General features: G+C 59.6%; 108 protein-coding genes (1 of these 108 running past the window's edge). 41 read left to right on the forward strand and 67 right to left on the reverse strand.

Features of this window, described 5'->3' with window-relative positions:
• Positions 1-113: 113 nt before the first annotated feature.
• Both V7756_RS11760 and V7756_RS11765 read right to left on the reverse strand, forming a co-directional pair.
• Positions 114-287, reverse strand: a complete 174-nt coding sequence (locus V7756_RS11760) for a hypothetical protein (protein ID WP_335610368.1) — start codon at positions 285-287, stop codon at positions 114-116.
• A complete protein-coding gene (locus V7756_RS11765; protein WP_335610369.1) occupies positions 281-1,747 on the reverse strand; it encodes a CHASE domain-containing protein in 1,467 nt (488 codons plus the stop codon). Before V7756_RS11765 ends, V7756_RS11760 begins: the two co-directional genes overlap by 7 nt.
• Positions 1,748-2,349: 602 nt before the next feature.
• On the opposite strand from V7756_RS11765, the gene V7756_RS11770 reads away from it, so the two are divergent.
• The gene (locus tag V7756_RS11770; protein ID WP_335610370.1) at positions 2,350-2,994 is read left to right on the forward strand and encodes a DUF2959 domain-containing protein; all 645 of its coding nucleotides are present in this window, start codon (positions 2,350-2,352) and stop codon (positions 2,992-2,994) included.
• A gap of 96 nt (positions 2,995-3,090) precedes the next feature.
• On the opposite strand, the gene V7756_RS11775 is transcribed toward V7756_RS11770, so the two are convergent.
• Positions 3,091-4,218, reverse strand: a complete 1,128-nt coding sequence (locus tag V7756_RS11775; RefSeq protein WP_335610371.1) for a zinc-binding dehydrogenase — start codon at positions 4,216-4,218, stop codon at positions 3,091-3,093.
• Between the two features lie 318 nt (positions 4,219-4,536).
• On the opposite strand from V7756_RS11775, the gene V7756_RS11780 reads away from it, so the two are divergent.
• The 11 genes from V7756_RS11780 (at position 4,537) to V7756_RS11830 (ending at position 13,435) form a co-directional block, all read left to right on the forward strand.
• Positions 4,537-5,448, forward strand: coding sequence for a YihY/virulence factor BrkB family protein (locus tag V7756_RS11780; RefSeq protein WP_335610372.1), 912 nt, complete (start codon positions 4,537-4,539; stop codon positions 5,446-5,448).
• A gap of 216 nt (positions 5,449-5,664) precedes the next feature.
• Complete coding sequence (locus V7756_RS11785) at positions 5,665-6,864, forward strand: serine hydrolase domain-containing protein (RefSeq protein ID WP_335610373.1); 1,200 nt, start codon at positions 5,665-5,667, stop codon at positions 6,862-6,864.
• 27 nt (positions 6,865-6,891) lie between these two features.
• On the forward strand, positions 6,892-7,458 hold the full coding sequence (locus V7756_RS11790; protein ID WP_335610374.1) for a hypothetical protein: 567 nt from the start codon (positions 6,892-6,894) through the stop codon (positions 7,456-7,458).
• Between the two features lie 201 nt (positions 7,459-7,659).
• Entirely contained in the window at positions 7,660-8,148 is a 489-nt protein-coding gene (locus tag V7756_RS11795) for a GFA family protein (RefSeq protein WP_335610375.1), read from the forward strand.
• 78 nt (positions 8,149-8,226) lie between these two features.
• The gene (gene blaOXA / locus V7756_RS11800) at positions 8,227-9,015 is read left to right on the forward strand and encodes a class D beta-lactamase (protein ID WP_335610376.1); all 789 of its coding nucleotides are present in this window, start codon (positions 8,227-8,229) and stop codon (positions 9,013-9,015) included.
• Positions 9,016-9,132: 117 nt separating this feature from the next.
• Positions 9,133-9,663, forward strand: coding sequence for an AAA family ATPase (locus V7756_RS11805; protein WP_335610377.1), 531 nt, complete (start codon positions 9,133-9,135; stop codon positions 9,661-9,663).
• A gap of 145 nt (positions 9,664-9,808) precedes the next feature.
• Positions 9,809-10,417, forward strand: a complete 609-nt coding sequence (locus V7756_RS11810; RefSeq protein WP_335610378.1) for a hypothetical protein — start codon at positions 9,809-9,811, stop codon at positions 10,415-10,417.
• A gap of 72 nt (positions 10,418-10,489) precedes the next feature.
• Entirely contained in the window at positions 10,490-11,167 is a 678-nt protein-coding gene (locus V7756_RS11815) for a response regulator (protein WP_335610379.1), read from the forward strand.
• A complete protein-coding gene (locus V7756_RS11820) occupies positions 11,164-12,534 on the forward strand; it encodes an ATP-binding protein (RefSeq protein ID WP_335610380.1) in 1,371 nt (456 codons plus the stop codon). Before V7756_RS11815 ends, V7756_RS11820 begins: the two co-directional genes overlap by 4 nt.
• A 115-nt stretch (positions 12,535-12,649) precedes the next feature.
• Positions 12,650-13,006: a MerR family transcriptional regulator gene (locus V7756_RS11825; protein ID WP_335610381.1), complete on the forward strand. Its 357-nt coding sequence runs from the start codon at positions 12,650-12,652 to the stop codon at positions 13,004-13,006.
• 48 nt (positions 13,007-13,054) lie between these two features.
• Entirely contained in the window at positions 13,055-13,435 is a 381-nt protein-coding gene (locus V7756_RS11830; RefSeq protein WP_335610382.1) for a carboxymuconolactone decarboxylase family protein, read from the forward strand.
• Positions 13,436-13,538: 103 nt separating this feature from the next.
• On the opposite strand, the gene V7756_RS11835 is transcribed toward V7756_RS11830, so the two are convergent.
• From V7756_RS11835 to rutR, 8 genes are all read right to left on the reverse strand, one after another.
• Positions 13,539-14,360 (reverse strand): SDR family NAD(P)-dependent oxidoreductase, encoded by an 822-nt coding sequence (locus V7756_RS11835; RefSeq protein ID WP_335610383.1) that lies wholly within the window; start codon positions 14,358-14,360, stop codon positions 13,539-13,541.
• A gap of 48 nt (positions 14,361-14,408) precedes the next feature.
• Entirely contained in the window at positions 14,409-15,338 is a 930-nt protein-coding gene (locus V7756_RS11840) for an ABC transporter permease (RefSeq protein ID WP_335610384.1), read from the reverse strand.
• Positions 15,338-16,444 carry an ABC transporter permease gene (locus tag V7756_RS11845; RefSeq protein ID WP_335610385.1) on the reverse strand — a complete coding sequence of 369 codons (1,107 nt, stop codon included), beginning with the start codon at positions 16,442-16,444 and terminating at the stop codon, positions 15,338-15,340. The genes V7756_RS11840 and V7756_RS11845 overlap by 1 nt, the downstream gene beginning before the upstream one ends.
• Complete coding sequence (locus V7756_RS11850; RefSeq protein ID WP_335610386.1) at positions 16,437-17,957, reverse strand: ABC transporter ATP-binding protein; 1,521 nt, start codon at positions 17,955-17,957, stop codon at positions 16,437-16,439. Before V7756_RS11850 ends, V7756_RS11845 begins: the two co-directional genes overlap by 8 nt.
• The gene (locus V7756_RS11855; RefSeq protein WP_335610387.1) at positions 17,954-19,045 is read right to left on the reverse strand and encodes a BMP family ABC transporter substrate-binding protein; all 1,092 of its coding nucleotides are present in this window, start codon (positions 19,043-19,045) and stop codon (positions 17,954-17,956) included. Before V7756_RS11855 ends, V7756_RS11850 begins: the two co-directional genes overlap by 4 nt.
• A 42-nt stretch (positions 19,046-19,087) precedes the next feature.
• Complete coding sequence (locus tag V7756_RS11860) at positions 19,088-19,474, reverse strand: VOC family protein (RefSeq protein WP_335610388.1); 387 nt, start codon at positions 19,472-19,474, stop codon at positions 19,088-19,090.
• Between the two features lies 1 nt (position 19,475).
• The gene (locus tag V7756_RS11865) at positions 19,476-20,483 is read right to left on the reverse strand and encodes an isopenicillin N synthase family dioxygenase (protein ID WP_335610389.1); all 1,008 of its coding nucleotides are present in this window, start codon (positions 20,481-20,483) and stop codon (positions 19,476-19,478) included.
• Positions 20,484-20,748: 265 nt separating this feature from the next.
• On the reverse strand, positions 20,749-21,444 hold the full coding sequence (gene rutR / locus V7756_RS11870; RefSeq protein WP_335610390.1) for an HTH-type transcriptional regulator RutR: 696 nt from the start codon (positions 21,442-21,444) through the stop codon (positions 20,749-20,751).
• A 280-nt stretch (positions 21,445-21,724) separates the two neighbouring features.
• On the opposite strand from rutR, the gene rutA reads away from it, so the two are divergent.
• From rutA to rutF, 6 genes are read left to right on the forward strand one after another with little or no spacing between them, the layout of a single operon-like run.
• On the forward strand, positions 21,725-22,813 hold the full coding sequence (rutA, locus tag V7756_RS11875; RefSeq protein ID WP_335610391.1) for a pyrimidine utilization protein A: 1,089 nt from the start codon (positions 21,725-21,727) through the stop codon (positions 22,811-22,813).
• Between the two features lie 59 nt (positions 22,814-22,872).
• Complete coding sequence (gene rutB, locus V7756_RS11880; RefSeq protein WP_442908997.1) at positions 22,873-23,568, forward strand: pyrimidine utilization protein B; 696 nt, start codon at positions 22,873-22,875, stop codon at positions 23,566-23,568.
• Positions 23,565-23,948 (forward strand): pyrimidine utilization protein C, encoded by a 384-nt coding sequence (gene rutC, locus V7756_RS11885; RefSeq protein ID WP_335610393.1) that lies wholly within the window; start codon positions 23,565-23,567, stop codon positions 23,946-23,948. The genes rutB and rutC overlap by 4 nt, the downstream gene beginning before the upstream one ends.
• 14 nt (positions 23,949-23,962) lie before the next feature.
• On the forward strand, positions 23,963-24,760 hold the full coding sequence (gene rutD, locus V7756_RS11890; protein ID WP_335610394.1) for a pyrimidine utilization protein D: 798 nt from the start codon (positions 23,963-23,965) through the stop codon (positions 24,758-24,760).
• Positions 24,761-24,771: 11 nt separating this feature from the next.
• A complete protein-coding gene (locus V7756_RS11895) occupies positions 24,772-25,362 on the forward strand; it encodes a malonic semialdehyde reductase (RefSeq protein ID WP_335610395.1) in 591 nt (196 codons plus the stop codon).
• A gap of 11 nt (positions 25,363-25,373) precedes the next feature.
• A complete protein-coding gene (gene rutF, locus V7756_RS11900; protein ID WP_335610396.1) occupies positions 25,374-25,895 on the forward strand; it encodes an NADH-dependent FMN reductase RutF in 522 nt (173 codons plus the stop codon).
• Positions 25,896-25,981: 86 nt separating this feature from the next.
• Here rutF and V7756_RS11905 read toward each other — a convergent pair whose 3' ends face one another.
• Both V7756_RS11905 and V7756_RS11910 read right to left on the reverse strand, forming a co-directional pair.
• Positions 25,982-26,584: an FMN-dependent NADH-azoreductase gene (locus tag V7756_RS11905; RefSeq protein ID WP_335610397.1), complete on the reverse strand. Its 603-nt coding sequence runs from the start codon at positions 26,582-26,584 to the stop codon at positions 25,982-25,984.
• 115 nt (positions 26,585-26,699) lie between these two features.
• Positions 26,700-27,020 (reverse strand): 3-phosphoglycerate kinase, encoded by a 321-nt coding sequence (locus V7756_RS11910; RefSeq protein ID WP_335610398.1) that lies wholly within the window; start codon positions 27,018-27,020, stop codon positions 26,700-26,702.
• Positions 27,021-27,115: 95 nt separating this feature from the next.
• Between V7756_RS11910 and V7756_RS11915 the strand changes: the two genes are divergently transcribed.
• The 3 genes from V7756_RS11915 to V7756_RS11925 all read left to right on the forward strand — a co-directional run bounded on the left by V7756_RS11915 (position 27,116) and on the right by V7756_RS11925 (position 29,483).
• Positions 27,116-28,006 carry a LysR family transcriptional regulator gene (locus tag V7756_RS11915; protein WP_335610399.1) on the forward strand — a complete coding sequence of 297 codons (891 nt, stop codon included), beginning with the start codon at positions 27,116-27,118 and terminating at the stop codon, positions 28,004-28,006.
• Between the two features lie 67 nt (positions 28,007-28,073).
• A complete protein-coding gene (locus V7756_RS11920) occupies positions 28,074-28,919 on the forward strand; it encodes an alpha/beta fold hydrolase (RefSeq protein ID WP_335610400.1) in 846 nt (281 codons plus the stop codon).
• A gap of 3 nt (positions 28,920-28,922) precedes the next feature.
• Entirely contained in the window at positions 28,923-29,483 is a 561-nt protein-coding gene (locus tag V7756_RS11925) for a peptidylprolyl isomerase (RefSeq protein ID WP_335610401.1), read from the forward strand.
• Between the two features lie 11 nt (positions 29,484-29,494).
• Here V7756_RS11925 and V7756_RS11930 read toward each other — a convergent pair whose 3' ends face one another.
• Positions 29,495-30,619, reverse strand: coding sequence for a GNAT family N-acetyltransferase (locus tag V7756_RS11930; protein WP_335610402.1), 1,125 nt, complete (start codon positions 30,617-30,619; stop codon positions 29,495-29,497).
• Between the two features lie 221 nt (positions 30,620-30,840).
• On the opposite strand from V7756_RS11930, the gene ada reads away from it, so the two are divergent.
• Both ada and V7756_RS11940 read left to right on the forward strand, forming a co-directional pair.
• The gene (gene ada / locus V7756_RS11935; RefSeq protein WP_335610403.1) at positions 30,841-31,920 is read left to right on the forward strand and encodes a bifunctional DNA-binding transcriptional regulator/O6-methylguanine-DNA methyltransferase Ada; all 1,080 of its coding nucleotides are present in this window, start codon (positions 30,841-30,843) and stop codon (positions 31,918-31,920) included.
• 1 nt (position 31,921) lies between these two features.
• Complete coding sequence (locus V7756_RS11940; RefSeq protein ID WP_335610404.1) at positions 31,922-32,845, forward strand: DNA-3-methyladenine glycosylase family protein; 924 nt, start codon at positions 31,922-31,924, stop codon at positions 32,843-32,845.
• 252 nt (positions 32,846-33,097) lie between these two features.
• Here the strand turns inward: V7756_RS11940 and V7756_RS11945 are convergent, their stop codons facing one another.
• From V7756_RS11945 to V7756_RS12000, 12 genes are all read right to left on the reverse strand, one after another.
• On the reverse strand, positions 33,098-33,814 hold the full coding sequence (locus V7756_RS11945) for a DUF2057 family protein (RefSeq protein WP_335610405.1): 717 nt from the start codon (positions 33,812-33,814) through the stop codon (positions 33,098-33,100).
• 179 nt (positions 33,815-33,993) lie between these two features.
• Complete coding sequence (locus tag V7756_RS11950; protein WP_335610406.1) at positions 33,994-35,043, reverse strand: porin; 1,050 nt, start codon at positions 35,041-35,043, stop codon at positions 33,994-33,996.
• Between the two features lie 253 nt (positions 35,044-35,296).
• On the reverse strand, positions 35,297-36,061 hold the full coding sequence (locus V7756_RS11955; RefSeq protein ID WP_335610407.1) for an HvfC family RiPP maturation protein: 765 nt from the start codon (positions 36,059-36,061) through the stop codon (positions 35,297-35,299).
• On the reverse strand, positions 36,058-36,909 hold the full coding sequence (locus tag V7756_RS11960) for an HvfB family MNIO-type RiPP peptide maturase (RefSeq protein WP_335610408.1): 852 nt from the start codon (positions 36,907-36,909) through the stop codon (positions 36,058-36,060). Before V7756_RS11960 ends, V7756_RS11955 begins: the two co-directional genes overlap by 4 nt.
• A 43-nt stretch (positions 36,910-36,952) precedes the next feature.
• On the reverse strand, positions 36,953-37,159 hold the full coding sequence (locus tag V7756_RS11965; protein WP_335610409.1) for an HvfA family oxazolone/thioamide-modified RiPP metallophore: 207 nt from the start codon (positions 37,157-37,159) through the stop codon (positions 36,953-36,955).
• 106 nt (positions 37,160-37,265) lie between these two features.
• Complete coding sequence (locus tag V7756_RS11970) at positions 37,266-37,532, reverse strand: anti-sigma factor family protein (RefSeq protein ID WP_335610410.1); 267 nt, start codon at positions 37,530-37,532, stop codon at positions 37,266-37,268.
• A complete protein-coding gene (locus tag V7756_RS11975; RefSeq protein ID WP_335610411.1) occupies positions 37,526-38,131 on the reverse strand; it encodes an RNA polymerase sigma factor in 606 nt (201 codons plus the stop codon). Before V7756_RS11975 ends, V7756_RS11970 begins: the two co-directional genes overlap by 7 nt.
• A gap of 22 nt (positions 38,132-38,153) precedes the next feature.
• The gene (locus V7756_RS11980) at positions 38,154-39,275 is read right to left on the reverse strand and encodes a beta-ketoacyl-ACP synthase III (RefSeq protein ID WP_335610412.1); all 1,122 of its coding nucleotides are present in this window, start codon (positions 39,273-39,275) and stop codon (positions 38,154-38,156) included.
• Between the two features lie 104 nt (positions 39,276-39,379).
• Positions 39,380-40,282 carry an alpha/beta fold hydrolase gene (locus V7756_RS11985; protein WP_335610413.1) on the reverse strand — a complete coding sequence of 301 codons (903 nt, stop codon included), beginning with the start codon at positions 40,280-40,282 and terminating at the stop codon, positions 39,380-39,382.
• 64 nt (positions 40,283-40,346) lie between these two features.
• Positions 40,347-44,246, reverse strand: coding sequence for an ATP-dependent RNA helicase HrpA (gene hrpA, locus V7756_RS11990; RefSeq protein WP_335610414.1), 3,900 nt, complete (start codon positions 44,244-44,246; stop codon positions 40,347-40,349).
• An 87-nt stretch (positions 44,247-44,333) separates the two neighbouring features.
• Entirely contained in the window at positions 44,334-46,019 is a 1,686-nt protein-coding gene (gene fadD1, locus V7756_RS11995; RefSeq protein WP_335610415.1) for a long-chain-fatty-acid--CoA ligase FadD1, read from the reverse strand.
• Between the two features lie 246 nt (positions 46,020-46,265).
• Complete coding sequence (locus tag V7756_RS12000) at positions 46,266-47,960, reverse strand: long-chain-fatty-acid--CoA ligase (protein ID WP_335610416.1); 1,695 nt, start codon at positions 47,958-47,960, stop codon at positions 46,266-46,268.
• Positions 47,961-48,196: 236 nt separating this feature from the next.
• Between V7756_RS12000 and V7756_RS12005 the strand changes: the two genes are divergently transcribed.
• Together V7756_RS12005 and V7756_RS12010 are read left to right on the forward strand one after the other, a co-directional pair.
• The gene (locus V7756_RS12005) at positions 48,197-49,168 is read left to right on the forward strand and encodes an alpha/beta hydrolase (RefSeq protein WP_335610417.1); all 972 of its coding nucleotides are present in this window, start codon (positions 48,197-48,199) and stop codon (positions 49,166-49,168) included.
• Positions 49,155-49,622, forward strand: coding sequence for a MaoC/PaaZ C-terminal domain-containing protein (locus tag V7756_RS12010; protein ID WP_335610418.1), 468 nt, complete (start codon positions 49,155-49,157; stop codon positions 49,620-49,622). Before V7756_RS12005 ends, V7756_RS12010 begins: the two co-directional genes overlap by 14 nt.
• A 159-nt stretch (positions 49,623-49,781) precedes the next feature.
• Here V7756_RS12010 and V7756_RS12015 read toward each other — a convergent pair whose 3' ends face one another.
• From V7756_RS12015 to V7756_RS12025, 3 genes are all read right to left on the reverse strand, one after another.
• The gene (locus tag V7756_RS12015) at positions 49,782-50,960 is read right to left on the reverse strand and encodes a vWA domain-containing protein (RefSeq protein ID WP_335610419.1); all 1,179 of its coding nucleotides are present in this window, start codon (positions 50,958-50,960) and stop codon (positions 49,782-49,784) included.
• A gap of 138 nt (positions 50,961-51,098) precedes the next feature.
• On the reverse strand, positions 51,099-51,944 hold the full coding sequence (locus V7756_RS12020) for an AAA family ATPase (protein ID WP_335610420.1): 846 nt from the start codon (positions 51,942-51,944) through the stop codon (positions 51,099-51,101).
• A gap of 152 nt (positions 51,945-52,096) precedes the next feature.
• Positions 52,097-53,167, reverse strand: a complete 1,071-nt coding sequence (locus V7756_RS12025; protein ID WP_335610421.1) for a DUF748 domain-containing protein — start codon at positions 53,165-53,167, stop codon at positions 52,097-52,099.
• A 156-nt stretch (positions 53,168-53,323) separates the two neighbouring features.
• Between V7756_RS12025 and cysK the strand changes: the two genes are divergently transcribed.
• From cysK to V7756_RS12045, 4 genes are all read left to right on the forward strand, one after another.
• Entirely contained in the window at positions 53,324-54,298 is a 975-nt protein-coding gene (gene cysK, locus V7756_RS12030; RefSeq protein ID WP_335610422.1) for a cysteine synthase A, read from the forward strand.
• A 112-nt stretch (positions 54,299-54,410) separates the two neighbouring features.
• The gene (gene aceK, locus V7756_RS12035) at positions 54,411-56,126 is read left to right on the forward strand and encodes a bifunctional isocitrate dehydrogenase kinase/phosphatase (RefSeq protein WP_335610423.1); all 1,716 of its coding nucleotides are present in this window, start codon (positions 54,411-54,413) and stop codon (positions 56,124-56,126) included.
• A 283-nt stretch (positions 56,127-56,409) separates the two neighbouring features.
• Entirely contained in the window at positions 56,410-56,616 is a 207-nt protein-coding gene (locus tag V7756_RS12040) for a cold-shock protein (protein ID WP_036989629.1), read from the forward strand.
• 283 nt (positions 56,617-56,899) lie between these two features.
• Positions 56,900-57,472, forward strand: coding sequence for a TetR/AcrR family transcriptional regulator (locus tag V7756_RS12045; RefSeq protein ID WP_335610424.1), 573 nt, complete (start codon positions 56,900-56,902; stop codon positions 57,470-57,472).
• Between the two features lie 18 nt (positions 57,473-57,490).
• Here the strand turns inward: V7756_RS12045 and V7756_RS12050 are convergent, their stop codons facing one another.
• Positions 57,491-57,862 carry a hypothetical protein gene (locus V7756_RS12050; protein ID WP_335610425.1) on the reverse strand — a complete coding sequence of 124 codons (372 nt, stop codon included), beginning with the start codon at positions 57,860-57,862 and terminating at the stop codon, positions 57,491-57,493.
• Positions 57,863-57,916: 54 nt separating this feature from the next.
• Here V7756_RS12050 and V7756_RS12055 point away from each other — a divergent pair, with 54 nt between their 5' ends.
• Positions 57,917-59,944 carry a S9 family peptidase gene (locus tag V7756_RS12055; RefSeq protein WP_335610426.1) on the forward strand — a complete coding sequence of 676 codons (2,028 nt, stop codon included), beginning with the start codon at positions 57,917-57,919 and terminating at the stop codon, positions 59,942-59,944.
• Between the two features lie 77 nt (positions 59,945-60,021).
• On the opposite strand, the gene putP is transcribed toward V7756_RS12055, so the two are convergent.
• The 3 genes from putP to V7756_RS12070 all read right to left on the reverse strand — a co-directional run bounded on the left by putP (position 60,022) and on the right by V7756_RS12070 (position 65,813).
• Positions 60,022-61,497 carry a sodium/proline symporter PutP gene (putP, locus tag V7756_RS12060; protein WP_335610427.1) on the reverse strand — a complete coding sequence of 492 codons (1,476 nt, stop codon included), beginning with the start codon at positions 61,495-61,497 and terminating at the stop codon, positions 60,022-60,024.
• A gap of 94 nt (positions 61,498-61,591) precedes the next feature.
• Positions 61,592-64,747, reverse strand: coding sequence for a bifunctional proline dehydrogenase/L-glutamate gamma-semialdehyde dehydrogenase PutA (gene putA / locus V7756_RS12065; protein ID WP_335610428.1), 3,156 nt, complete (start codon positions 64,745-64,747; stop codon positions 61,592-61,594).
• A 295-nt stretch (positions 64,748-65,042) separates the two neighbouring features.
• Positions 65,043-65,813 (reverse strand): helix-turn-helix transcriptional regulator, encoded by a 771-nt coding sequence (locus V7756_RS12070; protein WP_335610429.1) that lies wholly within the window; start codon positions 65,811-65,813, stop codon positions 65,043-65,045.
• Positions 65,814-65,930: 117 nt separating this feature from the next.
• Between V7756_RS12070 and lon the strand changes: the two genes are divergently transcribed.
• A complete protein-coding gene (lon, locus tag V7756_RS12075) occupies positions 65,931-68,333 on the forward strand; it encodes an endopeptidase La (RefSeq protein ID WP_335610430.1) in 2,403 nt (800 codons plus the stop codon).
• 92 nt (positions 68,334-68,425) lie between these two features.
• Here lon and V7756_RS12080 read toward each other — a convergent pair whose 3' ends face one another.
• Positions 68,426-70,486 (reverse strand): type IV pilus assembly protein FimV, encoded by a 2,061-nt coding sequence (locus V7756_RS12080; protein WP_335610431.1) that lies wholly within the window; start codon positions 70,484-70,486, stop codon positions 68,426-68,428.
• 343 nt (positions 70,487-70,829) lie between these two features.
• Here V7756_RS12080 and cmoA point away from each other — a divergent pair, with 343 nt between their 5' ends.
• Positions 70,830-71,570: a carboxy-S-adenosyl-L-methionine synthase CmoA gene (gene cmoA, locus V7756_RS12085; RefSeq protein ID WP_335610432.1), complete on the forward strand. Its 741-nt coding sequence runs from the start codon at positions 70,830-70,832 to the stop codon at positions 71,568-71,570.
• Complete coding sequence (gene cmoB, locus V7756_RS12090) at positions 71,567-72,541, forward strand: tRNA 5-methoxyuridine(34)/uridine 5-oxyacetic acid(34) synthase CmoB (RefSeq protein WP_335610433.1); 975 nt, start codon at positions 71,567-71,569, stop codon at positions 72,539-72,541. Before cmoA ends, cmoB begins: the two co-directional genes overlap by 4 nt.
• Positions 72,542-72,556: 15 nt before the next feature.
• Here the strand turns inward: cmoB and V7756_RS12095 are convergent, their stop codons facing one another.
• The 4 genes from V7756_RS12095 to V7756_RS12110 form a co-directional block, all read right to left on the reverse strand.
• Complete coding sequence (locus V7756_RS12095; protein WP_335610434.1) at positions 72,557-73,348, reverse strand: acyl-CoA thioesterase; 792 nt, start codon at positions 73,346-73,348, stop codon at positions 72,557-72,559.
• Positions 73,349-73,446: 98 nt separating this feature from the next.
• Positions 73,447-74,136 (reverse strand): hypothetical protein, encoded by a 690-nt coding sequence (locus V7756_RS12100; protein ID WP_335610435.1) that lies wholly within the window; start codon positions 74,134-74,136, stop codon positions 73,447-73,449.
• Complete coding sequence (locus tag V7756_RS12105) at positions 74,123-75,151, reverse strand: TIGR01620 family protein (RefSeq protein ID WP_335610436.1); 1,029 nt, start codon at positions 75,149-75,151, stop codon at positions 74,123-74,125. The genes V7756_RS12100 and V7756_RS12105 overlap by 14 nt, the downstream gene beginning before the upstream one ends.
• On the reverse strand, positions 75,148-76,509 hold the full coding sequence (locus tag V7756_RS12110) for a YcjX family protein (protein WP_335610437.1): 1,362 nt from the start codon (positions 76,507-76,509) through the stop codon (positions 75,148-75,150). Before V7756_RS12110 ends, V7756_RS12105 begins: the two co-directional genes overlap by 4 nt.
• Before the next feature lie 79 nt (positions 76,510-76,588).
• On the opposite strand from V7756_RS12110, the gene V7756_RS12115 reads away from it, so the two are divergent.
• Entirely contained in the window at positions 76,589-76,990 is a 402-nt protein-coding gene (locus V7756_RS12115; protein ID WP_335610438.1) for a TM2 domain-containing protein, read from the forward strand.
• Here V7756_RS12115 and V7756_RS12120 read toward each other — a convergent pair whose 3' ends face one another.
• From V7756_RS12120 to rnd, 5 genes are all read right to left on the reverse strand, one after another.
• On the reverse strand, positions 76,991-78,523 hold the full coding sequence (locus V7756_RS12120; protein ID WP_335610439.1) for a DHA2 family efflux MFS transporter permease subunit: 1,533 nt from the start codon (positions 78,521-78,523) through the stop codon (positions 76,991-76,993).
• A gap of 10 nt (positions 78,524-78,533) precedes the next feature.
• On the reverse strand, positions 78,534-79,592 hold the full coding sequence (locus V7756_RS12125) for an HlyD family secretion protein (protein ID WP_335610440.1): 1,059 nt from the start codon (positions 79,590-79,592) through the stop codon (positions 78,534-78,536).
• 35 nt (positions 79,593-79,627) lie between these two features.
• Positions 79,628-80,047 (reverse strand): MarR family winged helix-turn-helix transcriptional regulator, encoded by a 420-nt coding sequence (locus V7756_RS12130; RefSeq protein WP_335610441.1) that lies wholly within the window; start codon positions 80,045-80,047, stop codon positions 79,628-79,630.
• A gap of 126 nt (positions 80,048-80,173) precedes the next feature.
• Positions 80,174-80,467, reverse strand: a complete 294-nt coding sequence (locus tag V7756_RS12135) for a YcgL domain-containing protein (RefSeq protein WP_335610442.1) — start codon at positions 80,465-80,467, stop codon at positions 80,174-80,176.
• Positions 80,468-80,501: 34 nt separating this feature from the next.
• Positions 80,502-81,650 (reverse strand): ribonuclease D, encoded by a 1,149-nt coding sequence (gene rnd / locus V7756_RS12140; protein ID WP_335610443.1) that lies wholly within the window; start codon positions 81,648-81,650, stop codon positions 80,502-80,504.
• Positions 81,651-81,839: 189 nt separating this feature from the next.
• On the opposite strand from rnd, the gene V7756_RS12145 reads away from it, so the two are divergent.
• Complete coding sequence (locus tag V7756_RS12145; protein WP_442908996.1) at positions 81,840-83,273, forward strand: methyl-accepting chemotaxis protein; 1,434 nt, start codon at positions 81,840-81,842, stop codon at positions 83,271-83,273.
• A gap of 33 nt (positions 83,274-83,306) precedes the next feature.
• Here V7756_RS12145 and V7756_RS12150 read toward each other — a convergent pair whose 3' ends face one another.
• The 18 genes from V7756_RS12150 to leuC all read right to left on the reverse strand — a co-directional run bounded on the left by V7756_RS12150 (position 83,307) and on the right by leuC (position 103,002).
• Complete coding sequence (locus V7756_RS12150; RefSeq protein ID WP_335610445.1) at positions 83,307-83,606, reverse strand: ComEA family DNA-binding protein; 300 nt, start codon at positions 83,604-83,606, stop codon at positions 83,307-83,309.
• A gap of 167 nt (positions 83,607-83,773) precedes the next feature.
• On the reverse strand, positions 83,774-84,988 hold the full coding sequence (locus tag V7756_RS12155; RefSeq protein ID WP_335610446.1) for an O-succinylhomoserine sulfhydrylase: 1,215 nt from the start codon (positions 84,986-84,988) through the stop codon (positions 83,774-83,776).
• 50 nt (positions 84,989-85,038) lie between these two features.
• Complete coding sequence (purF, locus tag V7756_RS12160) at positions 85,039-86,544, reverse strand: amidophosphoribosyltransferase (protein WP_335610447.1); 1,506 nt, start codon at positions 86,542-86,544, stop codon at positions 85,039-85,041.
• 53 nt (positions 86,545-86,597) lie between these two features.
• Positions 86,598-87,080 carry a CvpA family protein gene (locus V7756_RS12165; RefSeq protein ID WP_335610448.1) on the reverse strand — a complete coding sequence of 161 codons (483 nt, stop codon included), beginning with the start codon at positions 87,078-87,080 and terminating at the stop codon, positions 86,598-86,600.
• 136 nt (positions 87,081-87,216) lie between these two features.
• A complete protein-coding gene (locus tag V7756_RS12170; RefSeq protein WP_335610449.1) occupies positions 87,217-87,834 on the reverse strand; it encodes an SPOR domain-containing protein in 618 nt (205 codons plus the stop codon).
• Positions 87,827-89,116 (reverse strand): bifunctional tetrahydrofolate synthase/dihydrofolate synthase, encoded by a 1,290-nt coding sequence (folC, locus tag V7756_RS12175; protein ID WP_335610450.1) that lies wholly within the window; start codon positions 89,114-89,116, stop codon positions 87,827-87,829. Before folC ends, V7756_RS12170 begins: the two co-directional genes overlap by 8 nt.
• Complete coding sequence (gene accD / locus V7756_RS12180) at positions 89,116-90,012, reverse strand: acetyl-CoA carboxylase, carboxyltransferase subunit beta (RefSeq protein WP_335610451.1); 897 nt, start codon at positions 90,010-90,012, stop codon at positions 89,116-89,118. The genes folC and accD overlap by 1 nt, the downstream gene beginning before the upstream one ends.
• Before the next feature lie 52 nt (positions 90,013-90,064).
• Complete coding sequence (gene trpA, locus V7756_RS12185; RefSeq protein WP_335610452.1) at positions 90,065-90,874, reverse strand: tryptophan synthase subunit alpha; 810 nt, start codon at positions 90,872-90,874, stop codon at positions 90,065-90,067.
• A gap of 10 nt (positions 90,875-90,884) precedes the next feature.
• Positions 90,885-92,102, reverse strand: coding sequence for a tryptophan synthase subunit beta (trpB, locus tag V7756_RS12190; protein WP_335610453.1), 1,218 nt, complete (start codon positions 92,100-92,102; stop codon positions 90,885-90,887).
• A complete protein-coding gene (locus V7756_RS12195) occupies positions 92,095-92,709 on the reverse strand; it encodes a phosphoribosylanthranilate isomerase (RefSeq protein ID WP_335610454.1) in 615 nt (204 codons plus the stop codon). Before V7756_RS12195 ends, trpB begins: the two co-directional genes overlap by 8 nt.
• Positions 92,710-92,769: 60 nt before the next feature.
• A complete protein-coding gene (gene truA / locus V7756_RS12200) occupies positions 92,770-93,630 on the reverse strand; it encodes a tRNA pseudouridine(38-40) synthase TruA (protein ID WP_335610455.1) in 861 nt (286 codons plus the stop codon).
• On the reverse strand, positions 93,630-96,467 hold the full coding sequence (locus V7756_RS12205; RefSeq protein WP_335610456.1) for a FimV/HubP family polar landmark protein: 2,838 nt from the start codon (positions 96,465-96,467) through the stop codon (positions 93,630-93,632). Before V7756_RS12205 ends, truA begins: the two co-directional genes overlap by 1 nt.
• 221 nt (positions 96,468-96,688) lie before the next feature.
• On the reverse strand, positions 96,689-97,699 hold the full coding sequence (locus V7756_RS12210) for an aspartate-semialdehyde dehydrogenase (RefSeq protein ID WP_335610457.1): 1,011 nt from the start codon (positions 97,697-97,699) through the stop codon (positions 96,689-96,691).
• 102 nt (positions 97,700-97,801) lie between these two features.
• Positions 97,802-98,914, reverse strand: coding sequence for an aspartate-semialdehyde dehydrogenase (asd, locus tag V7756_RS12215; RefSeq protein ID WP_335610458.1), 1,113 nt, complete (start codon positions 98,912-98,914; stop codon positions 97,802-97,804).
• A gap of 80 nt (positions 98,915-98,994) precedes the next feature.
• On the reverse strand, positions 98,995-100,077 hold the full coding sequence (gene leuB, locus V7756_RS12220; protein WP_335610459.1) for a 3-isopropylmalate dehydrogenase: 1,083 nt from the start codon (positions 100,075-100,077) through the stop codon (positions 98,995-98,997).
• A 46-nt stretch (positions 100,078-100,123) separates the two neighbouring features.
• A complete protein-coding gene (locus V7756_RS12225; protein ID WP_335610460.1) occupies positions 100,124-100,888 on the reverse strand; it encodes a class I SAM-dependent methyltransferase in 765 nt (254 codons plus the stop codon).
• Positions 100,889-100,924: 36 nt separating this feature from the next.
• The gene (gene leuD / locus V7756_RS12230; RefSeq protein WP_335610461.1) at positions 100,925-101,572 is read right to left on the reverse strand and encodes a 3-isopropylmalate dehydratase small subunit; all 648 of its coding nucleotides are present in this window, start codon (positions 101,570-101,572) and stop codon (positions 100,925-100,927) included.
• Positions 101,569-103,002, reverse strand: coding sequence for a 3-isopropylmalate dehydratase large subunit (gene leuC, locus V7756_RS12235; protein ID WP_335610462.1), 1,434 nt, complete (start codon positions 103,000-103,002; stop codon positions 101,569-101,571). Before leuC ends, leuD begins: the two co-directional genes overlap by 4 nt.
• Positions 103,003-103,156: 154 nt before the next feature.
• Between leuC and V7756_RS12240 the strand changes: the two genes are divergently transcribed.
• From V7756_RS12240 to V7756_RS12250, 3 genes are all read left to right on the forward strand, one after another.
• Positions 103,157-104,047 carry a LysR family transcriptional regulator gene (locus V7756_RS12240; protein ID WP_335610463.1) on the forward strand — a complete coding sequence of 297 codons (891 nt, stop codon included), beginning with the start codon at positions 103,157-103,159 and terminating at the stop codon, positions 104,045-104,047.
• A gap of 329 nt (positions 104,048-104,376) precedes the next feature.
• Positions 104,377-107,613: a bifunctional diguanylate cyclase/phosphodiesterase gene (locus tag V7756_RS12245; RefSeq protein ID WP_335610464.1), complete on the forward strand. Its 3,237-nt coding sequence runs from the start codon at positions 104,377-104,379 to the stop codon at positions 107,611-107,613.
• Between the two features lie 139 nt (positions 107,614-107,752).
• Positions 107,753-108,289: a glycine zipper 2TM domain-containing protein gene (locus V7756_RS12250; protein WP_335610465.1), complete on the forward strand. Its 537-nt coding sequence runs from the start codon at positions 107,753-107,755 to the stop codon at positions 108,287-108,289.
• A 93-nt stretch (positions 108,290-108,382) separates the two neighbouring features.
• Here the strand turns inward: V7756_RS12250 and V7756_RS12255 are convergent, their stop codons facing one another.
• Positions 108,383-109,270 (reverse strand): LysR family transcriptional regulator, encoded by an 888-nt coding sequence (locus V7756_RS12255; RefSeq protein ID WP_335610466.1) that lies wholly within the window; start codon positions 109,268-109,270, stop codon positions 108,383-108,385.
• A 101-nt stretch (positions 109,271-109,371) separates the two neighbouring features.
• Between V7756_RS12255 and V7756_RS12260 the strand changes: the two genes are divergently transcribed.
• Positions 109,372-110,145, forward strand: a complete 774-nt coding sequence (locus tag V7756_RS12260) for a ferredoxin--NADP reductase (protein WP_335610467.1) — start codon at positions 109,372-109,374, stop codon at positions 110,143-110,145.
• Between the two features lie 77 nt (positions 110,146-110,222).
• Here V7756_RS12260 and V7756_RS12265 read toward each other — a convergent pair whose 3' ends face one another.
• From V7756_RS12265 to aroC, 4 genes are all read right to left on the reverse strand, one after another.
• Positions 110,223-110,414 carry a PLDc N-terminal domain-containing protein gene (locus V7756_RS12265; protein ID WP_335610468.1) on the reverse strand — a complete coding sequence of 64 codons (192 nt, stop codon included), beginning with the start codon at positions 110,412-110,414 and terminating at the stop codon, positions 110,223-110,225.
• 82 nt (positions 110,415-110,496) lie between these two features.
• A complete protein-coding gene (locus tag V7756_RS12270; protein ID WP_335610469.1) occupies positions 110,497-111,027 on the reverse strand; it encodes a hypothetical protein in 531 nt (176 codons plus the stop codon).
• Positions 111,028-111,037: 10 nt separating this feature from the next.
• A complete protein-coding gene (locus V7756_RS12275; RefSeq protein WP_335610470.1) occupies positions 111,038-112,168 on the reverse strand; it encodes an MFS transporter in 1,131 nt (376 codons plus the stop codon).
• A 32-nt stretch (positions 112,169-112,200) separates the two neighbouring features.
• Positions 112,201-113,292, reverse strand: a complete 1,092-nt coding sequence (aroC, locus tag V7756_RS12280; RefSeq protein ID WP_335610471.1) for a chorismate synthase — start codon at positions 113,290-113,292, stop codon at positions 112,201-112,203.
• Between the two features lie 125 nt (positions 113,293-113,417).
• Here aroC and V7756_RS12285 point away from each other — a divergent pair, with 125 nt between their 5' ends.
• Together V7756_RS12285 and V7756_RS12290 are read left to right on the forward strand one after the other, a co-directional pair.
• A complete protein-coding gene (locus tag V7756_RS12285; RefSeq protein WP_335610472.1) occupies positions 113,418-114,191 on the forward strand; it encodes a sulfite exporter TauE/SafE family protein in 774 nt (257 codons plus the stop codon).
• Between the two features lie 97 nt (positions 114,192-114,288).
• Positions 114,289-115,068 (forward strand): hypothetical protein, encoded by a 780-nt coding sequence (locus V7756_RS12290; protein ID WP_335610473.1) that lies wholly within the window; start codon positions 114,289-114,291, stop codon positions 115,066-115,068.
• A 3-nt stretch (positions 115,069-115,071) separates the two neighbouring features.
• On the opposite strand, the gene prmB is transcribed toward V7756_RS12290, so the two are convergent.
• On the reverse strand, positions 115,072-115,343 hold the final stretch of the coding sequence (gene prmB / locus V7756_RS12295; RefSeq protein ID WP_335610474.1) for a 50S ribosomal protein L3 N(5)-glutamine methyltransferase. 640 nt of this gene lie beyond the right edge of the window; only the last 272 of its 912 coding nucleotides appear in the window; the start codon falls outside the window, past its right edge — the gene reads right to left on this strand; the stop codon is at positions 115,072-115,074.

Raw genomic sequence — 115,343 nt, forward strand, 5'->3', positions numbered from 1 at the left:
TACCCTGACATTCTGGAGTGCCCATATAAAAACAAAGCCCCGGCTAAAGAGCCAGGGCTTTGTCAGCAGTCTGAGGCCCTACCGGGCCTCTTTTTTGGGCTTGATCAAGCATCTTACAACTTGAGTAGCCCCTCAATAGAATAAAGATCAACATCGCTTTTAATGCCGTACCACTCCCACTCATCGACGATAATCAACGCAATACTCAGGGAAATATTGGCCGGTGGCGGGCGACCGCAAAGCCGCATTTTCTTAATACCTTTGATCCGCCCATCGCGCATCAACACCCTTTCACTCTATTGCGACCCGCATTTTTCGCGCGGTAGAGCGCAGCGTCTGCCTGTTCTTTGAGTTCTTCCAGACTGTTGGATTCGCTCGGTACCATTGAGCACACGCCTGCGCTGATGGTCACTCGTTTGCTGATATCGGAAAGCTCGTGCTGCATTGCCGCCTGTTCAATCGCGGCTCGACAGGCTTCGGCAACGAGGCTGCCGTTGGCCGTGTCGGGCAGAATGATCGCGAACTCTTCGCCTCCGTAGCGGGCCAGCATGTCGGTCGGCCTGCGCACGACGCCTTGTAGAATGCGCGCGACATTCCTCAGGCACTCGTCACCAGCGGGGTGCCCGTACTGATCGTTGTAGTGTTTGAAGTGGTCTATATCCAGCATGATCAATGACAGTGGTTGGCTTTGTCGCATACCGCGAGCCCACTCCTGCTCAAGAAACTGATCAAAATGCCGTCGGTTCGCCAGCTGGGTCAAACCGTCGGTGAGGGACATCTTTTCCAGCTTCTCCTTGCTGGCAACCAGCGCGCGGTTCCGATTGACGTTGATCAGCGCGTAGATCACCAGCAATGCGATGAAAAAAGAACCAGACACCATGATCAGCGCCGGCAGAAAGCTACGTCGGGCATCAACGTAGGTCTGTGATGGCTTGGCTTGAATCTGCCACGTGCGGCCGGCCACGTCGGCCAGCAGGGTTTTATAACCCATGTCGCTCACCCACCTGGGGTCTGCGGGATCGGCGTTGCTGTACAGCTGGTTAGGTTGCGCACCGGTAATATCTACCACCTGAAACAGCAGATTCGGGTTATTCCTGATACCAATCGCCTGGTTGGCCAGCTCACCAACCAGAAAGACGCCATTGATGTAACCATAATGGGCCTCGCGCCGTTGTTCCAGGTTGGTCGGTCGGCCCTTATAAAGCGGAGCGAATACCAAAAAACCCTGTTTCTTTTCCGTCTCTTGCACCAGCTTGATGCCAGCAGTTGCAGCCATCCTGCCCGTGTCGCGTGAGGCTTCGATCGCTGCGCGGCGGTTGGCTTCACTGGCCAGGTCAAAACCCATCGCAGCAGCGTTCTTGTCCAATGGCGCTATGAACTGCACAGGGACGTAAGCGCTGCGTTCTGCTACAGGAATAACTCGGTTATCAGCATCCCTTTCGCTAAGGCGCCAACCCGGAAAATGGCGTTGTTGTTCCTGTTCAAAGGTCGCTATCTGGCTGCGCTCGATGACCGGGGCCCAAGCAAAGGCCATGATTACCGGTGAACGCTCGAGTATGCCATCGGTGATGGACTGGAAGCGCTCTGCGTCCATACCGGGCACAACCTCGATGGCTGCTTTCAAAGCAAAAAGCACCTCAAGGTTAAGAAGTACCTCTCGCTCCAATACTGCCGCAATCTGTCCAACATCCCCCTGGAATTCGTTGGAAATAGCCAGGGTCTCCTGAACGTAAAAGCTACGGCTCATTGCCGCGCAAAGAGACATCCCCAGTGCAGCGAGGGTCGCGATAGCGACGAAGGGAGAGCGCTTCAACTTGGCGCCGTCGGCCGCATGGGCTCAAGGGTTCTAACGCTGCTCACGGCAGGGGGCTCCAATGTAATGATGCAAACGAGTAAACACGGCCACTGACCGTGCAGCAGTTCGTGAATATGAGGGCCCATGAGACAAACAGTTCCGCACAGGTGCAGGGTAAAGCAGGCAAATTGCCAGCACCATCACTCCGTGTCATAACATTGCTCTCACTCAGGTAACAGCAGCCCCTGCTGAATGGGCAAGGCTGCTGGCAATCACGCTGGTGTGATTTCAGCATCCAGGCATAGGCTGAGCGTGAACCTGAGTGCCAACGGCGGTTTTTCAGACGGGGCTTCAGGCTTAATGCCACATTGCCCTAACCTTTCTTCCTCAGGCCCGGCGCCTGTACGATGCACAAATGTAATTGGCAGGTAATTGGGGTCAGATGAGTAGCATTCACTCGGCCTCGTGCACCGGGCGCTCCCCTGCTCTCGCGTCACAAGGGCGTTCATCAGCGTTAATCGAACGGGTCTGAATTCAGCTAAAGGTAAGGACACATGTTATTAGGTCGTTGTTTTTTAATTTCTTTTTTGCTGCTTGCACTGACCGGTTGCCAGTCGGCGTACTACGGCGCGATGGAGCGGGTTGGCGTTCACAAGCGCGACATCATGGTCGATCGGGTTGAGTCAGCCCAAGAGGCGCAGACCGACGCCAAAGAGCAATTCGAGTCGGCGCTGGCGCAGTTCCGTTTCATTATCCAGATCAAGGATCAGGATCTGGCGACACGCTACGACCGGCTGAACGATGAGTACGAAGACAGTAAAGCCGCCGCTGAATCGGTGACCGAGCGTATTGATGCAGTCGAAGACGTGTCCGAGGCATTGTTCGATGAATGGGAAGATGAAATCGAGCTGTACAGCAGCGCCAGCCTCAAGCGCCAAAGTGCAGCCAAGCTGAGCCAGACACGACGGCAGTACCAGGGCCTTATCAAGGCAATGCGCAGCGCTGAAGCGCGCATGGCGCCGGTATTGCAAGCCTTCCAGGATCAGGTGCTGTTTCTGAAGCACAATCTGAATGCGCGGGCGATCGACTCGCTGCAGGGTGAATTGGGGAGTATAGAAACCGACGTGGCCCAGCTGATCAGAGAAATGGAAAAGTCCATTGCCGAATCAGACGCCTTTATCAGCAGCCTCAAAAATTAGGCTGCGCCAGATTCATTATTTTGCAGGGTTTTCATGCAGGCGCTGGAGCCAATCTGACTCCAGCGCCGTTATAGGCTTTACAGCCAGAGCCTAAGCTTAGCTCTGCGGTTTGATCAGAAACTTCTCTCCCGTCGCCTGTTTGCCGTAAACCGCCATCGATTCCAGCTTCAACGCACCGGCCAGTGAGACCTCGTGGGTGTAGTTACTGGCGAAGGTGGTTTTGATTTCGGCGGCGACGCGTTTGCGCATGGCGGCGGCGGTGTCCTTGCCCAGTTTGCCTAACGCATTGAACAGCAGGAAGCCGTTCACACCCCAGGCAAAACCGAAGGCGCGGTTCAGCGTAATGGGGCCGCGATCCAGGCCGCCATAGATATACACCTGCTTGTAGATATCGGACCCGTACACGCTGTATTCCGTCATGTTGCGCGAGACCGCGGCTTCCATGCAGGTGAGGATGTCGCTGGCCAATTTGCCGCCACCAATGGGGTCGAAGGCGATGGTCGCGCCGGTGTCGATCAGTGCCTGGGTCAGGTCGGCCATGAAGCTGTCGCTGCTGGAGTTGACCACGTACTTGGCACCCAGGTCGCGCAGCAGGGCTTCCTGTTCGGGCTTGCGGACGATATTGACCAGGTCGATGCCGTCGGCAATACAGATGCGGTTGAGCATCTGGCCCAGGTTGGAGGCGGCGGCAGCGTGGACGATGGCCTTGTGGCCTTCTGCGCGCATGGTTTCGACCATGGCCAAAGCGGTCAGCGGGTTAACGAAACTGGAAGCCGCCTCGACTGCGGTGGTGCCCGGCTCCAGTACCAGACAGCTTTGCACATTGGTGCGCAGATACTTGCGATAGCTACCACCGCCGATGAAGGCAACGGTCTTGCCCATCAGGGCCTGGGCAGCGGCCGATGAACCCGCTGCGACCACGGTACCGGCGCCTTCGTTACCCACGGGTATCGACTTGCCAATGCGCTTTTTAACCGCGCCCATGAACTTGGCCGGCACATCGGCAGTGATCACCGGGCGCTCGGCGCTGCCGGATTGCTTGGCCGTGGTCATATCGGCCGCGCTGAACATCACGCCCAGGTCAGAGGGGTTGATGGGGGCGGCTTCGATGCGGATGATCACGTCGTTTTCGCCCGGCTGGGGGATCTCGATCTCGCGCAGAGCAAGCTCCAGCTTGTTGTCTTCGCTGATGGTGGAAATGAGTTCGATGTTGGTATCTGACATTTTTATTCTCCTGAAAAAGCTAGGTGCTTTGGCGCGGCGCTAACCAGCATTACCCCATTAGCTGCCACATAAGTTATCGCATGAAATGGCGGCAAAGCTTGCGCCTGCGTGATCCGCATCGCTGGATTGTGATCGTAGCGGAAACTGGGTGCACATTAACATTGTCCTTATAGATAACGGCGAGAAAGAGTGGCGACGCCAGAGTGAGCCGTTGGTCAGGCCCCGCCGCTATGCCTACAATGGCCGCTTACCCGCGAGTTTTAATTCGAGACAAGGTGTTTTGACTATGGTGTTCAGCTTCCACAGTAACCTTACCCCATGATTAAGTACTGGTTCAGCATCGTCCAGGCCGCGGTCAAGAACTGGCTCGATAGCCAGGCCTTTATCTACGCGGCTGCCCTGGCGTTCTTCACAGTATTTTCCATAGCGCCGGTTCTGATTGTGGTAGTAGCTCTGGTTGGCCTGGTTGTAGGTGAGAGTGCTGTGCAAGGCCAACTCTTTGCGCAGTTGGAGGGTACCCTGGGCCCGGAAGCCGCAGACACCATACAAACCGCGGTGGCCAACTCGCAGATCGATCAGAGCGGCATCTGGCCGGCATTGATCGGGATTTTTGCCACCATTGTGGGCGCCACCACGGTGTTTGCCAAAATGCAGCAGTCGTTGAATCAGATCTGGGGCGTCGCGCCTCGCCCTGCGCGTAACAACCTCTGGGTGTTCATCAAAAGCCGCCTGTTGTCGCTCACCATCATTCTGTCAATCGGCTTTATTCTGCTGGTATCGCTGATGCTGTCCGTGGTTTTGCGCGCCATTATGGCTTTTGCTCAGGATTGGCTGCCGGTGCCGCCGGGCACCATGGTTGGGCTGGAGCTGGGCCTGTCGCTGATCGTGACCACGCTGTTGTTTGCCGCGATGTTCAAGATCCTGCCCGATGTACTGCTGTCGTGGCGAGAGGTGCTGTTGGGCGCCTTTATTACCGCGGTTCTGTTTACGGTGGGCCGCTTTCTGATTTCGATCTATCTGGCCTACACCGCAACGGCCTCGGCCTATGGCGCCGCCGGCTCGCTGGCGCTTCTGCTGCTATGGGTCAACTATTCCTCAATGATCCTGCTGTTCGGCGCGGCCTTTACGCGGGCGCACCTTGAAGGTAGCGGCAAGCCGGTCTGCCCCAAGAGTACGGCGGTGCGGGTGCAGCGCGAATTGATTGCCGAGGCCCCGGAAAGCTGCGGCTGAAATGATGGCGCCCAGGTGCACAGCTGTGCGCTTGGGCGCGACCTTAACTGGCATTATTTCCGATCTGCGCCAGCGCCTGAACGCCAAGGCACGGCAGGCGGAGCATTCCCCTACCGACTGCCGCCCAATCACGCTTGCTTATGCAGTTGGCAACATCCACCAAAGCCCGCCCCACTCCCCTAAGATACGCATACAAAAACAAGAGGGAGCATAAGCATGAAAAAATGGATCATCTCGATAGCCTTGCTACTGGTAGTGGGATGCGGCATTTTCTGGGCAACGGCCGATCAGGATATGCGCCGGCTGGTTCTTAACATGCCCACCGATACCAACGTGCTGTTCTGGTCTACCGAGCAGCGTGACGCCGGCTTTCGCGCCCTGGACCGTGTGCCACTGTTGAGCAAATCGCGGGTTATTGCCGCTGGCGGCAATGTGTATCCCCTGCCCGCAGGCGCGCCGCTGGATATTGGCCTGGATGTGGATGCCTACATGGCGTCGCAACGCGCCGCGGCGCTGATCATCGTGCAGGATGGCAAGGTGCGGCTTGAGCAGTATGGGCTGGACTTTGGCCCCGAAGGGCGCTGGACCAGTTTCTCGGTGGCCAAATCCTTTACCTCCACCCTGGTGGGCGCGGCCATCAAGGATGGTTACATCAAGAGTGTCGACGACATGGTGTCGGACTACATCCCCGACCTCAAGGGCTCCGCTTACGACAACGTGACCATCAAACAGCTGCTCACCATGACCTCCGGCGTGGCCTGGAACGAGGATTATGGCGACCCGCAGTCAGATGTAGCGCAGTTCGCCTCCCACAAGCCCGAGCCCGGCGTGGATGTAACCGTGAGCTACATGCGCCAGCTTAAATCCGAGGCAGAGCCCGGCACCAAGTGGGTGTACAAAACCGGCGAGACCAACCTGATTGGCGTGCTGGCCAGCTCCGCCGCCAACAAGCCGCTGGCCGAATACCTTTCCGAGAAGGTCTGGCAGCCCTTTGGCATGCAACAGGACGCTACCTGGCTGCTGGGGTCCACCGGGCATGAAGTCAGCGGCTGCTGCGTGCAGGCCGCTACCCGTGACTTTGCCCGCTTTGGCTTGTTCATCATGGGCGGCGGCAAGGCCGGTGGCGAGCAGGTATTACCTGATGGCTGGATTGCCGAGGCTACCACCAAGCAGGCAGACATCGGCCGGCCCGGCCATGGCTACGGTTATCAATGGTGGACGCTGGATGATGGCGCCTACATTGCCCAGGGCATTTTCGGCCAAGGCATCTTTATCGATCCCAAGCGCCAACTGGTGATCGCCTCAAACGGCAACTGGCCGCAGGCAACTGATCGCCAGGGCGGCGACCAGGGCCAGGAGCGTTTGGCTTTTTACCGCCAGGTGCAGCGGGCCATTGATAACGAGACCCAGCGCTGATCAATCTTCCCCAAGTGGGTATAGACCATGAAAGGATTTGCATTTTGCGCTCTGCTGTTACTCGCCGTGGGTAGCGCGCAAAGCATCCAGGCCCGTTCGCTGGCGCATGAAGTGACGCTGCCACCCGTACAGGGATGGCAGATCACCGCAACCCGGAAGGTCAGCTCAGTGAGCTGCGCTGCACGGCGACGTGACACTGAAGGGCAGCGACTGTACCTATCGGCCAGGGTCATAGCCGACCGCGAGGCCACTTGGGAGCTGCAGGTCACCACTCGCCTTAGAGCCCTGCTGGACGTGGCGCAAGCAACTGCGAGCGTGCTGGTAGAGGATACGCCAGTCGCCACAGGTCAGGTGTTGGCCCTAGGCGAAAGTACAGGCAGCCAAGGCGCCGGGCGCTATGTTCGCTATGAATTTGCGGAGCTGGCGGGCGGCGTGGTGGCGATAAAACCGGCGTCTGCGGTCGAGCTCGCGGCGCCGGGTTTGGCGCCATTGCAGATTGGGTCTCTTGCGCCAATAGTCACGGCCCTGGAGCAATGCCAGCGAGACAGCTTGAACCCAGCCTTCTGGAATAAAGCGGTAACCCTCTGCAATTGAACAGCGCGGGACCGTAAGGCGATGCTTTCAATCTATCCCGGCTATTACTGCCTACCCCGTGTTTTTCGGTGAACCTGTCGCTATCCGCTAAACGCGTCGTCATACCGACTGAACCCGAGACGAGTTTCGTGATCTCTGTTCTAGCAGCCTGCGTACCCTTCATCCGATCCAGCATGCTGCATCAGCCACCGGAGGTACCCCATGCACCTGGAAGGTTCCTGCCACTGCGGCAGCGTGCATTTCTCGCTGGAGTCCGCAGAGCCCTACCCCTTTTGTCTGTGCTACTGCTCCATCTGTCGCAAGACGGCAGGCGGCGGTGGCTATGCCATCAACCTGGGAGGTGATCACCGCACGTTGAAGGTGGAAGGTAAAGAGCACCTGAGCATCTACCAGGCGATACTGACCGATAACGAGACCGGCGAGCAGCGGCAAAGCTCGGGGCAACGACATTTCTGCAGCCTGTGTGGCAGCGCGCTCTGGCTGTGGGATCCGAGCTGGCCCGATCTGGTGCACCCGCTGGCCTCTGCCATCGATACGCCGCTGCCGGTGCCGCCGGAGCGCACACATTTGATGCTCGGCTCCAGGGCGCCCTGGGTTAAAGTACATGCTGACCCGAACGACAAGCTGTTTGACGTGTATCCCGACGAGTCCCTGGCCGAATGGCACGAGCGGCTGGGGCTCAAAAGCTAGCGCTCCCCTTCTCGGCGATGCATCAACCGCGGCCTGCATGCCGCGCAACGTACAACCGATCAACACCCGTGAGCCCAGATGCCGAGACTGACCCTCTACCTGCTGTTTCTCTTAGCCTTGCCACTGCAGGCCGCCACTCAGGAGCGCACCGATTGGGCTGCCAAGTTCGCCGTGCTGGATGCCGTGGGCACCATTGTGGTGTTGGATGAACGCACGCCCGACAAGACCACCTGGGTGCACAACCCCGAGCGCGCCGCGCAGCGCTTCTCTCCCGCCTCCACTTTCAAGATCCCGCACACCCTGATGGCGCTGGACGCCGGAGTGGTGCGTGATGAGTTTCAGGTATTCCCCTGGGATGGCGTGAAGCACAGCTACGCGGGCCACAATCAGGACCAGACCCTGCGCTCGGCCATGCGCAACTCCACGGTATGGGTGTATCGCGGTTTTGCCAGCGCCATTGGCGAGCCCAGGGCCCGTGCTTATCTGCAGCAGCTGGATTACGGCAACGCCGACCCCTCTGTGACCCGGGGTGATTACTGGATCGACGGCAAACTGGCGATCTCGGCGCAGGAGCAAATCCGTTTTCTGCAGCAGCTGTACCGCAACCAGTTGCCCTTCAAGCTGGAGGATCAGCGGCTGGTAAAAGACCTGATGATAGTGCAGGCCGAGCGCAACTGGATCCTGCGCGCCAAGACCGGCTGGGAAGGCCGTTACGGCTGGTGGGTGGGCTGGGTAGAGTGGCCTCAGGGCCCGGTGTTTTTTGCGCTCAACATCGACACGCCCAACCGGGCAGACGACCTGCACAAACGCGAAGACATTACCCGCGCGATTCTGCGCACCATTGATGCGCTGCCCGCAGCAGAGTGACGGAAGCGCAGCGCCCAATTTTCTTCACCGTCCTGCACTCGTCAGCACATCGCTGCGCGGACGCGCGGAGCAGCCATGCATTAAACTACCGCGCCAACAGGACGAGCAGAGTTCCGGATGCAACGAATCAACGTGATAGGCACTACCGGCAGCGGCAAGTCCACCTTTGCCCGGCAGTTGGCCGACAGGCTTGATTGCCCCTGCGTGCATATGGATCAGCTGTTCTGGCTGCCGCAGTGGGTAGAACCCACCGATGCGGCATTTTTCCCCAAGGTCGCCAGTGCCGTCTCCGGCCCGCGTTGGGTGCTGGACGGCAACTACAACCGCACCAATGCGATCAAATGGCAGTACGCCGACACGCTCATCTGGCTCGACTACTCCTTTGCGCGCACGTTCTGGCAACTGTTCAAACGCACTTTGCATCGCGCAATCACTCAGCAGGAGCTGTGGCCCGGCACGGGTAACCGTGAGTCGTTCCGCCGTTCTTTCCTGTCGCGCGATTCGATCTTTCTGTGGCTGTTCAAGAACTATAAGCGCAACCGCGCGCGCTATCAGCAGCTGCAGCAAGCGATGGAGACCAGCCAGCAGATGCGTTTTATCCGCCTTACCCGCCCTGCGCAGGCGCGCCGGTTGCTCTCCAGCCTGTAAACGTAGACGGTCAACCCGAGGCCGTAACAGGTGAGCAGCCGCTCGTTCAGCTGCCGTTCAGGCAGCGTTCAGCCAACGTTCAGCCGTGGTCACGCACTATCACTCTCGAGCTTTCAAACACCCATTGTCACTCGAGAGGCAACACATGAAATCGACTTTCACCAGACTGGTTCTAGCGACTCCCCTAGTATTCGGCGCTGCCACAGCGGCCCATGCCGACAGCAACTTTGCCGGCTTGACCTGGGGCCAGACCAGCAACAACATTCAGAAATCTTCGGCGCTGAACGCCAATCTGAACCACCCCAACTTCGACAGCGTAATCAACAATGAGCGCACTTGGGGCGTGCGTGCCGGCCAGCAGACTGACACCGGCCGTTACTACGCCACCTATGAATACATCTCTGGAAGCAATAAGGGCCTGAAGCTGCGCCAGCAGAACTTTCTGGGTAGCTACGATGTGTTTTACCCGCTGAATGAAACCGGCACCCAGCTATTTGGTGGCGGTACTCTGGGGCTGGTCAAGTTCGAGCAGAACAGCTCAGGCATCTCGCGTGACAGCAATATCAGTTATGCTGCCGGTCTGCAGGCTGGTCTGCTGCAGGACGTGAACCAGAGCGTTTCGCTGGAAGGTGGCTACCGTTACCTGCGCAGCAATGCCAGCACAGACTTTGCACCGCACGGCGAAAGCTCGCTGGGTTCGCTCGATCTGCACAGCAGCGGCCAATGGTATCTGGGTGCAAACTACAAGTTTTAACTGGCAGTTGGATGTGCCCGGGCCACCCTAGCGGTGGTCCGGCTTCATTCCAGATGAAGAGGACAGGCAAACATGAAGCTGCTGGTCGTGGAGGATGAGGCGCTGCTGCGTCACCATCTCTATACCCGACTCGGCGAACAGGGCCACGTAGTGGACGCGGTCGCTAACGCCGAAGAGGCGCTCTATCGCGTCGATGAATACCACCATGATCTTGCCATCATAGACCTTGGTCTGCCAGACATCAGCGGGCTGGATCTGATCCGGCAGCTTCGCAGCCGCGACAACACTTTTCCCATCCTGATTCTCACCGCCCGCGGCAACTGGCAGGACAAGGTAGAGGGACTAGCCTCTGGCGCTGACGATTACGTAGTCAAACCCTTTCAGTTTGAGGAGCTGGAGGCGCGCCTCAATGCTTTGTTGCGCCGGTCCTCAGGCTTCATTCAGTCGACGATCGAAGCCGGCCCGCTGCTATTGGACATGAACCGTAAACAGGCGCAGATCAATGGCGCAGGCATGAACTTGACTGCCTTTGAATACCGTATTCTCGAATACCTGATGCGCCACCACCAGCAGGTAGTACCCAAGGAACGGTTGATTGAGCAGTTGTATCCCGACGATGACGAGCGGGACCCTAACGTGATCGAGGTACTGGTGGGTCGCCTGCGCCGCAAGCTGGAACACAGCGAAGGTTTCAAACCCATAGAAACCGTGCGCGGCCAGGGCTATCTGTTTACCGAGCGCTGCCGATGAGTTCTGCCTGGCGTCGTGTGCGAAGGCGCTGGTCTTCCTCGCTGCGGTTGCGCCTCATGTTTGGCAGCGCGGTGCTGGCTGTGCTCTTCATGCTGGCCTTGTTACCCGCCTTGCGTAGCGCCTTCCTGATTGCGCTGGAGCAATCGGTTGAGAAGCGTCTGGCCGCCGATGCCGGAATCCTGATTTCTGCCGCGCGCACCGACGACGGAAAACTGACCATGCCAAATCAGTTGCCCGACGAGGAGTTTGATATCCCCGATGCGCAGTTACTGGGCTTCATTTATGACCGTGACGCCAACCTGCTATGGCAGTCCCGTTCGGCTCAGGATATCGCCGTCGTCTATCTGCCGCAGTATGACGGCGGCGGCAATCGGCTGTTGCGAATCACCGATCGCAGCGGCGCCGAATTCTATGTCTACGATGTTGAAGTAAATCTGCTGCGCGGTGAAAGCGCCGCCTTCAGCATTGTGACCATGCAGCCGGCAAGCGATACCCAGACACTGTATCGCGGCTTTATGAACCAGCTCTATCTATGGCTGGGCGTCGCCCTGTTAGTGCTGCTGGGCCTGCTGTGGTTTGGGCTGACCTGGGGCTTTCGCAGCCTGCGCGGACTGCGCAAGGAGCTGGATGAGGTGGAGGCCGGCACCCGTGCAAACCTGAGCGAGGAGCATCCCAGCGAGCTGCTGCGTCTGACCAGTTCCCTGAACCGGCTGCTGAACAGTGAACGCCAGCAGCGCGAACGCTACCGGCATTCACTGGATGATCTGGCGCACAGCCTCAAAACACCCCTGTCCGTGCTGCAAGGCACCAGCGAAATCATCGCCAGTAAACCCGAGAACCGCGAGCAGACGCGCATCCTGCAGGGGCAGATCGAGCGCATGAGCCAGCAGATCAGCTATCAACTGCAGCGGGCCAGCCTGCGTAAAAGCGGCCTGGTGCGGCACCGAGTCCCCTTGCAGCATTTGATAGACAACCTCTGCGAAGCACTCGACAAGGTGTACCGCGATAAACAGGTGACTGTACAGCGCCAGTTCGATCCCTGGCTGGAGATCCCCATGGAACGCGCTGCGCTACTCGAGCTAATGGGCAATCTGTTGGAGAACGCCTATCGCCTCTGCCTGGGCCAGGTGCGTATCAAGGCCAGTATCGCTCAGGGCGTCTGTGAGCTCTGCGTGGAAGACGACGGCCCCGGTGTACCGATCGATCAGCGTGAACGCATTCTGCGCCGTGGCGAACGGCTGGACGCGCAACATCCTGGTCAGGGGATTGGCACAGCCGTGGTCAAGGACATTCTCGAAAGCTACGGCGGCGAACTCTTTGTGGAAGATTCGGAGCTAGGTGGCGCAGCATTTCGTGTATGTATCTGAGCACCTGCCACGCCCATTAGCGCCAGTGGCGTTTATCCTAATAAAAATCGTCCCTGCTTGGCCCCGTAGAGCTGGCCTAGCGCGTCCTTGCAATCGATATACCGAGAACCCAGCCATGAATATGAGCGCTTTTGCCGCGCAGACGGGGCTATCAGCCCATACCCTGCGCTATTACGAAAAGATAGGGGTAATGCCGCATATCCAGCGCAACAGCAGCGGACACCGCGCGTTTACCCTCCGTGATCTCGAATGGGTCAGGTTTGTCACCCGTCTCAAGGAAACCGGCATGCCGTTGGAAGGCATACTTGTGTACGCCGGGCTGCGAGCGCAGGGCGACAGCACGCTGGACCAGCGTCAACAAATACTAGAGATGCACCGCGACGCCTTGAAGCTGAGAATTGAAAAAGAGCAGCTGCATCTGCAAGCGCTGGAAACGAAGATAAAACACTACCAGGACATTCGCTTGACTTAGAGCTTACTCAAAGAGGCATGGTTACTGCTCAACTACAGGAGCAGCATTATGACCACGAACAGATATCAGGCGGGATTGGCAAAGCTGACCGAAATCGACGGCGAGGCGGGCCACAAGGTTATTGAAAGCCTGGAGGGCGTTTGCCCTGACCTCGGCAAATACACCATCGAGTTTCCCTTCGGTGACATCTACTCCCGACCGGGACTCGACCTCAGATCGCGAGAGATAGCGACCGTCGCAGCGCTGACCGCCCTGGGCCATTGCGCTCCACAACTAAAGGTCCATGTGAACGCAGCCTTGAATGTCGGTTGCACCGCGGATGAAATTAAGGAAGTTGTCCTACAAATGGCTGTGTACGCAGGCTTTCCAGCAGCACTGAATGGCATGTTTGTGGTGAAAGAAGTGTTGGCAGAGCGCGATCTTTTATGACCGCAGGCCGGGATAAAACCCGGCCGTCCCAGGCAACCCGGTTGGGCTTTTCTTCCTGGGCAGACCAGGTTCCATCTCGGCCAGCAGCCTCAACCGCGGCATATCACGCCGGCACGGACCCGCCCTTCGCAGGTAACTCCAGTTTGGCCTTCGTCTCGGCGTCTTGCGCCTCTCGATGAATGGCGTAAGGCCCCCAGGCCTGGCGCACCGGCACTATCTCCAGGCGGTTGATGTTCATGTGGGCTGGCAGCGCGGCGATGTAGGCCACCTGCTCGGCTACGTCTTCTGCCGTCAGCGGCACGGTATCGCGGTAGACCGCATCGGCGGCCGTTTCATTGCCCGAGTTGCGTACCAGACTGAACTCGGTTTCCGCGATACCCGGTGACAGATCCGTCACCCGCACGCCGGTGCCCTGCAGGTCACAGCGCAAATTGAAGGAGAATTGCTGCACAAAGGCCTTGCTGGCCCCGTATACATGGCTGCCGGGATAAGGGTTGCCGGACGCGGTAGAACCGATATTGATCACACTGGCGCCCGCCCCCCAGGCGATCAGCCGTGGCAGCACCGCGTGGGTTACGTTGACCAGACCGGTGATATTGGTATCGATCATGGTATGCCAGTCACTCAGGTCTACCGCCTGCGCAGGCCCGGGTGCCAGCGCCAGACCGGCGTTATTGACCAGCAACTGAATATCACCAAAATCCAGCGGCAACTCGTCAATCGCGCGCTTGACCGCCGCGGCGTCACGTACATCCAGTTGTAGCGCCAGCACAGGCGTGCTGGGCGACAGCTCGGCGGCCAGCGCGTCCAGCCGCGCCTGACGGCGCCCGCAAATAACCAATGCCCAACCGTTCGCCGCCAAGCGGCGGGCGCTGGCCGCACCAAACCCCGAGGTTGCCCCGGTAATCAAAGCTACACCTTGCATGCAAAAATCCTGTTCAGTTATTTCAGGTAAGAGAGTGTGCGCGCCGCGTCAGCGACGCTCCTCACGAATAAAGGGTTCACCCAAGGCACCTGGCTGACTGCTGTTGTCACGGCTGACGATGGCCACCCAGATCATCACCCCCAGGGTGACCGCATAGGGCGTCATGAACACGAAGTATTGCGGCAGACGGATGCCGGACGCTGCCATCTGCGGAATCAGCGCCTCGATGCAGCCGAACAGCAAAGCGCCAGCCAGCGCCTTCCAGGGCGCCCAGCGGGCAAAGATCACCAGGGCCACGGCAATCCAGCCGCGCCCGCCAACCATGTCGGCAATCCACATCTTGGTGCTCAGTACCGAGATGTAGGCGCCAGCCAGACCAATCAGCGCCGACCCAGCGGCAATCGCTGCGCAGCGGTAAGCCAGCACCGGGATGCCCGCCGCATCAGCAGCCTGCGGGTTTTCACCCACGGCGCGCAGACGCAAACCGGTAACGCTGCGATTAAGTCCCAGCACCACCAGCAGGAAGATGATGGGCGTGAGGTAAACCACCGGATTCTGGATAAACAGCTTGCCCACCACCGGCAACTCCGACAGCGGCCAGATAGACACCGACTGCAGCCCGCTCACCGGCTTGTTGGTCCAGTTCATCAGGGTACCCAGCAATCCCGTGAGGCCCTGGCAGAAGAACACCAGCGCCAGACCAGCGATCACCTGGTTGATGCGCATCACCAGCACCATGAGTGCGAACAACTGCGAGACGGCTGCGGCGGCAATCATGGCGATGACCAAGGCCCAGACAGTGGCGCCCCCGGTCATCAGCGAGGCGCCAATGCCCGACAGCGCGCCGACCAGCATCAGGCCTTCTGCGCCCAGCGCCAGCACGCCGCTACGTTCAATCACGATCAGGCCCAGCGCGGCCAGAGCAAAGGGCACGGCGAAGTCGGGAATATTGCCGATCCAGCTTGCGATCATGTTCATCAGCCCTGCCCTCCCTGAATGCGGCGAATACGGTGGCGGATAAAGAACTCCGATGACGCCACACAGATCACCAGAATCGCCTGGATCAACTGCACCATGGAAAACGGAATCTGATAAAACACCTGCAAGCTACGCCCGGCAACAAAGAGTGTGGCCACCAGCATCGCCACTACCGTCGCCGCGATGGGCTGATTACGCGCCAGGAAGGCAATCAAAATACCGGAGAAGCCGTAACCGACATAAAACGAGTGGGTCAGACGCCCCTCCTGCCCGGCGGTGACCATAAAACCGGCCAGCCCGGCGAGCGCACCAGAGAGCAACACGGTGCCCAGAATCACCCGATTGACCGGCACCCCGACCGCCCGCGCGACGCCCGGGCTGTTATCCACAAAACGCAGGTACAGGCCTGCACGCGACACACCGGTAAACCAGAGCACAAAGAGCGCGACCAGCATGGCAATCACCACCGCCAGGCTGAGCCCATCAAACAGCTCCGGCAGGCGCTCGAACACGCGGTATTGCGGCGAATAGGGGAAGGAATCGCGCGGGTCTTTCCAGCTGCCGTACACCAGGTGCAGCAGAAAATTGAGCGCGATGTAGTTGAGCATCAGCGTGGAGATGATCTCGTTCACCTTCAGATGCAGCTTCAGCAACGCCGGCGCGACGGCCCAGAGCAATCCGCAGGCCAGTGCGCAGCACATCATCAGCGGCACACGCAGTGCTGGCGGCCCGATCTCGAACAGGGAGATGGCGGTAGCGCCGATGGCGCCCCAGATCATCTGACCCTCCAGCCCCAGGTTCCAGAAACGCGCGCGAAACGCCAGGCAACCTGCCAGACCGACCATGATCAGTGGCGCGGCCTGGAACAGCACCGCGCGCAGGCTCTGGTTATCGAACAGGGTAAGAATCACAAACTCGTTGAGCAGCTCGCCGGCCGGCACGCCGGCAGCGACCAGAATAGCGGCGGAAATCAGCAGGCCGACCAGCAGCGCCAGCGCGATGACCAGCGCCTGCCAATACCAGGCCATCTGCTGCCGTACTTCCAGCGTGTAGCGCCGCGCCAGCAAAGGCTGAAAGTTGCTTGAAGAGTTGCTTGCATCAAACATGGTTCACCATGGCCTGCCCTATCGCCTGGCGGTCTGCCGGTTGCGCAAACTCGCCGATAATTCGTCCTGCCGACATCACGCCAATGCGGTCTGCCAGCGCCATTACTTCGTCCAGATCCTCGCTGATCAAGAGCACCGCCGCGTCGGCGTCGCGCGCACTGCGCAAACGCTCGTGAACCGCCAGGGTGGCGCGCACATCCAAGCCACGGCTGGGGCTGTGCACTATCACCAGTTTTGGTTGGCGGTTGAACTCGCGGGCGATCACCAACTTTTGCGCGTTGCCGCCCGACAGGAGTGCGGCCTTCTGCTGCAGAGAGCGCACGCCTTGGACGTCAAACTCGGTCACCGCGGCGGCCGTGTCGGCGTCAATGCGGCTGCGGCGCAGGAACCAGAACGGCCCATAGCGGCCGCTGTGAATCTCGCCCATGGCAAAGTTGTCGCTGATCGACAGTGGCGCCGCCAGCGCAGCGCTGTAGCGATCCGCCGGGATACAGGCGATACCCAGCTCACGACGGCGTGCCGCGCTCAAACTGCTCAGCTCGCCCTCGCCCACCAGCGCCATGCTGCCGCTGACCGCCTCCGGCAGCCCCATAAGCGCGTTGGCCAACTCACTCTGGCCATTGCCGCCAACGCCGGCGATGCCGTAGATTTCACCCGCGCGCAGGCTGAGGTTCACGCCGCGCAGTACCGGGTTGTTGGGGTCGGACGAGCACAGGTCGCTGACCTTGAGGCGCACCTCGCCCGGCGCGCGACTGGCCGGGATCTGCGGTGGCGTGGGTGCATCGCCGACCGTCAGCTTGACCAGTTCGCCGACCGAGGCCGATTGCGGCTTCAGGCTGGCGACCGTGCGGCCGCTGCGCATGACCGTGACCTGGTCGGCGTAGCGCATCACATCATTCATCTTGTGCGTCACCAGGATGACGGCAGCGCCCTCCTGCTGAGCAAAATTCTTTACCGTGGTCAGCAGGTTTTCTGCTTCCGCATCGGTGAGTACTGCGGTGGGTTCATCCAGAATCAGGATGCGGGCACCGGCCAGCAGCACCTTGAGAATCTCAACGCGCTGCTGCTCGGCAACCGACAACTGATCAACCCGGGCAAAGGGATCAATGCTGAAGCCCAGCTTGGCCGCCATGGCCTTGATGTCCTCGGCGGTCTGCTGCAAGCGTTTGCGGTAACCCAGGGCCTGATCAGTGCGCAGGCCCAGCAGGATGTTTTCCGCAACACTGAATGGCTTAACCAGCTTGAAGTGCTGATGCACCATCCCGATACCCTGGTTGGCAGCATCCAGTGGCCCCTTGAGGCGCACCAGATTGTCGTCAATGAACAGCGACCCGGTCTCAGGTGCGTACAGCCCAGCGGCGATGTTCATCAGCGACGACTTGCCGGCGCCGTTCTCACCCAGCAAGGCATGCACCTCACCCCAGCAGGCGGTGAAAGACGCCTCTGAAAGAGCCTTGAAACCGTCAAATGACTTGCTGACGGCATCCAGTTGAATCGCGTTCGTATGACTCATTGCTGCGTAATCACTCCCTTGACGAACCAGTCCATCGACCACAGCTGGCCGTCGTCCAGGCTCTCGCCTGCGGCTGCCTTTACGTTGCCGTCACGGTCAGAGATCGGGCCGGCGTAGATCAGCTTTTCGCCGTTGAGCAGCTCTTCACGCGCCGCCATGATCTTGGCCTTGTCTGCTTCGCTCACCGCCTTGCCGCAGCAGGCTACATCCGTACCGCCCTGCTCCATCGACAACAGCGCGCCGTTCTCGGCGGGCTTCCAGTTACCTGCCATGATCTTCTTCAGTTCAGGCGCCAGGAAGCGATCCCAGACCCAGACGGAGGAGCAAACGGTGGCTTCAGGGGCGAATTCGCTCATGTCACGGTGGTGACCGGTGCCGTATACACCGCGCTCCTGGGCGACGATCTGCGGAGTTGGGCTATCAACGTGCTGGCCGATGACATCCGCGCCCTGGTCGATCAGCGCCGTCGCAGCGGCGCGCTCCTTGACCGGATCATTCCAGGCGCCGGTGTAGATTACGGTCACCGTGGCTTCCGGGTTGATTTGCTGCGCGCCCATGGCAAAGGCGTTAACCGTCCAGTTCACCTGGCCGAAGGGGTTGGCTGCGACAAAGCCCAGCTTGCCGGTGGGCGAGGCTGCACCTGCTGCCATGCCGCACAGGTACTGACTTTCATAGGTGCGGCCGTAGAAGGATTCCAGGTTGTCGGAATTAGTGGTGCCGGAGCCATTCAGGAAGGCGACATCGGGGTACTTGTCCGCCAGCTCCTTGAAGGTATCGGAATAACCGAACGCCGTGCCGATGATGATGTTGGAGCCACGCTGAATCAGACGCTCGACCGTGGGTTTGATGGCCGAGGCGGTTTCCGGCACGCTTTCCACGTACTGGATCTTCTGATCGATGTCTTCTTCCAGACGCATGCGCGCCTCGTCAAAGGCCTGGGTCCAGCCGCCGTCATTGCGCGGGCTGATATAGAGCATGGCGATCTTCGCCGGGCCCTTCAGAGTAAAGCCTTCGTCCGCTGCCGAAGCAGTATTCATCAGGCCGCACGCGGCCAGAGCACATACCGTGCCCGTAAGCAGTTTCTTCATTGCCAAAGTCCTTCTTGCGGTGGGTCTTGAGGTTTAAGCGCGTTACAGCATGTGATTGATCCGGAACACATTGCCTTCCGGGTCCAACAGAACCGCCTGATACCAGTTGTAATAGGTGGTATAGGGAGGCTTGATCAGAGTGGCACCGTGCTCGCAGGCAACGGGCACCATGCGGTCGACGTCGCCGGGGCTATCGACGTCGATGTTCAACAGAAACTTGCAGCCGCTGGTTTCGGCATAGTCAGCCAGATGCAGCAGGTCGTAGGCATCCGGTGCGTTGAAGCCGATGCAGCAGGTTCCGGCGTCCAGCCCGACAAAGATGGGCGAGCGGATGGCCTCCACTTCCGGGAAGTCGAACACGCGCTGATAGAAGCCGCTCAGGGCTTCAATGTCGCGAGCGAATACGTTGACGTAGGAGAGTTTGCTCATGTCAGGCCACCTTGCTGCCGCCAAAGGTGGTCTGGCGCACGAACTTGGACTTGAGGTGATCGCCCGAGCTGACCGGTGCGTAACGTGGCGCCTCCCCTGCCGGCAGGCAACTGGGCAAGCACGCGACCATGACGTCATAGTTGGGCTGGTGGAAAAACACCAGCGACTGACGCTGCTGATCGCCCTCAACGTCTTCCGGCGGGTTGACCACGCGGTGCAGGGTCGAGATCCACTGATCGTTGGTCCATTGCATCATCAGGTCACCAATATTGACCACAAAGCCGTCTTCAACGTATGGCACATCAACCCACTCGCCTTCGCGGTTGCGCACCTGCAAGCCACCCAAAGCGCCGTCCGGCTTGACGATGGTCAGGCTGCCATAATCGGTGTGCGCGCCGGCACGCAGCTGCCCTTGCTCGATGCCTTCTTTCAGGTGCGGGTAACGCAGGCTGCGGAACATGCTGATGTGCTTGTCGATCTTGTCATCGAAGAAGGTTTCCGGCAGCTCCAGCGCCAGGGCGAAAATACGCATCAGGCTGCGCGCCAGGTCACCCATGGCGTCAAAGTACTCGGCGTAGGCAGCTTCAAAACCTGGCAGCGCGGTGGGCCAGACATTGGGCGCAAAGTGCGGCCCGGCCATGGCTTCGGAATAATAGGGTTCATCCGGCACGTTCAACGGACCGATGGAGAAAGACTCTTTCAGGTCGCCGGGTGCCGCTTCTTCCATGGAGTAAGAGAGGCTTTCCTCTGCTACTGCACTGTAACCGCGCACCATGTCCGGACGCGGTCTGTTTGCCTTGCGTTTTTCGTCCATGGGCAGATCAAAGAAACCGGTCGTCAGCTGGCTGACGCGCTCTATCAGCTCGGCGGGAATCTGGTGCTGGGTAATGACCAGAAAACCAATATCACGGCACGCCTGGTTGACTGCCTTGGCCACTGCGGCCTTGCCCTCGGCGCTGCCGCTGAAGTAGGGACCGAGATCAATGATGGGGACATATTGAAGCGTCATGCGATTGCATCCTCCGACTGAGTTCCGGAGTACACATTGCTGCGTCGCCGGACCTGAAGAATCTGCAGGCGGTCAATCCGCCCACCGTTTCAAACGAAGAAAACAATTGCAGCAACTATGCCAAGATATGCCAAGAACGCTTTTTCCCAATAATTACAGCGGCTTGAATAAAAAGGCGAGATTAGATTTGATCAAACGGTCTGATTCAGAGCACCCGGTTTGTGCGGGCAGCCCAAAAACGGGGCGACGGGGCCGTCGCCCGGACTCACTTGCGCGGGCAGATGCCCTGCAACACCAGCAGCTTGAGATTGGCCAGGGTTTCGGCAAAGAAAGCAGGGTCATCCAGAGTGCGGCCAGAGACGGCCTCCACCTGCACGCGGAAGTCCGCATAATGCTGGGTCGTGGCCCATAGCGAAAAAATCAGATGGTGCGGCTCGACCGGGGCCAGCTTGCCGCTTGCGATCCAGGCATTGATCACCGCCACCTTGGATTCGACGATCTCGCGTAACGAGGTACGCAGCTCTTCCAGCAACAGCGGTGCGCCCTGAATCACTTCCAGGCAGAACAGCCGCGATTCCGCCGGATGGTCGCGCGACAGCTCCAGCTTTACCTGCAGGTAATCGCCAATGGCCTCCACCGGGTCCTGTGCGACGGAGAACGCCTGCAAGGGTCGCAGCCATACCTCCATCAATTGCCGCAGCACATTGATATACAACTCCTCCTTCGAGGCGAAGTAATACAGCAGATTGGTTTTCGATACATCCGCCTGGCTGGCCACCTGATCCAGGCTGGTGCCATGCAGACCGTAGCGTGAAAAGATGTTCAGCGCGGCTTCCATAATGGCGCTGCGTTTGGTTTCCATCAGCCGCTTGCGGCGCTTCAGCGTCGCCTCGCTGGGTACTCTGCTGCGCGCCTTCGGCTGCTTTGCTGGCGTGCCTGGACGCTGTATCTGTTTGCTCACGGGTTATCAGCCTCATTCCCTGGAGTGCGCATTCTACCCCCTTGCGCTGCCTGCAACTCAAGCCCTGCTTTTTATTCACTGCCCTGCCCCAATTCGGATCAGGCACGCACAAACCAAGTGCTCTAACTTGGACTATTTGGTCTGCAATAAGCACAAGACAAAGCACAACTCATTGAAAAATATATAAAAGACGATTGTGGCACGCTTGATGCTGTTCTCTGCTCACAACGCGGCGCCCGGTGCCGCAACTGAATTGACACCAGACCCTGAGGGCAGAGCAATGAACGTAGGCATCTTTATCCCCATCGGCAATAACGGTTGGCTGATCTCGAAAAACGCGCCGCAATACATGCCGACCTTTGATTTGAACAAGACCATCGTCCAGCGCGCCGAGCATTACGGCTTCGAGTTTGCGCTGTCGATGATCAAGCTGCGCGGCTTCGGCGGTGAGACCGAGTTCTGGGAGCACAACCTGGAATCCTTCACCTTGATGGCCGGCCTGGCAGCGGTTACCGAGCGCATCCAGCTGTTTGCCACAGCAGCCACCCTGACCATCCCGCCGGCGATTGTCGCGCGTATGGCCTCCACCATCGACTCCATCTCCCACGGCCGCTTTGGCGTCAACCTGGTGACCGGCTGGCAGAAGCCGGAATACTCGCAGATGGGCCTGTGGCCCGGCGATGAATTCTTTGCCAACCGCTACGACTACCTGAGCGAATATGCCACCGTACTACGCGACCTGTGGAGCACCGGCACCAGCGACTTCAAGGGCGAGCACTTCCAGATGGAAGACTGCCGCGTGAGTCCCAAACCCCAGGCCGACATGAAGATCATCTGCGCCGGCCAGAGTGAAGCCGGCATGGCCTTTACCGCCAAGTTTGCCGATTACAACTTCTGTTTCGGCAAGGGTGTTAACACGCCGAAGGCCTTTGCTCCCACAGTTGAACGTCTGGAGAAAGCCACCGCCGACTCCGGCCGCGACGTGACCTCGGTTGCGCTCTTCATGGTCATCGCCGATGAGACCGACGAAGCCGCTCGTGCTCGCTGGGAATCCTACAAGGACGGCGTAGACGAAGAAGCCGTGGCCTGGTTGGGCCAGCAAGGCGCCGCCGACACCAAGTCCAAGGGTGATACCAATATCCGCCAGATGGCCGACCCAACCTCTGCAGTGAACATCAACATGGGCACTCTGGTCGGCTCGTTCGAGAATGTCGCCAAGATGCTCGACGAAATTGCCGAAGTACCGGCCACCAGTGGCGTGATGCTGACCTTCGATGACTTTGTCGAAGGCATCGAGAACTTCGGCCAGAAGATACAGCCGCTGATGAAGAGCCGCAAACACGTCGCCAATATGCTGGAGAGCGCGTAATGAACAGCCTGAATACAGCGGTTGTGGGATACGCGCCCAGTCAAGGTAACGAGAGCAACATGGTCCTGCCGGCACGCCCCGAGTCACTGGCGATCAATGCCAATGACACCGCGCTGATCGTGGTCGACATGCAGAACGCCTACTCGACCAAGGGCGGTTACCTTGATCTGGCCGGCTTCGACATTTCCAGCACTGGACCGGTCATCGAGTCCATTGCCAAGGCGATCAAGGCTGCTCGCGAGGCCGGTGTACAGGTGGTGTTTTTCCAGAACGGCTGGGATGCGCAGTACGCCGAAGCCGGCGGCCCCGGCTCGCCCAACTGGCACAAGTCCAATGCGCTGAAAACCATGCGCAAGAACCCGGAGCTGATGGGCACCTTGCTGGCCAAGGGCACCTGGGATTACGACCTGGTGGATCAGCTGCAGCCGCAGCCAGGCGACCTGGTGGTACCCAAGCCCCGTTACAGTGGCTTTTTCAACACCGCATTCGACAGCCTGCTGCGCAGTCGCGGTATTCGCAATCTGGTGTTCACCGGCATCGCCACTAACGTCTGCGTGGAATCCACCCTGCGCGATGGCTTCTTCCTCGAATACTTCGGCGTGGTGCTGGCAGATGCCACCCACCAGGCCGGCCCCGAGTATGTGCAGCAGGCCTCGCTGTACAACATCGAAACCTTTTTTGGCTGGGTCAGCACTGTAGATGACTTCTGCAGCACCCTCGCCGCAGCGACCAAGACCCAAGGAGCAACCGCATGAGCAAGCAGACCGTACTTCCTGCCGGCACCGGCAAACCACTGGCGCCCTACGTACCCGGCTCCATGGCCGACGGCATTCTCTATGTATCCGGCACCCTGCCCTTCGACAAGGACAACAACGTGGTTCACGTGGGCGATGCCGCTGCGCAGACCCGTCACGTACTGGAAACCATCAAGGGCGTCGTCGAAGAAGCCGGCGGCACCATGGATGACGTCACCTTCAACATGATCATGGTCCGCGACTGGAGCGATTACGCGGCAATCAATGTGGTGTATGCCGAGTACTTCCCCGGTGAAAAACCGGCGCGCTACTGCATTCAGTGCGGCCTGGTAAAGCCGGACGCGCTGATCGAGATCGCCAGCATCGCGCACGTTGGCTGACCATGAACCACGCCATGCATATCGAAATCCATGGCCGGCAGGACGCCGCGGCCCCGACGCTGGTATTCAGCTCGGGGCTCGGAGGTGCCGCGCACTTCTGGACGCCGCAGTTGGCCGCATTGAGCGATGATTATCGCATCGTGCTCTACGATCAGCTGGGCACCGGCCGCAGCCCGGCGGCGCTGCCGGAAAACTACAGTATTGCCGCCATGGCAGACGAGCTGAGCGAGCTGCTGGCGGCTAACGGCATCACGGACTATCACCTGGTGGGCCATGCTCTCGGTGGCCTGGTCGGGCTGGAGCTGGCGCTGCAGGAAGCGCCGGGCCTGCGCAGCCTGACGCTGATGAATGCCTGGGCTGCCGCCAGCCCACACACCGCGCGTTGCTTTTCGGTGCGCCAGCAGTTGCTCGCCGGCGCGGGCCCTGCGGCCTACGTTGAGGCGCAGGCGCTGTTTCTGTATCCGCCGGACTGGATCGCCGACAACATCGACCAACTGAACATGGATGACCGCAAGCACGTGGCGGGGTTTCCGACCACCGACAATCTGCTGCGCCGGATCAGCGCACTGCTGAGCTTTGCGCCTGGCGCCGCCCTGGAACAGGTTCGCCAACCTACCCTGCTGATCGCCAACCGGGACGACATGCTGGTGCCTTGGCGCTGTTCACAGGCGCTGCAGCAAGCGCTGCCCAATGCCGAGCTGAAGCTGTTTGATTATGGCGGACACGCCTCCAGCGTGACCTGCGCCGACACCATCAACACCACGCTGAGCGACTTTATCGCCCGCGTTACACACACCAATACCGCCGCCTGAGCGAGGGCTACATGCACCAATCACTCGACCAAAGCGCCCTTGCGCAACTATTCACCGACGCCCGCAGCCACAATGGCTGGCTCGACAAGGCCGTGCCCGACAGTCTGCTCGAGGAGCTTTACGATCTGACCAAGATGGGGCCGACGTCAGCCAACTGCAGCCCGGCACGTTTTGTGTTCATCCGCACCAAACAGGGCAAAGAGCTGCTCAAGCCCTGCCTGTCTTCCGGCAACCTGGAAAAGACCATGGCCGCGCCGGTCACGGTCATCGTGGCGTACGACAGCCGTTTCTACGATTCACTGCCCTTCCTGTTCCCGCATGCCGATGCGCGCAGCTGGTTTACCGGCAGCCCCGAGATGATTCACGAGACCGCGTTTCGCAACAGCTCGATGCAGGCGGCCTATCTGATTTTTGCCGCGCGCAGTCTGGGGCTGGATACCGGCCCGATGTCCGGCTTCGACCCCAAAGCGCTGGATGCGGCGTTTTTCAGTGACAGTCACTGGAAGTCCAATCTGTTGATCAATCTGGGCTACGGCGACAGCAGCAAGGTGTTCGACCGCCTACCGCGCTTGCCCTACTCCAAAACCTGCATACTCACCTGAAGGAGTTCACCATGTTGGCCATGAAAACCCCAGAGCCCATGCCCGTGGAAGTCAGCCGTGATGCATTTCGCAATGCCATGTCCGTGCTGGCTGCCGCCGTTAATGTCGTCACCACCGATGGCCCCGCCGGCCGCGCCGGATTCACCGCCACGGCCGTATGCAGCGTGTCTGACGAACCACCCAGCCTGCTGGTATGCCTGAACCGCAATGCCTCGGTATACGACACCTTTTGCGCCAACGGTCATTTGTGCGTCAACACCCTGACCGCTGGGCAGCAGGCGCTGTCCAATCTGTTTGGTGGCAAGTCGTCCATGCAGGAGCGCTTTGCCACCGCCGAGTGGAGCACCGAATGCACCGGCGCCCCGCTGCTGGATGATGCGTTGATCAACTTCGATTGCCGCATTACCAATCGCATCGCCGCCGGCAGCCACGACATTCTGATCTGCGAAGTAGTCGCCGTGCGCCAGCAAACCCAAGGTGAAGGACTTATCTACTTTCAACGCGGTTACTGCAACGCCACGCCGCAAACCTGATTGCCACGCACGAGAAAAAGCCGGCATCACCTGAACGGAGATGCCGGCTTTTTCTATCATGCTATTTGAGGTGTCGCAGCTCCAACTCAGGCTGCGATGCCTGCCAACACCTTCTCGGCTTCTGCGCGGCCTTTGCCCGCCTCCACTTCACCCAGACCCTGCGCTTCAACATGCACAAAGCTCACATCCTGGATGCCGATAAAGCCCAGCGCGGTGGTGATGTAAGGCTGCTGGTGATCCTGTGGCATGCCCTGGTGGCGACCACCACGGGAAGTGACCACATACACCTTGCGATCCGGAGTCAGGCCAACCGGGCCGGTTTCGGTGTACTTGAAGGTACGGCCGGCGCGCAGCACGTGATCAAACCAGGCCTTCAGCGTAGAGGTGATTCCGAAGTTGTACATCGGCGAACCTATTACCACCACATCGCTGGCCATCAGCTCATCGACCAGCTCGTTCGAGCGCTCTGATGCTGCGCGTTCTGCGTCGGTCTGCTGGTCAACTGGCTTCATCCAGCCGTTGAGCAATGTTTCATCCAGGTGCGGCAGCGCCTGAGCTGTCAGGTCGCGGGTGACCACCTTGGCTTCGGGGTGCTGGGCCTGCAGCCTGGCGACCAGGTTGGCGGTGTATTCACGGGACAGAGAGCCGTTTTGCCGGGCGCTGCTTTGAATGACCAGAATCTGTTTCATTGGGAAAACTCCATCGTGTGCGTTGTGATGGAGCCCATATTAGACCCAATAAAAAGATATAAAAGCGCAAATATACGCTGATATATATCAGCAAACTTGATAGATTTGCTTTGTGTTATTTGGCCTTGCAGTTCAGCGTGACGCGGACGCGCGTGATGGCGCGCTCGAACGCCTGAGTCAGCACCGCACTTTCTCCAGCCTCCAGTATGGTTCGGCGCGGGAAAGGACGCTCAGGGCCACTGACGAAAGTCGCTTCGCATTCTGCATTGTTATCACCATTGTTGGTTACGGTGACGGTGGCAACATTGCTGACATCGTCAGAGGTGGCAGAAATATCGACACCCTCGGCATGGGTTTCAACGTCAATGGGGAACGACGCCAGGGCGACAGCAGGAACCAGACAGCTCAACAGCAGAAACGGGTGAAAGCGAGACATGATGGTGCTCCTTGTATAGAACCCGACAGCAGACTCGAGTAAACATTAGGCTTGCACGCCAGCCACTGCTGAACGTGCCTCAGGAGGCAGTATAGATGAAAGCACCGCGGGTAACTCTGGAGCAATGGCGCACCTTGCAGGCGGTGGTCGATCACGGCGGGTACGCCCAGGCAGCCGAGGCACTGCACCGTTCCCAGTCGTCCGTCAGCTATACCATCGCCCGTATGCAGGAGCAGTTGGGCGTGCCACTGTTGACCATTGAAGGTCGCAAGGCGGTACTGACCGAGGCCGGCACCACACTGCTGCGGCGCTCGCGCCAGGTCGTCGAGCAGGCCAGTCAATTGGAATTGCTGGCGCACCAGATGGAACAGGGCTGGGAGGCGGAAGTTCAGTTGGTGGTTGATGCAGCCTACCCCACCGAGCGGCTGGCCATGGCCTTGAAGGCCTTCATGCCGCTTAGCCAGGGCTGCCGAGTCCAGCTGCGCGAAGAGGTCCTGTCCGGCGTGGAAGAATGTCTGCTCAACGGCAGTGCAGACCTGGCCATCTCCGGCATCAGCATCGCGGGCTTTCTACCGCAACAGCTCAATGCGGTGGATTTTGTCGCGGTAGCGCATCCTGAACATCCGCTGCATGAACTACAGCGCACCCTCACTCACGACGATCTGCAGACTCAGTTGCAGGTAGTTATCCGCGACTCCGGCCGACGTCAGCCGCGCGACTCCGGCTGGCTTGGGGCTGAACAGCGCTGGACGGTGGCCAGCCTGAGCACCGCCGCTCACCTGGTCGCGTGCGGCCTGGGCTTTGCCTGGGTGCCTGAGCATGAGATCAGCGCAGAGCTGGCCGCCGGGCAGCTCAAGGTATTGCCGCTGGAACAGGGCGCGCGGCGTTCGCACTATCTGTATCTGTACGCCAATCGGGAGCGTCCCATGGGGCCGGCAACCCGCATCCTGGCCGATCTGTTGATTGAACATTCGATGACAGCCTGATGGCAGGCTTCTCATCACGGCGCCTCCGTGCCTAGAATGGTGCTTTCGGCCTTCAGGAACGCACCGCATGCCGCAGATCAGACTCAATGGCTGCCAGTTTCACTACACCGACCAGGGCAGCGGCCCGCCCGTGCTGTTGCTGCATGGGCTGGGCTCCAGTGAGCGGGACTGGGAATACCAGTTGCCGGCGCTCACCCCGCACTACCGGGTGCTGTGCCTCGACAGTCGCGGCCATGGCCAGAGCGAGAAAGGCGGCGCAAACTATTCCATTGCCCTGTTTGCTGCAGACTGCCTGGCTTTCATTGAAGCCTTGCAGCTGGAAAAGCCGCACATCGTAGGCCTGTCCATGGGCGGTATGATCGGCTTTCAACTGGCGGTGAACTCACCGCAGATCGCCGCCAGCCTGACCATTGTCAACAGCGCTCCCGAAGTCATACCCCGCCGACCAAAAGAATACTGGATGGCCGGCAAGCGACTGTTTTTTGCCCACATACTGCCGATGCGCACGGTGGCTGCAGGTTTGAGCAAACTGCTGTTTCCCAAGCCCGAACAACAGCATCACCGCGACACCTTTCAGGCGCGCTGGAACGAGAATCATCGAGCCAGCTATCTGGCCTCGCTGCGCGCCATCGTCGGCTGGGGCGTCAGTGCGCAACTTGACCGCATCGCCTGTCCGGTGCTGGTGATCAGCGCAGATCAGGATTACACCCCGGTGGAACAAAAGCGTGACTATGTCAGTCGATTAGGCGACGCCAGACTGGAAGTCATCGCCGATTCACGGCACGCTACACCGGTTGATCAACCCGAAGCCTTCAACACCCTGCTGCTGTCCTTTCTGCAGGAAGTGGAGGCCGAGCGGGCCCATACCCACGAAGTAGATCCTGCCACAGCAGGACCCTTGTTGACGGAGTAAAAGATGCTGAAACACCTTGTTGGTGCTGCCACCCTGATGCTGTTGAGCTGCGCTGCGCTGGCCGATAGCCCGCGCGTGCAACTGTCCACCTCGCTGGGCGACATTGTGCTCGAGCTGAACGAAGAGAAGGCGCCCATCAGCGTCGCCAACTTCTTGCGTTATGTGGAATCCGGCCACTACGACGGCGTGATCTTTCACCGCGTAATCCCCGGCTTCATGATCCAGACCGGCGGCTTTGAAGAGAACATGCGCCAGCGTGACGTCGGCAAGCCGATCAAGAACGAAGCCGACAATGGCCTGGACAACGATCGTTACACCGTCGCCATGGCCCGTACCGGCGTGGTCGACAGCGCTACCAGCCAGTTCTTTATCAACCTCGGCAGCAACGACTTTCTGAACCATGGCGGTCGCGATTTTGGCTACGCCGTGTTCGGCAAGGTGGTCAGCGGCGAAAGCGTGGTAGAAACCATTGGCAAGGTCGCCACCACCAGCAAGGGCGGTCATTCCGACGTACCGGTCAACCCCGTTACCATTCTCAGCGCCAAGGTGCTGGAAGCGGAGTAAGCCATTACCTCTCAGGTTGCTTGCTTGAACGGCAGGTAACCTGCAGATTCCTGCTGATACGCCCTCACCCCGGCGCGCTCGCGCTGCAGAAAATCCGCCACCGCTTCGTGCAGCCCCGGCTGCAATTTATGCCAGGATTGCGTCAGTACCGGCTCAAAACCCCGCACCAGTTTGTGTTCACCCTGGGCGCCGGCGTCAAAGCGTTTCAGGCCTTCGGCGATGCAGCGATCCATGCCCTGATAGAAACAGGTCTCGAAGTGCAGACGGTCAAACTCTTCCAGGCACCCCCAGTAACGGCCATAAAGCGTATCGCCGCCGGCCAGAAACAACGCCCCTGCCACATCGCGCCCGTCGTGCCGGGCAAATACCAGGCGCACCGCTTCACCCAGGCCAGCCGACAGCTCGCTGAAGAAGGCACGCGTGAGGTAGGGCTGCTGCCCGCGTTTGAGATAGGTCGCCGCGTAAAAAGGAAAAAACCGCTGCCAATGCGCCTCGCTTACTTCCACACCCTGATGCCATTCGAAGCTGATGCCCTGGGCCACCACCGATTGGCGCTCCTTGCGAAAGTTCTTGCGTTTGCGTGAGCTGCAGGCGGCGAGAAAATCATCAAAGCTGTGGTAACCCCGATTGAACCAGTGGAACTGGCACCCTAGACGCTGCTCCCACCCCGACTGCTCCAGCAACGGGCTTTGCGCGTCGTCGTTGAATAGCAGATTGACGCCTGACACCACACCTCGGGCCAGCGCCTGGTCCAGCGCCTGCACAATCATCTGCTGGCTTTCAGCACAGCGGCCGACCAGGCGCGGCCCCTGGACAGGCGAAAAAGGTACTGCCGCCAGCAGCTTGGGGTAGTAGCGCTGCCCTGCCCGCTCCCAGGCCTCGGCCCATTGCCAGTCGAATACGTACTCGCCGTAGGAATGCATCTTCTGATACAGCGGCAACAAGGCCTGCAGGCTGCCGTCGGTATTCTCCACTACCAGGTGGGCAGGCAGCCAACCCGTGTCTTCACCCACCGAGCCGCTACGCTCCAGCGCGGCAAGAAAACCGTGGCGCAAGAAGGGGTAGCCGCCGCGCAGCAAGGCGTCCCACTGACTGGCGTTGATCTGGTCAATATGCGTAAGCTGGCGTAACTTCATGTAGCGCGGTTTACCGGTTGAGCAGTGGTTACGGGGTGGCCTGAAGGCCAAGAGTGCCACAGCTGGCCATGCGGGTTGAATGAATTTATTGCCCCACCGTCATCTGCTTTGCAGCGCTGGCGAGACAAGCTGCCTTGCCAAATTCAAAGACAAGAAACGGAGTGCGGCGATCAGCTGCGGCTGTCATGTTAAAGCTCCCTGGCGACTTGACGAGACCCGATATGCAAGCGACCAGCCTACCTCATGACAGTGACGAGCTCCGCTGGCAGGCAGTACAGCGGCGCGACCCGGCGGCCGATGGCCACTTTTTCTATGCCGTACTCAGCACTGGCGTCTACTGCCGCCCAAGCTGCGCTTCGCGTCCGGCCCGGCGCGACAACCTGCGTTTCTTTGTCAGCCCCGAGACAGCAGAACAAGCCGGTTATCGGCCCTGCAAGCGCTGCCATCCTCGCGATGCCAGCGCGCAGACGCGGCAGCGACTGAAGGTCGCCGAGTTGTGTCGGGTGATGGAGCAGACAGAACAGGTGCCGACCCTGCAGCAACTGGCCGACCTGGCTGGCTTGAGCCCGCATTATCTGCATCGCCTGTTCAAGCGGACCCTCGGCATTACGCCAAAAGCCTATGCCAATGCCCTGCGTCAACGGCGGCTGGCAGCCAACCTGGATCGGCAGCATACAGTAACCCAGGCCGCTTGCGCCGCAGGTTTCAGCTCCGGCAGCCGGCTGCATGCCAGTGCCCAGGCCATGCTCGGCATGACGCCCAGCGCTTATCGCTCCGGCGGCAACAATCAGCAGATTCGATACGCCCTGGCGCCCTGCTCGCTGGGGTTGGTGCTGGCAGCATTCAGCAGCCGCGGCGCCTGCGCCATTCTGCTGGGCGATGACGCCGAGACCTTGCAGGCAGACTTGGGGCGGCGTTTCCCCAAGGCACGGTGTCTGCACGCGGCCGAAGAGCTGAACGCATTGATGTTGCAGATAGTCGAACTGGTCGAGAACCCCAGCGTGACTCTGGATATACCGCTGGACATACGCGGCACTGCCTTTCAACAGCGCGTCTGGCAGACACTGCGCCAGATCCCGCCGGGGCACACCGCCAGCTACGCTGAAATTGCAGCCGGTATGGACCAGCCCAAGGCGGTGCGCGCGGTGGCCGGCGCCTGCGCAGCCAACCCGCTGGCACTGGCCGTGCCCTGTCACCGCGTGCTACGCAGCGACGGCTCGCTGTCCGGCTACCGCTGGGGGCTGGAACGCAAACAAACCCTGCTGCAGCGTGAGGCAGCGCATAACAACAGACAGGAATGAGATGCCGCCAACCACGCAGTTGAATACCCGTGTCAGCCTCCCCGCCGACTTCAGGGTGGCCGATCTGCTGCGCTTTTACCGGCGTGACAAACAGCAGTTGGCCGAACGGGTGACAGCGCACAGCATAGACAAGGGGCTGCTCCTGCAAGGTGCACCTGCGTGCCTGCATATGTATCTGGGTCAACCCGGCAGTGCAGTAATCAGTCTGCACTGCGACGCCGCCATCGAGCTGACGCAGGCAGAGCTGAGCGACTGGGGCAGCCACCTGTTGGGACTGCAACAACCCGTGGCGGCCTTCGCCCGAGCGCATGGCAGCCATCTGGAGTTGGGCAAGCTGATTCTCGCCTCCCCTGGCCTGCGCATTCCGCAGGCCATAAGCCCTTTTGAGGCGGCCTGCTGGGCGGTGATCGGCCAGATGATCAGCGTTGAAGCCGCCACTTCCATTCGCCGTCGCTTGATACTGCAGCATGGCCGCTCGCACAGCAGTGGCATGCATTGTCATCCCGATGCCCAAACGCTCGCCGCGCTAGAGGCAGCTGCGCTGACCAGCTGCGGGCTGTCGCGCAGCAAGGCCGCCAGCCTGCTACTACTCGCCACGGAAACCGCAGCCGGCAACCTGCCGCTCCAGCATTGGAGTGACGCCGCCCACCTGGAGCCGCAGGCACTGGCCGAGCAGTTGCTTGCGCTGCGTGGCATCGGCCCCTGGACGGTGAGTTACATACTGCTGCGCGGCTTTGGCCTGCTGGACGGCTCTATGCATGGCGATGTGGTGGTACGCAAACGCCTGCAGCAGTTACTGGCCCGGACCGATACACCGGATCAACGCCAGACCGCCGCCTGGCTGGCGGATTTCAGCCCCTATCGCGCTCTCGTTGCCGCGCACCTGTGGGCGATGCCTGCCGCCGGCGACAGCAAGGAATACTGATCCGCACCCAATTAACCAATGGTGCTGTATTGCCAGATCGCAGGGTCCAGCATTCTGATACCCGCCCCTGGATACCGGCTCAGGCATAGGGCGGCCAACGCCGCAGGCTTGCCCGCCATGACGGAGCTTCAGGTCTGCTGTTGAAGCGTCCCGGACCCTGGATTACCAAACCCGAAAAACGGACAAAAAAATCCCCCGCAAGCGGGGGAAAACAAGGAGCAACGCAGGAGCTGACAGCGTCAGCGGTGGTACTTACTTCTCAGCCCAGTCCAGGAAGGCCTGGCGGCTTTGTGGCGACAGCATCAGCCAAAGCTGTTTCAGGGTAGACAACGTGGCGTCGTTAGCCGGCAGTGTCTGTTGCGGCGCGGCGGCTTGCGAGGGAACGGGAACCGCAGCAACTACACCGGCTGACGGGGCTGCGGTTTCGCCGCCCAATGGAGCAATCCCGGTAGTGCTGGTGCCTACGGACTGCGTGCCCGATCCAAGCATCTGACCAAGCAAGGACACGTAAGCCGGGCCTGGCACTGTAGCCACGCGCTGTCCGGTAGCGGTATTCACGGCAGCGCCGGAAAAGTTTTCTTCCATTGCCTGCGCTTCCTGCAGATTGGCTGGCGCGGCAAAGTCGAGCAGCCAGACATCGCCAGCCTGTCCATCAATGCTGAAGGTTGCGCTGCGGGTACGCACTATTTCGTGGCTCAAGCCACCACCAATATCGTAACCGTTCTCAAAATAGGCATTGATGCGATATTCGCCGGGCTGCAATTGCAGCTCGCGCAAGCCATTGCCTGCCATGCTATTGGCATCGGGGGCAGGTTGTCCGTTGATGTCGAGAATTTCCAGAGTGTCGGGTACTTGCACCACGACCACCTGAGACGCTGGCTGCTCGGGGCCGGAATAGAGTTTAACGGGAGCCTGTTGAGCACAGGCAGACAGCAGCACGGCGGCGGCAACACAAAGCAGATGGCGCATGAGAACTCCTAGCACAAGTGACGACGTTGTCTGATCAGGGAGTGATCACGATTAATGACCACTTGGCGACGATAATAAGACCGTCTGGTTTCACTTTAATGACAAAGCCGGGCTGTTTGAAAAAACAGCCCGGCTTCGGGGTACTACTCCAGCTTCAATCCTGTCTGATGGGGACGGGATCAGAAGTCGTAACGCAGACCTACAGACAGACCTGAGGCTTCTTCGCCTGCAGCACCGGCCGGAGTGGCGGTACGTGCCTGGCTCCAGGGAGTCAGCGCAGCATTGTCTTCGTTATCAACGATGGCGTAGTTGGCATAGACACGAACGGCTTTGTCCAGCTTGTGCTCAACGCCTACTACCCACATGTCGCTGTCGTAATCTTCTGCATCAGCGTCGCGGGTCATCCACATACCCTTGATAGCAGTGCTGGAAGCAACCTTGAACTCAGCGCCCAGACCGTAGGTATCGGAGGTGAGTTGATCGCGAACCGCGTCGGTTACTGCGTCGTTGGTATAGTCGACCGTCTGATAGAAGCCAACGGCCTTGATGGCGTCGGTGATCTTGAAGGCAGCAGCGCCACGGAAACCATCGCGCTCGCCACGACCGGTATCTTCTTCAGCAGTTTCGTAAGCCAGCGAGGCTTCCAGCAATTCGCCCATGTAGTTCACGGAACCGCTGAATACGCTTTCGTCCAGATCCGAATCAGCTTCTTCGCCTTCCTGATTGGAGTAACCCAGAGCAGCGAAAAAACCACCCATGTTCGGCGTGGTGTACTGAATGGTGTTGTCATAACGCTCGTCAAAACGGGCGTTGCCAACACGGGTCAGGTTGCGCATATCGCCGACCTGATCACCGAACAGGTTGGCCGGACCACGGGCCGCTTTGAAGGGGCTGTCGAAACGACCCATCTGTACTGCACCAAAGCCACCTTTCAAGCCTACAAAGGTGTCGCGAGTAGCGAAGTTGGTGTCGCTGTCGGTACCGAAGCGGATTTCCTGCTCAATCTGGAAGAAGGCAGTCAGGTTCGGGTTGATCTCATGATCACCTTTGAAACCCAGACGCGAAGAGTTGCTGGACAGGTTGGTTTCGGAGTAATCGGCACCATCATCCAGAAAATCTACGGATACATGGGCACGGCCATAGATATTGATATCGGCCATGGCAACAGCCGGAATGGCAGCAGCCAGAGCTGTAACGGCAAATCCGGCGAAATGCTTGCGCAGTGTCATTGAGTCTTCCCTCATTTGTGTTTTTGCGTTGACAGTGAAACAACACATTTGGGCCGCCTGTTTGGCATCAGGCCCGGTGTTGGAGGGAATCTTGGCAGCGGCATATTTCAGATCGGTTGCGCGAAGATGAACATTCGATGACAGAGGAACTTTTTCGGGTCGGTAACAATCAGCCTGACCCCGAACGGAAGCACAAGCGAAGCAGGGTCAGAAAATCAACAAGATAGGGCGCAATCGAAGAAAAACAGTGAACTCAGGTGAGCTGGGCTGGGGTAACGGACAACAGGATGTCCTGTGCCAACCACTCATCAATCAGCGCCCTGCCCTGGTTCAGAAAGGTCCCATCGCAAACCATCCCAGCGTCCTGAGCTACTCGCCGAAGCAGCGAATCCGGTGTCTGCGGCTGCTGTTGCAACTGCGCCAGTAACTGGTAGGTGAAAGCGGTAAGCTGCATGAAGCGCACCTTGTCGCGGCGGTCACGCCAGACCAGCAGAAAAGTCGGCTGCGCTGGTGCCTCGACCGGTTGAAAATCGATGCCGATACGATGCACCGGCCAACGATAGGCATGAGCGCGAGCCAGCGCAGATACCTGCAGCGGGCTGGAAAGTGTTTCGGCTTCCTGCGGCTGCGTTTTGGCAGGGAGCTCGTCCATGGCAGTGTCCAGCGCCAGCTCGAGCCACTCATAGTGCGCCAGATCAAGCAGATAAGGCGGGTCGCCCTCGGCCGGCACGTAACCGCACTGCAACCAGCCGATGAACTCCTGGCCAATGTCGAGAAAATAGGGGGAATCACATCGGTGGCGCGCGATGAATTCCCTTACCAGCACGCGCCAGCGTTCGCCTGACAGCAGGCCATGCAACACCGGAAAGGTGCCGCTGATAAAGCTCTCGATGCTGTTGTAAAACAGTCGCTCGTATACTGCTACTCGCTGCACCGGTACCCGCTCGGGCAGCGGTGCACCCGCCGGATCACGCAGACGGGCGGCAAAGGCGCGCTGGTGCACTTCACTGCTACTCACGCTCGCAAACTCTGCGGTGTAACCGCGGCACCCTGAAAGCGGCGAATCTGCGCTACCTCAGCGCAAAGCTCCGCCAGCGGCGGGAAGTTGAAATCGCGTTCCAGCAAGGTCGCCCTCACGCCGTGCTCGGCGTAGGCCAGCTGCAGCAGTTGCCAGACCCGATCGATAACCGGCGCACCATGGCTATCGATTTTCAGCTCAGGCTCAGCATCAAAGTGCCCAGCCACGTGCATGTAAGCAATGCGTTCGCTGGGCATAGCGCGTATAAATTCTTCTGCATCGGTGGCGAAGTTGACGCTGTTGACCAGCACGTTGTTGACGTCGAGCAACAGCTGGCAGTCAGCTTCGTGCAGCACAGCGTTGATGAACGCCGGCTCATCCATCTCGCCCGGCAGGCAGGCGTAGGCCGACACGTTCTCAATGATCAAGGGCCGCTCCAGCGCCTCCTCCACCTGCCTGATACGCTTGGCTATACGCCGCACGTTGCTATCACTGAAAGGCACCGGCATCAGGTCATACAGCTGGCCCTCGTCGGCGCAGGCCGAGAGGTGCTCGCTGTAAACGCTGATCTGGTGCTGATCGAGAAACCGCTTGAGATCACTCAGCAGGCGGCGATTGAGCGGGGCCAATCCGCCGAGGTTGAGTGATAACCCATGGCAGGCAAAACGGTAGCGTTCGGTCAGTGCGCGAAACTGGCGGCCAAAGCGGCCGCCAACATTGATCCAGTTTTCTGGTGCGATCTCGAGAAAATCCGCACAGGGTTGCGGATTCTCGATGATCTCGGTCAACAAGCTACGGCGCAGACCGAGGCCTGCGCCTTGCACTCCAGGGCAAGCAAAGGCAGTCACAATCGGCCTCTCGCCATTGCAACCCGCACACTTGCCAGCGTACTCACCCTTCCTTGCTCTCGTCTTTATCTTCACCACAGCTGCCTTCGCCACACTTGCCTTCCATGTCGCCTTCGCCGTGACTGTCGGCCAGGTTGTAGCCGCTCTGCAGCTCCTGCACGCCGAAAGGGTTCTCGGCAGCATTCACAGCGGCTCCAGCGCCAACCAGGGTTACGCCCAGAGTGAGGATTGCGGTATTGAGTTTGTTCATGGTCAATCTCCGTTTGGTGTGAGGGCATAGAGGGTTGCCCTCTCACTAAACTAGACCAGGCTTGGCCGTTGCGGTTACAAAATCCGGTTTTTTCTTTATCCGGATGTTATCGCGGCTTGGAGTGTTGGCGGGCGGAATCACCCGTCGCGGCTTTTTGCTGTGCCAGCATGGCGCTCACCAGGCGCTCCAACTCAGGTAATGGAGCGTCCGGCAATTGCCGTATCACGCGCTGAGTGACACGCAGTTGGCGGATGAATCGACGGCAGCGAAAACACACCGCCAGATGAGCACGCAACGCCAGACGTTGTCGCAAGCCCAACTCGCCGTCCAGCAGATCGCTGGATCGCGCCACTAGGTCTCTACATGTCAACATTCGCCAGTCACCTCAAAATGTTCCAGGGTTGCGAAAACGCTCAGGCGAGCGCGATGCAACAATACCCGAACATTGGAGTGTGAAATCCCCAGCAGGTTACAAATCTCGGCCAATTCCAGGCACTGACGATCCCGCAACAGCAGCACACTGCGCTGCAGTTCGGAGAGGGTATTGAGCGTGTGGTCCAGACAGTCGCGCAATTCCTGCGCATCGAGGAGCGCCTCTGGGGAGTCGCTATGCCAGGCTGGAAGCTTTTGCTGCCAGTGGCCGTTCGGCTGAAAGCGATCCGGGCCCAGGGTGCCGTGGGGGCCGCTGATGTCATCGATAAAGACCTCCCGCCGTTGTTTCTTCAGGCGGGTCTTGGCGGTGTTGGCGGTGATGGTGAGCAGCCAGGTTTTCAAGCTGGCGCGCTCGGCAAAGCCGTCGATATGCCGCACCACGGCCAGCCAGCTGTCCTGTACCACTTCATCGGCACTGCTGCTGCCGACGATGGCAGTGGCCACGGCGCGCATGGCGCCCTGATACTGGCGCACAAGTTGCTCGAAGGCCTTTTGCTCGCCCGCACGCAAACGCGCGAGCAACTGCTCCTCGTCGGTCATCGGGCGTTACCGGCCGCAGTCATCAGGTCTTGCGGACCACCACGCTGCCGATGGAATAACCGGCACCAAAGGAGCAAATCACACCGTGGCTACCCACGGGCAGATCGGCCTGATTCTGGTGAAAAGCGATGATCGAACCGGCAGAGCTGGTATTGGCATACTTGTCGAGCACTACCGGTGCTTCTTCAGCGCTCGGATCGCGGCCCAGCAGCTTGCGGGCAATCAGCATGTTCATGTTGAGGTTGGCCTGATGCAGCCAGAAGCGTTTGATGTCTTCCACCGCCAACCCCACTTCCTGCAAGTGCTCGCCGATCAGCTCAGCCACCATGGGGCAAACGTCGCGGAAGACCTTGCGGCCATTCTGCACAAACAGCTTGTCCGGCTGCCCAACGCCCGATTCGTCACAGCGATTGAGAAAGCCGAAGTTGTTGCGGATGTTGTTGGAGAACTTGGTCAGCAGCTTGGTGCCGAGAATCTCGTAGGGATGCTCGCAGACCGCCTGATCGGCACGTTCAATAACCACAGCCGTGCAGGCGTCGCCGAAAATGAAGTGACTGTCGCGATCACGGAAACTCATGTGACCGGTGCAGACTTCCGGATTTACCATCAACACGGCACGCGCCTGGCCCAACTGCACCGCACTGACTGCGTTCTGGATGCCGAAGGTAGCGGAAGAACAGGCCACGTTCATGTCGAAGCCGAAACCTTCGATGCCGAGACTTTCCTGTACTTCGACTGCCAGCGCCGGATAACCGCGCGGCAAATTGGAGCAGGCTACGATGACCGCATCGATATCGGCTGGCGTGCGGCCGGCAGCTTCCAGCGCCTGGTGTGCAGCCTTGACCGCCATTTCGCACAGCAGCGAGGGCTCGTCGTTGCCGCGCTCGGGAATGTCCGGCACCATGCGGTTGACATCGAGAATGCCGCTCTTGTTCATCACATAGCGGCTTTTGATACCGGAGGCTTTTTCGATGAATTCGGTGCTGGAGCCCGCCATGGGCTCGACAGTACCGGCTTCGATGGCAGCGGCGTTGTCGGCATTGAACTGCGCGACATAGCTGTTGAAGCTCTCCACCAGCTCTTCATTGCTGATGCTTTCCGTGGGGGTGTACAAACCTGTTCCGCTGATCACGACTTTGTGCACGGTCGGTCCTCTTCTCATGTTATGGACGCGGTCTGCCGAGCGCCGGCGCGCTACAGCCAGTAGACCGCTCAATTTTTCAGCTTCTCATCAGCTAGCGGCAGATACTAGCGCAGGTGCTGCTCAAGCCAGGCCAGCACCAGGGGGAAATGGTCAACCTCGGCCTGCGGGTGCCTCAGCAGGTCATTGTGCCCATAGCGCCTGGAGCAGCCCTGCCCCTTTTCCAGCAACAGGATCTGCGCATCGTGCGGCCCCAGTTCGCGGACAAAATCGCGTACATCGCCAATATGCCCGTGCTGGCGGTCTGCCTCACCGGCGACATACAGACTCGGCGGCCATGCCAGTTGATCTATGGCGCTAGCATAGTCGAAACCATCTTCAAGATCACGCCATTCACCACGCATCCATGCCAGATTGGCAGCATGTACCGCTGGCCCCTCATCGGCAGATCCTATCGCCATGGCCCGCGCGGGTACGACGCCCTGCAGGCGGCCCAGTAGTGGCAGCAGACGCTGCCAGAACAGGGCGCTGGTAGTTCGGGTAAGGCGCGAGCCATGCCGCTGCCGACGGCGCACACCAAAATGCACCAAGCCGCGCACCCGCTCAAGCAGCGCGGGCTGTCGGGCCAGAGCACTGGCCAGCCAGACCCCGCCCCAGCCATGGCCCACACAGAAAACCGGCTGCGTGGGGTGGCGCTCCTGCACAAACGCCAACATTGCCGGCAGGTCCTCCCTGATCAACAGGCTCTGGGTCATATGTTCCGGCGCCTGCAGCAATGCAGGACTGCTTTGCCCGTGTCCGCGCAGATCGGCCACATAGGCGCAATGCCCAGCGTGGGCCAGAGCGCCTGCCAGACCCTGATCCTCCCTGGGATGAAAGATCCGCCCATCTTCCAAGGCGCCATGAACCAGCAGCAGCACCGCGCCGGTGTGGTCACTGCCAAAGCAGCGCAGTTCAAGCTCAGCGGCCCCTGCCGCTAGCCTGTGCGTTTCCATCGCGGGGGACTGCAAACTCTGCTCCACCTGTGAACCCTTGTGTATGTGTCTGCTGGCCAGTGTACTTGGCCACCGCCGTTCAGGCTGTGATTTCGCGCCAAAGTTTCGCCAGACGCTTGGCCGATACCGGCTGGCGCGTGCCCAGTTGCTGGGCAAACAGCGAGACGCGGTATTCTTCCAGCAGCCAGCGCCACTCTTCCAGGCGTTCATCCCTGCGTCCTTCACGTTGCATCTTCTCAGTCAGCGCCTGGTATTGCTGCCAGAAGCCCTGCAGCTCATCGGTCCAGGCGCGATCTCGCGGCACCTGGCCCGGCAGCTTCTCCAGACGCTGTTCGATGGCGCTCAGGTAGCGCGGGTACTGGTTCAGCCACTGGGCCGGCACCTGGCGGGCAAATCCCGGGTACACCAGATTGGCCAATTGCTCGCGCACGTCATTCATCGCCAGCGTATGGGCCAGCTCGACCTTGCCCTTGAAGCGTTTACGCAAAGTGTGCCACTGCTTGAGAATGCCAAGCACCTGCTGCGCCAGTTGCTCGGCACTGGGCACCCAGTCTGCCCGGCCCTGGTCCAGCAGCACCTTGAGGCCTGCGGGATCGCGCGGCAGCTCGCCGGTCCCGGCAAGGAAAACGCGATCGATGGCACCGAGGAGTACATCGTCGGTCAGCTGTTTTTGCGTGCCCAGGTCGCGGTAGTAGATGGCCGCGTCTTTCAACGCCTGGGTTTTCTGGCGCAGCAGTCGAGCCTGCTCGGGCAGGGCCTGCAACAGCAGGCGCTGCACGCCCAGGCGATGCTCGCGGGTGGCGATCTGCTGCACATCGAACACCTGCTCGCTCACCTCTTCGCCCTGCTCCACCCAGGCCGGATACACCTGTACAGCGATACCTGCCTGCTTGCGGATCAAGGCGCCGGGCAAAGCATAGGTGCCGGGCGCGGCGCCATTGCCGGCACCGGACTCGGGCTCTTGGGCCACCTGGCCATCGGGCTCCATGGGGCGGCCTTCCAGCTCGCCGCATAGCGCGCTGTAATCACGACCACTGCAAATAACCTGCCCCGCCGCATCAACTACTTCGATGCGCATGCGCAGATGGTCTTCGAGGTCGATATCGTCCCAGCTGTGCTCGTCCAGGCGAACGCCGGTCATGCGGGTCAGTTCACGGCCCAGCGCCTGGGTCAGGCTGCCCTCGGCGAAGGGCATACGCTCAAGCGCGGCGCGCACAAAGTCAGGCACCGGCACGAAGTTCTTGCGCAGCGCCTTGGGCAGCCCGCGCACCAGGGCGACGCATTTGTCGAACAGCAATCCCGGCACCAACCATTCCAGCCGGCTTTGCGGGATACGTCTGAGCAAGGAGGCAGGCACTTTTACCGTAACGCCATCGGCCGGGTGACCGGGCTCGAAGTGATAGCTGAGCGGCAGCGCTACCGTTTCCCAGCGCAGCAGGTCGGGATACAGATCGGCGCTGACCTCATTGGCCTCGCGCTGCAGCAGATCCTCACGGGTCATATGCAGCAGTTTGGGCTGCTGCTCGCTGTTGCGTTTGAGCCAACGTTCGAAGCTGGCCAGCTGTACGATCTCGGCGGGCAGATGCTGGTCGAAGTAGCGATACAGGGTTTCATCATCAACCACTATGTCGCGTTTGCGCGACTTGGCCTCCAGCTCATCCAACTCCTTGATCAGTTGCTGATTGGCCTGGTTGAAGGCCGCACGGCCGTGCCATTCGCCACCCACCAGGGCGTGGCGGATAAAGAGTTCGCGCGAGACGAGCGGATCTATCGGCCCGTAATGCACCTTGCGCCGCGGCACTATGATCAACCCGTAAAGGGTTACCTGCTCAAAGGCCACCACCTGACCGCGTTTCTTTTCCCAGTGCGGTTCGCTATAGCTGGTCTTGGTCAGGTGAGCGGCCAGCGGCTCGATCCATGCCGGATCGACCTTGGCGGCGAGACGGCCGTACAACCGGCGGGTTTCGGTCAGCTCCGCGACCATCACCCAGGCCGGTTTCTTCTTCGCCAGTGCCGATGAGGGATGCAGCATGAAGCGCCGCTGCCGCGCGCCAAGATAATCGCCCTCCTCGGTCTTGTTACCCAGATGGCTGAGCAGACCCGCGAGCAGCGCCTTGTGGATGGCTTCGTGCCCCGCCCCCTGTTCATTCTCTTTCAATCCCAGGTCGCGGCAGGTCAGCCGAATTTGCCGGTGGGTTTCGCGCCATTCACGCAGGCGCAGGTAATTGAGAAAGTTGCGCCGACACCAGCTGCGCAACTGACCCTGGGTCAGCGCCTGACGTTGCTGCTCGTGCCCGGCCCACAGATTCAGAAAGGCGGCGAAGTCGGAGACTTCATCTGTCCATTGCCCATGCGCCTGATCGGCGGCCTGCTGTTTTTCCAGCGGCCGCTCGCGCGGATCCTGCACCGCCAGGGCACTGGCGATCACGGCAATCTCGTGCAGGCAATTCTGCTGCGCCCCCTCAAGCAGCATACGACCGATCCGTGGGTCGACCGGCAAGCGGGCCAGTTGACGGCCCAACTCGCTCATGCCACCGGTCTTGTCTACTGCGCCCAGCTCCTGCAGCAGGGTAAAGCCATCGCTGATTGCCCGGCTATCCGGCGGCTCGATAAAGGGAAAGTCCTCGATCCGCCCCAGACGCAAATTGAGCATCTGCAAGATTACCGACGCCAGGTTGGTGCGCCGAATCTCCGGATCGGTAAACGCCGGCCGGCCGTTGAAATCTTCTTCGCTGTACAGCCTTACGCAGATGCCCGGCGCGACCCGCCCGCAGCGCCCCTTGCGTTGATTGGCGCTGGCTTGCGAGACCGCCTCTATCGGCAGGCGCTGAACTTTCGAGCGCGGACTATAGCGGCTGATACGCGCTTCGCCCGGGTCTATTACGTAGACAATGCCGGGCACCGTCAGCGACGTTTCTGCAACGTTGGTGGCCAACACCACGCGGCGACCGGCGTGGGAGGCAAAGATCTTCTGCTGCTCCGCCGCAGAGAGACGTGCGTAAAGCGGCAGGATCTCGGTGTGCTTCAGATTGGCCTTGCGCAAATAGTCGGCCGTGTCGCGAATCTCCCGCTCGCCCGGAAGAAAGATCAATACATCACCCGGTGGCTGACGCTGTGTACGCTCGTGTTCGGCAATTTCACGCAGCGCAGAGACGATGCCCTGGTCGATGCTCAGATCTTCTTCGACGACATTACCTTCTTCATCCTGCTCGGCGGTCAGTGGGCGATACCACAGATCAACCGGATAGGTGCGTCCCGAGACCTCGATAACCGGGGCATTGTCGAAGTGCTGCGAAAAACGCTCCAGATCGATGGTGGCCGAAGTGATGATGACCTTCAGATCCGGACGCTTGGCCAGAATGGTTTTCAGGTAGCCGAGCAGAAAGTCGATGTTCAGACTGCGTTCGTGGGCCTCGTCGATGATCAGGGTGTCGTAGCGATTGAGAAAGCGATCATTCTGCGTCTCGGCCAGCAGGATGCCGTCGGTCATCAGCTTGATCAGCGTCTTGTCCGAACTCTGATCGGTAAAGCGCACCTGATAGCCGACCAGCTCTCCCAGAGGCGTTCCCAATTCATCGGCAATGCGACTGGCGACACTGCGCGCGGCCAGACGCCTGGGCTGAGTGTGTCCAATCAGCCCACGCGTACCCCGGCCCAGCTCAAGACAGATTTTCGGCAACTGGGTAGTTTTACCCGAGCCGGTTTCACCTGCAATAACCACCACCTGATGCGCAGCAATAGCCGCCTTGATCTGCTCGCGCTTTTCGGCAATCGGCAGGCTATCGACGAAGCGAATCGACGGAATGCTGGCCGCACGTGCGGCGACCCTGGCGGCGGACGTTTCAAAGCGCCTGATCCAGTCTGCACTGTTGCTGGCCTGTTCGGCGCCACTGAGCTTGCGGAACTGTTGTTGCAGGCGCTGACGATCAGCTGCCATGACACTGGAGAAGTCGGGGCTGCGCGTTTCTGAATCGGGCATGGAGCATCCTGTAGCATGAAAAAACCCCGCCAGGACCAGCCAGGCGGGGCTTTATTGTCGCAAAAATGCGCGCGTGATTGCAGGCGATTAACCGGCCAGCTTCTTCAGCTCCTCATCACGCAGTTCGCGACGCAGTATCTTGCCCACGTTGGTGGTCGGCAGGCTGTCGCGGAACTCGACAAACTTGGGTACCTTGTAGGCAGTCAGATTACTGCGCATGTGTTCCTTGACCTGGGCTTCGGTCAGGCTGGCATCGGGACTCTTGACCAGGAAGACCTTGATCGCCTCACCGGATTTTTCATCCGGCACGCCAATGGCAGCGCACTGCGCCACACCCGGAATGGCTGCCATGACGTCTTCCAGCTCGTTGGGGTAGACGTTGAAGCCGGAGACCAGAATCATGTCTTTCTTGCGGTCAACAATGCGCAGATAACCGTCTTCCTGGATGATGGCGATATCACCGGTTTTCAACCAGCCTTCGGCATCTAGAATCTCGTCGGTCGCTTCCTTGCGCTGCCAGTAGCCCTTCATTACCTGCGGGCCCTTGACGCACAACTCGCCACGCTCGCCCAGCGGCAGCTCGTTACCTTCTTCGTCGATCACCTTGCACAGGGTCGAGGGGACGGGGATGCCGATGGTGCCCAGGCGGATGTCGCTGATCGGATTGACGGTGGCAACCGGGCTGGTTTCGGTCATGCCAAAACCTTCACACACAGGGCTGCCGGTGACTTCCTTCCAGCGCTCGGCGGTAGCCAGTTGCAGCGCCATGCCGCCGGACAGCGTCACCTTGAAACCGGTGAAATCCAGGGCGCGGAAGGCCGCGTTGTTGCACAGCCCGGCAAACAGCGTATTGAGGCCGACAAAGCCGGTGAAACGATGTTGTGACAACTCTTTGACGAAGGCATTGAGGTCACGCGGGTTGGTGATCAGGATATTGTGGTTACCGCTGAGCATCATCGCCATGCAGTGAAAGGTGAAGGCGTAGATGTGATACAGCGGCAACGGACAGATGATGATTTCTTCGCCATCCACCATGTTGGAGCCCATCAATGCCTTGGCCTGCAGCATGTTGGCGACCAGATTGCGGTGCGTCAGAATCGCGCCCTTGGCGACGCCGGTGGTGCCACCGGTATATTGCAGCACAGCCAGGTCTTCAGCGTTCGGATTGGCTTCGGTGAAGCTCAGCTTGCTGCCTTTGGCCATGGCGTCGTTGAACTTGACCATGCCGGGGATCGAATAGCTTGGCACCATCTTCTTGACGTACTTGATCACAGCGTTGACCAGCAGCCGCTTGAGCGGCGGCAGCATGTCGCCCACTTCGGTGACAATAACCTGCTTTACGCCGGTTTTGGGTACCACCTGCTCCGCCAGGTGCGCCATATTGGCCAGGCAGACCAGCGCCTTGGCGCCGGAATCGTTGAATTGATGTTCCATTTCCCGTTGGGTATAGAGCGGGTTGGTGTTAACCACCACATAACCGGCACGCATGGCACCAAAAACGACAATGGGATATTGCAACACATTGGGCATCTGTACTGCGATGCGATCACCCGGTTGCAGACCGCTGTGCTTCTGCAAGTAAGCGGCAAAGTGACCCGAGAGCGTATATAGCTCACCGTAAGTAAGGGTTTTGCCGAGATTGGTAAAGGCGGGCTTGTCTGCGAAGCGTTGGCAGGACTCTTGGAGTACGGCCAGAATATTGGGGTATTGATCGGGATTGATTTCTGAGGAAACGCCCGCTGGATATTTATCTTTCCAGAAATTTTCAAGCATGGAAGCCCGCTCCTGAACGCAATCGGCTTTTGGATGCCGTGATGTCTTATGGTTTTAGCGTGCCGATGCACGCATTTCGCCGCAGATTTAGAATATATCGTTAGTTCTACGTGCGAAGAGCCGGAAGACTAGCAGCTTTTCAGGAGGCAGACCAGCATCCCCGAAACCAGCGCCAACGAGGCGTTGGCGCTGGTTTCGGGTAGCGCGAGCCTGACCAATCAGTCAGGCCGAGTGCACAATGTGATCTTATTTCTGATCGTCGTCACGCAGTTCGCGGCGAAGAATCTTGCCGACGGCCGACATTGGCAGCGACTCCCTGATTTCGTAGTACTTGGGTACCTTGTAGCCAGTGAAGTTGGCACGGCAATAGGTCTTGAGCTCGTCGATATTCAGATCAGCCGAGTTAGGCACCACAAAGAGTTTGACTGCCTCGCCGGACTTTTCGTCCGGTACGCCGATAGCCGCAGCATTGGCAACTTTGGGGTGCGCAGCAACCACATCCTCAATCTCGTTGGGATAGACGTTGAATCCCGAGACGATGATCAGGTCCTTGATGCGATCGACAATAGAGACAAAGCCCTCAGCATCTATCACTGCCACATCGCCAGTACGGAACCAGCCGTCAGCGTCCAGCACCTCATCGGTCGCCTCGGGGCGATTCCAGTAGCCCTTCATGACCTGTGGGCCTTTCACGCATAGCTCGCCGCGCTCGCCGATACCCAGCTCCTTACCCTCTTCATCTATGACCTTGAGCGCGGTGCCTACGGCTGCCAGCCCCACGGTGCCGATACGCGCCAGACCATCGCCGGGGCTGGCGGTCACTACCGGCGAGCACTCGGTCAGCCCGTAACCTTCACCGATCTTGCAACCGGTCTTCTTTTCCCAACGCTCGGCAGTGGCCTTGACCAGCGCCGTGCCGCCGGAGCCGGTGCTCTTCAGATGGCTGAAGTCGATATTGGCAAACTCCGGATGATCCATCAGTGCGACGAAGAGCGTGTTGAGCCCGACTACCGAGGAAAAAGGCCACTTCTTGAGTTCGGCCACAAAGCCTGGGATATCCCGCGGGTTGGTAATGAGTACGTTGTGGTGCCCCGCCATCATCATGCACATGCAATTCACCGTGAAGGCGAAGATGTGGTACAGCGGCAATGGTGCGATGACCACTTCACCGCTGTCCTTGGTTATCTTCTGGCCGTTTTTATCGAGCTGCTGCATGTTGGCGTAGACCTGCAGCATGTTCGCCACCAGGTTACCGTGTGTCAGCATCGCGCCCTTGGCCACGCCCGTGGTACCGCCGGTGTACTGCAGCACCGCCACGTCATCCAGGGTCTTGCTGACTGCGGCAGGGCGCTGGCCCTCGCTGCGTTGCAGCGCCTTCTTGAAGGAGATGGCCTGCGGCAACCGGTAGTCCGGAACCATCTTCTTGACGTACTTAACCGCTGCGTTGGTGATCACTCCCTTGAGACCCGGCAGCATGTCGCCGATGCGCGCCTCAAAAAGGTATTCGATCTCGGTGTCGGGCAATACTTCCTGTACCAAGTGGCCAAACACGTTCATGAAAATCAGCGCCCGCGCGCCAGAGTCCTTGAACTGGTGGCGCATCTCGCGGGCGGTATACAGCGGGTTGGTATTAACCACAATCAACCCGGCGCGAATGGCGCCGAACACGGCAATCGGGAATTGCAGGACATTGGGCATCTGCACGGCGATGCGGTCGCCGGGCTGCAGGTTGGTGTGCTGCTGCAGGTAGCTGGCAAAGGCAGCGGAATAGCGGTCCAGATCAGCGTAACTCAGGGTCACGCCCATATTGCTGAACGCCGGACGGTCAGCGTGCTTGGCACACGCCTGTTCGAATACATCAATAATCGAGGAGTACTGTGTGGGATCGATGGTGGTCGGTACGCCCGGCGGCCGTTTGTCGTCCCAAAATGATGCTTCCATTATTTTTATCCTCTTTCCCGTTGTTGCATTTGTTATGAGCTGGACTGCTGGCATACCCTGCCGGAGACGCCTTGATCATGCCGGCGCGCAAAGATTCCAAAACTAACAGCTGCCTCGAGAAATACAAACCGCAGATGTGTTTCATTTGGTTTGTGAATACCCGGCATCGCTCGCGCTATGGCTGCACTGGTATTAACCTGCACGCACTTACAACAATAAACAGGATATCAGCCGGCATGAACTCCGCCACTCGCCCCTCCTCCAGCTCGCAAGGCCGCGATGATACCGGCTCAACTTCCAAGCTTGGCAATCTGCGCCAATGGCAACCCGCATGCCCGGTCCGCGCCAGTCTGCTGGTTTGCCACGGCATGGCCGAGCACGGTGCGCGTTATGCCCGCCTGGCCACGGCGCTCAACACCCAGGGTATCGCGGTTTATGCCCCCGACCTGCGCGGTCACGGCCCGAATGCACAGCACCAGCTTGGCCAGCTGCCGGGGGGCTGGGCGGCACTGGAAGAGGATCTGGCGAGTTGGTTGCGCGCATTGCGCGAATATAAACCAGACCTACCCGTCATTCTTCTGGGTCACAGCATGGGTTCCTATCTGGCGCAAGGGCTCGTACTGCAACACCCCGCACTGGTGGATGCCCTGATTCTCAGTGGCAGCAATGCGCATCCGCCCGCGCTGAGCAGAATTGGCTGCCTCGCTGCTGCCATTGAAGGCTGCCTGCGCGCTGAAAGCGCGCCGGCACAGACGCTGGGCAAGCTTAGTTTTGGCCAGTTCAACAAGGCCTTTGCGCCGAACCGCACCGAGTTCGATTGGCTCACCCGCGATCCGGCCGAGGTGGACGCTTATATTCGCGACCCGCTCTGTGGTTTCACGCTCACGGCCAACTATTGGCGCGGGCTCTTCACTACCTTGCTGCGCATCGCTGAGCCAAAGCAATTGGCAAGGATCAGCCCCGAGCTGCCAACGCTTATCCTTGGCGGCGCGCAGGACCCAGTCAGTGCGGGCAAGGGATTGCCCAAACTGCATGCGCGCTTGCAGCAGGCAGGGCTCAAACGGTTAGAATTGCGCGTCTATCCAGAGGCGCGCCACGAAGTGTTCAACGAGATCAACCGGGAGCAGATCACCCGCGAGACGCTGGACTGGATACTGGCCACTCTTTCACTCGACAGCATAGGGAATCCGGCTGATGAAAATGCTTGAAAACCGCACCTACGACGAACTCACCATAGGTGACAGTGTTCGTGTTGATCACCTGGTCACCGAGCGCGATTTGATTCTGTTTGCCGAGGTATCCGGCGACGTGAATCCGGTGCATCTCGACGAAACCTTCGCCGCCAACACGCCGTTCAAGGGCCGCATTGCCCACGGCATGTTTTCCGGCGCACTGATCTCCGCCACCATCGCCTGCGAACTGCCGGGGCCAGGCACCATTTATATCGGACAGGAAATGAGCTTTCTCCGGCCGGTACGCCTGGACGACACCGTCAGCATCGAGCTGGAAGTGCTGGAGAAGCTGCCGAAGAACCGGGTAAAAATCGCCACCCGCGTGTTCAACCAGGACGGCAAGCAGGTAGTAGATGGCGTCGCCACGGTAATGGCGCCCACCGAAAAGACCGCCATTCCCAAACCCGCGCTGCCGCCGATCAGTTTTTAAGCGGCAAGCGGCAAGCGGCAAGCGGCAAGCGGCAAGCAAGAAGCGTGATAACTCAGCGTTTTGCCGTCAACACATAAATCGCAAAAGCCAGTCTTGCTTTTGCTTGTAGCTTGTAGCTTGTAGCTTGTAGCTTGTAGCTTGCGGCAACCGCCGCGCAGGCTATTTACTCAGGTAGCGCATCCCCTCCTCCAACCCTTCCAGAGTGAGCGGATACATCCGGTCTTCGATCAGGTCGCGCACTATGCGGGTGGAGGTGGTGTAATCCCAGGCATCCTTGGGATAGGGGTTGATCCAGATGAGCTTCTTGTATTTATCCAGAAAGCGCTGGATCCACACGTGGCCTGCCTCTTCGTTCCAGTGCTCCACGCTGCCGCCGGGCTGAGTAATTTCGTACGGTGCCATGGCCGCGTCGCCGACAAAAATCACTTTGTAATCCGGGCCATATTTGTGCAGCAGGTCGAGCGTGGAAGTGCGTTCGCTGGTGCGACGCATATTGTTCTTCCATACCGACTCGTACACACAGTTGTGAAAATAGTAGTACTCAAGGTGCTTGAACTCGGTGCGGCAGGCGGAAAACAGCTCTTCGCAGACCTTGATATGCGCATCCATCGAGCCGCCGATATCAAAGAGCAGCAGTAGCTTTACCGCATTGCGTCGCTCGGGACGCATCTGGATATTCAGCAATCCAGCATCCTTGGCGGTGTGATCAATGGTGCCATCGATATCCAGCTCGTCTGCTGCGCCCTGACGCGCGAACTTGCGCAAACGGCGCAACGCCACCTTGATGTTGCGCGTACCCAGCTCTACCTGGTCATCCAGATTCTTGTACTCGCGCTGATCCCACACCTTGGCCGCCCTGCCCTGGCGCTTGCCGGCATCGCCGACGCGAATGCCTTCAGGGTTGTAACCACCGGAACCGAACGGACTGGTACCACCGGTGCCAACCCATTTGTTGCCACCTTCGTGGCGCTCCTTCTGCTCTTCCAGACGCTTCTTGAACTCTTCGATCAGCTTGTCGAGGCCGCCCAGCGACTGGATCTTGGCTTTTTCTTCATCGCTCAGCATGCGCTCGAACTCCTTGCGCAGCCAGTCGTCGGGGATCATCGCCTCGATCAGTTGATCGAGGTTCTCCAACCCCTTGAAGTAGGCGCCAAAGGCGCGGTCGAACTTGTCGAAATGACGCTCGTCCTTGACCATGACAGTGCGCGACAAGTAGTAGAACTCGTCCATGTCGGCGAACACCACATGGTGCTTCAGCGCATTGATCAGATCGAGCAGCTCACGTACCGAAACCGGTACCTTGGCTGCACGCATTTCATTGAACAGGCCCAATAGCATGGGCACCTCCCAATCGGGGAAAGACGGCTAGGGCGTTACTACGCCAGCCTGGTTGTCGCGTTTGAGCCCACGCGTCAGGGCAACGCCCGGCGCGAGGGTTCTGCGAATGCACGGCGGGCGTTGGCCGACCGACTTTCCTTAGCGGTTTTGACGACGGGTCATGAAGGCCAGACGCTCAAGCAACTGGACATCCTGCTCGTTTTTCACCAGCGCACCGTAGAGCGGTGGGATCGCCTTCGTCGGATCGCGGTCGCGTAGCACAGCCTCGGGGATCTGGTCAGCCATCAGCAGCTTGAGCCAGTCAACCAGCTCGGAGGTAGAGGGCTTTTTCTTCAGCCCCGGCACCTTGCGCACATCGAAGAAGATATCCATGGCTTCAGACAGCAGATGCGTTTCGATCTTGGGGAAATGCACATCCACAATCTTCTTCATGGTCTCGCGGTCGGGGAAGGCGATGTAATGGAAGAAGCAGCGACGCAGGAAGGCGTCTGGCAGCTCTTTCTCGTTATTGGAGGTAATTATGATGATCGGGCGCTGTTTGGCCTTGATCGTCTCATTGGTCTCGTAAACGTAGAACTCCATCTTGTCGAGTTCTTGCAGCAGATCGTTGGGAAACTCGATATCGGCCTTGTCGATCTCGTCGATCAGCAAAATGGCACGCTCTTCCGACTCGAACGCCTCCCAGAGCTTGCCCTTCTTGATGTAGTTGGCGACGTCATGCACCTTGTCGACACCCAGCTGCGAATCGCGCAGGCGGCTGACGGCATCGTACTCGTACAGGCCCTGATGCGCCTTGGTGGTCGATTTGATATGCCAGGTAATGAGTTTGGCGCCCATGGACTCGGCCAGTTGCTCGGCAAGCATGGTTTTGCCCGTACCGGGTTCACCCTTGATCAGCAGTGGACGTTCCAGGGTAATGGCGGCATTGACCGCCAGTTTCAGGTCGTCGGTAGCGACGTAGGACTGGGTACCTTCAAACTTCATTGGATATTCCTTGGGCCGAAGCCCGGTTAGACCAGGCATTACGCGATAAATGGGTAGTTGGAAACTATAGCGCGCAGGCAATTGAGCTGTAAACGAAGGGCGACTATTCAAAGTCTGAATGATACGGCGTCATTACTATTGACGAGATAGGCTCAGCGTTCGTCCTGCACCTGCTCGAAGCGGGTAGTAAAGGCCTCGATAAAGGCATTTCTCAGTATGCCAAAGAAAGCCTGGAGTGGGCTCACATCGGTATCATTGACGCTGCCGGACAAATCCACCCGGGTGGCGAACTGATCTAGCTTCTGATTCTGCAATACCTGTTGACCGCCGCCTACGACGGCCTCCCAGATGCCGCGAAAGAAGCCTTTATCCTCGTTCTGAATATCCTGTTCGATATCAAAGATGTCAGCGTTGCGCAGCAGCGGCTTGACGTACCCAGTGATCTGCCCCTCGCGCACCTCTGCTTCGATTACCAGGTCGCCGGTGCCGCTTTTGAAATCGAAGTTGCCGTAGGCCGCAGAAAACTCATTCAGGCGCGGCAGTTCGAGATCAGTCATGCGCAAGCGGAAATCGAGGTTTTCCATGCGTACCAATGGGTCAAAGCTGGCGGAGGCTTCTATCGGCGCCTGCCCGAGAAAGAGTCCGTTGCCCTGCGCAGTGGCGTCACGCGCGCCTTCCTGCTGCTTGGCGTTGGTCAGGTTGAGGATGGTCAGATCCAGTTCATTGACATAGATATTGACCGGCGGCTCACTGTTGAAGTTGCGAAACGCAACCACGCCCTGTCGAATATCCACCCGGTCCAGACGGACCGGCAATATGGACTCCAGACGCTCGCGCCAATCCACACCCGTGCCCGCCTGTTTCTGCTCATCGCTATTGCCATCGACAAAATTGAGCTCGGGTTCGAGAACATCCATCTCCGCCACCAACACGCCGTTACTCCAGAAGGGACGCAGGCGTATCTTCACATCGGTACGTGGCATTTTGAGGAAGGGAACCTGGGTATTGCCGTCGATCTTGACAATGTTCAGCCCATCCATCCGGTAGGCGCCCCGCCAAAGAACGATATCCACATCCTCCACATGGCCGCGGTATTCACCCATGTCGGCCATTTTCTTGTTGAGCATGTCTTTCACCACAATGGGCAATAGCAGATGCACAGCGAGCAGTAGCACTGCCAGCAGCGCGATGAACATGAGGAGGTAGCGGCTTGTCCGATTCATAGCTGGTTGACCACCAGCCCCACCCGCAGTTCAACCCGATTGACGGATATCCTTCCCGGGCATAGGCTGAATGCCCTGTTCCCAGCCGTCATGCGGACTCCTACCGCGATATCCAACGGCGCCTGACTCACACCATCTGACTCAAGGAGTACACCCATGGGCCGCATCTTTGCTGACAACTCACAGGCCATCGGCAACACCCCTCTGGTACGAATCAATCGACTCGGGCCAAAAGGGGTGACCATTCTGGCCAAGATAGAGGGTCGCAACCCCGCCTATTCGGTCAAGTGCCGCATTGGTGCCAGCATGATCTGGGATGCCGAAACCGCTGGACGTCTCAAGTCCGGCATGACCATCGTTGAGCCCACCTCCGGTAACACCGGCATCGGCCTGGCCTTCGTCGCGGCCGCCCGCGGTTACAAGCTGGTATTGACCATGCCCGCCTCCATGAGCCTGGAGCGGCGCAAGGTGCTCAAGGCCCTGGGCGCAGAACTGGTTCTGACCGAGCCAGCCAAGGGCATGAAGGGCGCAATCGAAAAAGCCAGGGAGCTGGCCCAGCAGCACCCCGATGAATACATCCTGCTGCAGCAATTTGAGAACCCGGCCAACCCGGCGATTCACGAGAAAACCACCGGCCCGGAGATATGGATTGACACCGACGGCAGCGTTGACGTGCTGGTGGCCGGCGTCGGTACCGGCGGCACCATCACCGGGGTGTCGCGCTACATCAAGCAGACCTGCGGCAAGCAGATCATTTCGGTCGCCGTCGAACCTACCAGCTCTCCCGTGATCACCCAAACCCTGGCTGGCGAAGAGGTCAAACCCAGTCCGCATAAGATTCAGGGCATTGGCGCGGGCTTCGTACCCGGTAACCTGGACCTGAGCCAGGTCGACCGCGTGGAACAGGTCAGCGACGAGGTGTCCAAGGAGATGGCCCTGCGACTGATGCGCGAAGAGGGCATTCTCTGCGGCATTTCCTGCGGCGCCGCCATGGCTGCGGCCGTACGCATCGCCGAGGAGCCCGAAATGCAGGGCAAGACCATAGTGGTGATTCTGCCGGACTCCGGCGAGCGCTACCTCTCCACCATGCTGTTTGCCGACATGTTCAGCGATCAGGAAAACCTGCAGTAAGCGAGACCTGCAGCCGGCGCCTGTGGCCGGCTGCTTATACACCACAGCGCTTCCGCATCAGCTTCGGACTGGCTATGCTGCGAGGATGATTCCCCGCAACAGGCTGGTCCCGATGCCCCACTCGCCTCAACTTATCGCGCAACAGATACTCGTCGGTTTTGATCGTTACCGTGACCGCTTTCGTGAATTGACCGCCGGCGCGCGCGAGCGCTTCGAACAAGCACGCTGGAATGACATCCAGGAAGCCTCGACACAGCGCATCAATGCCTATGAAGAACAGGTACAACGCACCGCTACCGAGCTGGCAGCGTCCGACGTTGGCCCCACGGTTACCGACGTGAATGCCTGGCCTGCGATCCGCCAGGCCTATATAGAGGCAATCGACTCCCGCTACGATGACGAGCTAGCCGAAACCTGGTTCAACTCGATTTTCACCAGCCTGCACCAGCATGATCAGATCAGCGATGAAACCATGTTTGTGCACAGCACCCGACCGGCCACCCGTCCCCCATCGCGCAATGCGCTGACCCGTGGCTTCATTTCCGACGGCTCGCTGGAGATTCTCGCGCGCCAGGTGCTGCAGGAGTTCAGCTTCGAAACGCCCTGGGAGGATCTGGAGCGTGATGTGCAGATGATCGTTGCCGAGCTGCAACAAGGCCTGCCCGACTGGGCACAGATGGATCGCGGCCTGACCATCGAACTGGTACAGAGCGTGTTCTATCGCAACAAGGGAGCCTACCTGGTCGGCCGCCTGATCAGTCAGCAGGAACAGTGGCCTTTCGTATTGCCGCTGCTGCATCCTGAAGGCAAGGGCATCTGCGTGGATACTTTGATCACCGACGAGTCGGAGGTCTCCATCATCTTCTCCTTCACCCGCTCCTACTTCATGGTCGAGGCAGCGGTGCCCAGCGAAATGGTGGCCTTCCTCAAGCGCCTGTTGCCGGGCAAGCATATCGCCGAACTCTATACCGCCATCGGCTTCTATAAACAGGGCAAATCCGAGTTCTATCGCGCCCTCATCGCCCATCTGGCCAATTCCGAGGATCGCTTCATCATGGCGCCTGGCGTACGCGGCATGGTGATGAGCGTGTTCACCCTGCCCGGCTTCAACACCGTGTTCAAGATCATCAAGGACAAGTTCGCACCCTCGAAGAACATCGACCGCGCCACCGTCATCGAGAAATACCGCCTGGTCAAACGCCACGACCGCGTCGGACGCATGGCCGACACCCAGGAGTTTGCCGACTTCCGCTTTCCGCGCGACCGTTTTGACCCCGAGTGCCTGCGCGAGCTACTGGAGGTTGCCCCCTCGACCGTGGTCGAAGAAGAGGATGTCATCCTGATACGCCACTGCTGGACCGAGCGACGCATGACCCCGCTCAACATCTATCTGGAAACAGCCAGCGAAACCCAGACCGAGGAGGCGCTGTTTGACTACGGCAAGTCGATCAAGGAACTCGCCGCAGCCAATATTTTTCCCGGTGACATGCTGCTGAAGAACTTTGGTGTAACCCGCCACGGCCGCGTGGTCTTCTACGACTACGATGAAATCAGCTATCTGACGGAAGTTAACTTTCGAGTGATTCCAGAGGCGCTATACCCTGAACAGGAGATGTCGTCGGAACCCTGGTACTCGGTCGCGCCAAACGACGTCTTTCCAGAGGAGTTTCCGGTGTTTCTGTTTGCCGACATCAAGCACCGCAAACTGTTTTTCAAGATGCACGGGGAGATTTTCGACGCCAGCTACTGGAAGGGTCTGCAGCAGCAGATAGAGGCCGGACAGGTGATTGATGTGTACCCATATCGACGGACCCAGCCCGCACTATGAAAAGAAGATTTCGAGCCTGCGCAAAAAATCCGACGAAAGGCGTGTTATTTCTGGAAACTGTCGTATACTGAATTTCGTTTATTCGAGCCAGACAGTGGTTGTCAACATAGCTTGACTTGTACTACTGAAAGGCGCAGAGTGAGCGCGTAGGTTTTCAAGAGATAGAGTTGTAGGCTGCAAGCGCACTTTTCAGTACGTAAGTTTGTCATTCTCGTAATCTTTGATTCCCACGCTTTAATTGAGTGCAAGCTCAAGTATTTCAATTTGATAGGAATTATCTGAAATGGCAACTGGTACAGTTAAGTGGTTCAACGACACTAAAGGTTTTGGTTTCATCACTCCGGATGGCGGTGGAGACGACCTGTTCGCCCACTTCTCCGAGATCAAGGTTCAGGGCTTCAAGTCTCTGGCCGAGAACCAGAAGGTGTCTTTCGACATCACTACTGGTCCTAAGGGCAAGCAAGCAGCAAACATTCAGATCATCGGCTAATCCCGATTTCTGAACCAAAAAACCCGGCTTAAGCCGGGTTTTTTGTTGCCTGCATTTCCTTGCCTCCCCTCCCGGCACCCAGAAAAATCGCTCGCCTCAAGACGCCTTACATCGTACCCTATTGCGCATATAGCAGAGGCTACAGTACCTGCGCCAGCGCCCGCCCGGGCGGCGGATCGCAAGCTACTCTTGTCAATATCTCGCCTCTTTTACGCAGCCGACATCAACCTTCCCTGCCGGCAGCCTTGACCAGAAATCACAAGGGGGTTTATCAGTGGACCACATGGGCAGCAGTCAGAACCCGGAAGCAACCAAGGTCACCATCTTTCGTGCCGCTGAAGCCATCGTCAGCGAGCTGGGCGCATCACAACTGACCTTCGCCACGCTGAGTGAGCGCAGCGAAATTGCCGAATCCGAATTGAAAGCGTTGTTTCCCGATCGCGAAGCACTGCTGACCGCCATGATCGAATATCGCCTGGAACGCTTCCGGGTGCGCTGGGGCGCTTACGAAAGCGTGTTGCCTGATGAACCCATGCGCGAGCTCAAGGCACTGCTGCTGAGCAACATGAGCGAATCCAGTGAAGAAAAGAATCTCGACTCGGCGATCTTTGCCGCTGCTGCCAGCGATCCGGCGCTACTGCAAACCAGCGCAGACAACGTGCAGGGCTTGTTCGACATCCTGGAAAAATCGCCGCTGGGTCTGGCCCAGGCAAGCATTCTGTTCTTCTCGGTGAGGGGTTATCGCCTGTTCGAGCAATTGGGCATGTGCCCCATGACGGACGCGCAGCGTACCGAGTTTCAAGAGCAGATCATGCGCCTGGCGCGCATCATGAACGAGCAGCGTAGCGGCGAATAATCGCCGCTGACCTCGTTATCAGGATTCGCTCGCGGCCGGCTCTTCAGGCTTGCGCCAGTACCAGTAAAGCCCGCGCAGACCTGCCAGAAAGAGATAGGCTGCGAAGGCCAGCGTCATCACCAGACTGAGTTCGCCCAGCATGCGTGCCTGGTTTTCGCCGGTATCGAGCACCGTATCCAGCAAAAAGATAAGAAAGGCCGGTGCTTGCCACTGTGAACCGACTTCGGCCTGCGTGGGGGTAAACAGCAAGACCGCCATGATTATCCACAGAGGCTCACGGATGAACCACCACTTGAACAACCCTGCCAATTTCCACCAAACCAGCCAGCAGCCCGTGGCTGCAGCCAGGTAAACCAGCCACACGCTTTGGTATTCTGATTCATTGAACATCGACAGTTATCCACTCGGCTACATTACGCGGCCCATCATAACGGTTTTTATTGCATGCGTCCTGATCACCAACAGCCCGAAGCCTGCCGTCAAGGCGATGAAGATCCCTATAGCTGGCTGGAACAGCGCGAAGCGGCAGAAGTGGTCGCCTACCTGAACGCCGAAAACAGCTACACCGATGCCTGGCTGGCACCCCAGCAGGCGCTGCGTGAGCAGTTGTTCGAGGAGATTCGCGGACGCATTCGCGAAACCGACCTGGGCCTGCCCAGCGCCAAGGGCCAGTGGCTTTATTACCAGCGCACCGAAGCCGGCGCGGAGTACCCGCGCTTTCTGCGCTGCCCGCGGCTCTCCTCCAATAGCCTGGAAATCAATAGTGAGCAGGAGCAACTGCTGCTCGATCTCAATCTGCTGGCGGCCGATCACGATTTTCTGCAGCTCGGCGATTTCAGTATAAGCCCGGACCAACGCTGGCTCGCCTACAGCCTGGATACCCAGGGCGACGAGACCTACAGCCTGTTTCTGCTTTCGCTGGACGAGCAGCAAACGCATGAACTGGCGCTGGAAGATGCCGATGGCAGCCTCTGCTGGGCACTGGATAGCCGCACCCTCTTTGCCGTCAGCATGGACGAGACTTCACGCCCGGCCACTCTCTGGCGGCTGCAACTGGGGGCAGCGCCCGTGCGGGTTTTCCACGAACCGGATCAGCGATTCTATCTGGGCGTCTATCGCAGCAGCTCGGAAAGCTACATCTGTGTAACCAGTACCAGCAAGAACACCAGCGAGGTGCACTACCTGCCCGCTGACGAGCCCACAGCGCTCCTGCGCTGCCTGGCAGAGCGCGAGACGGGCCACGAGTACGATGCCGACCACGGCGCCCATGGCTTCATGATCCGCAGCAACCGCTCGGGGGAAACCTTCGGTCTGTACCGCTGCGACGCCGACCAGCCTGGCCTGTCTGGCTGGGAGCTGATCACCACGCCTGACCCGGCACGCACGCTGGAAGAAATCAGCCTGCAGCGCAGCGGCCTGGTACTGCAGTACCGTAACCAGGCGTTGACCGAACTCGAAGTGCGGCCTGAGGGTCAGGAACCCTACCAGGTCAGCATGCCCGATGCGGTATACAGCCTTAGCGTGCAGGGCGGCGAAGAGTACAGCAGCCCGCAGATCCGTTTGCGTTATGAATCGCTCAACCGTCCGGCCGAGGTACGCGCCCTGACCCTAGCCACGGGTGAGCAGCGCGTACTCAAGCAAACACCGGTGGAAGGCCCCTTCGATGCACAGGATTACCAGGTCGAACGGCTCTGGGCTCTTGCGCCGGACGGCGAACGCATTCCCATCAGCCTGATTGGTCACTGCCAAATCCAGGGCACGGCGCCCGTATATCTCTACGGCTACGGCTCCTACGGCGCGACCATGGACCCCTGGTTCTCGCACGCGCGACTGTCTCTATTGCAACGGGGTTGGCGCTTCGCCATCGCGCATATACGCGGTGGCGCCGACATGGGCGAGCACTGGTATCAACAGGGCAAGCTGGCACACAAGGAAAATACTTTCAGCGATTTCATTGCCTGTGCCGAGCATTTGGTCAGCCAGGGGATAACCACCCCGGCACAGCTGGCGATCGCCGGTGGCAGCGCTGGCGGCCTGTTGATCGGCAACGTTATCAACCAGCGGCCCGAACTCTTTGCCGTCGCTGTGGCCGATGTCCCCTTCGTGGATGTATGGAACACCATGAACAATCCGGACCTGCCACTGACCGTGGGCGAGTACGAAGAATGGGGCGACCCGCGCGAGCCGGAGGTAGCTGCCTTGATCAAGAGCTACGCGCCTTACGAGAATGTTTCCGCGCAGGACTACCCCGCCCTTTGGGTAACTGCCGGCTATCACGATGTGCGCGTCCAGTACTGGGAGGCGGCAAAATGGGTAGCCAAGCTGCGTTATCTGCGTACCAACCAGCAGCCGCTGTTGTTGCGCACCCAGATGAGTGCCGGGCACGGCGGTGCCAGCGGGCGTTACCAGGCGATGCGGGAGATTGCCGAAGAGTACAGCTTTCTGCTAACGGTAATACCGGCCGAGGCGTAATCCTGTAACGACTGCTCTTTGGCCATAAAAAAACCGAACCTCTTGCGAGGTTCGGTTTTTATTTGCGCGCTGTCAGATCAGAAGCGCGAGTTCACATCGTCAAACTGCGCTTCGATGCTGGCCGAAGGCGGCGCGCTCATCAGCGATACCACCACGATAGCAATGGTAGCCAGGATGAAGCCGGGGATGATCTCGTACAGCCCCCATATGCCCAGTTGCTTCCAGACCACAACAGTGACGCCACCAACGATGATCCCGGCGAGTGCGCCGTTGCGGTTCATCCGACGCCAGAACAGCGACAGGATCATGGCCGGGCCAAAGGCCGCACCAAAACCAGCCCAGGCATATGACACCAGGCCCAGCACGGTGCTTTCCGGATTGAAGGCAAACAGCAGCGCCAAGGCCGCAATACCTACCACCGCGAAACGACCCACCCAGACCAGCTCCTGCTGGGTGGCGTCACGGCGGAACAGCGCCTTGTAGAAGTCCTCAGCCAGTGCAGACGAGGACACCAGCAACTGCGAATCGGCAGTCGACATGATGGCAGCCAGAACTGCCGCCAGCAGGATACCGGCAACCAGCGGATGCATCAGGGCTTGCACCAGCGCCAGGAAGACGGTTTCGGCGTCGGCCAGACCTTCTTCGCCAAAGTAGCCTATACCAATCCAGCCGATCAGCAGCGCAGCCAGCAGGCAAACGCCCGACCAGACCACGGCGATGCGACGGGCAGTCGGCATGGCAGCATCGCTCTCAATCGCCTTGAAGCGCGCCAGCACGTGCGGCTGCCCGAAGTAACCGAGACCCCAACCCAGCAGCGATATGATCGCCACGAAGCCAAGAGGCGCCCCTTCCACGTCGGTCCAGATATTCAGCAGTTCGGGATTTCGAGCTTCCATGGCACCGTGCACCGCTTCCCAGCCGCCCATGGTCGTCAGCGCCATGATGGGGATCAGCACCAACGCCGCTGCCATCAGCAGACCCTGGATAACGTCGGTCCAGGACACGGCAAGGAAACCACCAAAGAAGGTATAGGAGATGATCGCCAGGGTACCGATGATAACCGCCAGGCTATAACCGAAGCCGAAAGTGCTTTCAAACAGCTTGCCCGCTGCAACCAGGCCGGAACTGGTGTAGAACAGGAAGAACAGCAGAATGAAGATCGCCGATATGACGCGCAACAAACGGCTGTGATCTTCAAAGCGGTTCTCGAAGTAGGCCGGCAGGGTTAATGAGTCGCTCGCGGTATGCGAATACACACGCAGGCGACGAGCAACAATCAGCCAGTTCAGCCAGGTACCAGCAAGCAGGCCAGCGGCAATCCAGATTGCCTCATAGCCAGCGGTCAGGGCGTAGCCGGGCAAACCCAGCAGCAGCCAGCCGCTCATATCCGAAGCACCTGCGGACAATGCTGCCGTTCCCGGCCCGAGCGAGCGGCCGCCGAGGATGTAGTCCGACAGATTGGTTGTGCGCTTGTAGGCGATGTAGCCCAGGGCGAGCATGACCCCGATATAGACCACGAAAGTGGCCGTCACGATTGCGGTGTTACCGTCCATTATTCTTCTCTCTCTTTTGTTTGCTGAACTTCCCAGCCTTAACTATCCCTGCTGAATAGGCTTCCCTGTTGCTTTAGCACTTTCCGGCGAGCCGTTATGGCTCACCGTCCCCCAACGACAGCAGACTGGCATTGCCACCCACCGCTGTCGTGTTGATGGTCCGCGTGCGCTCGGTGATGAAGCGCAGCAGATAATGTGGGCCGCCGGCCTTGGGCCCGGTGCCCGAGAGGCCCTGACCGCCAAACGGCTGAACACCGACCACAGCGCCGATCTGATTGCGGTTGACGTACACATTGCCAATGCGCACCCGCGCGTCGATATGTTCGGCAGTGTCTTCGTTGCGGCTGTGGATGCCAAGGGTCAAACCGAAGCCGGTGGCATTGATATCGTCGATTATCCTATCCAGATCCTTGTTGCGCCAGGTCACCACGTGCAATACCGGGCCAAACTGCTCCTTCTCCAGCTCGCTGATGCTCTCCAGGCGGAACGCCACCGGCGCGATGAAGTAGCCATCCAGCCCAGCCGGCAGAGGGGTTTCCGCAATCAGGCGACCCGCCGCCTTCATCTTGTCGATATGCTGCTGCAGACCGGCTCGCGCATCGGCATCAATCACCGGACCGACATCCGTTGAGCGGTAACCCGGGTCACCCACATTGAGCTCAGCCATCGCGCCCTTGAGCAGTTCGAGCACGCGCTCGGCGATGTCTTCCTGCACAAAGAGAACCCGTAGCGCCGAGCAACGCTGGCCGGCACTCTGGAAACCCGAATGCACCACATCCTTGATCACCTGCTCGGGCAAGGCGGTGGAATCGACGATCATGGCGTTCTGGCCGCCGGTTTCGGCAATCATCGGCGCGATGGCACCGTCACGCGCGGCCAGGGCGCGATTGATGATATGCGCGGTTTGCGTGGAACCGGTGAAGGCCACGCCGGCGATACGTGGATCGGAGGTCACCACGCTGCCCACCTGGGCGCCATCGCCCGGCAACAGCGCCAGTACCTGCTTGGGCAGGCCGGCCTCGTGCATCAGCTCGATGCAGCGCATGGCAATCAGGCTGGTCTGCTCGGCCGGCTTGGCTACCACGGTATTGCCGCACACCAGGGCCGCAGATACCTGCCCCAGGAAGATGGCCAGCGGGAAGTTCCAGGGGCTGATGCAGGCAAAAACACCGCGCCCCTGCAGATAGATTTCGTTGCTCTCGCCGGTCGGGCCCGGCAAGGTGATGGTGGCAAAACGCTGACGCGCCTGCAGCGCGTAGTAACGGCAGAAATCGACCGCTTCGCGCACCTCGTCAATACCGTCCTGCAGGCTTTTGCCCGCCTCGCGGGTGCACAGCGCCATCAACTCCGGCATGTGCTCTTCCAGCTTGTCTGCGGTGCGCTCTAGTATCGACGCCCGAGCATCAACTGCGGTGGCATTCCAGTTGGTAAAGGCGGCGCTAAGTTGATCGATGGCGCCCCGCGTCTGCTCGGCAGTGGCCCAGACCACTTCCCCTACCTGATGCGACAGCTGGTAAGGGCACATCACCTTGCGCACCTCGCCATTCAGGCGCTGGCCGTCGACCAGCGGCGCAGCATGCCACTGCGCCTGGTCCCACTTTTCCAGCTCAGCTTTCAGCGGCAGCCACTGATCCAGAATATTCATGTTGATGCCGCGCGAGTTGCGACGCTCGCCGCCATAGATGGCTGGCGGCAAGGGGATGCGCGGGTTGGCGAGCGAGGCATGACGCTGCAGGCTGGTAACCGGGTGCTCGATCAAGCCTTCCACCGGCACGCGGGTATCTACCAGCTTGTGCACAAAGGAGGAGTTGGCACCGTTCTCCAGCAGACGCCTCACCAGATAGGGCAACAAGTCCTTATGCGCGCCCACGGGTGCATAGATGCGTACCGGGCAACCCGCCTGCTCGATTACGGTGTCGTACAACGCATCGCCCATGCCGTGCAGCCGCTGAAATTCGAACTGCTCGCCCTGCCCCATGGCCAGAATACAGGTGACGGTGTGCGCGTTGTGGGTAGCAAATTGAGGGTAGATCAGGTCGCGGGTAAGCGGGCTCAAGAGGTAGCGCGCGCACGCCAGATAGGCTACATCCGTGGCCTCCTTGCGAGTGAAGACCGGATAGCCATCGGTGCCGGCCTGCTGACACCATTTGATTTCCGAGTCCCAGTAGGCGCCTTTGACCAGACGCACCGGGATACAGTCGCCCTGCTGTTTGGCCAGTAGCGTCAGCCAGCACAGTACCGGCAGCGCGCGCTTGGAATAGGCCTGCACCACCAGGCCGAAGTTGCCCCAACCCTTTACGTCCGGGTGCTCATAGACCTTCTTGAACAGCTTGAGCGAGAGCTCCAGGCGATCAGCTTCTTCTGCGTCAATGGTGATACCCACATTGCCGGTGCGCGCCTGACGCACCAACTGCAGTACCGTCTCGCTCAGCTCGGTCAGTACCTGCTCTTCGCGCGCGGTCTCGTAATGAGGATGGAGCGCCGACAGCTTGATGGAAATGGTCGGCTTGGGGCTGCTGCCCTGGTACTTGTCATCCACCAGTGCCGCAATGGCGTTACTGTAGTCCTTGAGGTACTTGGCTGCGTCAGGGTGCGTCAGCGCTGCTTCGCCCAGCATGTCGAAGGAGTAGGTGTAGCCGTTGTCACGTTGCGGCTTGCCGTTCTTCAGCGCTTCCTTGATGGTGCGCCCGAGCACGAACTGGCGACCCATGATCTTCATCGCTTGCATCATGGCAGCGCGGATGACCGGCTCGCCGCTGCTCTTGACCAGACGCCCCAATACCGTACCGGGCGTCCCGTCATGGCGCTTGTCGAGGTTGACCACCTTGCCCGTCATCACCAGACCCCAGGCTGCCGCGTTGACCAGGGTGTGCTCGCTCTGGCCTACGTGTTTGTCCCATTGCGCGGCGTTCAATTTGTCGCGAATCAGGGCATCGGCGGTATCGGCGTCGGGCACACGCAGCAAGGCTTCGGCCAGACACATCAGCATAATGCCTTCCTGGGTATCCAGGCTGTACTGCTGCAGCAGGGCGTCGATGCTGTCGATGGCATTGTCGCGCTTGCGTACATCGAGAATCAGTTGGCGGGCCTGCCGGGTAAGGCCGTCGAGGTCGCGCGGGCGCGCAAGCTCAAGCAGCTCCTGTAAATAGGCCGACTCGTCAACCGAATAGTTTTCACTGACCTGCAACAAAAAATCGTCGGGGCTGCTGTGCAAAAATTCGCCCTGCAATACCGCACTCGCTTTAAACATCCTGGCATGCTCCTGGAATCGCCTGCGACTGTCAGCCACGACGGCCACAGATGAATGAGTTCGCCCTTCCCTAACCCTAGACCATGGGCGGCAATTGAACGAATCATCCGTTGTTATTGAAACTGCGAGGTCACGACACAGGCGCACATCAAGGCGCGCAATTGACCATCTAACGACTCTAGAAGCAGGTGCAGGAAAAATATTGCTGGAAGCCACGAAGTTTTTGCAAAAACCTACGGACAATGGCGGGTTCAGGTGTAGATATACAGAACCGGCGCCGGCGAGCGGGTGAATCTCAGTGCAGAAGACCTACTCGCAACTGACGCGGCGTTACCCCAAGCTGCCGTCGCATTGCATGATTGAGTGCGCTCTGACTGGAAAAGCCACAGCGACTGGCCACTTGCGCGACGGGAACATCGGTCTCGCGCAGTAGCCCGGACGCTTCACGCAAGCGCAACTCCAGCACGTGCTGATGCGGAGTCTTGCCCGTGGCATCACGAAACAGCGAATGGAAGTGACTGGGGCTGACACATACCAGTGCGGCTAGTGCAGCCACGCTGACACTCTGTTCCATGTGTTGGCGCACGAATTCATCGATCCGCAGCAACTCGCTGGCATCAAGGCCACGACAACGCTCCTGAGCAGGCATCAGCAATCGATCATGCAGCGCGTGCAAGAGCACCCCGCCCAGGTGCCAGTTCAGACCGGCGGCGGTATGCGGCTGGCTCAGGCTGTGATCGGCAAAATCCAGCAGACCTTGCAGGTGATGATCCAGCTGAATAAACCGTGGCCGCTCGAACAGCGCTTCAAGGCGCTCATTCTCGTAACCGGCAAGGCCAGAGGCATGTGCTGGCAGATCCATGATCAGCATGTGATTGTGTCCGCGACCGGAAAACGCATGGGCGGTGCCACCTGGTACCAGACACGCATGCAGCCGGTTCACCGCGCCGCCCTCCCCCAAGACCTCAAAATCGGCACAGCCCTGCAAACCGACCACCAGTTGGTGTTCGGGGTGAGCATGGGTAGCCGCTTGGGTGGGCAGATCGAGTATGCGCGTTTTGATCATCGGACGATCTTGCCACAAGCGGGAATAAATTACCCGCCATTGAAATCCGGCTCGGCCGTCTCCACCTTTTAATCAGAATCTGGATAAACACCCATTTCGCAGCCGCAAGGTAGACCGATGACAGATCAGCAATCAGTAACCTCAGATTATATTGAGCGCGACCAGGCCGAGCCTTCCGGCACCGGCTTGGCCATACCCGATCAACGCCTGCCGGAGCGGCTGTACCTTCTGCCTATCAACAACCGTCCCTTCTTCCCGGCGCAGGTCATGCCGGTAGTGGTTAATGAACAGCCCTGGGCCGATACCATCGACAAGGTAGCCAATACCGAGCACAAGGCGCTTTCGCTCTTCTATCTGGATCAGGCAGCCCCTGCGAGCGGCGAGTTGACTCCCGACATGCTGCCCGAGACCGGCTGCGCTGTGCGCATTCACCATGCGGTACGCGAAGACGGCAAGATCCAGTTCATCGCCCAGGGCCTGACTCGCGTACGCATCAAGAAATGGCTTAGCCGCAAACCGCCCTACCTGGTGGAGGTGGAATACCCCTCGACCGCCAATGATGAACGCGATGAGGTGCGTGCCTACGCCATGGCGCTGATCAATGCGATCAAGGAGCTTCTGCCGCTCAACCCGCTGTACAGCGAAGAGCTGAAGAACTACCTGAACCGTTTCAGCCCCAACCAGCCCTCGCCACTATCGGACTTTGCCGCCGCACTCACCTCGGCCAAAGCGGGCGAACTGCAGGATGTGCTCAACACGGTCCCCGTGCTCCGGCGCATGGAAAAGGTGCTGGTGCTGCTCAAGAAAGAGATTGATGTTGCGCGCCTGCAAGGCGAGATCACCGCCGAGGTCAACCGCAGCATCAGCGAGCATCAACGCACCTTTTTCCTCAAGGAACAGCTCAAGGTCATTCAGAAAGAGTTGGGTCTGTCCAAGGACGATCGCACTGCCGATATAGAGCAGTTCCGCGAGCGCCTCGCCGACAAGCAGGTACCCGAGGCCGCGCAGAAAAAAATCGATGAAGAACTCAACAAGCTCTCGGTACTGGAAACCGGCTCACCCGAATATGCCGTAACCCGCAACTATCTGGACTGGGCCACGTCCATGCCCTGGGGCATTACCCATGCCGACAAGCTCGACATACCGCACGCACGCAAGGTTCTCGACCGAGATCACGACGGCCTGGACGACGTAAAGCAGCGGATTCTCGAGTTTCTAGCGGTCGGCGCGCTCAAGGGCAGCGTATCGGGCTCCATCATTCTCCTGGTGGGCCCGCCCGGGGTGGGCAAAACCAGCATTGGTCATTCGATTGCCGAAAGTCTGGGCCGCCCCTTCTACCGCTTCAGCGTGGGCGGCATGCGCGACGAGGCCGAGATCAAGGGCCACAGACGCACCTACATTGGCGCCATGCCGGGCAAGTTCGTGCAGGCACTCAAGGATGTGGGGGTAATGAATCCGGTAATCATGCTGGACGAGATCGACAAACTGGGCAGCAGCCACCAGGGCGACCCCGCCTCGGCGCTGCTGGAGACCCTGGATCCCGAGCAGAACAACCAGTTCCTTGACCATTATCTGGATGTGCGCCTGGATCTGTCCAAAGTGCTCTTCGTCTGCACCGCCAACACCCTGGACAGCATTCCAGCCGCCCTGCTTGATCGCATGGATGTCATTCGCCTGTCGGGCTACATCACCGAAGAGAAGCTGGCCATTGCCAAGCACCACCTGTGGCCCCGGCAGTTGGAGCGTGCCGGGCTGCGCAAAAGCCAGCTGCGCATCACCGACAAGGCGCTGCGCCAGGTGATCGAAGGCTATGCGCGAGAAGCCGGCGTGCGCAACCTGGACAAGCAGCTGGCCAAACTGGTACGCAAATCAGTCATGCAATTGCTGGAAAGTCCCGAGCAGAAAATCAGCATCAAACCTGACGACCTGACCGCGCTCCTGGGCAGCCCTGCGTTCAAGACCGAAAAGCGCCTCAAGGGCACCGGCATCATCACCGGCCTGGCCTGGACATCCATGGGGGGCGCCACCCTGCCGGTTGAAGCCACACGTATTCATACCCTGAATCGCGGGTTCAAGCTCACCGGGCAGTTGGGCGCTGTGATGAAGGAATCGGCGGAGATTGCCTACAGCTATCTATGCGCCAACCTGAAAGCCTACAAAGCTGATCAGGCCTTCTTTGATGAGGCCTACGTGCATCTGCATGTACCAGAAGGCGCGACGCCCAAGGATGGGCCGTCCGCCGGCGTGACCATCGCCAGCGCATTGCTTTCATTGGCACGCCAGCAGGCCCCGCGGACAGGCTTGGCAATGACCGGAGAAATTACGCTCACCGGACACGTTCTGCCGGTGGGCGGCATTCGCGAAAAGGTGATTGCAGCGCGGCGCCAGAACATCCAGGAGTTGATTCTTCCGGATGCCAACCGAGGGGATTACGACGAGCTGCCAGCCTATCTTCGCGAGGGTATGCAGGTACATTTTGCCCGCCATTTCCGCGATGTGGCGGCGCACCTTTTTCCCTAGCAAGAGCGATTGGCAGACACAAAAAAGGGCGACCGGGTCGCCCTTTTTTGTGTACCGATAATAAGACCAGAATTATCACTCCGGCTTCTTGATCAGTCGTCCCGTCCGCGACGCTCATCCTCGGACGTAACGCTGAAGCGGTGGTCCTCATCCAGCTCTTCGATTTCCGGAAACTCGTGCAGACTACTTTCAAAGTCGTCGTCTTCGGCCTGATCCGCCTCTGCCTGCTTCTTGTCTGCCGACTTGCGCGCCGGCGCAGGTGACAAGCCCTCTATCAGCTCCCAGTCCGGATCAAGAGTGAAGTCGTTCAGGTTGAGACGACTATCAGCCAGGTTCTCATCGTCTGCCAGAACATCTTCGACCGTGTCGTTCAGCGCTGCAGAAGAGCCGACGGCGGCGGTTTCCAGCTGTGGGAAACGCGCTCTAAGCTGATCAACTCGCCCCATGTCACCGTCGAGAGCCTCGATGGCTGCGGCCTGCTCGGCAAAGCCCTCGGCATCACCCAACTCTCCCATTACCCGCGCCTGCTTGTAACGCAGCTCCAGCCGTTCAGGTTCTTCAGCAATCGACTTTTCCAACATAGTGCGCGCTTCGGCAAAGCGGCCGTAGGTAATGTACAGCTCAACTCCGTCGAGGTCGTCCAAAGGGTCGACTGGAGCCTCGGGCGCTGCTTGCGCCACAGCTTTCTGATTTTGTTGATCGCGCGGCGAGGCCATGCCCGCGGCGCCCAGTACCGGCTCGGTTGGCATGGAGCGGCCATCATCCGTCTTGCCGGCTGCCCGCAGGCGCGATATCAGCCAACCAAACAGGAAGGCCAGGCCCGCTACCACCAGCGCCCACCAACTGAACCAGGAAGAAGACTGCTGCTGCTCAGTCGCTTCCGGCGGCAGCACCTGGGTCGAAATAGCGCCAGCAGCAGGATCGTCGCTACCGCTTATGGACGCATCGGCCCCGCCCGCGCCGCTACCCACAGTGCCAGCCGCAGCCGCGGCAATGGCGGCTTCATCTTCTGCTTCACGCGCGGCGCGCAGCACTTCAAGCTCGGCCTGCAGGCTGGCAATCTGACGATCACGATCATCAAGCTCGCTGAGCAATGCATTGAAGCGCCCTTCGAGGTCGGTCAGCCGTCCGAGCAATTCGGCGGCATTGGCCTGTGCAGCGGTCGCTTCGCCCTCCTCGATGCGCAGGCGAGCCTGCGAATCCTGTGCACTTTCTGGAGCCTGTGCCTGCGCGCTGGTGTCCGCGTCCGGCGCGCTGGCATCGGCATCCGCCGCATCGCCCGCGTCTGTGGCGGCCAGTTCAGCCTCAGTCAATGGGCGCTGAGCGCTCTCGCTGGGCAGGGCCTGACTGCCGGAGCCGGGGCTCGGCTCAGGTACCGGCTCTGGCGAGCTTTGCGCCGTAGTGGGCTCACTTGCGGTAACGCCTAACTGGTCTGCGGTAGGCAGAGTCAGGGTCTGGCCCAGTCTGAGACGGTTACGGTCACCATCGACAAACGCGCTGGTATTCAGCGCATGGATGGCAGCCATGGTGTCGGGAATGCTGGCACTTTCCGCCGGACGCGTACGCTGGGCGATGTCCCACAACGTATCGCCGGACACAGTAGTGTATTGCTGAGCACCACTTTGCGGCTTGAGATCCGGCAGCGGCTGGGCGTCCGGCGCAGAAATCGGCGCGGGCGCACGGTCAGCCGATTGTACGCGGGCCGGCGGTGCCGACTGCGGCATGCTCTGCACCGGCGCCGGTGCGTTATTGCCGTATAGCGGGGGATCAAGCAGCACGGTGTACTCACGCAACAGACGCCCGTTCGGGCGGCGCAGCTCTACCAGGAAGTTCAGGTAAGGCTCGCGTACCGGCTGACTGGAATCGACCTGAATTGCCAACTTGCTGCCCTGCATGACGGGCTTGAAGCGCAGATCGGTGAGAAAGTAGGGACGCTCGATACCCGCCTCGTCAAAGGCAGCGGCATCAGCGAGCGAGACCAACACATCGTCCGGTGATAAACCTTCAGCGCCTTGCAGAACTATGGTCGCACTCAGTGGCTGATTAAGCGCCGAGTCGAGCTGCATTTCGCCTAGCCCAAGCGCATTGGTAACACCGACATAGAGAGCCGCCAGCGAGGCAGCCCCCAGCACTATTTGGCGCTTAACAGCCATACCCTTTCCTCATTTTCCTGTGAGCTCGGTCACTAACTGCAGACGCAAAGCTCTGCTATCCGTTGCTTGATTTTTTTTGCTTTGCTCAAGCAGCCAGCATGCTGGCGACCCGGCAATCTAACTGGGGTCATTATGCCACCACGGCGCTGAAAAAAAGAACCCTGCCGCGGCCTTCTGCCAAAAAATACGCCATATAAAGCCAACATGATAGATCAAAGCCATAATTTTGACTTCAACTGTCACTGCGGCAGTTATACGTCAGTCAAGCAATCAGTCGGCACTCCTGTCAAGGCGATCCACTTGCGATAGAATACCGGGCTAGCTTTCGGACCCGGATTAGCGCATGACCGATGTAGACAACCTCTTCGCCACCCCTTTCAGCAAGGTAGCCGACTTCGCCTTTGATGAGCAGGTCGCCCGCGTCTTTCCGGACATGATCAAACGTTCGGTGCCAGGCTACCCCACTATTATCGAAAGCATCGGCCTGATTGCGAGCCAATATGCCACACCGGGTTCGCTTATTTACGATCTGGGTTGTTCGCTGGGCGCTGCGACTCAGTCAATGCGCAGACATGTGCGCAGCGAAGGGTGCCGGATCGTGGCCATTGATAACGCCGCCGCCATGGCCGAGCGTTGCCGGGAATATCTAAGCGCCCAGGACGCCATGATCGAAGAGGCGATTGCTGCCGAGGTGATTACCGGTGACATAGTTGATTACCCGCTGCAGCCATGCTCGGTGGTCGTACTGAACTTTACCTTGCAGTTCGTCAAACCCGAGGAACGCCTGGCGCTGCTGAGCCGCATTCGTGAGTCGCTGCAACCCGGTGGCGTGCTGATTCTGTCTGAAAAGCTGAACTTCGCCGACAGCGCTACGCAGCAAAGCCTTGAGCAACTGCATTACGCGTTCAAGCGCGCCAATGGCTACAGCGAGCTGGAAATTGCCCAGAAGCGCAGCGCCATCGAGAACGTCATGCTGCCCGATACTCTGGAACAACATCAGCAGCGTTTGCAGCAGGCCGGCTTCAGCCATAGCCACATCTGGTTCCAATGCCTCAACTTCTGCTCAATGATTGCCCACACGTGATTGATTACTCCGCTTTCCTCGACAGCCTGCAAGATGGCCCCCTGGCCCAATGGCGCCACCCCATAGCCGAGGGACTGCAGCAACGCCTCGATAGCTTGCAGCACGGTGACCTGGAGCGCTGGCAGGACAGCCTGAACACCATGCCGTCAATGCCTGACGTAACCGCCGATCTCGCTGGCGGCGTGTCACTGCGCAGCGCCACTGCGCTGAGCGAACAACAGCAGTTGGCATTGGAGCACGGCTTGCGCGGCCTGCACCCCTGGCGCAAGGGGCCCTTTGACTTTTTTGGTATGCAGGTAGATACCGAGTGGCACTCGGATTGGAAGTGGCAGCGAGTAGCACCGCATATCGACCTGCGCGGACGACGGGTTCTGGACGTCGGCTGCGGCAACGGCTATTACATGTGGCGCATGTGGCAGGCCGGTGCCAGTCAGATCATAGGCGTTGACCCGAATTTGCTGTTTTTGCATCAATTTGAAGCAGTCAAACGCTACCTGCCCGCGGCGCCGGTCTGGCAACTACCCTTTACTCTGGAAGCTCTGCCCGAACCCAGCAATGCCTTTGATACCGTGTTTTCCATGGGTGTGCTCTACCATCGCCGCGCACCGATAGACCACCTGCTGCAACTCAAGGCTTGCCTGCGTCCCGGCGGCGAACTGGTGCTGGAAACCCTGGTAATAGAAGGCGACGAGAATCAGTGCCTGCTGCCCGAGGACCGCTACGCGCAGATGCGCAACGTCTGGTTCCTGCCCTCGGTACCCATGCTGGAACGCTTTCTTGCCCGTGCCGGCTACAGAGATATTCGCTGTGTCGACTTGAATCGCACCAGCGTGGAGGAACAACGCAGCACCGACTGGATGCGCTTCCAGTCACTGCCGGACTTTCTCATGCCTGGCGATCCGAGCAAGACGCTGGAGGGCCATCCCGCTCCGCTGCGGGCCACCCTGGTCGCGATCAAACCCGGCAACTGAGCAGATTTTTCAGTTTCAGCCGAAGACCGCTACGGTCTGACGGCTGATAGCGACCAGCTCTCCCGCCCGACTCCAGATCATCGCCGCAATGTGCCCATAGCCATCACGCGCATGCTCGATATTGGCACGATACAGCATCCAACCATCGCCCAGGTCAGGCTGCGGCTGCACGAACTCAATGGTCCAGGTCAGCGAGCTGGCCGGCGCGCGCTCCTTCAGATGCGGCAGTACGGCCGGCGGCCACACATCTACCAGACCCACCAGGTGTACCGCGTCAAAGTTTTCAAACTCTTCGTCAAAACGCATCCAGCCGCCCATTTCGCGCTTGCGACTGTTGGTGCAGGGGTAGTCGCCGAACGTCCAGCGCACATCGAAATAGCGGATAAAAGGCGGATTCAACCCCTCGATGAAAGGCATGCGCTGACAGCTCTCGGGCGCTGGCGCGCTTGGCCCCGGCTCAGCCGATACATCCACGCTGGATTCGCGTCCCGCGCCGAAGCTGCCCTGGATGATGCACATGGTCTGGCCATTCTGGACTGCCCGGCCAAGCACCTGACTGACTGCGCGCCCTTCACGCAGCAACTCGGCCTCAACTGTCATGCTGGCACCGGGTGTAACCGGCCCAACAAAGGTAATGGCCAGAGAGCGCACCGGCCTGCCCTCGGCCACCTTCTTGCGCATACCCGCAACCACCAACGCCGCGACCAGACCGCCGTAACCGGCGCGTCCCTGGGCCCAATCGGCGGGAATAGTGACGCTCTGATCAGATGAGCTGGCAAAGGCAGCCAGCAAGGCGGAAAAATTCATGGCTATATCCTGAGAAAGTCAGCCCGCATGGTAGTGGAAAACAGCCACCGCGAGCCAGCGTCAGGCCGCCCTATAGGCGGCCTGGATAACGGATAATTTCAGTTCGGTGACTGCAAACGCAAACCGCAAAGCCAGCCAATAGCCAGCCAGGCCGGGGGCATGTCGGGCCAGTCGACATCGCTTAAATCGGTGAGTTCGAAGCCGGTTTCACCGGCGCGGGCCATCAGACGCTCATACCACCAGACCACATAGTAACCCTGGCCGGTACGGTGCTGATTGGCCAGCTGGCCGCGCAAACGCATGGGCAGTGAGGCAAACAGCAATTCGTCGAGCGCTACGAAAATGCGTTTTTCATTATCCAGATACGCGGCCTCGGCCGCGACCTCGCAACCCATTTCCCGCGCCAGCACGGTCAACTGTTGGGCATACTCGCGGTGGCTTTTCAACGGATTGAGCTGGCTACGCCAATCGAGTTGTTGCCGCTCGATGATCTCGATCAGGGTGTTACTGCCAGCCAGCGGTGCGTCGAGCAGCGCGGCCAGCCAGCGGCGCTGATACAGCGGCAGCCGGGCGATCCAAATACCGAGCTCGGCGCTACTGGAACCGGCGCGTGGGTGCCAGCCACTCACCTCGCCATCGGCTACCTGCGCAACACGGGCCATACGCTCCGGCCAGCCAGGCGCCACAAACTGCTGCTGAAACACGTCCCACTTCTGCTCCAGGACTGCCTTGCGTTCGGCCAGCCAGCGCTCCGCCAGCCAGCGTCGTCTTGATTTATAACCTGTCATCCGTTGTACGTCCCAGCCGTTCCTTCATGGTTCTGATTATGCCCTTGTTGTCTTCCAGCAAGGCGGCGGTTTCCGACAGGGGCACCGCGCGGCACAGGTCCAGGGTAAAGTGCCCGAGCCGGGCGCTATAGAGCCCGATACCCATGCCCTGCCCCACGCGCGCCGCCAGCTTTTCCAATAGCCCCGACAGCAGTGAGTCGCTAAAGGCGCCCATAGCCATTTCCGTGCCGCCGGCAAGCGCGATATTACGCAACACATGACGCGCCAGGCGCCAGCGACTCAGGCGGCCAATCGGTAGTCCGTAGCAGACAGCCACGCGCTGCATCATACGGATGTTGCGCCAGACCACCAGCAGCAGATCAATCGATACCCAGGGGCTGGAGGCTACCAGCACCCCTGTCCCCACGGCCTCACTGCGCACTATTTGCCGCGCCTGCTGGTCAATCGCCTGATAAAACTGCAGGTTGAGGCGGCGCGAGACTTCGTCTGCCTCGTGTGCGGCATCCAGATCCGCGCACACCGCGTGCAAACGCGGCGCCAGGGGCGTGTCAGCATAAACCTTGACCAGACGATCGAGCCAGTCAACCGCCAGCCGCTGCCGGGGATCGCGCAATGCCAGCTGCATCTCGGTGCGCAGCTGTTCGAGATCGCTGAGACGGTGACGCTGACGGCGCAGATCACGTAGCGCGAACAGCCCGGCGCCACCGAGCAAGGCACCCGCCCCAGCTACCAGACTCCCAGCCAACGGATGCCACTGCCAGCTACTCCAGGCCCATTGCCCCCACTCCAGCGCTGCGCCACCCAATGCCACAGCCACCCCGAGCTTCAGCAAGCGCCCAGGCCAGCGACTGGGCGGCGGTGCATTCAGTGTGCTGGGCAAAGGCGCATCAGCCGTATCATGCAGCTGCGGTTGCAGCTCGTCGATTTCATCGAGCAGCTCGGTTACCCGCGCATCGCCCGCAACTGGAGGCAGCTCCCAGCTATCCAGAATCCGTGTTTTGCTGTCGTCTTTCACAGGCGCTCCCCCTGCAGCAACCAGGCCACCAGGTCATCCATGCGGTAATGGGGAAAGGGCTCATTGCGGTGCAGACCGGGCGGGGGCCGCAGCGGCAGCAGTTCAGGACTGCTGACCTGCAGCGACTGCGGCAGATGCTCCGGAATATCACCCGGCTGATAGCGCACCCAGCCGGTCTTGCCTTCCAGCCCGGCAACCAGCGCCTCCCCCTCCTGCCGAGTAGCACGAATGGCAGACAGGGGTATGCCCTTGATCTCCACACCGCCATGACGCACATCGGCGAGCCGGTCAACCATCAGATCTTCCAGACACTGTTGTACGGCTCGTTGTTGCCGCGGGCCTACCTTGTCGACCTTGGTGGCGCAGAGCGCCAATCGACGAATACGTGGCCTGAAACGCAACAGCCGAGCCAGGAAGCCATTCTGGCCGTAATGAAAACTTTCCAGCACGGCTTCCATGGCATGCTTCAGGTCTTGTAGCGCTGCCTGACCGGCATCCATGGGGGCCAGCATATCGACCAGCAATACCTGCTGATCAAGATGGCGAAAATGCTCATCGTAAAATCCGCGAACAATAAAATCGCGGTAATAGTTGAAGCGCGACTCGCACAACGCCCACCAGCTGTCCGCCGCGCCAGCGGTGTGCTGATTGGCCTGCAACAGGGGTACGAAGTGCAGCATCTGCGCTGCCACATCGCTGCCGGGCTGCAGAAAACGCGCTGGCTGGTTGCGCGACAAGCCGGCTTCGCTGCGGCAACGCTGCAAAAAATCTGTCCATTCGGCGGCGAGCTCTGCCAACAGGATGGGGTCGGCGGGCGCAACAGGGTCAATTTCGCCCAGGCGACGCGCCAGCACTCCGGCCAGTTCAGCGCGGGGCGGCTGCCCAAGCCATTGCGCCATCTGCTCGCACCACTGACCATAAGACAGATTCAACAGCGGCAAATCCAGCAGCCATTCACCGGGGTAATCCAGTATTTCGATACTCAGCTCTTTGCCTTTTTGCAGCCTGCCCAACAAACCTTGCGGCTTGAAACGCAAATCCAGCAACACCCTCGACAGATCCGCGGTAGAGTCAGGCCAGGCAGCCGGTGTTGCCGATAGCGCGGCAAGGGATTGGAGATAGGGAAACGGCCGCTTGACGTCATCCCGGCGCCAGCGCACCGACTCCAGACGATCAAAGGGCGCGCGCTGCGCCAGCAGGCCCTTGCGGTGGTTCTCCAGTTGATTGATCAGACCTGTGATAAAGGTGGTTTTACCGGCCCCACTCAGCCCGGTCACACCAATGCGCAAACGCCGTTGTCGCAAGGGGTTGGAAGTCTGTCCCACTTGCTTGAACCAGTTCGCACTTTTATTTGCCACGCTGCAGGCACTCCCGGAATCATTTATGGTCTATGCCCAGTATTGCACAACCAACTGACGGAGCGGAGGAGCACCCCCAATGGCCTATTCGGACACGCATAGCAAGGCAATCGGATATCTACTATGGATATTCGGCTTTATGGGGGCACATCGTTTTTACTACGGAAGACCCATCACCGGCACGCTCTGGTTCTTCACCCTGGGGTTGTTTTTCATTGGCTGGATTGTCGACCTGTTTCTCATCCCTTCGATGGACCGCGCTGCCGACCGCCGGTTCCGCACCGGACCAATCAACTTCAATCTGACCTGGATTCTGCTGACGTTCCTCGGCATCTTCGGCGCTCACCGCCTGTACATGGGCAAGTGGATCACTGCCATCATCTACTTCTTCACGGTCGGCCTGTTCGGCCTCGGCATCCTCTACGACTACTGGACGCTGAACGAGCAGATATCCGTCAAGAATATGCAACGCGACTGGTAGCTATCCAGCTCTGGCTGATCGCGGGACACGGTCGCCCGGTTTCAGCAGCAAGAGCAGCGGGAACGCACAGAGCGCGATCCACATCATCAGACGAAAGTCCTGCAGGTAACCCAGCGTGGCGGCCTGCCGGTTCACCTCCTGATTCAATCCCGCCCATCCAGCCGGGCTTTGCATGTCGTAGACACCCAGTTCCACGGCATGCCGCAGAGCCAGATTGAAGGGGTTGAGGTAGTCGGCGAAGGCCGCATGGTTGATCTGAGTACGCTGCGCCAGATAGGTAACTACTACCGAAATGCCGATGCTGCTGCCGATATTGCGCACCAGACTGAACAACGCGGTGCCATCGTTGCGGTAACCGGGCGCCAGGGTGGAAAAGGTCAAGGTGGACAGCGGTACGAAAATCAAGCCCAGCCCCAGCCCCTGAATCATGCCGGTACGGATCACATCGAAAGCTGCCACATTGAGATTGAAAGTACTCATTTCCCACAGCGAGGCGCAGGTCAACAACAGCCCCGCGCCTATCATCAATCGTTCATCCACCCGCCCTGACAATCGCCCCACCAGCAGCATGCCGGCCATGGTCCCTATCCCGCGCGGCGCCAGTACCAGACCCACATCGATTACCGGATAGCCCAACAGGTTCTGCAAGAATGGAGGCAGCAGCGCCATGGTCGCCAGAAGGATGATGCCGACGATAAAAATGAACACCAACCCCACGCTGAAATTGCGATTACGGAACATCGCAGGCTCGAGGAATGGCTGGTGGCGCGTCAGAATATGCACAATGAACAGGTAAAAGCCGAGCCCTGCCAGCAGCGCCTCCATTATCACTTCGCGGCTGGCAAACCAGTCCAATGACTGGCCTCGATCCAACATCATCTGCAAGGCGCCTATGCCCAACGCCAGCAGCAGAAATCCGGCAAGATCGAAACGGCGACTGTTGTTGGTCTCGGTCTCAGGCAAAAAGGCTACCAGGCCGAACCATGCCAGAATCCCCAATGGCACGTTGATGTAGAACACCCAGCGCCAGCTGTAGTATTCCGTCAGCAGCCCACCGAGCGAAGGCCCCAGAATCGGCCCGACCATGACCCCGACACCCCAGAGTGCCATTGCCGAGCCATGTTTTTCCGGCGGATAGGTATCCAGGAGCACCGACTGTGACAAGGGCACCAGACAGGCACCGAACACCCCTTGTAGCAAACGGAACATTACTATCTGCTCCAGACTCTGGGCCGCCCCGCAGAGCATGGAAGACAGCGTGAAGCCGATCACCGCGCCAATGAACAGGCGCTTGCGCCCGAGCCTGGCGCTGAGAATGCCAGTGAGCGGCATGCAGATGGCGGCTGCCACAATATAGGAAGTGAGTACCCAGGAAATCTGATCCTGGGTCGCGCCCATGCTGCCCTGCATATGCGGCAAAGCCACATTGGCGATGGTAGTATCCAGCGCCTGCATGATGGTGGCCAGCATCACCGAGAGGGTGATCAGCAAGCGCCGGGCAGAAGTGGTCTCGGAGGCGGCAGGCGAGCTCATGTTGGCTCCGCTACAGCAGGTCGGTGAGCTTGCGGCGATAGCCGGTGTCGATCTCGACCTCGGTGCTCAGCCCTGCCTGCAAGGGTGGCGCGCCTTCTTCCATCTGCAGCTGAATGCGCACAGGAATGCGCTGCACTATTTTCACCCAATTACCGGTCGCGTTCTGTGCGGGAATGACCGAAAACTCTGACCCGGTCGCCGGGCTGAGACTCTCCACGCTCGCGTGCCAGACCTGGTCCGGGTAAAGGTCAATGTGGACCTCTACCGCCTGCCCCGGCCGTACATGGGTCAGATCGGTTTCCGGGAAGTTCGCCTCGACCCAGGGCGCGTCGGAACCAACCAGTGCCAGCGCCATGGTACCCGCCCCGAGATACTGGCCCGGTTTGGGTAGATTGCTGACCGTACCGGCGATGGAGGCACGTACCAGCGCGCGCCGTTGATTCAGCAAGGCATCATCCAGTTCGGCCTGCGCAGCCTTGAAACTGGGATGTGATTCAATCGGCGTATCGACACTGCCACCCAGCATTTCGGTCATGCGCTTGAGTTCCTGTTCCAACACCCTGACCTCCTGAGCCGCTACGTCGCTAGCCTGTTGCGCGGTGTCGAAAGTCGCTGCCGATATGTATTGCTTGTCCAGCAATTGCGCCTGACGCCGCTCTTCCTTCTGACTGAAATTCGAGCGTGTCTGGCGTAGCGCCAATTGCGCGCGGGTCTCGTGGTAACTCGCTTGCAACGCGGCCAGATCCGCCCGCACCTGTCCCCGCTGCGCCTCGGCCTTGGCCACGGCTATATCGAAGGGCGCGGAGTCTATGCGAAACAGCGGCTGCCCCGCCTCGACGTGCTGATTTTCCCGCACCAGGACCTGCGCCACGCGACCGGACACTTCCGCACTGACCGGCACCTTGTCGGCACGCACATAGGCGTTATCGGTCTCAACGTAGCGCCCCCCATGCAGGTACATCATCAACACGCCAACCAGCAGGCACAGCGGAAGCACTATCAACAAGAGTAAACGGCGGCCTCGTCTAGCAGGGACAGCTGCGGTCGAACTGGCGATGGATTCGGTCATCGGCGCGGTTTCCATTTCGGGTGAATCAGAGAATTTTATTGGCCCATTTGCTCATGCACATGGCGTAGCAGGCGTAGCAGTTGCTCTACTTCCATGTCACTCAGGCCCGCTGTCATGCGTTGCGATATCTCGGCATTGAGCAAATCAAAACTGTGCAGGTGGGGTTTTGCGGCATCGGTAAGAAACAACTGGTGAGCCCGCCGATCAGTAGGCGCCGGGCGCCGCTCTATCAGTCCAGCAGCGGCGAGTTGGTCGAGCACGCGTGTGAGGGTAATCGGCTTTATTTCGAGTATCTCGGCCAACTCGACCTGACGAATGCCCTGACGCAGGGACAGGTGAACCAAAGTGCGGAACTGCTCCTGAGTCAGCCCATCGGCCTCACGACTGGCGATGAAGGCCTTGCGCACCAGACGGTGCACGTCAGCGACAAGGATTGGTAACCAGGCTTTATCCACAAAAACCACCCCAGGCATATAATACGTATTGCGTACTATATGCCTGGGGTGGTTGCTGGTCAAAATTCTATTACGAAGAGAGCTGCGGCTGGATGCCGCAGTTACCGAGAGGTCGCGGGAGCCTGACTAGACCGGATCGTTGCGAGTCAATAATTCATCGGGCAGGTGTACTATGTAATCGTCTTCCTGCGGCGGCATCTGCACGTGAAAGCCCTGCTCGCGCAGGTTCGCCAATACCTTGAGAATATCTTCCTGCGCCAGCTTGCGCTGCTCGGTCAATACCAGATCCATTGCATGCACTGCACGTCCAAACAGCGCCAACAATGGCGCAGGCACCTCGGAGAGACCTTTTTCCCTGGGTACGTAAAGATACATGCCGGGCTTCTTGCTGCTGCGATAAATGGAGCAAAGCACTTTCATGCGCGGCCCCCGTCACGCTTGAACGCGGTGCGCATCATACCGGCTCCTCTACCTCTGCATTGGCGATTGCCAGCAAGGCCTCCCCCATCAGCTCCCGTCGCCAGCCGGTGAGTTCGTCCGGCAGTTGGTAAGGCCCCGTGGGAAAGCCGGTACGCAACAGGGCTTCGATCACTTTCTTGCGCAGCACGATCTCGGGGGCAATACCCAGGCGCTCGGCCTGTTCCTGACCGACTTTGCGCAGCGCCTTGATCAAGCGATTGGCTGCCGCCGGCAGTGGCTCGGGCAGACGCTCGGGGTAATCCTGCGGGCTGGCATTGCTGCCTTCACGAATCAGCTGCAACAGGGTTTCGCCATCCTGCCGCACCGTTCGCGGGTGCATGTCCTCAATCCGCGCGAGCGCTTGCAGGCTATCCGGTTGCTGCTGCGCCAAGGGCGCCATCGCCCGCTCGCGCAGCAGGCGGTTACGTGCCTGGTCGCGCGCCCTAGCCTGGGTCTCGCGCCAGAAAGCCACACGCTGCAAAATAGCCAGTTGGGCCGGATTCAGACGCCAGGCCTGTTTGATTTGCTGGTAAGCCAGCTCCGGGTCGGTCAATTGACCGCTGGCTGCGACCTGCTCTGCGGTATCGGCAAACAACCAGGCTTCGACGCCAGCCTCGACAATCCGCGGCGCCAGCAACTGATATAACTCAGCCAAATGCTGGGCGTCACGCGCAGCGTATTCAATCTGCGCTGCACTTAGCGGACGCTGTAGCCAGTCGGAACGGGTCTCCTCCTTGGGCAGATCAATATTCAATAGCGCGCTTACCAGCCGCGAGTACCCCATGGAAAAATCCATACCGAGAAAGGCTGCCGCCAACTGCGTATCGAACAACGGCAAGGGGTAAGCACCACACAGACGCGCAAACACCTCAAGATCTTCGCTACAGGCGTGCAAGACCTTGACCACGCTCGGTGCCTGCAACAACTCGACCAGGGGAGCCCAGTCGGTAATTTCCAGCGGGTCTATCAGGTAGGCGCGCTGTCCGTCGCCAATCTGTATCAAACCCGCAATCGGATAGAAGGTCTCGGTGCGGACAAATTCGGTATCAACAGCAACGTAGGGCAACGTGAGCCAATGGGCGCACCAGGTGGCCAGGTCGGCGTTGCGGTCGATCATCAGCGGTGGAACCAGCGGGCTGTTCATGAGAAGCCTTATTTAGAAATTGGCGTGAGTATAACTGATCTGCAACCGCTCTGCCCCGGCCACCTTTTGCACAATACCGGTATCAAGTTTGACCCCAATCAACCGATAAACAGAGAGCATTTGGCATAATAGACGCCGCAGCAGCCGGTCATCCCGGCTTCACCGTTTCATCGCACATTGGGAGCATGCATGCATTTCCTTCAGCACTTGCCACTGAAATACAAGTTCTGGGCTGTCAACAGCGTGGCATTCATCGCCACTTTGTTACTGGTACTGGTGGCCGTGTGGGTTGAGCAGCACAGCATACAAAACCAACGCATTGAGCTGGGTGAAGCCGTGCTTGCCGAAGCGCAACCGGACAGCAGGCCGTCACTGCCTGGCATGCGCTGGCTGAACGCGGGCACACCTGGCCTCAACAGCGGCAATGCCACACCCACATGGCGCCCGGCGGCGCAGCTGATGGCGCCACTTTCCAGCGAACTGCAGGGCGTATGGATAAAGCAGAACCAGGCATTGGGCGTGGAGCATCAGAGCTATTTCAGCCTGCTCCTGGACCGTGCGCCACTGTATGCGCTGGTGGTCTGCTGCCTGATGCTATTGGTGCTTACCGTCTCCCAGTTACTGATCACTTTCATTACGCGCAACATTCTCAAGCTGCGCGACACCATGACACTGGTGCAGCAAACAGGCGATCTGACGCTGCGCGCGCAATCCAGCAGCCGCGATGAAGTCGGTTCTATGGCAGCGGCCTTCAATGCCATGCAACAAGCGCAGCAGCAAGTGGTCGCTGCGGTTCGCCAGGCGGCGCTTGAACTTGATCAGGGCGCGGGCAATCTGGCAGGCCTGATGGGCCAAGTGCGTGACGGCATGGTGCAACAACAGGCAGAGACGGATCAGGTGGCCGCGGCAGTCAACGAGATGAGCGCAACGGTTCAGGATATCGCCGGCAACAGCTCTACTACGCGCGACCAGTCGAGTCAGGCCGATGCCCTGGCAAGCGACGGGCGCGATCAGGTGGAGCAAGTGCGCAAGACCATCACCGGGCTGGCTACCAGCATCGAACGCTGCACTCATCATATGCAGACACTGGCGGCCAACAGCGAAGACATCAGCGGCGTAGTCCAGGTAATCCGCAGCATTGCCGAGCAGACCAACCTGCTGGCCCTCAACGCAGCCATTGAAGCGGCACGCGCGGGCGAGTCCGGACGCGGTTTCGCCGTGGTTGCCGATGAAGTGCGGGCGCTGGCGCAACGGGTACAAAGCTCAACGGACGATATTCAACGCATGATCGAGACACTGCAGAACGGTACTCAGGCGGCAGTACAGGATATGCAGGCAAGTGCCGCACTGACGCACGACTCAGTCGAGCAGGTCGCCCAGGCAGGTGACTCACTCCACGAAATTGCCAGCGCCGTCAGCCAGATCAGCCGTGGCAACAGCGAAATAGCGTCGGCCGTAGACCAGCAGAGCCAGGTGGCTGAAGCTATTACCCAGAGTATTGTGGAAATTCGCGATGTAACTGAACGAACTGTAGATCAGACCATGCAAAGCGCAGCTACCAGCGATCAGTTGGCCAAGCTGGCACATCAGCTGAAATTGTCGGTAAGCAAACTGAAAGCCTGAACAGAAGCGGCCCCTTGGGGCCGCTTCGTCGCCTTATTGCAGCGTGATGCGATCACTGTTCTTGGCCACAGTGCTGGGGCCAATCCCTTTGACGGCGGTGATGTCGTCAACCGACGCAAAGGCGCCGTTTTCCTCGCGGTAGGCCACAATTGCCTCGGCCTTGGATACACCAACACCCTGCAGCACCTCGGCAATTTCTTCCGCCCCAGCGGTATTGATGTTGACGCTCGCCATGGCTGCGGGCGCAGGCGCGGGCGCGGCATCGTCGGCAAACGCCGGCGCCATCAGCAGGCAGGACATCATCAGACAGAAGGCAGTTACTAGTTTACGCATGGGATTCTCCATATTGTTTATCAGGGTTGGCCGCACTGAAGGAATCTACTTCAGCAGCATTGAACCGCTATCCCTGCGGCACCGGTAACCCTAAAACAAAGGCCGGCGGGGTAATAACCCGGCCGGCCCTGAATGTGAAACCCTTCGCGTTTGCCTTGCAGATCAGCTCATTGCTGGGCATCCAGACCGCGCTGCAGGTCGGCCCGCAGGTCGGCCACCTCCTCCAGTCCGATCGCCAGACGAATCAGACCATCGCGAATGCCGGCAGCAGCCCGCGCTTCAGGCGTGAGGCGACCGTGCGTGGTGGTCGCCGGGTGGGTGATGGTGCTCTTGCTGTCACCCAGGTTGGCGGTAATCGACAACAGCCGGGTGGCATCGATAAAGCGCCAGGCCGCATCGCGGCCGCCCTTGAGTTCAAAGCTGACCACGGCGCCGAACGCAGACTGCTGCGCCTTGGCCAACTCGTGCTGCGGATGGCTCGGCAGACCGGCGTAGTATACGTGCTCCACCTGCGGTTGTTGCTCGAGCCACTCGGCCAATGCCTGCGCCGCCTCACAGTGCGCGCGCATGCGCAAGCGCAGAGTTTCCAACCCCTTGAGGAACACCCAGGCGTTGAATGGGCTCATGGTCGGCCCGGCAGTACGCAAGAAACCGACCAGCTCCTGCATGTGTTCCTTGCGCCCGGCAACCACGCCACCGAGGCAGCGACCCTGCCCGTCGATATACTTGGTCGCAGAATGCACCACTATGTCAGCACCCAGGGTCAGCGGCTTTTGCAGCGCCGGAGTACAGAAGCAATTATCGACCACCAGCAACGCGCCCTGCTCTCGCGACACCGCGCTCAGTGCACGAATATCCACCATCTCCGCCAACGGGTTCGAAGGCGATTCGAGCAGCAGCATGCGTGTGTTGGGCTTGCACGCAGCCTGCCAGGCACTGACATCCGACAAAGGTACATAGTCAACCTGCACGCCAAAGCGTTTCAGGTACTTTTCGCACAGAGTCACGGTCGAGCCGAAGACACTGCGCGAGACCAGAATATGATCGCCAGCCGAACACAAACTCATCACGGTCGCCAGAATCGCGGCCATGCCGGAAGACGTGGCTACGGCCTGCTCAGCTTCTTCCATCAACGCCAAGCGTTCTTCGAAGGTGCGCACTGTGGGGTTCATGTAGCGTGAGTAGACATTACCGCCGGATTCCCCAGCGAAGCAGGCGGCTGCCTCTGCAGCACTGCGAAACACGTAACTGGACGTCAGAAACAGCGCTTCGCCGTGCTCCGCTTCATGGCTGCGGCGCTGCCCCGCACGTACCGCCAGGGTGTCAAATCCCACGCCGTCCAGATCGCTATCCAGCCGGCCTGCTTGCCAATCGTTTGTCATCCTGAAACCTCGCGTACCGCGCTCACCGGAGGCAAACGCGGCCATTACTATCAATTGTTGTGCAAATCGATGATGGCGCTGCCGCTATCGGCGATGGACTTGGCCGAATCATTGCGCGCCTGCTCGATCTTGCCCAGATAAGCCTCGCTGACGTCGCCGGTCACATACTCACCATTGAATACCGAGCAGTCATAACGCTTGATATCCGGATTGCCCTCGGAGACCGCGTCAATCAGGTCTTCCAAGTCCTGATAGATCAGCCAGTCGGCGCCAATCAGTTCAGCCACTTCTTCCGTGGTCCGCCCATGGGCAATCAGCTCATGGGCAGTGGGCATGTCGATGCCGTACACGTTGGGGTAGCGCACAGCCGGTGCGGCCGAGCAGAAATACACCTTGGCAGCGCCTGCCTCACGGGCCATCTGAATGATCTGCTTGCAGGTCGTGCCGCGCACGATTGAATCGTCCACCAGCAGCACATTCTTGCCACGAAATTCCAGATCGATCGCGTTCAACTTCTGCCGCACCGACTTCTTGCGCGCAGCCTGCCCCGGCATGATGAAGGTACGACCGATATAGCGGTTCTTGACGAAACCCTCGCGGAACTTGACGCCCAGATGGTTGGCCAACTCAACTGCAGAGGTACGGCTGGTATCGGGAATCGGGATCACCACGTCGATGCCGTGTTCCGGGCGTTCGCGCTCGATCTTCTCAGCCAGCTTCTCGCCCATGCGCAGACGAGCCTTGTAGACCAGCACCTTGTCGATCATCGAATCCGGGCGCGCCAGATACACGTGCTCGAAAATGCACGGCGAGTATTCCTGGTGGCTCGAGCACTGGCGGGTGAACAGCTCGCCCTTTTCGGTGATATAAACCGCCTCACCGGGCTGCAGGTCGCGAATCAGGTCAAAGCCCAGCACATCCAGTGACACGCTTTCGGAAGCGATCATGTATTCCACACCGTTTTCGGTTTCCCGCTTACCGAAAACAATAGGCCGGATCGCGTTGGGATCGCGGAAACCGACGACGCCATAACCAGTAATCATGGCCACAGCGGCGTAGCCGCCACGGCAGCGCTCGTGCACTGCCCGGACCGCATTGAAGATATCTTCTTCATTGGGTTGCAGCTTGCCGCCACGTGCCAGCTCATGGGCAAATACGTTGAGCAGCACCTCGGAGTCGGAGGTGGTGTTCACGTGACGCAGGTCCGATTCGTAGATCTCGCGCGACAGCTGCTCGACGTTGGTCAGGTTGCCGTTGTGCGCCAGGGTGATGCCATAAGGCGAGTTGACGTAGAACGGCTGCGCTTCAGCGGAACTGGATGAGCCCGCAGTAGGATAGCGGACATGGCCAATACCCATGTTGCCAACCAGGCGCTGCATGTGACGCTGGTGAAATACGTCACGCACCAGGCCATTATCCTTGCGTAGAAACAACCGACCCCGATCACAGGTCACAATGCCGGCGGCGTCCTGGCCGCGATGCTGCAGGACGGTCAGGGCATCATAGAGCGCCTGATTGACGTTCGATTTGCCCACTATGCCAACAATGCCACACATGCCTAAACACCTTTTTCGTTGAGTATGAGAAAACCATCCGACGCGAGGTCGGCTCAGCGGCCGGCCAGCTGCAGAATGAAATTCTTGGACCAGTCGGCCACCAGTAAGAAGTGAGGAATCATCACTGACTCGCGCCACCAGGTATCCGCTTCAACCGGGGCCAGGCTCAGCAGGCCCACGATCACCACAATCAGCAGCCCGCCCCGGGCCGCCCCAAATACCATGCCCAGGAAGCGATCCGTGCCGCTCAGGCCTGTCGCCTTGACCAGTTGACCAATCAGATAATTGATCAGGCCGCCCAGCAGCAGTGTCAGGATAAAAAGAATAGAGCAGGCTGCGATCACCCGCAGCGAGGGTGTGTCTATGTAGGGGGCCAGTAGCTCGGCCAGTGCACCGCCAAACAACCAGGCCACCAGACCAGCCAAAATCCAGGTAACCAGAGACAGCGCCTCTTTGACAAAGCCTCTGGTCAGGCTAATCAGGGCCGATACAGCAATGATGGCGATGATAGCCCAATCAACCCAGGTAAACGACACAGTCACGGCACCCTGTTATGCAAAGAGCGGTATTCTAGCAGAGCAGCAGAGGGCATCGAAACAGCTAAGTTGCAGACCTTTCCCGACGCCGGCACCCGCCATGCCGCAGAGCTGCCCGCCCATTGCTGCGCGTGCCTCAGCTGCGACCACTCTGGGCATCATAGGCAACTACCAGGCCTTTGGTGCCACGCTTGCTGGCCAATTCGTCGCGCAGCCGATTGGCCGCCTCGCGGCTGGCTACCGGACCCACGTAGACGCGGGTAATGGAGCTGCCTTGCACAGTCACCGAATGGGTGTAGGCGTTGTAGCCCTGGCTCCGCAGGGTCTCACTCAGGCCCTGGGCATTACTGGCAGTGGAGAAGCTGCCCAATTGCACTACCCAGTCGCCAGCAGCAACCGCGGGCGTGGTCGCAGGCGCCGGTTCAGGCTCTGATGCCACGGCAGGATTGGCCTGCTGCTCAGCCACCTCTTGCTCAGTTGTCGGCGGAACAACAGGCTGGACGCCAGGTTCCGTGGGGGGCGGCGTATCAGCAGTCACAGGTTCGGACGGGATCTCCGGCACTTGAGGTGTCTGGGGTAGTTGGACCGGCTGCGCGGGCGCTATGGGTTGCTGATCCAGCAACGGCTGTTCGGGCACATCCACTACCACCTCGACAGTTTCATCCTGTCCGGAGAGCAGCATGGGCAAAAACACCACGGCAGCGACAATCAGCACCAGGGCGCCGATGATGCGCTGTTTCAGACCTTCATCCATCAGTCAGTTCTCCGGAATTTTCAGACATCCAGAGTATGGCGGCAGCGACAGTAAAAAACGACCCGAAAATGACAATTTCGGTATCCCTTGCGGTCTCATCCAATGCCTGCGTGATGGCCTTCGCGACGGAAGCGCACGCATGCACATGCTCACCCTGTTGCCCCAGATAAACGGCCAAATCCGCAGCTGGTCGGCTGCGCGGGCTGTCCAGAGGCGCCAGATACCAGGCGTCAAACAGCCGCTTGAGCGGCATGTGCACGCCAGCCAGATCCTTGTCGGCAAGCAAGCCAAACACGGCCACCCGCGCTGCTGGCCTGAGGGACAACGCCTTCGCCATGAACTGAGCTGCATGGGGATTGTGCCCCACATCCAGGTACAGCCGGCGCAGCTCACCGCGCCAGGCAAGCTGGCGCAGTTCAAACCGACCCGGCGCACTAGCGGCGGTCAGCGCTTGCCGCAAGCTCTGCTCCGGGAGCTCAAAGCCCGCCTGCAGAAACGCCTGCACCGCCACAGCAAGATTATCGCGAGGCAAAGTGACCGGCGCCATTGTGGTAAAGCAAAGGTGCTGGGAACCACGTCGTGCGGTCAACTCCCAACCATCAGCCGCCAGCGCGCGCCAGCCAAAGTCCTTGCCGCGCTGCAGCAACGGGCAGCCCAGTTGCTCGACCCGGTGTAAAAAACTCGCAGGCAGATTGGCCTCACCGCTGACCACCGGCCGGCCAGCGCGCAAGATACCGGCTTTCTCGTAACCCACCGATTCCAGGGTATCGCCCAGGTACTCCTGATGATCCAGCCCGATGCTGGTGACCACGGCAACACTGGCGTCGACGATATTGACCGCATCGAGCCGGCCGCCCAGCCCTACTTCCAGCACCACCGCATCCAGTTGCGCCGCCTTGAACAGCCAGAACGCAGCCAGCGTGCCAAATTCGAAATAGGTCAAGGATATCTCGCCGCGCGCCTGGTCTACCGCCTCAAACGCGCAGCACAGCTCGTCATCCTCGACCATGCGGCCGTTGACGCGCACGCGTTCGTTGTAACGCAGCAGATGCGGGGAGGTATAACAGCCGGTGCGCTGACCGGCCGCCAGCAGCAGCGATTCCAGCCCCGCGCAGGTTGAACCCTTGCCGTTGGTACCAGTGACGGTAAACACACAGGGAGCTGGGCGCAGCAGATCAAGGCGCTCTGCGACCTGACGCACGCGCGCCAGGCCCATTTCGATCTCGCTGGGGTGCAGCCCTTCGAGCCGGGTCAGCCACTCGGAAAGACTGCGGGCAGCCATCAGACTTGGCTAGGCTCGACTTCGCTGGGGGCAGCCGGCGCAGGTGCGTTGGTAAAAATGGCCAGCATGCTGGCCAGACGATCACGCATCTCGCTACGCGCGATGATCATGTCCAATGCGCCATGGGCCAGCAGAAACTCGCTGCGCTGGAAGCCGGCAGGCAACTTCTCGCGCACCGTCTGCTCGATAACCCTCGGGCCGGCAAAACCAATCAGGGCGTTGGGTTCGGCGACATTCAGATCACCAAGCATCGCCAGGCTGGCGGAAACACCGCCATAGACCGGATCGGTCATTACCGAAATAAAGGGAATGCCCTCTTCTTTCAGCCGCGCCAGTGCGGCACTGGTTTTGGCCATCTGCATCAGCGAGAACAGGGCTTCCTGCATGCGGGCACCACCGGAGGCAGAGAAACACACGTAGGGTATGCGCTCGCGCAGTGCGACCTCGGCACCGCGGACAAACCGCGCGCCAACCACGCTGCCCATGGAACCGCCCATGAAGTTGAACTCGAAGGCGCTGGCGACGATAGGCGAGCCCTTGAGCTTGCCCTGCATGACAACAAGCGCGTCCTTCTCGCCGGTTTCTTTCTGCGCAGCGGTCAGGCGGTCCTTGTACTTCTTGCTGTCGCGGAACTTGAGACGATCTACCGGCTCGAGTTCCGCGCCGATTTCACTGCGATCGCCTTCGTCCAGAAAGATGTCCAGACGTCTACGGGCATTGATACGCAGGTGATGACTGCACTTGGGGCAGACATCCAGGTTCTTTTCCAGTTCGGGGCGGTACAGCACCGCTTCACAGGACGGGCACTTGCGCCACAGCCCTTCGGGCACGCTACTCTTCTGTGCTTCAGAGCGCACGATGGAAGGAATCAGTTTGTCCACCAGCCAATTGCTCATCGCCATTCCTTAATCTGTTTATTCGATCAATCAGCCCCAAGGGCTGATCGCTTCAATCCTTGCCGTCCATCGCCCTGCGCATATCGCCGATAATGGCGGCAATCGCCTTGCGGGCCTGTTCCGGCTGGTCGGCGTGATCGGCAATCTGATTGACCAGCACCGAGCCCACTACTACGCCATCAGCCACTGCCGCCACCGCTTTGGCAGAAGCACCATCACGAATGCCAAAGCCAACACCAATAGGTAAATCGGTTACCGTGCGCAGCATGTCCAGCCTGTCTGCTACTTCGGTGACGTTCAAAGCACTGGATCCGGTCACACCTTTGAGCGAAACATAATAGACATAACCACTTGCCTGCTCACAAATCAGCCGTGCGCGTTCTTTGGTAGTGGTCGGCGATAACAGGAAAATACTGTCCAGCCCCTGCGCCTTGAATACCGGCAAAACATCAATCGCCTCTTCCGGCGGCAGGTCAACGGTCAACACCCCATCCACTCCCGCGCTAGCGGCGGCTTCAGCAAAAGCAGCGTAGCCCATGCGCTCCACCGGGTTCAGATAACCCATGAGTACCACCGGCGTGCGGTTATCATCCTCGCGAAAGCGCCGCACCATGTCCAGCACCTGCTGCAGGCTCAGGTGATGCGCCAATGCGCGCTCCATGGCCAACTGAATCACCGGGCCGTCAGCCATGGGGTCTGAAAACGGAATACCCAGCTCGATGATGTCCGCGCCCGCAGCCACCAGATCGTGCATCAGCGGCAGCGTCATCTCGGGCGTTGGATCGCCAGCGGTTATATAGGGGATCAGGGCCTTGCGTCCCTGGGCGCGCAAGGCGGTAAAACAGGCTTCAATTCGGCTCATGTAAATCTCGTTAAATGCTGATGCCGTCGATACCGGCGACCGTATGAATATCCTTGTCACCACGACCGGACAGGTTGACCACCACAATCTCGTCGGGGCGCATGCGAGCGGCCAGCTTGATGGCGTAAGCCACCGCGTGGCTGGACTCCAGTGCAGGCATGATACCCTCAACCCGGGTCAGCTCGCGGAACGCGGCAAGTGCCTCTTCGTCCGTCGCATCGACATAGTCCACGCGACCAATGTCCTTCAGCCAGCTGTGTTCGGGCCCTACCCCCGGGTAATCCAGACCAGCAGACACCGAGTGGGTTTCAATGATCTGCCCCGCCGCATCCGACATCAGATAAGTGCGGTTGCCATGCAACACACCGGGCTGGCCGGCACTGAGCGGAGCGGCATGCTGGCCAGTGGCGATACCGTGACCGCCAGCCTCTACGCCATACATTTTCACGCTCTCGTCATTCAGAAATGGATGGAACAGGCCAATGGCATTGGAGCCGCCGCCGACGCAGGCGACCAGCGCATCGGGCAGCCGGCCAGCCTGCGCCAGGCACTGCTCGCGCGCCTCTCGTCCGATCACGCACTGAAAGTCGCGAACCAGCTGCGGATAGGGATGCGGGCCGGCCACTGTGCCAATGATGTAGAAGGTATCGTCAATATTGGTCACCCAATCGCGCATGGCCTCGTTCATCGCATCTTTCAGCGTCCTGGAGCCGGAAGTAACCGGAATCACTTCTGCCCCCAGCAGCTTCATGCGATACACGTTCAACGCCTGACGCTTGACGTCTTCAGCCCCCATGTACACCTGACATTTCAGGCCCAGGCGCGCTGCTACTGTGGCAGTGGCCACGCCGTGTTGACCTGCGCCGGTTTCAGCGATCACCCGCGGCTTGCCCATGTGCTTGGCCAACAGCGCCTGGCCGATGGTGTTGTTTACCTTGTGCGCGCCGGTATGGTTGAGGTCTTCACGCTTGAGATAGATTTGCGCGCCGCCCACCTTGGCGGTAAGTCGCTCGGCCAGATAAAGCGGTGAAGGCCGTCCAACGTAATGCGCCAGGTCACGGTCAAATTCGGCCTGGAAAGCGGGGTCTTCAGACAGCGTCCGGTAGAGTTTTTCCAGCTCGTCCAGTGCGTCCATCAAGGTTTCGGACACAAAGCGGCCGCCGTAAGGGCCGTAGTGGCCCCGCGCGTCAGGGACCGCAGAATAATCGGTTTTACTAGACTCAGACACGCTTCACCTCTTGAATAAAAGCGTTGATTTTCTCGATATCCTTGATGCCCTTGGCCGATTCGACGCCACCACTGACGTCCACCGCCCAGGGCTGTACCTCGTTTATCGCCAGAGCAACGTTGGCGGCGCTCAGCCCACCCGCGAGCACCAGATTCCAAGGCCTTTTACCCGGCACCAGAGCCCAGTCGAAGACCTCACCGGTGCCGCCCGGCACGCCCGGCTTGTAGCTATCCAGCAGTATGCCGCTGGCCTTCGGCCAGGCGGCAGCGACCTGGGCAAGGTCCTGCCCTGCCCGCACCCGGACGGCTTTCAGGTAAGGCCGTTCAAACTGGTCGCAGTAGGCGGCGTCTTCGTCACCGTGAAACTGCAGCAGGTCCAGCGGCACCTGCCGCAACACCTCGCGCACATAGTCAGGCTCGGCATCGACGAACAAACCGACGGTAGTCACGAACGGCGGCAAGGCAGCCACAATGGCAGCGGCCTGAGCAGGCCCAACTGCGCGCGGACTGGGCGAGTAAAACACCAGACCGATAGCATCTGCTCCAGCCTGAGCAGCCGCCAAAGCGTCTTCAACCCGAGTAATACCGCAGATCTTGATACGCGCCATATGTGCGTTGGCACCTCAAAGGGACAAGGGCACCGATAGTAGCAGATAGCGCCACAGGCGTCAGTCCGCCACGTCCGGCAGCGCAGAGAGGAAGTGCGGCCCGAGATAGCGCCTGGGCAGGGCAAACTGCTCGGGATAGGTCACATCCACCAGGTAGAGACCGTAGGCCGGCGCGGTCAACCCGCCTTGGGCCCGATCACGCGCAGCCAATACCTGCGCAGCCCACTCCACCGGACGATCACCACAGCCTATCTGCATCAGTACACCGGCAATGTTACGCACCATATGATGCAAGAAGGCATTGGCACGGATATCCAGCACGATGAAGCGGCCGTGCTGCAACAGTTGCAAATGGTGGATGGTCTTGACCGGTGACTTGGCCTGGCAACCCACCGCACGATAGGAAGTGAAGTCGTGGGTTCCCAGCAACGTCAAGGCGGCCTCGCGCATGGCTGCAAGGTCCAGCGGTCGGTAGTTCCAGGTGACCTCATGTGCCAGATGCGCTGGCCGGATGGGATCGTTATAGATCACATAGCGGTAGCGCCGTGCCACGGCAGAAAAACGTGCATGGAAGTCCATACCCATCGGCTGAACCCAGCTTAAGGAAATATCTGCCGGCAAGTTGGCGTTGGCGCCGTGAATCCAATTACGCGGGCTGCGCACCGCATCGCTGTCAAAGTGGATTACCTGACAGGAGGCGTGTACGCCAGCATCGGTGCGCCCAGCGCAGAACACCTGCACAGGGTGATTGGCCACTCGACTCAGCGCCTTCTCGACCGTTTCCTGCACGCTGGCCACGCCCGACTGCTGGCGCTGCCACCCACGATAGGCGCTACCACGGTACTCCACACAGGCGGCTACCCTTGAAACAACAGCGGCCGCCTCTGGGGCGGCCGCTGCTTGCTGCTTATCTACTTCCATCAATCGGTCAACCGCTCCATCATGCTGCGAGCTTCCTGCTGTTGCTGTTCGTTACCTTCATCGACAACCTCGTTGAGGATGTCACGGGCGCCTTCATTGTCGCCCATGTCGATGTAGGCCCGCGCCAGGTCGAGCTTGGTCGCGCACTCATCGGTACCAGAAAGGAAATCAAACTCGTCGTCATCTTCGTCCAGATCGCCAGCCACCGGCTCCTCCGTCATGTTGTCGAGCGGCATCAGGTCATCGTCCTCACCAACAGTGCTGTCGACTTCATCCAGCTCCAGAGTATCCAGCGGCAAGGCGACGTCGGCGCTTGCAGCGCTGCTGGCCGCTTCGTCCAACTCAACCTCGAAGTCGGCGACATCCTCTTCGGACAGACTGAAATCATCCGCCTCTCGCTTGGCATCTGTATTCACAGCTTCAAAATCGGCTGCCAGACTGTCTGACTGCAGATCGTCAGTCAATGACAGGTCGAAGTCATCATCCAGCGATGACGCCGAGGTCTCCGGTTCTGCTGCGGCGTCCAGGCTTTCAAACTCACTGAAGTCCAGCGTCTCATCCAGCTCCAGACTGTCTTCGGTATCGGATACCTTTGGCTGGTCGGCCGGCACAACTGCGGGCGTCTCATCCAGATCAAAGTCCAGATCAAAGTCGGAAGTCGCGTCGGCTGCAGGCGTGACCTCTGGCTCGAGCTCGACGGCGGGCGATACACTCTCACCCATCTCGAACTCGCTGAAATCGAAGTCCATGTCCTCTTCTTCCACCACCTGAGCTTGTGGCTCGTCTGCCGGCATGGTGAAGGAGACATCGTCGTCGCCCAGTTCGTAAGCGAGACCTGCCGCAGCGCCGGCAACGGCAGCTGCCATCAGCGGGAAGCGCGCATCCATCGCATCGACCTGATCATCCACAGTGCCGGCCGCGCGAAGAGCTTCGTGCTGGGCACGGTAGCCTTCGGCGTTTTCCAGCAAGGCTTCGACTTCCAGCAGTTTGAGACGCAAATCGGTACGCTCGGGCTCATCTTCCAACGCCGCCAGCAATACTGTGCGCGCCTCTTCCGGCTTGCCGTAGGCCAGCAGCCCGTCAGCCTCAATCAAAGGATCGACACTGATGCCTGCATCTTCATCATCCAGTTCGGCAGCCAGCGCGACATTGAAGTCATCCGACTCATTCGGATCAAGGCTGCTATCGTGACCATCAGCGGCGTTGGCGATGAAATTGTCGGCCATGTCAGCCTCGCGCCGAGCGTTGCGACGAGATACGGCCATAAGCACCATCAATAGCAGCAGAATGGCAACCACGCCGCCACCAATCAACAGCATCTGGTTTTGCATCATGCGCTCAAGCAGCGACTGTGCTACCGGGGGCTCTGGCTGCTCTGGCATCTTGGCTTCCGGCGGCGTTTCAGCCTCAATAGCAGCGACCGGGGCAGCGGTGTTCGCGTCCTCGGCAGCAGCCTCGATTTCAGCTTGCGCTGCAGACTGCTCAGCAGCATCCGCCTCGGCTTCAGCCAGCGGATCCATTGGATCGGCCGCTACTGTCGAATCGGTTGGCACGCTCTCTGCCGCGTCCACCGGCTCCTCGCTCTCGGCGGCTACAGCTTCGGGTTGGGCCGCATCAGCCTCGGCGGCAGGGGCCTCGGCCTGCTGCTCACTCGCTGCAAGGTCTTCGAGATCGGCCGGGGGCTCTGCGGTTGGCTCGCTGTTCTCGACACCTTCGCTGATTTCCTGCTGCAGGGCAGCAAGCTGTGCATCTTTCAATTCCAGCAAACGCTGCAAGGTTTCCAACTGGCCCTGTACATCGTCGAGGCGGTCGCCCATTTCGGCTTTTTCGCGCTCTGCAGCATCCAGTTGTTCTTTGGTGCGATCCAGTGAATCGCGCAACTGTGAAGCGTTGCCGGTATCGGCCTCACCTTCCCCTGCGCCCTGGTTGTTCTGTTCATCCGCACCCGAAACCAGGCGCAGCGAGTCTTCGCCAGCCACTTGCTCCGGTGCGTCGCCGGCGCTGGTGCGCTGGCGGGCGTCCAGTTGTGGCGCGCTGGGCGCGCTTGGAGCAGCCGTGCTGGCGGGCGCGGAACGCCCTTCCTGCCACGCACGGTTCTGCGCGGCCACTTCAGCAACCGCCTCGCTACCAGAACGACGGCCAGCCTGCTCGCTGCTAGGCAGGTTCAGCGTCTGACCTGACTTCAGTTGATTGATATTGCCGTTGATGAAGGCGTTGGGATTCAGATCCTGGATCGCCAACATGGTCTGGTGCACGTTGGCACCGGCGGGCCGCGACTTGAGCGCGATCTCCCACAGCGTGTCGGAACGGTCGGTACGCCATTCGGTAGCGCTGGCGGCGCGCTGCGGTGCCGTTGCAGGCGCGTAAGGAGAGCTGCCGCGCGGTTGGGCTGGCGCTATGGTCGGCTGGGGGCGAGGCGGCGTGACGTTCGCAGCAGAGCTGGCAGGTGTCACCGGTGTGCTGCTGACCACGGAGCTCGGCTGGTACAACGGCGGATCAAGCAGCACGGTGAATTCGCGTAGCACCTTGCCGGAAGGCCAGCGCACTTCCATCAGAAAGTTCAGGTATGGCTCATTGACCGGACGACTTGAAGTCACGCGAATGACCGATTTGCCGTTGGGCTTTACCACCGGGGTAAACTTGAGGTCGGTCAGGAAGAAGGAACGTTCAATGCCGGCGCGACCGAAGTCATCGGGCGAAGCCAGCATCGAGCGAATTTCCTCGCTGGTGAGGTCACGTACTTGAAGCAGATCAATTTCGGCATCCAGCGGCTGGTTTAGGGATGAGCGCAGGTTAATGTCGCCTACTCCCAATGCTTGAACCATTCCTGTGGACATCAAGGCACTTGCTGCGGCGACAGCTATAACCAGTTTGCGAACCATAGCGAAAATCCTTTGCTTTTATCGTTTTCTCACGCTTCAACAGACCCTGTTGCGCTCTGACCGGCCTACTGCCAACTTCCCCCATCCAGTCCGAGACACCAGCAACCGCTGAATCCAATCAGGGCTTGCATGGACAAACCTAAACCGCTTAATACAAAAACACCAGCAAGTATCGATTACAAATAGTCTTTTATCAATAACTCGGCAAGCATCAGACTGTTAATTGCGACACCCTTCCGAAGATTATCAGAGACAATCCACAAATGAATAGTGTTCGGCTCTGCAGCATCTGCGCGGATACGTCCGACCCAGACCGCATCGCTACCTGTAGCATCGGTAATAGGTGTGGGAAATCCGCCTGGCGCTGCCTTGTCCAGCACCTTGATGCCCTTGGCGCGGCGCAGCACATTGCCGATTCGCTTGACCTCCGGCGCCTCGGTAAAGCTGACCTGCATCATCTGCGCCGTACCGTAAAACACTGGCACCAGCACAGCATTAACCAGCACCGGCAAGGCGGGCGCACCCAGACAGGCCTGAACTCCGGCCACCAAAGCACGCTCCTCCTGACTGGCACCGGTTTCGTCGAGATCGGTGACACAAGGTGACAGGTTGAATGCGGCCTGCTTGTCCAATACACCCTTTTCCGCGGGCTGGCCATTGAGCAGCTTGCTGGTCTGCATGGCGAGCGCCTCTACCGCAGCTCTGCTGTGCGTAGACATGGACTGATACGTGGCAATACTGACGCGCTGCAGCGGCGCCATGCCAGCGAGTGCATGCAGCACTATCGCGCTTTGCACCACCTGGCTATCTGGCGCGCTGATTACGCCCTGCTCTTTTGCCGAGGCCAGCGCTTGCGGGTTGACTTCCGCCACGACCGGGTCCCCGCCCAGGCTGCCGGTCGTGTCCACCAGAACCGCCCCGGCCGCTTTGATGACGGGGGCCCATTGCTGGGCAAAAGCCGGCTCGCCCGCTATCACCACTACGGCAACCTGACTGAAATCGAAACGCGAGATGGGCTCTACGCGCATGCTCTGCCCTTTGATCATGCGGCGCTCTCCTGCCTCGTCATCGGCATCCACCAGATGAAGGTCAGTAAAAGCAAAGGTGTCGTCTTCCAGCATGCTGATCAGCATATCGCCCGCCAAACCGCTTACACCCACAACCGCAACGCCTGTTTTCTTGCTCATAGTCATCAACCAGTATTTGAATTCACCAAAAGACAAAGGGCACCCCCAACAATGTCAGGGGTGCCCCGTATCAGCTCTTGTAAAACCGAGCGATCCTAAATCTCAAGCTTCCTGCAGGATACGCAGCATGCGGCGCAATGGCTCCGCGGCACCCCACAACAGCTGGTCACCTACCGTAAAGGCCGACAGATACTGCGAGCCCATGTTCAGTTTGCGCAGACGGCCTACCGGGACATTCAGGGTACCGGTCACCGCAGTAGGCGTCAGCCCCGCCAGGGTCGCTTCCTTGGTGTTGGGCACCACTTGCGACCAAGGGTTGTGCTCGGCCAGCAGGCTTTCGATATCCGCCAGTGGCACGTCCTTGTTCAACTTGATGGTCAGCGCCTGGCTATGGCAACGCATTGCGCCAATACGCACGCAGATGCCGTCAACCGGGATCGGGCGCGCACTGCGGCCGATGATCTTGTTGGTCTCGGCCTGCGCCTTCCACTCTTCACGGCTCTGCCCGTTGGGCAGTTGCTTGTCGATCCAGGGGATCAGGCTACCCGCCAGCGGCACGCCGAAGTTCTCGGCCGGAAAAGAATCACTACGCAGGGTTTCAGCCACCTTGCGGTCGATTTCCAGAATGGCGCTGGCCGGATCGGCCAGCTGCTCGGCCACCGAACCATGAATGGTGCCCATCTGGCCGATCAGCTCGCGCATATTCTGCGCACCGGCACCACTGGCCGCCTGATAAGTCATGGCACTCATCCACTCAACCAGACCTTGCTCAAACAGACCACCCAGGCCCATCAGCATCAGACTGACGGTGCAGTTGCCGCCAACGTAGGTTTTAACACCATCACGCAGCGCCTGATCGATATTGCGACGGTTGACCGGGTCCAGCACGATGACCGCATCATCTTCCATGCGCAGTGTGGAGGCGGCGTCGATCCAATAGCCATCCCAACCCTCAGCACGCAGCTTGGCATAGACTTCCTTGGTGTAATCACCACCCTGACAGGTGATGATCACGTCCATGGGCTTGAGAGATTCAAGGTCGAAGGCATCTTTCAGCGCAGGAATATCCTTGCCGATGTCAGGACCTTTGCCACCCACATTCGAGGTAGTGAAAAAGACCGGTTCAATATCGGCAAAATCGTTTTCATCACGCATGCGCTGCATCAGCACGGAACCAACCATGCCACGCCAACCAACCAGACCAACTCGCTTCATAACAACACCCCCCGTGGGGTAACAAATTCAAAGACAATGACGCCCGACCAAGGCCGGGCGTTTTCGAATAATCCGACAGATTACAGGTTTTTCAGGGCCTCGGCCACGGCGTCACCCATTTCCGCAGTGCCCACCTGGCGGCAGCCCTCGGAATAAATGTCACCGGTACGCAGACCCTGATCCAGCACCAGACTGACCGCCTGCTCGATGGCATCGGCGGCCTGGGTCTGCCCAAAGCTGTAACGCAGCATCATCGAGACCGAGAGGATGGTGGCCAGCGGGTTGGCTATCCCCTTGCCGGCGATATCCGGCGCACTGCCGTGGCAGGGCTCGTACATGCCCTTGCCGTTCACATCCAGCGAGGCCGAGGGCAGCATGCCGATGGAACCGGTGAGCATCGAAGCCTGATCGGACAGGATGTCGCCGAACATGTTATCGGTGACGATCACATCAAACTGCTTGGGCGCGCGCACCAGTTGCATGGCGCAGTTGTCGACGTACATGTGCGACAGCTCGACCTCGGGGTAATCCCTGGCCACCTCTTCCACTACTTCACGCCACAGCTGACTGGACGCCAGCACGTTGGCCTTGTCGACCGAGCAGAGTTTCTTGTTGCGCACCATGGCCATGTCGAAGCCGACCTTGGCAATGCGGCGAATCTCGCTCTCGCTGTAGGGCAAGGTGTCGTAAGCCTGACGCTCGCCATTGGCAAGCACACGCTTTTCACGCGGCTGGCCAAAATAGATGCCGCCGGTCAGCTCACGCACGATCAGAATATCCAGCCCGGACACCACTTCGGGCTTGAGCGTGGATGATTCGGCCAGTTGCGGATACAGAATCGCCGGGCGCAGGTTGCCGAACAGCCCCAGCTCGGAGCGAATCTTCAGCAGACCGCGTTCGGGGCGCAGTGCAGGATCAATAGTGTCCCACTTGGGGCCACCGACGGCGCCCAGCAGCACGGCATCGGCCTTGCGTGCGCGTTCGAGGGTTTCGTCAGCCAGCGGCACGCCATACTTGTCATAGGCCGCGCCACCCAACTCACCGGACGACAGTTCAAACCCCAGCTCGTACTTCTCGTTCGCCAGGTTCAGCACCTTGACCGCCTCGGCCATGATTTCAGGGCCAATGCCGTCGCCCTGCAGAATCAGAATCTGTTTACTCATGCACTTCTCTCCAAAGAACGCCTGTCTGGCGCTACTGATGCTGTATTCAGCGGCCGGCCCAGAGCACTATTACATCCGTGCTGAAGGAGCCGTCCGCGGTAATCTCGAAATAACGCCGCACTTCTTCACCCATGTTTTCCTGCAGCGCTCGAACTGCCTGTTGCAAGGGCTGCGGCGTCCGCATGCGCGCAACCCAGGAGCTGAACTCCAGGTGCAGCCGCTGGCGGCGCTGGCGTTCCACCTGCAGCCCGGCCTGATTCATCTGCTGCAACCATTCGGCGGCCGAGTAGTCGCGCACATGACTGGTATCGCGCAGCAACTCGACGGCCTGCAGATAGGTATCCAGCAGGGGCATGCCCGGCGACATTACGTCAACAAAAATGACTTTGCCGCCCGGTTTGAGTACGCGATAAACCTCACGCAGCGCGCGCCCGAGATCCTGCCAGTGGTGAGCCGAGTAGCGACTGAATACCCAGTCGAAGCTGGCGTCGGCGAACGGCAGATACTCGGCCACACCCTGTTGCGCCACAATGTTGCTCAGGCCCCGTTCGGCCGCAGCCGCCGTGACAGTATCCAGCATGGCTTGCGACAGATCATAGGCCACCACCTCAGACAGCTGCGGAGCCACTCGAAAGCTCACGTGCCCCGCCCCGCACCCCAGATCCAGAGCGCGGGCGTGCACCTGACCAGCCACCGCCTCGTCCAGCGCGACAAACTCCTCGCCACTGCTGTGCACCGCGCTGGTAAGGTAGGCATTGGCCTGCTCACCAAATTGCCGCGCCACCACCGCATTATGTTCTGTTGCTGCCATGCTCCCACTCCGGCTCATGTCCGCGTCCCTTGTCCGCTATTTGATAGCGCCGAACAACCAGGGCTGGCTCTGCTGATGCTTTTGCTCAAAAGCTGCAATGGCGTCCCCGTCCTGCAGCGTCAGACCGATATCGTCCAGCCCGTTGAGCAGGCAGTGCTTGCGGAAGGCATCCACTTCGAAGGAATAGGCCTTGCCATCGGGACGAGTGACGGTCTGCGCCTGCAGATCGATGGTCAGTTGATAACCTTCCTGAGCTTCAGCCTGCGCAAACAGCTCGTCAATATCTTCTTCAGACAAAACAATGGGTAACAGGCCATTCTTAAAGCTGTTGTTATAGAAAATATCCGCATAGCTGGGGGCCAGAATGGTGCGGAAACCATACTCTTCCAACGCCCAGGGCGCGTGCTCACGGCTGGAACCGCAACCAAAGTTCTTGCGCGCCAGCAGCACACTGGCGCCCTGATAACGTGGCAGGTTCAGCACGAAATCGGTGTTCAGCGGGCGATTGGCGCAGTCCTGGCCCGGCAGGCCTTCATCCAGATAACGCCACTCATCGAACAGGTTCTGCCCAAAGCCGGTACGCTTGATCGACTTCAGAAACTGCTTGGGAATGATCTGGTCGGTATCCACATTGGCGCGATCGAGCGGCGCAACCAAGCCGGTGTGTTGGGTAAAGGGTTTCATGCGCTCGCCTCCTGATTCAACATCTCGCGTACATCAACAAAGTGGCCGGCAATCGCCGCCGCGGCCGCCATGGCCGGACTGACCAGATGAGTACGACCGCCGTTGCCCTGGCGTCCTTCAAAGTTGCGGTTGGAGGTCGAGGCGCAATGCTCGCCTGACTGCAGCTTGTCGGGGTTCATCGCCAGGCACATGGAGCAGCCCGGGTCACGCCACTCAAAGCCAGCGGCCTTGAAGATCACATCCAGGCCTTCCTGCTCGGCCTGCTCTTTCACCAGACCCGAACCCGGCACCACCATCGCCTGCTTGATGCTGGGAGACACGCTGCGCCCCTTGGCCACAACAGCGGCGGCGCGCAGGTCTTCAATGCGCGAGTTGGTGCAGGAGCCAATAAACACGCGGTCCAGCTTGATCGAGGTGATCGGCTGATTGGCTTCCAGGCCCATGTACTGCAGGGCGCGCTGATAACCGCTGCGCTTGACCGCATCGCTTTCCTGCGCCGGATCCGGAACCAGAGCATCGACCGCCACTACCATCTCGGGTGAAGTACCCCAGGAGACTTGCGGCTTGATCTCAGCCGCGTTGAGTTCGACCACGGTATCGAAGTGCGCATCGGCATCGGACACCAGATCCTGCCAGCTCGCTACCGCAGCCTCCCAATCGGCACCCTTGGGCGCGTAGGGGCGACCCTTGACGTACTCGATAGTCTTCTCATCGCAGGCCACCAGCCCTACCCGCGCGCCCGCCTCGATGGCCATGTTGCAAATGGTCATGCGGCCTTCAACCGAGAGGTCGCGAATGGCTGAACCGGCAAATTCGATGGCGTGGCCGTTGCCGCCGGCGGTACCGATCTTGCCGATCACCGCCAGCACGATGTCCTTGGCCGTGACGCCAAAGCCCAATTGGCCTTCCACGTTCACCAGCATGTTCTTCATCTTCTTGGCCACCAGACACTGGGTAGCCAATACGTGCTCCACCTCGGAGGTGCCGATGCCGTGCGCCAGCGCAGCAAAGGCGCCGTGGGTGGCAGTGTGCGAATCACCGCAGACAATGGTCATGCCCGGCAGCGTGGCGCCCTGCTCCGGCCCCACCACATGGACGATACCCTGGCGGCGGTCGGTCATCTGGAACTCGACAATGCCAAACTCGTTGCAGTTGTCATCCAGCGTCACCACCTGCAGCTTGGAGACTTCATCGTCGATCCCCGACACGCCCGCAGCACGGTTGGTGGTCGGCACGTTGTGATCCGGGGTAGCCAGGTTGGCGTCGATGCGCCAGGGCTTGCGACCGGCCAGACGCAGACCTTCGAAAGCCTGCGGTGAGGTCACCTCGTGCAGTAACTGGCGATCGATATAGATCAACGCCGAGCCATCATCTCGCTGTTTGACGAGATGGCTATCCCACAGCTTGTCGTAAAGCGTTTTCGCAGACATCGGGAACTCCTGAAAATCAGACTGTGACCGCCGTCAGAGATGGCCGGAGGTATCCGGTTTGCGGCGGTTCTTTTACCTGGCATAGGATAAAATTTGGCCAGAGATAAAACAAAGGAATAATATTTATTAAATAGATAGCCAGCAGGAATACTAAATGGACACTGCCAACCTCTCCGCTTTTCTGGCCGTCGCCGACAGCGGCTCCTTCTCGCGTGCGGCAGAGCAACTGCATCTGACTCAGCCCGCCATCAGCAAGCGTATCGCCATGCTGGAACAGCAGCTCGACGCACGCCTGTTTGATCGTATCGGGCGCAAGGTCACCCTGACCGAAGCCGGACGCGCGCTCAAACCCAGAGCGCAGGAGGTTCTCGGGTTGCTCAATGATACGCGCCGCGCCCTGAGCAATCTATCCGACAACGTGCAGGGCCGCCTGAGCATGGCAACCAGTCATCATATCGGCCTGCACCGGCTGCCTCCCGTTTTGCGCGAATTTACTTGCGCTTATCCCGACGTAGCGCTGGACATCCAGTTTCTTGACTCAGAAGTCGCCTATGAACAGGTGCTGCAGGGCGAAATAGAACTGGCCGTCATTACGCTGGCGCCCGAGGTGGAGCCGCCGGTGGTCGCGGAACTGATCTGGCATGATCCGCTAGACCTGGTAATAGCACCGGAACACCCTCTGGCCCACGCCGCAGTTCTTGATCTGGCGAAGCTGGCAGCTTATCCAGCGGTATTTCCCGGCGCCAACACCTTCACCCATCGGATCGTCAGCACCCTGTTCGAGCAGCACCAGATAAAGCCGTACATCAGCATGAGTACCAATTACATGGAAACCATCAAAATGATGGTTTCCATTGGCTTGGCCTGGAGTGTGCTGCCACGCAGCATGCTGGATAGCCAGGTCCGAGCGCTGAGCATCCCCGGCATCAGGATGCAACGCGATCTGGGCTGCATCTGGCATAGCGGCCGGACACGCTCAAACGCTGCTCTTGCCTTCATCCGACTGTTGCAAGAGGCTGCTGCAGCAGAAAGCGAAAAAGGCTGAAAGCTTCCTTGTTGCACCGCAACGCAGCGACTATCTTGAAAACTGACAGGGCGCTTTAACCAGGCTGAAACAACCAAAGGCGGCACCGGAGAGCGCAGTCGAACCCGAATTAGCTAACAGGCCAGGAATGGCGACGCCGAGTGCGTCGTTGGCCCGATGTGGCAGGTGGTTGAAAACCCAGGCGAGACCGTCAGGAAATAGGCATTCACTAGCCAGAAAGCGTCAGCGCCTGAGTTGCGAAGCTGCGTTTTTGCGGCTGTTCAAGCTTCTGGCAACGCCGCTGGTTTTCAACAGCACGCTAAAGGATTAGTAGAGCCCGCGGAGAATCTATGCCCAGCACCCCCGGTGCCTTTCCGACCGACCCTGCTGCCAATGCGGGAACCGCGTTCGGCACCCTTTTCCAGAGCATGCCGGCCGCCGGCATGCTGGTAGATTCGCGCAGCCAGCGGGTACTGCAGGTAAATCACGCCTTTTCGCAGCAGTTCGGCTGGCAGGCCGAGCGCATTGTTGGCCAGCTCTCAAACCTCTTCCCGTTGTGGGGTGGCAGCGAGTACTGGGATCACCTGGTGCGCCAGTTCGAAGCGAATAAAAGCCTGCACGGGTTGCGTATTGATATCTGCAGTCGCAACGGCAGCATTCAATCCTGCCTGATCAACATCGAAGCCGTCTCGCTCGGCACCAGTGCCCTTCTGATCACCCTGCAGCCCGTGCGCCCTTCAGCGCCGGCTACCGTAGGGATTGATGAGCGGCACCTCAAGGTTTTCAACGCCACTGGCGAAGCCTTGCTGCTGATCGACAGCAGCAGCGGCTGCATACTGGAAGTAAACAGCTGTTTCGAACGTCTGACCGGTCTGAGCAACAGCCACTGCGTCAATCGCAAGCTAAGTGATCTGCAGATAATCGAAAGCGACGTCGCTGCGCAGTTGATGGCCAGACTGAAGCGGCGTGGCCATGTCGACGCGGAAGAGATCAAAGTGCGTATCGGCGACGCTGGAGAAGCCTTCGATGTGCTGATCGATGCCGAGTCCATTGAACTCGCCGGCCGCTCCTGTCTGGTAGTAACTGCGCGCAATATCACCCGACAGAAGCAGAACGAAAACGCCCTGATCGATAGCCAGGAGCGCCTCAATCGAGCGTTGGAAGCCAGCGAAATGGGCATCTGGGACTGGCAGATAAACAGCGGTGTGCTGCATTGTTCACATCGCAGCGCCCTGCTCAACGGCCTCGGCGAGCATCACCTCAAAGGCAGCCTGCGCAGTTTTCTGCAGCACATTCTGCCCGAAGATCTGCGCAGCCTGCGCCACGCCTTCGTCTCTATCTGTCGCAGCCAGCAACAGCACCACAAGCTCACCTACCGCGTGGGCAATGACCCGGCCAAGCCAGCACGATGGGTAGAAGCCACCGCAACGCTGCACCGCGACACTAACGGCAAACCGGTGCGCCTGGTCGGCACCCTGCTGGACATTACCGAACAACGCAAGAACGAGAAGGCGCTGATCGACAGCGAAGCCAAGTTCGCCGCGCTGTTCCAGGGCGCGCCCGACCCATACTGCCTTATTCATGGCCAGAGCCAGCGAATCATCGAGGTCAACCTCAGTTTCAGCAGCACCTTCGGCCACTCACCGCAGGCGGTAGTGGGTCATACCCCGCTTGAGGTGGGCATCTGGACTGACGCCCAGATGCACAGACCGATGGAAGAGGCCGTCAGCGGCAAGCGGGTACTCAACGGCCTGATCGAGACCTTTTCCACCTACCTGGGCAAGCTGCTGGTCTGCGAAGTGTCCACGTCCAATCTGAGCATCAATCGCCAGCCCTGCGTGCTCTTCAGCTTTCGCGACATTACCGCCCGCAAACAGGCAGAAGCCGCTTTGCGGGCTTCCGAAGACAAGTTTGCGCGTGCCTTCAAGGGCAGCCCGGATTCCATCAGCATTACCGAGAAGCTCAGCGGTCGTCACCTGGAGGTCAACGAGGGCTTTACCAGACTCACCGGCTATAGCGCGCAGGAGGTGGTTGGCAAGACCGCACGCGAACTCAACCTCTGGGCCGACTACACGGAGCGTGACCGGTTGATCGAAGAACTAAATCGGCATGGCCGCGTTTACCATCAGGAAATGACAGTCAATACGCGCTTTGGCACGCAACTGATGGTGGCAGTTTCCGTACAACCGCTGGACATCGAAGGCGCCGATTGCATATTGCTCACCGCCAGAGACATTACCGAACAGAAAAAGATAGAGGCTCGAGTCAAACACCTCGCGTACCACGACGCGCTTACCGATCTGCCCAATCGCCTGCTACTGACCGACCGTCTGAACCAGTTGCAAGCGCTGCACGAGCGCCACGGCCTGCGCGGCGCGCTGCTGTTCTTCGATCTCGACCATTTCAAACACATCAACGACTCCCTCGGCCACTCCTGTGGCGACGCCGTATTGCAGGAGGTAACCACTCGACTGCTGACGCTGGTCCGCAAGGAGGACACGGTCGCCAGGCTGGGCGGTGACGAGTTTGTTGTACTGCTCAGCGGCCTGCAATCCAATGGCGCCCAGCTGGAACGGGAAGTGGAAATGACCGCCAGGAAGCTGCTGGACGCGGTGTCGGCGCCCATGCAGATCGAAGGTCATGCCCTGCAGCTGAGTACCAGCATCGGCATCGCCCTGCTGCCCGAGCACGGCAATACGCCGGACGACCTGCTGAAGCGCGCAGATATCGCGCTATACCGGGTAAAGGAGCTTGGCCGCAACGGCATCGCCTTTTTTGAACAGTCCATGCAGGTGGCCGCCAGCGAGCGCCTGGCGATTGAGTCCGAGCTGCGTCGCGCCCTACTGAAAAACCAGTTTGTGCTGCACTACCAGCCGCAAATCAACCATCGCACCCAGGCCATCGAGGGGGCCGAGGCGCTGCTGCGCTGGCAGCACCCGCACAAGGGAACCATCGGCCCCGGGGCCTTCATGGAGGTGCTGGAAGAAAGCGGACTGATTCTCCCGGTCGGCAAATGGGTGCTGCTGGCCGGGTGCAGTTTCCTCGCAAAACTCTTGCAAGACGGCCTGATTGATAGTGCCAGCTTCAGTCTGAGCGTCAATATAAGCCCCCGTCAGTTCCGGCAAAGCAGCTTCGTGGACGATGTGCTGCACGCCATCCAGACCCATCGGGTGCCTGCTCGATGTATCAAGCTGGAAATAACCGAGGGTATCGTCATCCAGAACGTTGAAGACACTATCGACAAGATGAACATGCTGCGCGAGCGCGGCGTGCATTTTGCTATCGATGATTTCGGCACTGGCTACTCTTCGCTCAGTTACCTCAAGCAACTGCCGGTCGACCTGCTGAAGATTGATCAGTCGTTCATCCGCGACTGCACCAGCAACGCCAACGACGCGGAGATCATTCGCGCCATCATCGCCATCGCCTCCAGTTTGCACATGGAACTGATCGCCGAAGGCGTGGAAACCCAGGAGCAACTAGGCTTCCTGCAGGAGTTGGGCTGTGATCACTATCAGGGTTATCTATTCAGCCCACCGATAGATGAAACAGCCTTTCGCCTGTTGCTGGGCTCGCGAAAAGATTAGGCGGCAGCGCCATCAGCCCGCTGCCGCACAAACCGTCAGCAAAAAAATAAATTGAACCGCGCGAATCGCATGTTGTCCATTACGCATGGACCACAGCAATTGCTGTGGAGTAACTGTCATAGACCACGGAGTATTCATCATGAACAAGTCTATGTTGACCGGTGTTTTGATAGGCGCGGCAGTAGCCACCGCTGGCGGTGCGATTGCGGGCTACACCGCCTTTGCCGACAAAGCACCTGATCGGGCTGAGGTTCTTGATGTTCGCGAAATCAAGGAAACCAAGAGCACGCCGCGCGAAGTCTGTAACGACGTGGCGGTGACTCGTCAAAAACCGGTACAGGACCAGCATCAGGTGCTCGGCTCAGTGGCTGGCGCCGTGATTGGTGGCGTACTGGGTAATCAGGTCGGTGGCGGCAGCGGCAAGAAGATTGCCACCGTAGCCGGCGCAGCAGCTGGCGGTTACGCCGGCAACAAGACTCAGGAGCGTATGCAGGCCAACGACACCTACACCACCACAGAGCGTCGCTGCAACACCGAGTACGACAAGCATGACGAAGTAGTTGGCTATCAGGTGAAGTATCAGATTGGCGAGAAAACCGGCTCGGTCCGCATGGACCACGATCCGGGCGACAGCATCCCGCTGCAAGACGGTGAACTGGTACTGAGCAGCAACTAATGTAGCCTCAGGTATCAGCAAAAAGGGCATTCGCTTTGGCGTCTGCCCTTTTTTGTTGGCTGCGCCCGTCCTTTGGTTTGGGAGACCGGCCGGCTACTCCGCCAACGTGTCCCGACACAGTTCCAGCCAACGCTCGATACCGGCGCTGCGAAACTTCTGCCGGTGCAGGGCAAAGTAGAAGCGGCGATGGAAGTTGCGCTGCGGCACCGGCAACGGCACCAGGCTGCCGCGCTTGAACGCGTCCATCAGGGTGATTTCCGACAGGCAGCCAATCCCCAGCCCGGCTTCCACCGCGCGTTTGATCGCCTCGGTATGTTGCAACTCCAGCTTGATCTGCAATTGCGGCAGCAGGCCCTGCATCGCCCACTCGAAATGCTGCCGCGTACCCGAGCCCTGCTCGCGCACGATCCACTGCGCCTGCAACAGCTCTTCGTCGCTCAACCACGGTCGCCCTGCCCAGGGATGGTCCGGCGCGCAAAACACCATCAACTCATCGTCGCGCCAATGCAACAGCTCCAGTTCGGGATGCCGGGTTTCGCCTTCAATGAGGCCCATGTCCAGCTCGAAGTTGGCGACCTTGCGTACTATGGTTTCAGTGTTAGCCACCTCGAGTTCTACCCGCGCCCCGTCCTGCTCGCCCATATAGCGCGCCATGATTTCCACGGCCAGATAGTTGCCAATACTCAATGTGGCCCCCACCTTGAGGTGACCAATGTCTTCGTGCCGAGCCAGCGCGCTCTCCAGCCCGCGCGCCTGCTCCAGCAGGGCTTGCGCGCGCGGCCGTATGCTTTGCCCCAGCTCGTTGAGCTGCAGACGCTTGCCCACGCGGTCAAACAATTGCACGTCGAACTGACTTTCCAGATCCTTCAAGGCGCTACTGGCCGCCGATTGCGACATGGCCAGACTGCCGGCTGCGCGAGTCAGATTCTCGTGATAGGCCGTGGCGAGAAAGACTTCAAGCTGACGCAGGGTGTATTTCATAATCGATTTTTCCGAATACGATAATAGTAATAATCCGCTTATCCGATAGGTTAGCCAAATGTAAACTCCACGCCAAGAACTCATTCAAGCCGGGAGGCGACATGGCAGGCTTCAATACCGAAAGCGTACTCAGCGTTCACCACTGGACCGACAACCTGTTCAGCTTCAAGACCACCCGTGACCCGGGTTTTCGCTTCAAGAACGGGCATTTCATCATGATCGGTCTGGAAGTCGAAGGCCGCCCGCTGATGCGTGCCTACAGCATCGCCAGCCCCAACCACGAGGAAACCCTTGAGTTCTTCAGCATCAAGGTACCAGACGGCCCCCTGACCTCGCGCCTGCAGAACATCAAACAAGGCGATCAGATCATGATCAGCCGCAAGCCCACCGGCACCCTGGTACTGGATCACCTGATTCCCGGTCGCAACCTGTATCTGCTGAGCACTGGCACCGGCCTGGCGCCCTTCATCAGCATCATCCAGGATCCGGAAACCTACGAGCAGTACGACAAGGTGATCGTTACCCATGGCTGCCGCCATGTGCGCGAGCTGGCGTATGAAGAGCTGATTACCGAAGATCTGCCCAACCACGAGTATCTGGGTGAGCTGGTTCGCGACAAGCTGGTCTACTACCCCACAGTCACCCGCGAGCCCTTCCGCAACCAGGGCCGCCTGACCGACCTGATGACCAGCGGCAAGCTGTTCGAGGATATCGGTCTGCCCAAGTTCGACCTGGAGCAGGACAGATTCATGCTCTGTGGCAGCCCCAGCATGTTGAAAGATTGCTGTGAGATTCTGGATGCTCAGGGCTTCAAGGAGGCCCGTCACGGCGATCAGGGGCACTACGTGATCGAGCGTGCATTCGTCGAGAAGTAACGCGCCCGCCTGAACGACAAAGGCCCGGTACGCAATGCGCACCGGGCCTTTGTGTATCCAGCCGGCAATCGCCCTGGCTAGACTTTGTTACCGCGCGGTCCGGCAAAGAACCAGATAATCAGACCCAGCAACGGCAACAACACCACCAGCAGCACCCATAGCAATTTGGCGCCCATGCTGGCGTTACTTTGCAGAATATTGATCACCGCCCAGATGTCGCCGATCAGAATCAGCAACCCCAAAATACCCCCACCGGTATTGAAATTCATCGCACACTCCTATTGCTCTTTGACTTGCTCTTGGCATTTTCACTATAGACGAACTGAACGAGCTGGCTATCTCGCTACGCTCTCAAATATCCAGCAACTGCAACTCGCTGAGCTTCGACTGCGCAGGCGGCGCATCGTTCAGCGCCGGCTCTGCCGCGGCCAGAGCCAACCAGCAGCATTGCACACCCGCCGCCGGCTCCAGGGCCCATTCCCGCCCTGCCGGAATCCACAGCAGATCGCCTGGCGCCGCAGCCAGCAGCAACGCGTGCGCGCCGTCACTTACACAAAACCTGGCCTGGCCGGCACACAACAGCAGCCACTGGCCCACCGAAACCCGTATCTGGTCCGCCTGCAGCTGCGTGCTGGTGGCGGCGTAGCCGGGCTGCCCGCGCGGCTGGTGCGCGGCGAGCTGTTGCGGTACCGGCAGGCCCTGCGCAGCGATCCGTTGCTGCGCCTGCGCTTGCCATTCGCTCTGCGTCTCCGCTTGCGGGCCAGGCAGCTGCAGCAATACCAGTCCGCTGTCGGACAGGGCCGCGCCTATATCTTCAAGGTGCGTCAGTACTCGCGCCGGGCAGCGCCAGTCCCGCGCCTCGTACATTGCCAGAATACTCATGGTTTTCTCCTCAAACCCGTTGCAGTCGCAGCGCCAGGATCATGGCCCCCACCGCTGCCGCCAGGGCTGCGATACCGAAGGTCCAGCTGGCACCCAGGCTATCCCAGGCGTAGCCAGAATAAAGCGCGCCCAGAGCGCCACCAACCCCGGCCAAGGTCGCATAGAGGGCCTGCCCCTGCCCCTGCAAGCGGGCGCTGAAACTGCGCTGTACAAAATGGATGGCCGCCACATGAAAGGCACCAAAGGTGGCCGCGTGCAGGCACTGCGCAAACAGCAGCGTGAGCAAGGAATCAGCAAGGTTACCCAGTAGCAGCCAGCGCAGCGCCGCCAGGGCAAAACTCACCACCAGCAGGGTTTTCAGGCTGCAACTCGCCAACAGCGGCCGCATCAGCAGAAACAGCAGAATCTCGGCCAGCACCCCCAGCGCCCAGAGCAGGCCGATAAAGCTGCGACTGTAACCCAGCGACTCAAGGTGAATGGTCAGGAAGGTGTAATAGGGCCCGTGCGACAGCTGCATCAGCGCTACGCAGAAAAAGAACGCCAACACCCCCGGGCGCAATAACTGCCGCAGCAAACCGTCGCCAGCGCTATGGCTGCTGGGCAGGCGCGGCGGCTGCGGAATCACCAGACTACAGAGCACAATGCCGCACATGACCGCCAACAGCACGCGCGGGTAGGCACTCATGCCAAAGCGCTCCAGCACCTCGCCCAGTAGCACCACCGTGAGAATGAAGCCTACCGAACCCCACAAGCGCACCTGGCTGTAGCGCGATGCCTGCTCGCGCAGGTGGCCCAGGGTAATCGCCTCGAACTGCGGCAGTATCGCGTGCCAGAAGAAGCTGTGCAGCGCCATCACACCGGCCAGCCACCAGTAGTCCTGGCGGTAGAAAATCGCAGCAAAACACAGCGCCGTGCAGAGCGCACCAAAACGCACAATCAACAAGCGCTGCCCGGTAGCGTCGCCCAGCCAACCCCAGAGATTGGGCGCCAGGCAGCGCATCAGCATGGGAATGGCCACCAGCTCGCCGATGCGCGCGGCAGAGAAACCGAGAGATTCGAAGTAGAGTGCAAGAAAAGGCGCTACCCCGCCCAGCAGGGCGAAGTAGCTGAAGTAAAAACCGGACAGACGCCAGTAAGGCAAAGGCGCAGTTGCTGCCCCTTCGCCGCCTGAGCTCAAAGCTGGCCCAGTACCGGCGTGTCTACGGTCACTTCGGCGTTCTGCCCACGATGGCGCAGCAGGTGGTCCATCAGTACCAGGGCCATCATTGCCTCGGCGATGGGTGTGGCGCGAATGCCCACACAGGGATCGTGACGACCCTTGGTAATCACATCCACCGCGTTGCCGTACACGTCGATCGAGCGACCTGGCGTGGTGATGCTGGAGGTGGGCTTGAGCGCCAGGCTGGCGACGATCGGCTGCCCTGAAGAGATACCGCCAAGCACGCCACCGGCCTGGTTGCTCACAAACCCGGCAGGCGTCAGCTCATCGCGGTGCTCGGTGCCGCGCTGGGCCACCGAAGCAAAGCCGGCGCCCACCTCCACGCCCTTGACCGCGTTGATGCCCATGAGCGCGTAGGCCAGCTCGGCGTCCAGGCGGTCGAAGATCGGCTCGCCCAGGCCCGGCGGCACGCCCTCGGCAACGACGGTGATCTTGGCGCCAACCGAATCCTGATCACGGCGCAGCTGATCCATGTAGGCTTCCAGCTCGGCAATCTTGTCGGGATCGGCGCTGAAAAAGGCGTTGTCGTTGACGCCATCCCAGCTCTTGAAGGGAATCTCGATGGGGCCCAGTTGGCTCATGTAGCCGCGCACCTGAATCCCCTGGGTGGCCAGATATTTCTTGGCAATGGCGCCCGCTGCTACGCGCATCGCGGTTTCCCGTGCGGAGGAGCGCCCACCGCCACGATAGTCGCGCACACCGTATTTGTGGTGGTAGGTGTAATCGGCGTGGGCCGGCCGGAACAGGTCCTTGATGGCCGAGTAATCCTTGGATTTCTGATCGGTGTTGCGAATCAGCAGGCCAATCGGGCAGCCCGTGGTCACCCCTTCGAACACACCCGAGAGAATCTCCACCTCGTCGGCTTCCTGGCGCTGGGTGGTATGCCGGCTGGTGCCGGGCTTGCGCCTGTCCAGGTCGCGCTGCAGGTCTTCGCTCGACAGCGGCAGACCGGGCGGGCAACCATCCACGATGGCAACCAGCGCAGGGCCGTGGCTCTCGCCGGCCGTGGTGACGGTGAACAGAGTTCCAAGGGTGTTTCCGGACATAGACTCAACCTGATGTAAGCGACGGCAGTGGCGCAGTATACCGCCCGACCTGCATGGGTGACAGCCTGAAATCAACCGGTTAGGCTCTGGATCTGTTTGCCTTCCTACCCTATTACGGAGCTGTGATGCCGAGCATGCTGGCGCAGTGGTTGCCCGAGCACTTCCCTCCCCTGTTGGCCCTGGCCCTGATCCTGTGCTCGGCCTTCACCTCCATGATTACCGCGGCGTTGGGCGCTGGCGGCGGCGTGATGATGCTGGCCATCATGGCGCTGAGCATGCCCACCGCCGCGATCATTCCGGTGCACGGGCTGGTACAGCTGGGCTCCAATGCCAATCGCGCCTTGATGACCTGGCGGCATATCAACCTGCGCGTGATTGCCTGGTTCCTGCCCGGCGTGCTCATCGGCGCCTGGCTGGCCAGTCGCTTACTGGTCAACCTGCCACTGGCCAGTATCCAGCTAAGCATCGCGCTCTTTATCCTGCTGCTGTGCTGGGGGCCGACCATTCCCAAGGTTGCGACCGGGCGCGCTGGTACGCTGCTGGCCTCCACCGTCACCAGTTTTCTCAGCCTTTTTGTAGGCGCCACCGGGCCTTTGGTGGCCGCTTTCATCAAACAGCAGCAGCAAAGCAAACGCCTGCAGACCGTAGCCACCTTTGCGGCCGCCATGACCTTGCAGCATGCACCCAAGGCCTTCGCCTTTGGCGCTGCCGGCTTTGTCTTTCACGACTGGTTGCCGCTGGTAGCCTGCATGATTGCGGCCGGCGCTGTGGGCACCTGGGCGGGGCTGCGGGTTCTGGTGCGTCTGGGTGATCGCAATTTCAGCCTGTTGTTCAACCTGGTACTGACCCTGCTCGCCGTCCGTCTGGCCTGGCAAGCCATCGGCAACTGGACCGCCTGAGCGACGGTGACAATTAGCCGCCGGGAGAATAGATTACAGAAATGGCCCATAACGCCGATACAACCGGAGTAACCGCAGTATTTACCTGGGACAGGGCATGAGCGAAACCAACACCGTGCAGACGGACGTCAATCCAGAACCGAGCGCATTGCGGGATCCTTTTGCGCGCGCCAAACCGTCGGATTTTTATTGGGTGCAGCTCAAGCCAGTGTTCAAGGCCCGTGTACTCGTGCATCAGGAAAAGCTCGCACAGATAGCCGTCACTCAGGAAAAGGCTGGCGGTCTGGAATTACTGCGCTTGCAGGTGCGTTTTGAAGGCGAAGCATTGCCCGAGAGCGGCAACTGTCTGGAAGTCATGGTTGATCACAAGCGTCAGCGCGTACGCCTGGGTCCGATCAGCAATATCACCATTCAGCCCGCTCAGCGCGGTCTGGGTACCTTCATGCTGGCCCAACTGATCCACTGGTGCCAACGCTATTGCGGCGACTACGCTGTCACGCCCATCAGCCTGCGCAGCGAAGACTTCAAAAGCGGTGATGCGCGGGCGGCAGTCGAACAGATGTTGAGCCGGGCCGGCTTTACCCTCACCAACCTGGATGAAGAAAGCGGCAATAGCGTGGCCCAGGCCAACCGGGTAAATGATCTGATTGGCAGCTGGAACACGGATAAAATACAGCCCCTGCAAATCAACAGCCTGCTCGGCCAGTTGCGCGAGCACGAAGCCCTCAGCGTGAAGCAGACTGCGCAGCTGAATAATCTGCAGAGTGTGATTGCCAGCTACAAACGCACCGACATGGGCAACCGCTTCGCCATTGGCTGCCTCATCGTGTTCAGCATCTTCCAGGCGCTGATGCTGCTTTGGGTCGTGCTGCGCTAGGCGCTACACGCCCTCGGCAAACAGCGGCTGAAAATGCCGGCATTGCTCGGCACTCAACACAAAAACGCCGTGCCCGCCGCGCTCGAACTTGACCCACTCAAAGTCCACCTCTGGCCATTCGGCCATCACGTGCACCATGCTGTTACCCACCTCGATCACCAGCACGCCGTCTTCACTCAGGTAGTCAGCCGCTTCGGCGAGCATGCGACGCACCAGGTCCAGGCCGTCCTCCCCCGCCGCCAGGCCCATCTCCGGTTCATGCTGGTACTCATCCG

The organism is Halopseudomonas sp., from assembly GCF_036961105.1.
Taxonomy (GTDB): domain Bacteria; phylum Pseudomonadota; class Gammaproteobacteria; order Pseudomonadales; family Pseudomonadaceae; genus Halopseudomonas.

Excerpts from the sequence above, each read along its gene's own strand:
- V7756_RS11795 (WP_335610375.1), top strand. The coding sequence starts at position 7,660 with ATGCACCTGGAAGGTTCCTGCCACTGCGGCAGCGTGCATTTCTCGCTG.
- V7756_RS11860 (WP_335610388.1), bottom strand. The coding sequence starts at position 19,474 with ATGAGCAAACTCTCCTACGTCAACGTATTCGCTCGCGACATTGAAGCC.
- purF (WP_335610447.1), bottom strand. The coding sequence starts at position 86,544 with ATGTGTGGCATTGTTGGCATAGTGGGCAAATCGAACGTCAATCAGGCG.
- V7756_RS12285 (WP_335610472.1), top strand. The coding sequence starts at position 113,418 with ATGCCGAGCATGCTGGCGCAGTGGTTGCCCGAGCACTTCCCTCCCCTG.
- rutB (WP_442908997.1), top strand. The coding sequence starts at position 22,873 with ATGGTCCTGCCGGCACGCCCCGAGTCACTGGCGATCAATGCCAATGAC.
- V7756_RS11925 (WP_335610401.1), top strand. The coding sequence starts at position 28,923 with ATGCTGAAACACCTTGTTGGTGCTGCCACCCTGATGCTGTTGAGCTGC.
- leuD (WP_335610461.1), bottom strand. The coding sequence starts at position 101,572 with ATGAAACCCTTTACCCAACACACCGGCTTGGTTGCGCCGCTCGATCGC.
- V7756_RS12265 (WP_335610468.1), bottom strand. The coding sequence starts at position 110,414 with ATGAATTTCAATACCGGTGGGGGTATTTTGGGGTTGCTGATTCTGATC.
- V7756_RS12115 (WP_335610438.1), top strand. The coding sequence starts at position 76,589 with ATGGCCTATTCGGACACGCATAGCAAGGCAATCGGATATCTACTATGG.
- V7756_RS11775 (WP_335610371.1), bottom strand. The coding sequence starts at position 4,218 with ATGTCAGATACCAACATCGAACTCATTTCCACCATCAGCGAAGACAAC.
- V7756_RS12225 (WP_335610460.1), bottom strand. The coding sequence starts at position 100,888 with ATGGCAGCAACAGAACATAATGCGGTGGTGGCGCGGCAATTTGGTGAG.
- V7756_RS11790 (WP_335610374.1), top strand. The coding sequence starts at position 6,892 with ATGAAAGGATTTGCATTTTGCGCTCTGCTGTTACTCGCCGTGGGTAGC.
- V7756_RS12040 (WP_036989629.1), top strand. The coding sequence starts at position 56,410 with ATGGCAACTGGTACAGTTAAGTGGTTCAACGACACTAAAGGTTTTGGT.
- V7756_RS12270 (WP_335610469.1), bottom strand. The coding sequence starts at position 111,027 with ATGAGTATTCTGGCAATGTACGAGGCGCGGGACTGGCGCTGCCCGGCG.
- leuB (WP_335610459.1), bottom strand. The coding sequence starts at position 100,077 with ATGAGTAAACAGATTCTGATTCTGCAGGGCGACGGCATTGGCCCTGAA.
- V7756_RS11930 (WP_335610402.1), bottom strand. The coding sequence starts at position 30,619 with ATGAAGTTACGCCAGCTTACGCATATTGACCAGATCAACGCCAGTCAG.
- V7756_RS11840 (WP_335610384.1), bottom strand. The coding sequence starts at position 15,338 with ATGAACATGATCGCAAGCTGGATCGGCAATATTCCCGACTTCGCCGTG.
- V7756_RS12120 (WP_335610439.1), bottom strand. The coding sequence starts at position 78,523 with ATGAGCTCGCCTGCCGCCTCCGAGACCACTTCTGCCCGGCGCTTGCTG.
- V7756_RS12045 (WP_335610424.1), top strand. The coding sequence starts at position 56,900 with ATGGGCAGCAGTCAGAACCCGGAAGCAACCAAGGTCACCATCTTTCGT.
- V7756_RS12070 (WP_335610429.1), bottom strand. The coding sequence starts at position 65,813 with ATGATCAAAACGCGCATACTCGATCTGCCCACCCAAGCGGCTACCCAT.
- V7756_RS12015 (WP_335610419.1), bottom strand. The coding sequence starts at position 50,960 with ATGCTATTGGGCCTGTTCAATGAAATGCGTGCAGCCAAGGTACCGGTT.
- V7756_RS11825 (WP_335610381.1), top strand. The coding sequence starts at position 12,650 with ATGAATATGAGCGCTTTTGCCGCGCAGACGGGGCTATCAGCCCATACC.
- V7756_RS12255 (WP_335610466.1), bottom strand. The coding sequence starts at position 109,270 with ATGAAATACACCCTGCGTCAGCTTGAAGTCTTTCTCGCCACGGCCTAT.
- V7756_RS11950 (WP_335610406.1), bottom strand. The coding sequence starts at position 35,043 with ATGACACTGCGCAAGCATTTCGCCGGATTTGCCGTTACAGCTCTGGCT.
- accD (WP_335610451.1), bottom strand. The coding sequence starts at position 90,012 with ATGAGCAATTGGCTGGTGGACAAACTGATTCCTTCCATCGTGCGCTCT.
- putA (WP_335610428.1), bottom strand. The coding sequence starts at position 64,747 with ATGTTTAAAGCGAGTGCGGTATTGCAGGGCGAATTTTTGCACAGCAGC.
- putP (WP_335610427.1), bottom strand. The coding sequence starts at position 61,497 with ATGGACGGTAACACCGCAATCGTGACGGCCACTTTCGTGGTCTATATC.
- V7756_RS12080 (WP_335610431.1), bottom strand. The coding sequence starts at position 70,486 with ATGGCTGTTAAGCGCCAAATAGTGCTGGGGGCTGCCTCGCTGGCGGCT.
- rutA (WP_335610391.1), top strand. The coding sequence starts at position 21,725 with ATGAACGTAGGCATCTTTATCCCCATCGGCAATAACGGTTGGCTGATC.
- V7756_RS11835 (WP_335610383.1), bottom strand. The coding sequence starts at position 14,360 with ATGCAAGGTGTAGCTTTGATTACCGGGGCAACCTCGGGGTTTGGTGCG.
- V7756_RS11865 (WP_335610389.1), bottom strand. The coding sequence starts at position 20,483 with ATGACGCTTCAATATGTCCCCATCATTGATCTCGGTCCCTACTTCAGC.
- V7756_RS11855 (WP_335610387.1), bottom strand. The coding sequence starts at position 19,045 with ATGAAGAAACTGCTTACGGGCACGGTATGTGCTCTGGCCGCGTGCGGC.
- V7756_RS12145 (WP_442908996.1), top strand. The coding sequence starts at position 81,840 with ATGCATTTCCTTCAGCACTTGCCACTGAAATACAAGTTCTGGGCTGTC.
- V7756_RS12050 (WP_335610425.1), bottom strand. The coding sequence starts at position 57,862 with ATGTTCAATGAATCAGAATACCAAAGCGTGTGGCTGGTTTACCTGGCT.
- V7756_RS11845 (WP_335610385.1), bottom strand. The coding sequence starts at position 16,444 with ATGTTTGATGCAAGCAACTCTTCAAGCAACTTTCAGCCTTTGCTGGCG.
- V7756_RS11780 (WP_335610372.1), top strand. The coding sequence starts at position 4,537 with ATGATTAAGTACTGGTTCAGCATCGTCCAGGCCGCGGTCAAGAACTGG.
- leuC (WP_335610462.1), bottom strand. The coding sequence starts at position 103,002 with ATGTCTGCGAAAACGCTTTACGACAAGCTGTGGGATAGCCATCTCGTC.
- V7756_RS12100 (WP_335610435.1), bottom strand. The coding sequence starts at position 74,136 with ATGACAGGTTATAAATCAAGACGACGCTGGCTGGCGGAGCGCTGGCTG.
- hrpA (WP_335610414.1), bottom strand. The coding sequence starts at position 44,246 with ATGCCCGATTCAGAAACGCGCAGCCCCGACTTCTCCAGTGTCATGGCA.
- V7756_RS11770 (WP_335610370.1), top strand. The coding sequence starts at position 2,350 with ATGTTATTAGGTCGTTGTTTTTTAATTTCTTTTTTGCTGCTTGCACTG.
- V7756_RS11815 (WP_335610379.1), top strand. The coding sequence starts at position 10,490 with ATGAAGCTGCTGGTCGTGGAGGATGAGGCGCTGCTGCGTCACCATCTC.
- V7756_RS11805 (WP_335610377.1), top strand. The coding sequence starts at position 9,133 with ATGCAACGAATCAACGTGATAGGCACTACCGGCAGCGGCAAGTCCACC.
- aroC (WP_335610471.1), bottom strand. The coding sequence starts at position 113,292 with ATGTCCGGAAACACCCTTGGAACTCTGTTCACCGTCACCACGGCCGGC.
- blaOXA (WP_335610376.1), top strand. The coding sequence starts at position 8,227 with ATGCCGAGACTGACCCTCTACCTGCTGTTTCTCTTAGCCTTGCCACTG.
- V7756_RS12020 (WP_335610420.1), bottom strand. The coding sequence starts at position 51,944 with ATGAAGTTTGAAGGTACCCAGTCCTACGTCGCTACCGACGACCTGAAA.
- V7756_RS12240 (WP_335610463.1), top strand. The coding sequence starts at position 103,157 with ATGGACACTGCCAACCTCTCCGCTTTTCTGGCCGTCGCCGACAGCGGC.
- folC (WP_335610450.1), bottom strand. The coding sequence starts at position 89,116 with ATGGCTGCCCGCAGTCTTTCCGAGTGGCTGACCCGGCTCGAAGGGCTG.
- V7756_RS11920 (WP_335610400.1), top strand. The coding sequence starts at position 28,074 with ATGCCGCAGATCAGACTCAATGGCTGCCAGTTTCACTACACCGACCAG.
- truA (WP_335610455.1), bottom strand. The coding sequence starts at position 93,630 with ATGGAAGTAGATAAGCAGCAAGCAGCGGCCGCCCCAGAGGCGGCCGCT.
- ada (WP_335610403.1), top strand. The coding sequence starts at position 30,841 with ATGCAAGCGACCAGCCTACCTCATGACAGTGACGAGCTCCGCTGGCAG.
- rutD (WP_335610394.1), top strand. The coding sequence starts at position 23,963 with ATGCATATCGAAATCCATGGCCGGCAGGACGCCGCGGCCCCGACGCTG.
- rutC (WP_335610393.1), top strand. The coding sequence starts at position 23,565 with ATGAGCAAGCAGACCGTACTTCCTGCCGGCACCGGCAAACCACTGGCG.
- V7756_RS12205 (WP_335610456.1), bottom strand. The coding sequence starts at position 96,467 with ATGTCCACAGGAATGGTTCAAGCATTGGGAGTAGGCGACATTAACCTG.
- V7756_RS11785 (WP_335610373.1), top strand. The coding sequence starts at position 5,665 with ATGAAAAAATGGATCATCTCGATAGCCTTGCTACTGGTAGTGGGATGC.
- V7756_RS12150 (WP_335610445.1), bottom strand. The coding sequence starts at position 83,606 with ATGCGTAAACTAGTAACTGCCTTCTGTCTGATGATGTCCTGCCTGCTG.
- V7756_RS11910 (WP_335610398.1), bottom strand. The coding sequence starts at position 27,020 with ATGTCTCGCTTTCACCCGTTTCTGCTGTTGAGCTGTCTGGTTCCTGCT.
- V7756_RS11850 (WP_335610386.1), bottom strand. The coding sequence starts at position 17,957 with ATGAGTCATACGAACGCGATTCAACTGGATGCCGTCAGCAAGTCATTT.
- V7756_RS11975 (WP_335610411.1), bottom strand. The coding sequence starts at position 38,131 with ATGACCGACGAGGAGCAGTTGCTCGCGCGTTTGCGTGCGGGCGAGCAA.
- V7756_RS12245 (WP_335610464.1), top strand. The coding sequence starts at position 104,377 with ATGCCCAGCACCCCCGGTGCCTTTCCGACCGACCCTGCTGCCAATGCG.
- V7756_RS12095 (WP_335610434.1), bottom strand. The coding sequence starts at position 73,348 with ATGAATTTTTCCGCCTTGCTGGCTGCCTTTGCCAGCTCATCTGATCAG.
- V7756_RS11830 (WP_335610382.1), top strand. The coding sequence starts at position 13,055 with ATGACCACGAACAGATATCAGGCGGGATTGGCAAAGCTGACCGAAATC.
- V7756_RS11765 (WP_335610369.1), bottom strand. The coding sequence starts at position 1,747 with ATGAGCCGTAGCTTTTACGTTCAGGAGACCCTGGCTATTTCCAACGAA.
- V7756_RS11915 (WP_335610399.1), top strand. The coding sequence starts at position 27,116 with ATGAAAGCACCGCGGGTAACTCTGGAGCAATGGCGCACCTTGCAGGCG.
- V7756_RS12000 (WP_335610416.1), bottom strand. The coding sequence starts at position 47,960 with ATGGAAGCATCATTTTGGGACGACAAACGGCCGCCGGGCGTACCGACC.
- V7756_RS12155 (WP_335610446.1), bottom strand. The coding sequence starts at position 84,988 with ATGACAAACGATTGGCAAGCAGGCCGGCTGGATAGCGATCTGGACGGC.
- fadD1 (WP_335610415.1), bottom strand. The coding sequence starts at position 46,019 with ATGCTTGAAAATTTCTGGAAAGATAAATATCCAGCGGGCGTTTCCTCA.
- asd (WP_335610458.1), bottom strand. The coding sequence starts at position 98,914 with ATGAAGCGAGTTGGTCTGGTTGGTTGGCGTGGCATGGTTGGTTCCGTG.
- V7756_RS12260 (WP_335610467.1), top strand. The coding sequence starts at position 109,372 with ATGGCAGGCTTCAATACCGAAAGCGTACTCAGCGTTCACCACTGGACC.
- rnd (WP_335610443.1), bottom strand. The coding sequence starts at position 81,650 with ATGAACAGCCCGCTGGTTCCACCGCTGATGATCGACCGCAACGCCGAC.
- V7756_RS12010 (WP_335610418.1), top strand. The coding sequence starts at position 49,155 with ATGAAAATGCTTGAAAACCGCACCTACGACGAACTCACCATAGGTGAC.
- cysK (WP_335610422.1), top strand. The coding sequence starts at position 53,324 with ATGGGCCGCATCTTTGCTGACAACTCACAGGCCATCGGCAACACCCCT.
- aceK (WP_335610423.1), top strand. The coding sequence starts at position 54,411 with ATGCCCCACTCGCCTCAACTTATCGCGCAACAGATACTCGTCGGTTTT.
- V7756_RS11905 (WP_335610397.1), bottom strand. The coding sequence starts at position 26,584 with ATGAAACAGATTCTGGTCATTCAAAGCAGCGCCCGGCAAAACGGCTCT.
- V7756_RS11810 (WP_335610378.1), top strand. The coding sequence starts at position 9,809 with ATGAAATCGACTTTCACCAGACTGGTTCTAGCGACTCCCCTAGTATTC.
- V7756_RS12195 (WP_335610454.1), bottom strand. The coding sequence starts at position 92,709 with ATGGCGCGTATCAAGATCTGCGGTATTACTCGGGTTGAAGACGCTTTG.
- V7756_RS11965 (WP_335610409.1), bottom strand. The coding sequence starts at position 37,159 with ATGAACAAACTCAATACCGCAATCCTCACTCTGGGCGTAACCCTGGTT.
- V7756_RS11945 (WP_335610405.1), bottom strand. The coding sequence starts at position 33,814 with ATGCGCCATCTGCTTTGTGTTGCCGCCGCCGTGCTGCTGTCTGCCTGT.
- V7756_RS12055 (WP_335610426.1), top strand. The coding sequence starts at position 57,917 with ATGCGTCCTGATCACCAACAGCCCGAAGCCTGCCGTCAAGGCGATGAA.
- V7756_RS12290 (WP_335610473.1), top strand. The coding sequence starts at position 114,289 with ATGAGCGAAACCAACACCGTGCAGACGGACGTCAATCCAGAACCGAGC.
- V7756_RS12025 (WP_335610421.1), bottom strand. The coding sequence starts at position 53,167 with ATGAATCGGACAAGCCGCTACCTCCTCATGTTCATCGCGCTGCTGGCA.
- lon (WP_335610430.1), top strand. The coding sequence starts at position 65,931 with ATGACAGATCAGCAATCAGTAACCTCAGATTATATTGAGCGCGACCAG.
- V7756_RS12005 (WP_335610417.1), top strand. The coding sequence starts at position 48,197 with ATGAACTCCGCCACTCGCCCCTCCTCCAGCTCGCAAGGCCGCGATGAT.
- V7756_RS11940 (WP_335610404.1), top strand. The coding sequence starts at position 31,922 with ATGCCGCCAACCACGCAGTTGAATACCCGTGTCAGCCTCCCCGCCGAC.
- V7756_RS11970 (WP_335610410.1), bottom strand. The coding sequence starts at position 37,532 with ATGTTGACATGTAGAGACCTAGTGGCGCGATCCAGCGATCTGCTGGAC.
- cmoA (WP_335610432.1), top strand. The coding sequence starts at position 70,830 with ATGACCGATGTAGACAACCTCTTCGCCACCCCTTTCAGCAAGGTAGCC.
- V7756_RS11895 (WP_335610395.1), top strand. The coding sequence starts at position 24,772 with ATGCACCAATCACTCGACCAAAGCGCCCTTGCGCAACTATTCACCGAC.
- V7756_RS12250 (WP_335610465.1), top strand. The coding sequence starts at position 107,753 with ATGAACAAGTCTATGTTGACCGGTGTTTTGATAGGCGCGGCAGTAGCC.
- V7756_RS12135 (WP_335610442.1), bottom strand. The coding sequence starts at position 80,467 with ATGAAAGTGCTTTGCTCCATTTATCGCAGCAGCAAGAAGCCCGGCATG.
- rutF (WP_335610396.1), top strand. The coding sequence starts at position 25,374 with ATGTTGGCCATGAAAACCCCAGAGCCCATGCCCGTGGAAGTCAGCCGT.
- V7756_RS12210 (WP_335610457.1), bottom strand. The coding sequence starts at position 97,699 with ATGAGCAAGAAAACAGGCGTTGCGGTTGTGGGTGTAAGCGGTTTGGCG.
- V7756_RS12125 (WP_335610440.1), bottom strand. The coding sequence starts at position 79,592 with ATGACCGAATCCATCGCCAGTTCGACCGCAGCTGTCCCTGCTAGACGA.
- V7756_RS12170 (WP_335610449.1), bottom strand. The coding sequence starts at position 87,834 with ATGGATGAAGGTCTGAAACAGCGCATCATCGGCGCCCTGGTGCTGATT.
- trpA (WP_335610452.1), bottom strand. The coding sequence starts at position 90,874 with ATGAGCCGAATTGAAGCCTGTTTTACCGCCTTGCGCGCCCAGGGACGC.
- V7756_RS11820 (WP_335610380.1), top strand. The coding sequence starts at position 11,164 with ATGAGTTCTGCCTGGCGTCGTGTGCGAAGGCGCTGGTCTTCCTCGCTG.